The sequence below is a fragment of the Aedoeadaptatus coli genome (genome assembly GCF_900343085.1).
In the GTDB taxonomy this organism is placed as follows: Bacteria; Bacillota; Clostridia; order Tissierellales; family Peptoniphilaceae; genus Aedoeadaptatus; species Aedoeadaptatus coli.
The window spans coordinates 1-113,127 of sequence record NZ_OPYI01000002.1; the positions used below are offsets into that span (position 1 = coordinate 1).

Here is a 113,127-nt window from a genome sequence, read left to right on the forward strand (position 1 = left end):
CTTCAAAGCGCGTGCCGCAATCCTTGCAATCATAGCGTGTCTTTTTGACGCGAAGAAACACGTGCTTGCGCCGCATCGGTGCGTCCCGAAGGACTTGCTCCCGGTGATCGTGGACCCAGGCGTGGGACGAGCCACAGTGTGGACACACCCGATCGTGAACGGGCTTGCAATCAATGGTAATGAGGCGTCTTTCTTCTAAAACACCGGTGACCTCGACATCTTGGATTCCTAAAAGTAATGTGGTAATATTGTTTTGCACTTGTTTGCCCTCCTTTATTATTTTGTGGTGATTTAATTTTAGGTGATAGGGAAAACAAGTGCTATCTTTTTGCACAAAAATATCCATTGAGGAGGTTACTCCCCAACGGATATTATAGAGCCAAAAAAGAGGGGGAATCGGATGATTCTCCCTCCTTTGTCATCACTCTGAAACCGCCCGCAGGCGGTTCATTTTTTATTCAGCTTCGTCTTCGGATACTTCGATATCTTCGAACATTTCCTCGGCGGTTTCCGGGTAGGTTTCGAAGAAGTCGAAATCGTCCAGATCAAAGTCATCGTAGTCGTCAAAATCGTCGTCTTCGTAGACATAGTCTTCCAATTCGGCCAAGTCTTCTTCTACGACGTCGACATAACTTTCCATGTCTTCGAATTTTTCATCGACGACTTCTGCCAATTCCGCGACCACGTCGACGAGTTCCAATAGAATTTGGCCTTCTTTCGACGATTCTTCCAGTCCCAATCCATCTGCTAAACCTTGAACATAAGCGATGCGTTGCAAAATGTTTTTCATGGTTGCCTCCTTGGCTACACTCTGGACATATATTCGCCGGAACGTGTGTCTATGCGAATAATATCTCCCCGATCGACAAACAAGGGCACAAGTAGGGTGAAACCTGTCTCAACGGTAGCGGGTTTTGTCGCGCCGGAAGTGGTGTCGCCCTTTACGCCGGGCTCGGTTTCCGTAACTTCTAATTCGACAAAGTTTTCCGGGGTGACGTTAAAAGGCTTGCCTTGATAGATTTGGATTGTCGCCATGTCGTTTTCGCGCATAAAGTTTAATGCGTTTTCCACGAATTCCTTTTCGATGGGCATTTGTTCGTAAGTTTCGGTGTCCATAAAGTAGTAAAGCGCGCCATCGGAATACAAGTATTGCATTTGCTTGGTTTCGATTACGGCACTTTCAAACTTTTCCGAGGGGTTGAAGGTGGTTTCCTTCGCGCCGCCGTTTAAAACCGAACGAATTTTAGCACGAACGAAGGCCGCACCTTTTCCCGGTTTAACGTGTTGAAAATCCACGACTTGGTAGACGTCTCCGTCCATTACAAAAGTTACACCTTTTCTAAAATCACCAGCTGAGATCATAATTTCCTCCTTAATTGTACTGCCTATTTATTATATCAAATTGAAAAATAACCCACAAGATGTGAGGCACCGCCTTAGTAAAGCTTTTTTAGGCGGTAGCCACTCGGCTTTATGAAGTCGTCGAAAAAATAAAAGGATTGTTCCACGGGGCGCGGTTGAAAATTGACGCGGATCGGCCCGGTATTTTCGCCGATGAGAAGCCCGTCCACGACCATTTGCCCTTTCACGGCCGACCCGGGCTCGCGAATCAACACGCCTTTGACGTGGACGTCCCCCTTCAGGAAGGATCCTTTTTTCAGCCAAAGAACGCCGCTCACATCCAGGGGGTTTTCCGTTTCCACGGCGCTTTCTATTTCCCAACGAAGCTTTTCCGTGTTCTCGAGAAAGGGAATTTCCTGATTTTCTTCCGTAACCTGCACAAGTTTTCCGTCTTTTTGCCTCAAATGAAGCGTCTCCTGTGTGATGACGGAACGAATGCCCGCTTCAGGCGGCTTTGCAAAGCTCTCGGCAAGCATAGACTGCCAAGCCCCGTAAACGCCGGCATTTTTCATTTCTTCCACGCTGAGCACGCCGTCTTCTTGGATAAAAAGGGGATTCACGCCGTCGAAACGCAGGCACGCCTTGGCGCCGATGCCCTTATATTTGCAGGAAGTCTCCAGTTTAACGGCGGTATAGCTTCCCTTTTCTGCTACGTAGGACAGGCGGGGATGTTCATCTGACACATCGTCCATGGAAACGGCCGCAAGACGGTAACTTCCGCCTAATTGAATGACGTCGGTGATCATTTTTTTACTGACGCCTTCGTTGGCCAGATACGCTAGGGACTCGGCGTAATAGGAGGCCTGCTTTTCGTCTTTTTCCGCGCCGAGCAAAAGCAGATTGTCTTCGATGCGGGAAAAAATCACCAATGACAGGAGGCTGATCACAGCAAAGATAAAGACGGCCATGAGGGCGATGGCGCCGCGCCGCCTACTCATAAGACCCCCTCAAGGCGACGACGCGCTTCGATTCACCACCGCATTTAAGGCGGATCACGAGGTAAGCGTCTTTTTTCTCAAAGCTGAGCCCGTCCACATGCCTCAGTATGACGGTTTGTGTGCCTTGTTTTACGTTCAAACGGTTGATGGGATACTTGATGTGGCTGTGATCGGCGAAGCGAGACAATTTGTCGCCTTCAAAGATATAGCTCACCACTTTGTGCCCCTCTTCTCCCGGCTCGCGAACGTAAAATTGAACGTAATTCTCTCCGATTCGATAGATGCTGTCGGCCCCAAGAAGCTCATCCACCATGCTGTTTAAAGCGAAGCTTACGTCGTTTTCGCGATTGATGCGGCCGGCGAAGGCGGCGGCGCCGTTCAGTCCGCTGAATAAAATTTGGCTAAGTAAAGCGATGAGTACGGCGCCGATGGCCATGGCCAACAGAAGTTCAAGGAGTGTAAAGGCTTTTTTTCGGTCGGAGGGACACCAAGAGGCTTTTCCCCGTCTTTTCATCAAACACCTCCACTTTCTCCAATTGATCGTCGTAGCTCGTGACGACGACGTGTATTCCCGGCTCCGCCTTGTCTTCGTAGGCCATGTAAGATTCCATGGTATTGACGCTTCGATTGAGCCTGTCCCGCTTCGTATTTTGTTCGTTTAATTGCTTGAAGCTGCCTCCCAAAAAGGCGCTGAGCATGACGGTAACCAGGGCGATAATGGCAGCGGCCACCATGACTTCAAGCAAAGTGAAGCTAGCTTTCTTCATCGGCTCTCTCCATTCGAATGCGTCCATTCACCGGCGCCACGATGACGTTAAAGGCCGTTTTCCCGACGCGAAAGGTGATCGTGCCGCTGTTGGACGGCCTGCCCGACGGACTGAATGAAATACTATTCCCGCCTTGCGCCGTATTGGATTCGACGAAGATCAGCTCGTCTTCGTAGGGCACGGTCTTTTCAATTTCATCATATTGAATCATGTATCGGTCGTTTTCAAAAATCATATTCGTATGAGCCCGCGTAATCATGGCGCGCTTTCTCAAGTCGCTGAGCTCCCCTGTGATGGTATGAATTTGGCGTTCAGCTTTAAATCGCCGAACGCCTTTCATTCCCATGACGCCGATGGTGATGAGGACCGCCACAATGGCGATGACACAAATCAGTTCCACAAGGGTCATGGCTTTTAATTTAGTTTTCATTCGATAGGATTTGAATGTTTCGAATGGCCATCACTTCGCTTACAGCGCCTTGATCCGTAAAGGTGTAGCGAAGTTGATTAACGCGAATCGAGCCGTCCATGCCGTTTAAGGGGAAGAAAATGCGATAGAATCCGTCGCCTAAATCCTCTTTGCGCAGGGGAAGAACTTCCTTGCTGTTTCCTTCCTCGTCGGCCAAGATCAGACTGTAAATGCCTTCGGTCTTCGCACCGTCGGATACGTCGATGCTGAATTCATGGCCGTTTTTCGGCAGATAGAATCCGCCGGTGTCCATGATGACGACGCGCTTCGGCGCTACTTGGCCCTCTGCCCTTATAGGCGTATCGAATTTCACGTCGAGAATTTGATAGGCCTTGTCCACGTTGCGGTCCGTCTGCGGCTCCAGTACCACGGGCATGCCCTCATCCATGGAAGCCGACAAGAAGCAATCGAAGGCCGAGTACGTCGTCAAGGCCGGCGCCAAGTTGACGGTATCTTTCGTCTTCGGCGGCGTTTCCGATTGAGGTTTCACTTGAGGCTTCGGCTGTTCTGCCGGTTTTGTGCTCGGTGTTGTCGTATGGGATGTAGACGGTGCCGTCCTGGGCGGCGCGACGGGCGTCGTCGTGTGGGATGTGGACGGCGCGACAGGCGTGGTCGTGCGGGACGTAGACGGGTAGACCGGGCGCCACGTGGATGTGCTCGAAGATGAGCTCGAAGGCGCCGTGGCCGTGCCGGTGCCCGTTGCAGGGGTCGCCGTCGTGTCCGGTGCGGCAGGCGCTGTGGCCTCAGGCGCCGGCGTGTCGAAGGTTTTCGACGATAGGCTGTTGTCCACGATGTCGTAGGGAATGGACAGGCGAATGGACGTGGCCTCCACATCCGACGGATCTTTGTTGTAGCTGATGGAATCGATGTTCAGCTTATAGGATACGCCCTGCAGGGTTTCCAAATACTGACTCAACACGTCGGTGGAGCCGCTGTGCTCCACGACCAAGTTCATGAGCCCGGAATTTTCACCGTCGGGCACCACTTCTTCGCTGGTAATTTCCACATTGGGATCCGACGCGATGTCGTTGGCTACGGCCTGTTCCACTTCCGTTTCTTTTAAGGTGGGCTTTTCGTCGGCAAAGGCCGCTCCGTCCCCTTCTTGGGCGTGGGCCACGGCCGGCGTGGCGTTTAACGCCGCCCGAAGGGCGTCCTGCTGCGTCTTGGGCGCGTGAATAAAGGCGCCGTAGCCCGTACCCGATGCCGCAAAAATAAGCACCGCCGCTAAAGCTGCCTGTTCTTTTTTAGAAAAGTTTCCTTCTTTTATTCGATTAATTGTGTTTTTAATATAAGGCTTCATCTCGCTGTTTCGTTCGGGAATATCCCCTTTGCGCGAAGATAAAAAATCAAGTTTCACACCATCACCTCTTCAAATATTCTATCAAAGGCCTGGAGCTCTGTCGATGGAATTTCAGTGAAATCAACGCAAAAAAAGAGCCTGCAACGGGTGCAAGCTCTTCTTTTAAAAAATAGCATTGGCTTTTCCATAATCGTGAACGGCGCGGGCGATCATTTCGTGGCCTTCGGGCATTAAATGGATGCCGTCGATGTAAAGGGCCGGATCGTTCGGAATCACCGAATCCAAATGAAGGCCGGAGGCTCTCTCGTTCAGCTCCTTCATCTTCTCTTGGAGCGACACGATCATGCTCATGCCGACAAAGAGCTCGTCATCGACGATTTCAGGCGTCGGCGGCACGATAATCACGGCTCGGGCGCCTCGTTTTCGGGCGTAGGCTTCGAGGCTTTCGTAGGCCTTTATGACCTGATCCACGGTGCCTTCGCCCAACAAATCGTTGGCGCCGCCTAAAACCAAGAGCACGTCTCCTTCATTTAGCACAGGAGGCATGTCACAAAGCTCCGTGATCCAAGCGCCGTTCATGCCCAAATTGGCGACGGGCCGGTTCAAAAGCTTTTCCAATCGACTGACCCAGCACTCATCGAAATCCACGCCGTAGCCCGCCACATAAGAGTCGCCAAAAGCGAAGATCTTAGTCAATTTTCTTGCTTTCGATTTCTTCTTTTAATTCGCCTAAGAAATCGGCAAGTTCAACATCGCTGCGTTCATTGCCGTCGCGGTCGCGAACGGAGATCTTGCCGCTGTCCGCTTCTTTTTCGCCGACGATGACCATGTAGTTGACCCGTTCCATTTGTGCGTCGCGGATCTTCTTGCCGATCTTTTCGTTGCGTTCGTCGTATTCGGCACGGATGCCGGCATCGGAAAGTTCTTTGGTGACTTTCAGGGCGTAATCTTCGAATTTTTCACTGATGGGAAGCACTTTTACTTGGACCGGTGCGAGCCACAAGGGGAATTTACCGGCAAAGTGTTCGACTAAAATGCCGAAGAAGCGTTCCATGGAGCCCATGAGGGCGCGGTGACTCATAACGGGTTGTTGTTTTTCGCCCTTTTCGTCCACATAGGTCAATTCAAAGCTTTGGGGCATTTGGAAATCCAATTGAATGGTTCCGCATTGCCAGGTACGACCGATGGCATCGCGCAGGTGGAAGTCGATCTTCGGACCGTAGAATGCGCCGTCGCCTTCGTTGATTTCGTATTCCATTTCCTTGCTGTCCAAGGCTTTTTTCAGCGCTTCAATGGCCATATCCCATTGTTCGTCGGTACCCATGCTGTCTTCGGGACGCGTGGAAAGTTCCACCGTGTAGTCGAAGCCGAAGGTATTGTAAAGTTCATCGGCCAAGTCGATGAGCTTAATGACTTCTTCTTGGATTTGCGAGGGAAGCATGAACACGTGGGCATCGTCTTGGGTAAAGGTACGAACTCTGAACAGGCCGTGGAGGGCGCCGGAAAGTTCGTGGCGGTGCACTTGACCGAATTCCATGAGCTTAATGGGGAAGTCTCTGTAAGAGTGCATGGATTGTTCATAAACCAAAATGGATCCCGGGCAGTTCATGGGTTTGATGGCGTAGTCTTCGCCGTCGATTTTGGTGAAGTACATATTATCGCGGTAGTGATCCCAGTGACCGGAGCGGTGCCACAAGTCTTCGTTTAAGATCATGGGCGTCTTGATTTCGCCGTAGCCCCGTTCAATTTGCAGGTCGCGCCAGAAGCGTTCCAATTCGTTTCTTACGAGCATTCCCTTGGGATGGAAGAAGGGGAAGCCGGGGCCTTCGTCGCGGAAGCTGAACAGATCCAATTCGCGGCCGATCTTTCTGTGGTCGCGACGCTTGGCTTCTTCCAGGCGTTCCATGTATTCGTCGAGATCTTTCTTCTTCGGGAAGGAGATGCCGTAGATCCGTTGAAGCATCTTGTTCTTTTCGTCGCCGCGCCAGTAAGCGCCGGCGATGGAGGTCAGCTTCACGGCCTTAATGTCTTTTACATTTTCCAAATGGGGTCCGCGGCACAAATCCACGTAGTCGCCCAGGGTGTAGATGGAAATTTCTTCGTCGGCGGGGAGATCTTCGATAAGTTCGATCTTGTAGGGTTCGTCCTTGAAGAGTTCTTCCGCTTCGGCTTTGGAAAGAACTTTTCTTTCAAAGACCGGGCCTTCTTTGACGATGGCCTTCATTTCCTTTTCGATCTTTTCCAAATCGTCGGTGCTTAATTGTTCGTCCAAGTCGATATCGTAGTAGAAGCCGTTTTCAATGGAAGGACCGATGGCAAATTTCGTGTTGGGCCACAGGCGTTTGATGGCATAGGCCATTAAGTGGGCCGTGGAGTGCCAGAAGATTTGTTTGCCTTCTTCGTCTTCGAATTTAACGACTTTGATGGTGCCGTCTTCGTCGATAAAATCGTGTTTGCCTAAAATCACGCCGTTGTAAACACAGCCGACGCTGGCTCGTTCCAAGCCTTCGGAAATGTCGGCGATTAATTCTTTCACCGATTTTTTCGATTCATATTCTTTTGAACTTCCGTCGGGATAACTTACTTTAAACATCATTCACCTCAATTAAAAAAACCGACCGTCCCCAAAAGGACGATCGGTACCGTGGTTCCACCTTCATTACTTCTCAAAACATGTAACGCCTGTTAAGCGCTGCCGATTAAGGCAGACGTCGGGGTTGGTTTTCCACAAAATTAAGAGCTTTCACCGTCCTCTTTCGCTAAGGCTTTGTGTACTCGTCCCTTCATTCATGGTAAGAAGTATAGCAGATCCCTGTTGCTTTTGCAACTGTGTTTCTTCTTTATGCCTCATTCTTTAAAAAATTTACAATTTCTTCCGGGGCCATGGCTTTCTCTTCCCCGGTTTTCATGTTGCGAAGCTTGGGCATATTGTTTTCCACTTCCTCACGGCCGAGGACGATGGCATAGGCCACGTTCAGGTGATCGGCGTATTTAAATTTCTTGCCGATTTTTCCCGATTCGCCGTAGAAGATGCAGCGAATTCCTTCGTCTCTCAAAGTCTTTAACAGGCGCAGGCCTTCTTCCTTCGTCTCGTCGAAGGGAATGATCAGGCACTCCGACGCCGCGTCGTCGTAGCTTTTTAAGAGGCCCGCTTCGTTTAATTGGTAATAGAGGCGGGAGAGGCCGATGGAAATGCCCACGCCGGGGAGCTTTTGCTTCGTGTAGTGGCCGGCCAGATTGTCGTAGCGACCTCCGCTACACACGGAGCCGATGGCCGGGTAATCGTCTAAAATGGTTTCGTAGACGGTGCCGGTGTAGTAGTCCAGGCCGCGGGCGATTTTCATGTCGGGAATCATGTGTTTGTCCGACACGCCTAATGTGCGGGCGATGGAGAAGACTCCCTTCAGCTCGCTGACGCCGGTTTTAAATTCCTCGTCCTCGATGGCCATGGCGTCGAGGGCGGCGAATACTTCGTCGGTGGTGCCGGAGATAGCAATAAACTCGGCGATTTTTTCCACGGCGTCATCTGCAAGGCCGATTTTTGAAAGCTCTTCCTTCACCGAATCCACGCCGATCTTATCGACCTTATCTACGATGCGAAGCACTTCTTGGGAATCGTTGATGCCCAGGGCCCGATAAAAGCCGTTTAAAATGCGGCGATTGTTCATGTGAATGGTAAAGGCTTCGAAGCCCAGGTCTTGGAAAGTTTTGGCGATAATCGAAGGGATCTCGCCGTCGTTATATAGAGACAACGATCCGTTTCCGATAATGTCGATATCACATTGGTAGAATTCACGGAAGCGGCCCTTTTGCGCCCGCTCGCCCCGATAGACTTTGCCGATGTGGTAGCGGCGGAAGGGGAAGCTTAAATCGCTGTAATGTTGGGCCACGTAGCGCGCCAAGGGCACGGTGAGGTCGAAGCGCATGGCGATGTCCGTAGAGCCTTTTTTAAAGGCATAGACTTGCTTTTCCGTTTCGCCGCCGCCTTTGGCCAAGAGGACCTCCTCTTTTTCCAAAACCGGCGTGTCGATGGGCAAAAATCCCTTCTCTTCGTAATTTTTCCGAATAATGTCCTTCATCCGATTAAAGACCAATTGATCTTTCGGCAGAAGTTCCATAAAGCCCGGCAATGTGGACGGTTGTACAATCTGACTCATTTTCCTCCTCCTTCTATGACAAACATGGCGATGGATGCGGCCACGTTGGCGTTTAGTGAATCGATGGTTTCTTTCATGGGGATTCGAAGGCGCAGATCCACTTTCTCAAGCAGATCTTCCCGAATGCCTCGGGCCTCGTTTCCCACGATCAATACGATGTTTTCGTTCTCCCCTTCCACGGCCATGCCCTCGCCGCGAATGTCCAGGGCCGCAAAGAGGGCCCGCTCTTTATAGGCGAGGAGTTCTTGGTCTGTGACATAGGCCACGGGCAGGCGAAAGGCCGAGGCCATGGAGGCGCGGATGCACTTGTCGTTGGTGGGATCCACCGTGCCCGGCCCGATGAGCACCCCGTCGAAGTGAAAGGCTTCGGCGGAGCGGATCATGCCTCCTAAATTCCCCGGATCCTGCACGCCGTCGGCGTAGAGAAAGCGGCCGCATTCGGGAAGGCTTTCGGCATCCACGAGAAAACTGCGGCACAGGGCGATGATGCCCTGGTCCGTTTCCGTGGACACCAATTCGTTAAAGAGGCGGTGGTCCAAAAGGGTCACTTCTACCTCTGCCTTTTCAATCAAAGATCGGTGCTGCTCGACTTTTTCTTTATCGACGATCAGCTCCATCACATAGCCTTCGGCCATGACCTCCTCGATGACCACGGCGCCTTCCACCAATAGGGTGCCCGATGCTTTTCGGTATTTTTTGTCCTTCAGCTTTTTCCACGACTTAAAGCGGCTGTTGTCTTTCGAATTAATGGTTTTCATCGACTCACGCATTTTTCATTTGTTTCAAATCGTCGTCGCTGCCGAAGAAAATAATAATGTCGTTTCGATTCAGCACTTCTTCGGCGACGTGGCGCACGATCAGGTCCTTGCCCCGGCGAATGGCAATGACATTGACATTAAATTCGCTGCGCAGCTGGAGTTCGCGAATGCTCTTTCCGATCCAATCTTCCGCCACTTCGTATTCCACGATGCCGTAGTCGTCGGACAATTCAAAGTAATCGGTAATCCCGTTGTCCGTCAATTGTTTCGCCAGGCGCATGCCCATGTCGATTTCCGGATAAATAATCGTGTGGGCGCCGAGGCGCTTTAAGATATGGCCGTAGCGCTTCGTCGGCGCCTTGGCGACGATCAAAGGAACCCCCGCTTCCACGCAGGCGATGGTGGCCATAATGGCGGAATCCAAACTGCTTCCGATGGCGATGACGGCGCAATCGAAATTGCTCAGGCCCAGATCGTCGAAGACATCTTCGTCCATGAGATCGGCCTCAATGGCCGTGGTGACATTTTCCGACACGTACTTCACCCGCTCGGGATTCATGTCCACCGCCAAGACGTCGTTGTGCATATTATATAAGGTCTTTGCCACCGTCGATCCGAGGCGACCGAGGCCGAAGACGATAAAACTTTTAACCATGGTTCTCTCCTATCCCACGATAAATTTTCCTTCCGCATAGCGGAATTTGCGCTTGTGTTCTCTGTGAAACAGCCCCATGGCGAAAGTCGTCGGGCCGATTCGTCCCAAATACATGGTAAATGCCAAAATTAATTTTGATGAATTTCTAAGCATCTGTGTAATGCCCCGCGTGACACCGACGGTGCCGAAGGCGGAAAAAGTTTCGAATAAGGCGTCCAAAAACTTTATATTTCCCCCTTCAAACATGACCACGGCGGCGGACACGGCAAAGACCAAGGCCACCCCGATGACAAAGAGGGAGTAGGCCTTTCGCACGATGTCTTTTCCCACGCGGCGATGAAACATTTCCGTGTCGTCGCTGCCGCGGAGGCTGGCCCAGGTGGCCGCCAAGACGATGGCGAAGGTGGTGGTCTTTAAACCGCCGGCCGTGGAGCCCGGGGAGCCGCCGATAAACATTAAGAGGCAGCTGCCGAAGGCCGTAGGATCGGTAATGCTTCCCATGTCCAGGGAATTAAATCCCGCCGTCCGAAAGGTGGTGGACTGAAAGAAAGATGCCAAAAGCTTTTCAGACAGAGGCATGGGCGCCAAGGTGAGGGGATTGTTCCACTCGAAGACGGAGACCATGACGGTGCCTGCGATCAACAGGGCGGCGGTGGTGACGAAGACCAACTTCGTATGGGGACTCAGGCGGCGGCGCGTTCTGTACCGCCACAGATCCGAGTAGACAACGAAGCCCAATCCCCCTAAAATGATCAAGGCGGCGATGGTTAATGTGATCAAAAAGTCGCCCTGAAAAGGCACGAGGGAGTCGCCGAACAGGTCGAAGCCGGCGTTACAAAAGGCGCTCACGGAGTGAAACAGAGAAAATGCGATGCCTTTTTTCACGCCGTAAAGAGGCACGAGATGAAACGACATCACGAGCGCTCCCACCCCTTCGATGGCCAAAGTCAGGAGGGTGGCGAATTTCAACAGGCGCACCAGGCCCGTTAAGCTGTCGGCATTGAGCTGCTCTCTGATATACAATCGCCCCGTTAAGGAAATACGCTGACCGGTAAAAATCGAAATCCACATGAGCATGGTCATGGTGCCCAGGCCGCCGATTTGAATTAAGCCGATAATAATGCATTTCCCGAAGACGGTCCAGCCGGCTGCCGTGTTGCGCACGATGAGTCCGGTGACGCAAGAGGCCGAGGTGGCGGTGAACAGTGCATCGACAAAGCCTGCCGATGTGTGATCGGCCGAGGCTTGAGGAAGCATCAAAAGCAATGTTCCGATTGAAATTAAAACCAAAAAGGAAATTGCCAGGACAAAGGGCGGGTTATGAGAAATTTTTTTCTGAAGACGATTCGGTAATTTCACGCTCTGCTCCTAAAATAAAATACACCCCACAGGGAGTGTCCCCATGGGGTGTAGCGCTTATTCTCCCTTAGCTACTTGAACGAGTTGTGCAAATGCATCCGGGTCGTGAATTGCCAATTCGGAAAGAACCTTGCGGTTAATGTCTACATTGGCCTTTTTTAATCCACTGATAAAGCGGCTGTAGCTCATGCCGTTCAAACGTGCGGCGGCATTGATTCTCGTAATCCAAAGTTTACGGAAATCTCTCTTTCTTTGCTTTCTGCCTGCAAAGGAGTAGCTCATGGAGCGCATAACCGCTTGGTTTGCTACGCGGTATAATTTCGATTTTGCTCCGAAGTAGCCCTTTGCTTGTTTTAATACTTTTTTATGACGACGCTTTGCGTTGACGCCTCTTTTTACTCTAGCCATGTCTTACCTCCCCGATTACGGAATCATGTTGTCGATGCGGCGAGCATCGGACTTGGAAACCAACGATCCTTTACGCAGATTCCGCGTTCTCTTTGCTGTCTTTTTGCCCGTTAAGTGGCCTTTGTAAGCTTTGAATCTTCTCAATTTGCCGGTTCCCGTTCTGGTGAAACGCTTGGCGGAACCTCTATGCGTTTTCATTTTACCCATTGTATTCCTCCTACTTATTCTCCGATTTCGAGCGGAAAAACATAACCATATTTCTGCCTTCCATCTTCGGTTTTTTGTCTACTTCCCCGTATTCCGAGACAAGTTCCGTAAATTCATCCAAGACTTCGCGGCCGATTTCGGTGTGACCCATTTCTCTTCCGCGGAAGCGGACGGCGACCTTTAAGCGGTTTCCGTCTTTCAAGAAATCCTTGGCTTTATTGGCCTTCGTGTTTAAATCATGGGTCTCGATTTTCGGCGTCAAGCGGAGTTCTTTTACCGTAATCGTCTTTTGTTTCTTCTTCGCTTCCTTTTCCTTCTTCATCATATCGTAGCGATATTTTCCGTAGTCAAGAACGCGGCAGACCGGCGGCTTCGCCTTCGGCGCAATATTGACGAGATCCAATTTAAATTCGTCAGCAATAGCTCTTGCTTTTTCAATGGATACAATACCTAACTGTTCACCTTCGGGATCAATTAAGCGCACTTCTTTCGCGCGAATTTCTCCATTGATTTGAATTTCTTTAATGACTAAACACCTCCATAGGCAACAAAAAAAGCGGGCACACAAAGACCCGCCATAAAACTGGAACATAACCTTAAAACGTAGTCGTAAGGTGAGAAGCGGACTTCTTCTTCATGCCCGAATAGTGTATCAAATTCCCGGGCGCATGTCAAGCTTTTTCTATTTCGGCCAGGATATGATTCAGTTTCGTTTGGATTAAATCCACCGCCACTTTGTTGTGGCCCCCTTCCGGGACGATGATGTCGGCGTAGCGCTTCGACGGCTCCACAAATTGCAAATGGGCCGGCCGCACCGTGGCCATGTACTGATCGATGACCGAATCCAAGCTGCGCGCCCGTTCCTTCATGTCCCGCTTGATTCGACGAAGGATGCGCACGTCGCTGTCCGTGTCCACGAAAATCTTCATGTCCAAGAGATCCAGAACCCGAGGCTCGGAGAAAAGCAAGATCCCTTCGATTAAGATAATGTCCTTGGGCTCCAGGCGGATCGTCTCTATTTTGCGATTGTGCACGGAGAAATCGTACTCCGGCATATCCACGCTTTTCCCCGCCTTTAAGGCGATCAAATGCTCGATGAACAGATCGTTGTCAAAGGCAAAGGGATGGTCGTAATTGGTTTTCACACGCTCTTCGAGAGACAAATGGCTTTGATCCTTGTAGTAATTGTCCTGACGGATCACCGTGCAGCGGGCGTCGCCGGTGTTTTTCAAGAGCTGCTCGGTGACGGTGCTCTTGCCGCTTCCCGATCCGCCGCAAATGCCGATTAAGATTGGTTTCAATCCTGCACCTTCTTTCGAATCATATCCTTCGCTTCCACCGCTTGAGGTACGATGGCGGTAAATACCTGCCGCGCCTTATTGGCCACCTCCATGGGCGCGCCTTCCTCGTCGACCATGTCGTCGATGGTCCACGTGAAGAAATCTTTTCCCGGGCCGAAGACTTCCACTTCGTCGCCGCAGAAAATTCGGTTCCGCTGCTCGATGGTGGCCCGCTTCGTCTCGGGATCGTAGTCCAAGACGACGCCGACGAAGTCGTAATCTTTGATATAAGTCACGGAATCGCTGATGCCCTCGGGGCCTTTGGCTTCGGAATAGTAAAAGCCCGTGGTGAAGTCCCGGTGGGATACTTTTTTTATCTCTTCGAGCCAACGGGGATCGTAGCGATAGTTTTTCGGATCGGCGTAGTAGGCGTCAATGGCCATGCGATAGGCCCGAATCACCGTGGCCAGGTAATAGGCGCTCTTCACCCGCCCTTCGATCTTGAGGGACCGAATCCCCGCCTCAATCAATTCGTCGATGTGCTCGATCATGCAGAGGTCCTTGGAGTTTAAAATAAAGCTCCCCTCTTCCGTGGATTCGACGGGGAAGTACTCGCCCGGACGGTTCTCTTCCACGAGATGGTATTTATAGCGACAGGGCTGAGCGCAGTCTCCCTGATTGGCGTCGCGCCCCGTCATGTAATTGCTCATGAGGCAGCGGCCGCTGTAACTCATGCACATGGCGCCGTGGACGAAAGTTTCGATTTCCACGCCTTCCACGTCTTTTTCAATGGCGCGGATCTCCTCCAAGGTAAGTTCCCTGGCGAGCACCACCCGCTCGGCGCCCAAGTCTCGCCAAAAGCGCACGGTTTCGCTATTGGTCAAGCTCCCCTGGGTGCTCATGTGAATGGGAAGTTTCGACGCCTTTTTCGCTCGCATAAAGATGCCGGGATCGGCGACGATTACCGCGTCCACTCCCGCTTCTTCCAATTCGGCGAGGTAGTCGTCCAGCCCGTCGAAATCCTTGTCGTGGGGAATAATATTTAAGGTCACGTGGACTTTTTTTCCTCGGGCGTGGGCATATTCGACGCCTTCTTTAATTTTTTCAACGGAAAAGTTCTTCGACGCCTTTCTCAGGCCGAAGGCTTCTCCCCCTAAGTAGACCGCATCGGCTCCGTAGTCGATGGCGGTTTTTAATTTCTCCAAATCCCCTGCCGGTGCCAAAAGTTCTATCTTATCCATCCAATCTCCTTATTAACAACAATCCGTCGCCGACGGGCAACACCGTGGCCGATAAGTTATCCGCACGGAGCACCCGGTACAAGAGGCGTTTCAGCCTTTTCACGATGGTGATTTTTCGGCGCTTAAATAATTTCTTTGACGCGAGCATGCCGTGAAAAAGCACATTGTCCATGAGGATGACGCCCCCGGGGGCCAGTCTGCGCAAACTTTCTCTCAGGTAGATTTCGTATTGCCCCTTGGCCGCGTCGATAAATATAAAATCGTAGCTGCCCTCGTCCTTTTGAATAAATTCTGCGGCGTCTGCGACGATGAGGTGAATCCTGTCTTCCAAATTTTGATTTTGAAAATGGGTGCGGGCATTCACGGCCCGGTCGGGATCCAGCTCCACCGTGGTAATTTCCGCATCGGGCAGTGCCCGAGCCATCATGGAGGCGGAATAGCCCACCGCCGTCCCCAGTTCCAAAATGCTTTTCGCTCCCAGAAGCGGCAGAAAGAAATTCAAAAAGTTTTCCACCTGCGCGTCGATAATGGGCACGCCCTCGGCTTCGGCGAAGGCGCGCAAATCCTTCAAATAACCGGCGGGCTCGGGAAAGAGCTGCGCCAAATAGTCTTCGATAAACGGTTCTGTTACATGCATGAGAAAAAAGCCGGTTAAACCGGCTATTATACATCCATAATGATGGGCAGGATCATGGGATTTCTTCGCGTCTTCTTGAAGATGAAGTTTCTTAAATCGTCGCGAATTTGCGATTTAATCGAAGACCAATCCTTGATGTTTTGACGCTTGCAATTCTCCACAGATTTCGTCACCATGTCACGCACTTCGTTCATCAAATCCGTGGATTCGCGAACGTAGACGAAGCCTCTGGAAATAATGTCCGGACCGGAAACCATTTGGCCGGTTTTTTTGTTCATGGCGATAATGGCAATGATCAAGCCGTCTTCGGCCAGGTGTTTTCTGTCCCGAAGCACGATGTTTCCCACATCGCCGATGCCCAAGCCGTCGATCAACACTTGTCCCGCTTCCACATCTTTCACGCGACGAGCCTCGGTCTTGGTCATTTCCAGGCAGTTGCCGTTGTCCATCATGAAAATATTGTTCTTTGGAACGCCCATCTTTTGCGCCACTTCCGCGTGCTTCAATAAGTGCTTGACTTCCCCGTGAATCGGGATAAAGAATTTGGGCTTCAAGAGATTCAAAAGGAGCTTGTGCTCTTCCTGATAGGCGTGGCCGGAGACGTGGATTTCCGACAAGGATTCGTAGATGACGCGCACGCCCTTGTCCAGCAGGCGATTGATGACCGTGTTCACCGCGCTTTCGTTTCCGGGAATCGGATGGGCGGAGAGAATAATCACGTCATCTTTGGTGAGCTGAATGCGCTTGTGCTCGCCGGTGGAAATCCGGGTCATGGCGCTCATGGGCTCGCCTTGGCTCCCCGTGGTAATTAAAACCAATTGGCGGGGATTGTATTTGTTCATGTCCTTAATGTCTACGATGGTGTTGGGCTTCACTTTTAAATAGCCTAAATTTTCCGCAATGCCCATGACATTCAACATGCTTCGGCCGCTTAAGACCACTTTCCGATTGTAGCGTTCCGCCGCCGTAATGATCTGTTGGATCCGATACACATTGGAAGCGAAGGTGGCGATAATAATTCGGTTGTTGCGCATAAGGGCGAAGAGGCGGTCAAAGGTGGCGCCGACCTTGCGCTCGCTCATGGAAAATCCTTCCCGAAGCACATTGGTGGATTCGCTGAACAGGGCCAGGACGCCGCGGTTGCCGATTTCGGCCAGGCGATTTAAGTCGATGGGATCGCCGGATATCGGCGTAAAGTCCACTTTAAAGTCTCCGGAGTGAACCAACACACCCAGAGGCGTGGTAATGGCAAGAGCCGCCGCATCGGGAATGGAGTGGTTCACTTGCACCCATTCCACTTCAAAGAACTTGCCGATTTTTACCGGCTGCTTGTAGCTCACGTTCACCATTTTCGTGGAGCGCAGGAGGCGGTGTTCCTTTAATTTGTTTTCCAACAGGGCCAAAGTCAATTTGGTTCCGTACACGGGCACATTGATCTGTTTCAACACATAGGGCACGGCGCCAATATGGTCTTCGTGGCCGTGGGTGATGACGATGCCCTTGATTTTTTGCTTGTTCTTAATTAAATACTGAATATCCGGGATGACGATGTCGATGCCCGGCATATCTTCTTCGGGAAAGGTCATGCCGCAATCGACGACGATAATCTCGTCCTTGTATTCGATGACGGTCATGTTCTTTCCCACTTCGCGCATCCCGCCTAAGGGAATGATGCGAAGCTTCTCTTTATACTTCATTGGCTTCTCCTTCTTTTTTGCGACTGCACTTGTCACAAATGCCGTAGAATTTTAAATTATGATCGGTAATGTGAAAGTGCACGGTTTTTTCTATTTCTTCTTCTAAATCGTCCAGTAAATCCACATTGACTTCCGTAATTTCGTGGCAGACATTACAGACCAAGTGGTGGTGCTTATGCTTTTCGTCTTCGAGGCGACGTTCGTAGCGCGTCGTGCCGTCTTCGAAGGTAAGTGCCGTTAAAAAGCCGATGGATTCCAAGAGGCTCACGGCGCGATAAACGGTGGCGATACCGATTTCGGGCATTTTCTTGCCGGCGTAATGAAACACCTCTTCTGTCGTCATGTGTTCGCCTTCTCTTTCGGCAAAAACTTCCATAACTACCTGACGCTGTTTGGTAAACTTATAGCCTTTTTCTTGCAAAAACTCTTTAAATGTATTGTCCATGGGATACCACCTATATTCGTTCCTGTCGCTGATCGCCGAAAACACGACAAATAAAGGCCCTTCGCCTAAAGAGGCAATTGATCCAAGTAGGTTTGAAGGATCAACACGGCCGCCAATTTGTCCACGTGTTTCTTTCTGTTTTCTCTTCGAACGCCGCCTTGCATAAGTACCGCTTCGGCGCTTGATGTGGTCAGTCGTTCGTCCACATAAATAATTTCCATGCCCAACGCTTCCTTCAAGTAGTCGGCGTAATTCATGGTTCTTTTCGCCTGAAAGCCCAAAGTATTGTTCATGTTTTTCGGCAACCCGACGATCAGCTTTTCAACGTCGTACTTGTCGATCAGCGCCTTGAGCGCCGCTGCATCTTCCGCCTTCGATGCCCGAATAATCGTCGTCACCCCTTGGGCGGTGATGCCCAAAGGATCGGAGACGCTGACACCGATGGTCTTGTTTCCAATATCCAGTCCTAACAATCGTTTCATTTTAAATCACTTTAATGCAAAATTCAGGGCAGACTGTGGCGCAGTAGCCGCACAAAATGCACTTGTCGTTCACCACGGCACGGCCGTCTTCTACGTGAATGGCATCTTGTTTGCAGCGCCTTTCGCAACTGCCGCAGCCGATACAGTAATCGCCGATAATCAGCTTCCGCTTCTTTTTCGATACATCCTCCAGGGCACGCTCGTTTTCTTCGCCACGCAAAAAAAGATCCGCGTTGTAGTCGATTTCTTCCTTGGACTGCATGCCGATTGCGGTCGAGTCGATGCAGTCGATGGATGAAATCCACTTTAAAGACGCTCTGTTTTCGGCGATTAAATGGCCGCCGCCCAGGGCTTTCATGGAATAGATACCGATGCCCTTTTTGTGTCTCTGTTCAATGGCATGGAGCATCTCTTCCGGCGTGCCGTCTTGAATCCCCACGCCCCGTCGATTGATGATGGGATGGATCACCTCGATCTCGGGGAAAAGGGCCGTGGCATTGACGCAACCGATAAAATGGGTGGAAATTCCGATGGCGCGAATGTATCCCGCCTGTTTTAATTCCACCAGGCGGTTTAATGCGCCCTTGTGCCCCTTTAGAGTCAGGAGGGATTCCTGTTCGTGCAACATGAAAATGTCGATGTAGTCCGTGTCCAATTCCTTCAGCGCTTTATTTACGCTTGCATCGGCCGTCTTTTCGTCGTAGCAGTAGGCCTTGGATGTAATCACCCATGCCTCACGCCCGAGTTCTTTAATCGCCCCGCGAATGTAGGCGTAATTATCGTAGATTTCCGCCGTATCTATAAAGTTGATACCCTTTTCGTGGGCATAAACCAATAGTTCCGTGCCTTTTTTTAAGGGCAAATTCGCCTGAAATCTCGAAAATGTCAACGAGCCGTAGCACAGTGGCGACACTTCGATCCCTGTTTTTCCTAAAACTGCCATAAATCGCTCCTAAAAACAGAATAGAGATGAGCCCAAGCCCATCTCTATTCTTCCTTTAAATAGAATGTCAGTAACTCTGACAGAAGTTCGTCACGTTCAATGGATTGAATGATGCTGCGCGCATCTAAGTGGCTGGTTATATAGGTGGGATCTCCGGATAATATATAGCCAATAATTTGATCGACCGGATCGTATCCCTTGTCTTCTAACGCATGAAAAACAGTGGTAATTCCCTTACGGATTTTTTCGCTGTCCCCATTGGTTTTTTCGAAGATATGCGTTTCAAACTGATTATTGTCCATATAATCTCCTCCATAGGAGCATTATACCACAAATTCCACCGGCCGACATTAGTTTCCTATGGCATTTACAATATCTTTTACCCGGGCCATGGCCTCTTCCACTTTGCCCGCATCCTTTGCACCGGCCGTGGCCATGTCCGGACGACCGCCACCGCCGCCGCCGGCAATTTTCGCCACTTCGCGCACGATGTCGCCGGCTTTAAAGCCTTTTTCGATAAGGCTCTTCGGCGAGGCGCAGACGAAGTTGACTTTGCCGTCTGAGACGGTGGATAAGACGATCAGGGCATTTTCTTTGTCGCGAAGTTTTTCCGCCATGTTTCTGAGATCTTCCACGGCGACGTCGGTGAAGTGGCCGCGAATGACATGGATGCCCGCGATGGATTCCACATCGCCCACTTCTTCGGCCATTTTGCTCTTGGCCATGTCGGCGTGGAGTTTCGTCAGTTCTTTTTCCAGGCCCTTTTCCTTATCCAGGTGTTGAACCAATTTGTCGATGACCACGTCGTCGGTGGCCTTTAAGAGACCGGCGATTTTTTTGTTTACGCCTATGGAGCGGTTTAAAAGTTCATAGACCGCAGGGCCCGTCACAGTTTCCATGCGGCGCACGCCGGCGGAAATGCCGCTTTCCGACAGGATTTTAAACAGGCCGATTTGCGCCGTATTGTCCACATGGGTCCCGCCGCAAAGTTCCTTGGAGTAGTCTCCCATGGAGACGACGCGCACCTCGTCGCCGTATTTATCTTCAAATAAACCGACGGCGCCTGCATCTTTCGCTTCGTCGTAGGAAAGTATTTCCGTCTTCACGGGCAGGGATTTGAAAATCGACTCGTTTACCGCTTCTTCGACGGCGCGAAGATCTTCGTCCGATACGCCTTCGTAGTGGGTGAAGTCGAAGCGCATAAAGTCGGGACCCACATAGGAACCCGCTTGATTGACGTGATCGCCTAATTGATCTTTCAGGGCCTTGTGGAGCAAGTGGGTGACAGAGTGGTTGCGGCGAATCTTTTCTCTTCGCTTTTTATCCACGACGGCGTCGACTTTTCCCGGCGCGGCGATGCCTTCTTCCACCGTGCCCACGGCATAGATGTGGCCGGTCTTGGTCTTTTGCGTATCTTCCACGCGGATTTTAAATCCGTCTGCGGTAATATATCCCGTGTCGCCGATTTGGCCGCCGCTTTCGCCGTAGAAAGGCGTCGGCGTCAAATAGAACAGGCCCTTTTCTCCGGCGCCTAATTGTTCTACTTCTTCGCCCTTGGCGAGAATGTGCAGGAGCGTCGCTCCGGTGACTTCCGTGGTTTCGTAGCCCACGAATTCGATGGCTTCATCCACGTCGTTCAGCTCGAAGGAGGAGGCGCTTGACCAACCGATTTCGTCGGAATCGTCCCGGGCTTCTCTGGCCCGTACTTTTTGGGCTTCCATTTCTTTTTCAAAGCCCGCTTCATCTAATGTGAAGCCGGATTCGGCGAGAATTTCTTGGGTGAGATCCACCGGGAAGCCGTAAGTGTCGTAAAGCTTAAAGGCTTCGGCGCCGGAAAGTTCCTTCTTGCCTTCTTTGTTTAATTTTTCGATTTCTTCATCTAAGAGGCTCATGCCCGTTTCCAGAGTCTTTAGGAAGCGCTCTTCTTCGCGTTTAATGACGCGGGCGATGACCTCGCGATTGTCGTCCAATTCCTTGTACTGCACTTTCCATGAGTCGATGACGCTTTCGGAAAGTTTGTATAAAAACGCCCCATCGATGCCAAGATTGCGCCCGTGTTTTGCGGCGCGACGGGTGAGGCGCCGTTCCACGTAGCCTCGGCCTTCGTTGGAGGGCACGATGGAATCGGAAATCATAAAGGTAATGGCGCGAATGTGGTCGGTAATGACGCGGACGGACTCGTCTTTTTTCTTGTCCGTGCCGTATTCGTAATGGGCCATGGCGCAGATGTCTTCCAAAATCGCGTGAATGGCGTCGATTTCGAAGATATTATTGGCCTCTTGAAGCACCGATGCGATCCGCTCAAGACCCATGCCCGTGTCGATGTTGGGGTTGGCGAGGGGATGGTACTCCCCTTCTTCATCTTTGTCGAATTGGGTAAAGACCAAATTCCACACTTCGATGTAGCGGTCGCAATCGCAGCCGGGTTTGCAGTCCGGATCGCCGCAGCCGTGTTTTTCGCCGCGGTCGAAGTAGATTTCCGAGCAGGGGCCGGAGGGGCCCACGGCGAGTTCCCAGAAGTTGTCGTCTTTTCCCAAACGCACGATGCGCTCTTTCGGCAGGCCGATTTCTTCGTTCCAAATGGCGAAGGCTTCGTCGTCGTCTAAATAGACCGTGGCCCAAAGAAGGTCCGGATCGATTTCCAAGACGTCGGTTAAGAAGCCCCAAGCCCAATGAATGGCTTCGCGCTTAAAGTAGTCGCCGAAGGAAAAATTGCCGAGCATTTCAAAGAACGTGGCGTGCCGGTCGGTCTTACCCACGTTTTCGATGTCACCGGTGCGGATGCACTTTTGCGAGGTGCACACGCGGTGTGCGGGAGGTTCCGCTTCTCCTGTAAAGAATTTTTTCATCGGCGCCATGCCCGCACCGATAAGAAGCAGGGATTTGTCTCCCTGGGGTACTAAGGAAAAACTGGGCAGAGCCAAGTGTTCGTTTTGTTCAAAATAGTCCAAGAACGCCGAGCGTATCTCGTGTAATCCCAATGGTTTCATAATGCCTCCCGATATTTGTATAGTCTCTGTATAAAATTATAAAGTCGCATGGACCGAAAGTCAATTTTCTTGCACCGATTCGGCCCTTGAGAAAAAGAAATAAGCGGCAGTTAAACCGCCGCTCATTGCACTTTTCTTAATTCTTCTTTTCTTCGCTTTCCGTCTCTTAACTTCATGGCGATGAAGTTTTTTATAATCACTAAAATAGAGAAGATGGGCACGGAAAGGATCATGCCGATGACGCCGAAGGTGCCGCCGCCGATAAAGATACACAGGAGCACAATGGCCGGGTGAAGGCCCGTGCGCTTGCCCAAAATTTTCGGGGCAAACAGATTGTTTTCCGCCCATTGTAAAAAGACGAAGAGCACGGCCACCCATAGGGCCTTTGTCCAGGAATCCATAAAGGAGAAGAAAAAGGCGGGGACAAAGGCCAGGAAGGGGCCGATGTATGGAATGATGTCGGCGATCATGGTAATGAGGCCGATGGCCACGGCGAAGTTCACGCCTAAAATAAAGAGCATTAACATGGTCATGAGACCGACGATGAAGGCGAGGAGCAATTTCCCTTTCACAAATTCCATCATGGCCGAATTGATTTCCCCGGCCAAATAGAGAATGTCCGAGCGATAACCGGAGGGAATGGCCTTGTACATTTTTACCTTTATGCGGTTTTTATCTACAGTAAAGTAGTAGGTTAGAATCAAAACCAGAACAAAAGTAACCATGCGACCCAAGGCGGCGTACATGCCGCTGGCCATGGAGCGCACCTGATCCAGCAGGTTGTTTTCCAAGGCATTTAAATAGGCTTCCACCTGTTTCTGTCCGCTGGACATGATCCGCTTCATATCCAGGTTCGTCATCTTTTCGATCTGATCGGAAGCATCCAGTATGCGGGCGTTCAACTCGTTTAGCCACTGTGGCAGAGCCACAAAGAGGTTTCTCAGCTCTTCGATTGTCTTCGGCAGAACCACGACAAAGAGGAGCACCAAGACGAGAATAAAGCCCACGTAGACGATCAAGACGCCGAAGCGCCTCGGAATTCGTTTCGTCTCCAAATAGTTCACCAAGGGATTAATGATGTAGGCGAGGATCATGGAGATCACGAGGGCCGCCAGGGCCGTTCGTATGACGGGAAATTTTGAAAACACGTAGCGCAGGGCGATCAGTGCCAAAATTCCCAAGAGGATAAAGCCGACGACTTTCAAGTCCACGTGAATGCGTCGGCTCTTGTCGATGTACTGGTTTCCGATGTTTATGAGATAGTAAACGCTTAATGCGATGAGCAAAATGAGCAAAATGCCCCGGATGACCACGAGGAAATTCGGCGTCACCACATTGAAGAAGGAATCGAATTGATTCAATTGATTCATAGGCTACCTCATATCCGCAAGGGACATGGAATTTAATACGCCGTCGACTTCGTCTTGAATGCGATCCAAAATGGACTTGGCCGAGCAGGCCACGCCCCGGTCGCAGTTGATTTCCTCATCGCCGGTGCAGCAGGAAAAAGCCATTTCTCCTTCGAGGGCCGCGATCACCTCGCCGATGGCGATGTCTTCCGGCGGCGAAGCCAATACATAGCCCCCTTGTGCGCCGCGAATGCTTTCAACTAAGTTCCGTTTTTTCAAGCGTGAAAACAATTGTTCCAAATAGGCCACGCTAAGGCCTTCCGCCTCGGCGATGTAATTAACCGAAAGAGGGCCTTTGCCGTAATTTTCGGCTAAATGGTACATGGCCATGAGGCCGTAACGACCTCTGGTCGATAACTTCATGTCTTCACCTCCTTAATTCCGAGTTGTTTTCTATGAATAAGATACCCTATTCATTTCGTCCTGTCAAACTACTTGACAACAACATTCAAAATTTTGCCCGGAACGTAAATTTCCTTTACGACGGTTTTGCCTTCCGTTTGTTTGGCGAAGTTTTCGTCATTGTGCATGGCTTCAAAGGCTTCTTCTTTCGTCGCCTCTCTCGGTAAGGTGATTTTATAGCGCACTTTGCCGTTGAATTGAACGGGCACTTCGATAACATCTTCGATGGTTTTTTCTTCGTCGAAGGTGGGCCAGCTTTGTTCGCACAGGTAGCCGCCCAGTTTGCACATATCCCAAAGCTCTTCCGTAATGTGGGGTGCCACGGGATTTAAGAGAATGAGGAAGGTCTTAAATTCAGCCGCGTTCAAGCCGACTTTTTGGAAGAGATTCACGGCGCTCATCAATTGGGCGATGGCCGTGTTGGCTTTTAAGTGTTCGTAGTCGTAGCTGACTTTTTTAATGGTTTGATGCATGAAGATTTCCGTCTCTTTTCTGTATGCATCCCCCGGTTGAACATTTTCCGCCAGATTCCATACTCTTTCCAGGAAGCGGCGGCAGCCTTTGACGCCGTTGTCGGACCAGGGCACGGATTTTTCAAAGTCGCCGATAAACATTTCGTAAGTTCTCAAGGTGTCGGCACCGTAGAGGTTGACGATGTCGTCGGGATTGATGACATTGCCGCGGCTCTTACTCATTTTGCCGCCGTCTTCGCCTAAGATCATGCCGTGACTCGTCCGCTTTTGATAGGGCTCTTCCGTATTGACGACGCCGATGTCGTAGAGGAACTTATGCCAGAAGCGGGAGTAAAGCAGGTGAAGGGTGGTGTGTTCCATGCCGCCGTTGTACCAATCCACGGGCATAAAGTATTCGAGAGCGTCTTTTCCGGCCAAAGCCTCGTCGTTGTTGGGATCGGTGTAGCGCAGGTAGTACCAGCTGCTGCCGGCCCAGTTGGGCATGGTATCCGTTTCGCGCATGGCGGGCTTGCCGCATTTCGGGCAAGTAGTGTGGACCCACTCTTCGACAGCCGCCAAGGGCGATTGGCCGTTATCCGTGGGCTCGTAATTTTCCACTTCGGGCAGTTCCAAAGGCAGCTCATCTTCGGGGATCGGTACCCATCCGCAGTCGTCGCAGTGAACGAGGGGGATCGGCTCGCCCCAGTAGCGTTGTCTCGAGAAGACCCAGTCACGCAATTTATAATTGGTTTGGCGATTGCCCAGGCCTTTTTCCGTAATCCATTCGATCATTTTGTGAATGGCATCTTCCACTTCCATGCCGTCCAGGAAGCCGGAATTGATCATGTGGCCCGCATGAATGTCCACATAGGCCGCTTCGTCCACATTTCCGCCGTCGATCACGGGAACGATGGGCAGATCGAATTTCTTTGCAAATTCCCAGTCGCGCTCGTCGTGGGCGGGCACGGACATAATGGCGCCGGTGCCGTAGGTCATTAAGACGTAGTCGGAAATCCAAATGGGAATCTCCTTGCCGTTGGCCGGGTTAATGCCCCAAAGACCTTCCAGCGGCACGCCGGTTTTTTCTTTGGAAAGCTCCGTCCGCTCGAAATCCGATTTCTTTTCCACTTCCGCAATGTAGGCGTCCACGTCGTCGATGTTTTTAATCATATCGCGGTGGTCTTTTACAATGGGGTGTTCCGGCGCAACGACCATGTAGGTGGCGCCGAACAAGGTATCGGGGCGGGTGGTAAATACGTTCAGTACCGTGTCCGTATCCTTCACTTCAAAATGAATTTCCGCGCCGACGCTCTTGCCGATCCAGTTCCGTTGTTGAATCTTTACGGGTTCGATAAAGTCGACGTGATTCAATCCTTCCAGAAGGCGATCGGCATAGGCGGTGATCTTCAACATCCATTGGCTGATGCGTCTGTGTTTTACTTCCGCGCCGCAGCGTTCGCATTTTCCGCCGATGACTTCTTCGTTGGCCAAGCCTATTTTACAGGAGGGGCACCAGTTGACGGGCATCTCTTCCTTGTAAGCCAAGCCTTGTTTAAACAGTTGCAGAAAGATCCATTGGGTCCAGCGGTAATATTTCGGATCGGTGGTGTTGATTTCTCGCGACCAGTCGAAGCTGAAGCCCAGGCTCTTTAATTGCTTTTTAAAATTGGCGATGTTTTTTTCCGTAATGATACGGGGATGAATTTTGTTTTTAATGGCGTAGTTTTCCGTAGGCAGGCCGAAGGCGTCCCAACCCATGGTGAAAATGACGTTTTCGCCTTCGTAGCGGCGCTTTCTGGCTACAATGTCCAGAGCCGTGTAGGGGCGCGGGTGGCCGACGTGAAGCCCTTGTCCCGAGGGATAGGGAAACTCGACTAAGGGATAAAACTTTTTCTTTCCGGGTTCGATGACGGCCTTATAGGTTTCGTGTTCGTCCCAAAAATCTTGCCATTTCTTCTCGATGACTTTCGGATCATAATTTTTCATCGTAAACGCCTTTCTAAAACTCTGCATTGCCGACGGTCCGCGGGAAGGGAATCACGTCGCGGATGTTTTTCATGCCGGTAATGTACATAACGGCTCGCTCAAATCCCAATCCGTAGCCGGAGTGAACCACACTGCCGTAGCGGCGAAGGTCCATGTACCAGCTGTAGCTTTCTTCGTCTAAACCGAAATCCTTTAATTTCTCGACGAGCACGTCCATCCTCTCTTCCCGTTGGCTTCCGCCGATAATTTCTCCGATGCCGGGCACCAGGAGATCCATGGCGGCGACGGTCTTCTTGTCTTCGTTTTCGCGCATGTAGAAGGCCTTGATTTCCTTGGGATAGTCCACAATAAAGACGGGCTTTTTGTAAACTTCTTCCGTAATGTAGCGTTCGTGTTCCGTTTGAAGGTCGATGCCCCAGCTCACCGGGTACTTAAATTCGTGGCCGCTCTTTTGTAAGATGTCGATGGCTTCCGTGTAGGTGATCCGCACGAATTCCGAGTTCACGACGTTTTGCAGGCGGTCGATGAGGCCCTTGTCGATAAAGGAATTGAAAAATTCCATTTCTTGGGGCGCGTGTTCGAAGACGTAGCGAATAATGTATTTGAGCATGTCTTCCGCCACATTCATATTGTCTTCCAAATCGGCGAAGGCCATTTCCGGCTCGATCATCCAAAATTCCGCCGCGTGACGTTGGGTGTTGGAGTTTTCGGCGCGGAAGGTGGGCCCGAAGGTATAGATGTTTCTGAAAGCCGTGGCGAAGGCTTCCCCCTGTAATTGGCCGCTCACGGTAAGGTTCGTATGCTTGCCGAAAAAGTCTTGGCTGAAGTCCACCTTGCCGTCGTCATCCTTCGGCGGATTGTTCAGGTCCAAGGTGGTAACTTGGAACATTTCCCCCGCCCCTTCGGCGTCGCTTGCCGTAATGATCGGTGTGTGGACGTAGACGAAGCGGCGTTTTTGGAAAAACTCGTGGACGGCAAAGGCGATTAAGCTCCGCACGCGGAACACGGCTTGGAAGGTGTTGGTGCGGGGGCGCAGGTGGGCCTTGGTCCTGAGGTATTCAAAGGTGTGGCGCTTCTTTTGCAGAGGATAGTCGCTTTCGGCCAAGTGCTCCGGCGTGATTTTTTTCGCGTGAATTTCGATGGGTTGTTTCGCCCCCGGGCTTTCCACCAATTCACCTTCCACGCGAATGGAGCTGTAAATGGGATATTTCGCGATTTCCTTAAAGTTTTCGATATCCGATTCGTAAACCACTTGAATGCCGTCGAAGCCGCTGCCGTCGGACAGTTGGATAAAGCCGAAATTCTTCGAATCCCTGGAGGTTTTTACCCAACCTTCCAACACCAAATCCCGGCCTAAGTAGTCTTTATAGTTCTCTAATACTTCACGAATTTCCACTGGTATCCTCCTGTTTGATCTCTCTTAAATACGCGGCGAGCTTCTTTTCGTAGCCCCTGTCCGTCGGTCGATAATAAGTTTTTTCGTTCATATCCAAGGGCAGGTACCGCTGGGGCACATAACCCGATGGGTAGTCGTGGGGGTAGCGATAGCCCTCGTGCCCGTCCATTGGCTGATGCTGATCCCGTAAATAGGGCGGGATCACGGAGCCCACGCCTTTTTTTACATCGCTCATGGCTTCCCCGATGGCGATGTAGCTCCGATTGCTCTTCGGCGCCGAGGCCAAATAGGCAGCCGTCTGGGCCAAGGGGATTCGCCCCTCGGGCATGCCGATGATTCGAAGGGCCTCGAAACAGGCCACAGCCAAGTTCAGTGCGTGGGGATCCGCGTTGGAAATGTCTTCCGATGCGGAAATAATCATGCGCCGGGCGATGTACTCCGGCTCTTCGCCTCGATCCAACATCTTCGCCATGTAGTAAATGGCCGCGTCGGGATCCGAGCCGCGAATGGATTTTATAAAGGCGGAAATCGTATCGTAGTGATTGTTTCCGTCCCGGTCGTAGGCCTGATTGCTCGTCATGGACGCATCGGCCAAATCCTGCGTCGTAATGGTGATGCGTCCGTCATCATCCTGAGGCGTGCTTAAAACCACGATCTCCAAAAGATTCAGGGCGTATCTTCCGTCGCCGTGGCTCAAGTCGATGAGCCGCTCCATGGCGCCGGCCTCAAAGATCACGTCGTCTTTGCCGTAGCCCTTCTCCTCGTCATTGAGGGCACGCATCAAAAGCGCCTTGATCGCATCGTCGTCCAAGGGATAAAGCTGCACTACCTGCAGTCTGGAAAGCAGGGCGCCGTTCACGTAAAAATAGGGATTTTCCGTGGTGGCCCCCATTAAAATGATCTTGCCCTTTTCCACATAGGGAAGCAATACGTCTTGTTGGGATTTATTAAAGCGGTGGATTTCATCTAAAAATAAAATCGTCTCGCGACCCTGTGCGCCCAGGCGATCTTCCGCCTCTTCCAGCACCTTCCTGAGCTCTTTCACATTGCTCGTGACGGCACTTAAGGGCACGAAGGCCCGATGGGAATCCTTCGCTATAATCTCTGCCAAGGTGGTCTTTCCGATGCCCGGCGGTCCGTAAAAGAGAAGGGAGGGCATAAAGCCCGATGCCATGAGCCGGTGAATGTATTTCCCCGGGCCGATGACGTGTTTTTGGCCCACGTAATCCTCAAGTGTTTCGGGGCGCATGCGCTGGGCGAGGGGCGCGCTTTTTTCCAAATGATTTTCCGCTTGAAATGAAAACAGATCCATAACAATCAATCCGTTTTCTTTTTGCGCAGCTCTTCCAGCTCCGCCATAAAGCTGTCGATGTCTTGGAAGCGGCGATACACGGAGGCGAAGCGGACGTAAGCCACCTCGTCGAGATCCTTCAGGCGATCCAAAATCATTTCGCCGATTTCCTCCGAAGAGATCTGCTTCACCATTTTCGCTTCCAGGGCCATTTCAATATCGTCCACGGCCTTTTCCATGGCCTCCAGGGACACGGGGCGCTTTTCGCAGGATTTAATCAATCCTTTTAGTATTTTATTTCGGTCGAAGACTTCGATGCCCCCGCTTTTTTTCTTCACGGTCATGGGCACCACTTCCACCTGTTCGTAGGTCGTGAATCGCCTGCCGCAGGCCATGCATTGGCGCCTGCGCCGAATGGATGCGCCTTCTTCCGTGGGGCGAGAGTCGACGACTTTCGATTCTTGATGTTGACAATAGGGACAGCGCATGATTCACCTCCTAAACGAGAAAAGACGTATCCTGAAGGATACGTCAAAAATCTCTTATCTCATTCTGCGAAGAAAATCCGGGATATTTAACTCATCATCCTTATTTTTCTTGGCGGATCCTGTTTTTTCTTCTTTTTTATCGTCGCCTGATCCGACAAAGCTCTTGCCTGTTTTTTTCGGTTGATCGTCTCGGTCGTCGCCGAATTCCGTGGCGATAACCGTAATCTTTACTTGGTCCTTTAAGGATTCATCGATGCCGGCGCCGAAGATAATGTTGGCTTCTTCGTCGACGGTGGAGCGAATCAAGTCGGCGGCTTCGTTCATTTCAAACATACCCAGGTCGTTGCCTGCCGTAATATTTAAGAGAACGGATTTTGCGCCTTCGATGGACGTTTCCAAGAGCGGGCTTTCCACAGCGTTTCTTGCCGCTTCCGTGGCGCGATCGTCGCCGGAGGCGTAGCCGATGCCCATGTGTGCGATGCCCTTGTCGTGCATAACGGTCTTCACGTCGGCGAAGTCTAAGTTAATGACATTGGGAACGCTGATTAATTCGGAAATCCCTTGGATCCCTTGTTTCAAAATTTCGTCCGCCATTTGGAAAGCTTGGGAGAAGGTGGTCTTCTTATCGGAAATGCTGAAGAGGCGGTCGTTGGGAATAATAACCAAAGTGTCGACCTTGTCTTTTAAGGCATCGATCCCTTTTTCCGCTTGTTTCATGCGGCGAGCGCCTTCAAAGGAGAAGGGACGGGTGACCACGCCGACGGTTAATGCGCCGAGGTCTCTGGCTACATCGGCGATAATCGGCGCTGCACCGGTACCGGTGCCGCCGCCCATGCCTGCCGTAATAAAGACCATGTCCGCGCCTTGCAGGGCTTCTCTGATTTCATCGAGGCTTTCTTCGGCGGATTGTTCGCCGATTTCGGGATTGGCTCCGGCGCCTAATCCCTTGGTTACCTTTTCGCCGATTTGAATTTTCGTTTCGGCCAGGGAATTTTTAAGGGCTTGGCGATCCGTGTTGACGGCAATAAATTCGACGCCCTTAACCCCTGCATTGATCATGCGGTTGACGGCATTGTTTCCGCCGCCGCCGATGCCGGCTACTTTTATTTTTGCAAATTCTTCGTGATCCATATCAAAATCCAACATATTACTCCTCCTAGTCGCGCACAATGGGCCTTTTAGATCATATCAATTGATTCTATTTTATAGACAAATAGCGAACAAGTCAAGATACCTTGACAGCTCCATCGACCTTAATCAGCGGTATTTGAGGCCTCTTGCGTCTCCGTCTTCTTCTCCTTCGTCTCGGAACTGTCCTCTGCGGTTTTTTTCATTTTTCCGGTCTCGTTTGTCTTCTCTTTCTTCTTTTCATTGTCCTTTGAAACTTCCACACCGTTTTCATTTTCATCGGGCGCTTCGTCGTCTAAAGACGAGGGCTTCACGGCCACCGGGTGATCCCCTTGATCCAAGTAGATCTCCCGATAGGCTTCGTTTTTCGCCTTCATTTCCTTGCGGATCTCTTCCAGTTGCTTCGTCTTGTACTCTCCATCGTCGAAACTGGAAATATGCACCAGTGTTCCGTCGGAAAAGGCCACGCGCATGCCCCGATCCAAGATGGACACGGTGTGGATGTCTTTTTTTATTTCCGAGGCGAACAAGGCCTTGATCATATGAATCTTTTTGCCGTTGCCCGTGCTCTTAAAGGCCACCTGACCCGGACGCACGCCGTCGGTCACCACGCCGGTGATCTTGGGCAGATTGGGATCGTAGGAGCGGGTGATCTCCAAAGCGCGAAAATCCTCGTTGACGAGGATGTAGCCCTCGCCGCTGTACAGTTGAGCGAAGGGAATTTCTTCGTCGATGGCGATGGAGAGGGTGTGGGGAAAACTGAGGCCGATTCGCGCTTCTTTTACATAGGGCATTTGCTCCAGGCGATTTTTCAGCTGCGATTTGTTCATGCGAAAATAGCTTTTTCCCATGGACTCCCGGGCGATTTTCACCACGGCATTTTTGCTCACGGCCTTGGTTCCCGAGACCTCCACATCCTTCATGGCCGTGAGATTGGAAAAGGCGAAGAGGCCGCCTCCCAAGACTATGGCCACAATCAAAAGGAATGCGATGCGCCGGTTTCGGTATTTTCTCTGAAGCTTCTTTTTGCGACGCGGCCGCTTTTTCGTATTTGCGGGCTTCATGGCGTCACGAGTCCTAAAATCGCCTCGGCAATGGTGTCGGTGCCCTTGGTGTTTACCATGTGATAGGCCTTTGCGCCCATTTCCCGCCGCTTATCTTCGTCGTCCAAAAGGGCTTCGATGGCCGAAAGAAGCACGTGGCCCGTCAACTCATCTTCCTCGATGACTTCGGCGGCGTCCTGTTCTTTGTAGCTCATGGCGTTATGGAACTGATGATTGCCCGCCGTGTAGGCTTTGGGAATTAAAATCGAGGGCAGATGCATGGCGCTGATCTCCGCCAAGGTCATGGCGGACGAGGACGCGACCACCAAATCGGCTACGGACAGATACTCGGGAATTTGGTGGGAATAATCCAAGATGGTATAGGAATCCGTATCCACCGCGGGCATGCGGCGGGTAAAGTCGTCGTAATGTTCTTTTCCCGTAATGTGCACCAGGTGGAAGTTCAGATGCTCGTGGTTTTTCATGATTTCGAGGACGGCTTCGTTGGTGGATTCCTGTCCTCCGCTGCCGCCGAAGGAGAGCACCAGGGGCTTATCTAAATTGTAGCCCACGGCTTCTCTTCCCGTCTCCTCGTCGATTTTTTCGAAGGAGGCGCGAATGGGATTGCCCGTAAAGATCTTTTTCGTATGTTCCGGAAAGTATTTTTCCGCTTCTTTAAAGCTGTATGCGATTAAATCCACGCGCTTGCCGAGAAGGCGATTGGTTTTTCCCGGGTAGGCGTTTTGTTCCTGAATCGCCGTCTTAATGCCCATGTTCTGCGCCTTCAACACAATGGGCGCGCAGACGTAGCCTCCCGTGCCCACCACCACGTCGGGGCGGAAGTCTCTTAAAATCTTTCCCGCATCCCGAAGGCCGTGGAGCAATTCCACCATGGTCAAAATGGATTCTTTGTTGATTTTCTTTCTGGGCAGGCCCTGAATGTGCACCGGCGCGAAGGGAATGTCGTATTTAGCCGCCAACTCTTCTTCCATGCTGTCTTTTTTCCCCACGTAGAGAAATTCGATGCTCTCGTCTTTCTTTTCCATGGCTTCTTTTATGGCGAGGGCCGGATAAATGTGACCGCCGGTTCCGCCGCCGGACAAGATAACTTTCACTTTGATTCTCCTTTTCTCGATAATCTAAGAAGGATGCCGCTCATGCCCATGACGAATATAAGGGCCGTGCCCCCGAATGAAACAAAGGGCAGGGTAATCCCCGTGACGGGCAAAATCCCCACGGCGACGCCCATGTTGAAAAAGGCCTGAAAGCCGATGGAGAGAAAAATCCCCGTGGCGATAAGTTTTTCGTAGAGGCTGTTTTGTTTTAAGGCCGTCAAAAATCCCCGCTGTATAAACAAGGCGAAGAGGGCGATGACTACCGTGGTGCCGATAAATCCGAATTCCTCGCCGATGACGGCGAAGATAAAGTCGTTATACGCTTCCGGCAGGCGATCGAAAACTTCGTGGGATCGAAAATACCCGATGCCCGTCACCGATCCCGTGCCGATGGCGTAAAGGGAATGGGCAAGCTGCCAATCCGTATTGCCGATGTCGTCGAATGGATTGATAAAGGATGTGAGCCGCTTCATGCGGTAGTCCACGCGAAAGACGAAGACGTACATAAAAGCGATGCCCATGGTCAGTATGCTTACAAACTCGGCGAAGTTCATTCCGGAGATGAAGAACATCCCCAAAAGGCTGATGGCAATGACCATGGCCGATGAAAAGTCTTCGTTCATGACGATGCCTACGGAAAGCCCGATGACGATCACGATGGGAAGAAAGCCGCCTTTCTTCTTTTTCCCCCGATGGATGACGCAAAGATTCGCCGTGTAAAAAATCGACGCGTATTTTAAAATGTCCGCCGGCATAAACTGAATCTTCGTCCCTGGGATAAGGAGCCAGCGGGTGGCGCCGTTGACATTCACGCCCAGGCGGGTGTAAAGGGCGGCACAAAGCACCATGCTGATGATCCACATGGGAAAGGCCAGGCGCTGAAATACCTTGAGAGGAAGCACATAGCCGACTCCCGCCGCTACCAGGCCGATGAGAAGAAAAATTATGTGGCGCTCCAAGAAATGGGTGCCCTTACCGTATTCGGCGAGGCCGCTGGTAAAGGAGCTGGACGCCACCATAAAAACGCCGATGATCAAAAGCAGGACAATGGCGATTAGTAGGGGCGGATCGGCGTATTTTCGGATTCGTTCCATCAATTAATCAGCTCCATCTCTCCCTTACAATCTGTTTGAATTCGTCCCCTCGCACTTCGTAGTTGGGGAATTGATCCCAGGAGGCGCAGGCCGGGGAAAGCAACACGGCTTCTCCCGCCACGGCGCGATCCATGGCCGCTTCCGTGGCCTCTTTCATGGTTTCGAATTCCTTCACTTCTTTTACGCCGACTTCCAGGGCTTCTTCTTTGATAATCGCCTTCGTCGCGCCGTAGACATAGAGGCAGGCGATGGCAGGCGCGTGTTTTTCAAAGAGGGATTTAAAATCGCTTCCCTTGTCGAAGCCGCCGGCCAGCAAATGAATGGGCTTTGATAAGCTCGCCAGGGCCACGTCCGTAGAATCGGGATTGGTTCCCTTGGAGTCGTTGTAGTAATCGACGCCGTTAAAGCTGTCCACGAATTCCATGCGGTGGCTGACGCCCCGGTAATTCATCAGGGTGTTTTTGATGGAAGCCACGTCCACACCGAGGACGTAGGCGCAAAGGGCCGCCTCCAGGGCGTTTCTGACATTGTGATCCCCCACGAGGAGCATGTCGCTGCGATTCATGAGAAAGGCTTTCTCCCCTTCGTAAGACAGGTACAGGGCGTCTTGATCCTTGTAAGCGCCGTCTTGTTGAACGGGGGTGGTGCTTACCACCAGGGCATGATCCGCTTCTTCGCCGATCATGGCCAAGTAGGGATCGTCGATGTTTAAGATAAGGACGTCCTCATCCCTTTGACTGGCAAAGACCTTTTCCTTGCTCTTTCTGTAAGCTTCCACGGATTTGTGATGATCCAAATGATCTTCCGTTACATTGGTTAAGATCGCCACTTTCGGCCGAAATTCCAAGGTGGTTTCCAGCTGAAAACTGGAACATTCGATGACTAAGTAATCGTCTTTTTTGGCCCGCTTCGCCAAAGGTAAGACGCCGACGCCGATGTTGCCGCCCACATAGGCCACTTTCCCGCCGTCGATTAAGAGGTGATATAAGAGATCCGTGGTAGTAGTTTTTCCGTTGGTGCCCGTAATGGCGATGAAGTTTTCGCATGCGCTCAGACGGTAGGCCACCTCGATATCGGAAATAATCGGCACGTCTTTTTCTGTCAGCTCCGGCAGAAGGCCGCTGTCCAGGGGAATGCCGGGACTTTTTACGACGAAATCCACGTCTTCGCCATTGTAAAAGGGAAATTCTTCTTCGATTAAATCCACGCGACTCTTGTCGTCGTCGTAGACGTAAAGAATATTATCGTCCTTTAAGGCGTCGATGGCGCTTAAACCCGTGGTGCCTAATCCGTAAATCAATATTTTCTTATTATTCATAACACGCTCCTAAAAAATCAAGAAGTAACTTATGATGCAAAGGATCAGTTCCGCCGCAGCAAACATGGCGACGATTTGAACTTCCCTCATCCCCTTCTGCTCAAAATGGTGATGAATGGGGCTCATAAGAAAAATTCGCTTTCCCCTCGTTTTAAAGGAGATGACCTGCAAAATAACAGACAGGGTTTCGATAAAGTAAATGCCGCCGCAAACAGGAAGGAGCAGGGGCAAATTCAGAAGAATAGCGATGGCCACCACGGCGCCGCCCAATGCCAAGGAGCCCGTGTCTCCCATAAAGACTTTCGCCGGGTATTTGTTGTAAAACAAAAATCCCAAGAGGCCGCCGGCCAGCGTTAGGCAAAACAGCGCAATGGAAGGGCGACCCATTTTTGCGCTTACCAGTGCGAAAAACAAAAGGAGAATCGTCGTCACCGTCGAGGACAGGCCGTCCAGGCCGTCGGTTAAGTTGACGGAGTTGACCGTACCCACGACGACGAAAATAATAAAGGGAATAAAGAACATGCCGAAATCTACCGGCCGCATGGTGCCCGGCAAGAGCACGGCGGTGGTGAGATTATCGGAACGCAAAATAAGAAAGTACAGGAGGACGGCGATGAAGATTTGAGCTAAAAGCTTTTGCAACGCCGTAAAGCCCAGGTTCCTTTTGTTCACCACTTTCAGGTAGTCGTCGACAAAGCCCACGAGGCCGAAGCCCAAGGTGGAAATGAAAAGGATGGCCACTTCGTAGGTCATGTTTTTCGTGAGAAGCGTCCCGAGTAGGGCCGCCGTGAGAAAAATCACGCCGCCGATGGTGGGCGTTCCCGCCTTGGACAGGTGGCTTTGGGGCCCGTCTTCGCGAATTTCTTGTCCTGCGTGCAATCTTTTTAACATGGGAATGAATATTTTCCCGCCGATCATGGCGAGGATCCATCCCACCGCCAGGCTGATCAGTCCTGTGCCTATACTCATGCTTGCCTACTCCTTTAATTACTACCGGCCTTGTTTCGGCCCTTGTTTGTCTTTTCTTTTGCCTCTGGTCTGTTATTTGCATCGGCATTTTTATCGGATGCTTTGTCCCTGACGTCGGCTTCAAATCGAATGTGGATCTTTGCGCCTTTCGGCAAGATGTCGCCGGCCAGAGGCTCTTGGCTCACCACCGTGCCTTCCCCTTCCAAGACGTAATCCAGCTTGGAGGATTCAAGGATCTTTTCCACTTCCTGCTTCGTCTTTCCCCTGAAATTGGGAACGGTGCGCTCTCTTCCGTCGTTGGGGTCGATCTTTAAGTCGACGATGGTGTTTTCATCCACTTCCGTCCCCGCTTCCGGGGCTTGTTGAATGACCATGCCGAAGTCTCCGACATTTTCAGAGGCCATGTTGAATTTAAGCCCCGCATCGGTCAGCACCTTCCCTGCATCTTCCAAGAGCAGGTTCTTCACATCGGGAACGATGACTTTCTTTACCTTTTTCGATTGGTCGCTTCCCGTCGGCGGAACGTCCCCTTCCTGAAGGGCCGCCGCCATAATTTCCGAAGCGATGGGCGCCGCCACGGTGCCGCCGAAGTAATCCCCTTCCGGTTCTTCGACGATGACGAGCACCGTGTACTTGGGATCTTCGATAGGGGCCACGGACACAAAGGAGCTGATGTATTTGTCCTTTTCGTAGCCGCCGGTGTCCGATACCTTCCCCGCGGTTCCCGTCTTTCCGCCGACGTGGTAGCGATTCACCGCGCCCATGGTGCCCGTGCCGTGATCCACCACGTGGGTCAGTAGGGTGCGCATGGTTTCGCTGGTGGATTCGCTGATGACCTGGCGACGGACGGTGCGTCCCTGTTTCACCAAGACATTGCCACTTACGTCTTGAATTTCATCGACCACATAGGGCTTTAAAAGGTAGCCGCCATTGGCCACAGCCGATATCGCCGTCACCATTTGAATGGGCGTCACGGCGATGCCGTGGCCGTAACTCATGGTGGCCAGGCGCGCTTCGTTGATTTCTTTTGTACTCGTCGGAACAATGCCTTTTTGTTCCGCAGGCAGGTCGATCCCCGTCTCTTCGCCGAAGCCGAAGGCTTGAATGTATTTTAGGAGGCCTTCTTTTTTTAACTCTCTTCCCATGTTGACGAAGGTCACATTGCAGGATTCGGAAAAAGCCTTGTCCATGGTAATGTCTCCGTGAGGATTGGGAAGGGATGTACAGGTAATGGTTACGCCGGGAATGTCGCGGACATAGCCGGTGCAGTAGTAGTGCTTTTTCGGATTGGTGGTGTCTTCTTCCAGCGCCGCCGCAGCCGTAATGGTTTTAAAGGTGGAACCGGGCTCGTAGGTGTCGCTTACGGAGAAATTCCGCCAATTGTCGAACAGAATCTTCGAGCGCTGCTCGTCTTTTAAATCCTTCCACACGGCCTTTTGCTCTTTCGTCGTCGGCCTGCTCGGATGGTTTAAATCGTAGTCGTCGGTGGAAGCCATGGCGCGAATGGCGCCGGTCTGCGTCTCCTGCACAATGGCCGTCATGCGGTGGGCGTGCTTTTTTTCCTGGTGGTTGTCCAGGACATCTTCCACTTTTCGCTGAAGAGATTCAGAAATCGTCAGCTTTAAATTGGCGCCGGCGTTAATGGGCACTTGGCTGTCCTTTTTCTTGCCGAAGGTCGGCGCGAGGCGCAGCTCGTCGTCGTAATACTTTTCGATGCCGTAGCGTCCGTCCCCTTCTTTTCCCGCAAAGCCGATGACCAAGGAAGCCAAATCGTTGTTGGGATAGGTGCGGGCCTCGAAATCTTCCACGGAAAGGCCGGGAATGTCCGAATCCTTCAGTTGCAGGGCCACGGAGCGTTCCACATCGCGTTTCAGCAAGACGTAGCCGCTTTTTCCCATGCGCTCGTCGAACTTCGCCTCGGTCATGCCCAGGGTCTTCAGGGCGAGGCGCCGAAGCTTCTCCCGCTCCTTCTGACTGTCCTTCGCGCCGGCCAGGATATTCGTGTCGATGTAGATGTCGGATTTGCTGATGTTTCCCACCAGTTTTTTTCCGTCGGCATCAAAAATTAAGCCCCGCTCGGGACGCTTGACGCTTTTCGTCGTCAGTGCCAGGGCCTCGCGGGTCAGATTGTCGGCGTCGACGATTTGTAAGTAGCCTACGCGCACCCACAAAATAAAAAAGAGCAAGCAGAGAAAAACATATAGAAACGCCACTTTTCTGTCCATCTTTCGGAGATGGTTTAAAAGAAATCGACGATCTCTTTTTCTCTTCCTCACTCTTTTCGTTTGTTTACTTTTCTGCTCCCCCACAAGAGCCTCCCACTGTTTATTTGAAAATATGCAAAACCGAGATCACCGGGTTCAGGTAGACGTTCTCGTTTACGTCGTTTTCCTCGTTGCGTACTTTCACGTCGATGTATTTTACCTGATCGTTGTCGGGATAGACCATCCCCAGCTGAAATTTCGCTTTTTTCATGATCTCGTCTGAATTTTTTATTTCATCTAAGTCGGCATTCATGTCCCTGTACGTTTTGTCCATATCGACTAACGCCTTGTTTTGTGCCTCGATAGCCGCATTTAACAGGGCGATCTGCGTATGAGCCCTGAGTTGCAGACAGGCGGTGATGCCCAGTATGCACAAAAGAATCCCGAAAAGGGCAGAACGGGACACCCACTTCCGCTTCGGGCCTTTCGCGGGCCTCATGCGGGGACGTTTGTTTTCGACTCGTTTCATTATAACACTCCCCCTAAATTTTTTCAGCTATACGCAGCTTCGCCGAATGGGCCCGATGATTTCGTTTGAGTTCTTCATCCGATGCCGTGACGGGCTTTCTCGTTACGATTTCGATCTCGCGCTTCTTTCCGCAGGTGCAAATGGGTTGCCTCGGCGGACAGATGCAATCTTTATATAGGTATTGAAAACTGTTTTTCACGATTCTGTCTTCCAGGGAATGGAAGGTGATGATTCCCAGCCGTCCGCCCGGTTTCAGGAGGCGGACCATCTCCGGAATCGACGATTCCAACACGTCCAGTTCCCGATTTACGGCGATGCGCAAGGCTTGAAACGTTTTCTTCGCCGGATGGCCGCCCTCTTGCCGCACTTTTTTCGGAATGGCTTTTTTTATGACCGTCACCAATTGGAAGGTGGTGGCGATGGGCGCTTCCTTGCGCTCTTTCACGATAAATTGCGCGATGCGATCGGCCCAGCGCTCTTCCCCGTAGCTCTTGATGATTTTCGCCAAATCCTTTTCGCTGTACGTATTCACGATGTCGTAGGCGCGCAAAGACATGGTCCTGTCCATGCGCATGTCCAGCGGGCCGTCGAAGCGATAGCTGAACCCTCGCTCCGCCGAGTCGAATTGATGGGAGCTGACGCCGATGTCCAGGAGAATCCCGTCCACTTCCTCGATATGTAGTGCTTTTAAAATCGCCGGCATGTCGACGAAATTGCCCTTCACCAATTGAAAGTTTTCGCCGATGCTTTCCAAATGCTTTCTCGCCGCAGCGAGGGCCGCATCGTCTTGATCGATGCCTACAAGCAGGCCGCTATCCAATCGCTTTAAAATTTCGCCGCTGTGCCCGGCGCCCCCTAAGGTGCCGTCCACGTAGATGCCGTCGGGTCGTATTTTTAATCCCTCGATGACCTCGTTCATTAGAACGGGCTCGTGTTTAAATTCCATGGTCCCTCCTAAATTCCGAGATCGGACAGTTGTTGGGCGATGTTGTCGTAGGACAGGGATTCGTCTTCCGTGTAGTCGTTCCACAAGCTGTCGGACCAAATTTCCATGCGGGTGCCTACGCCGATAATCACCGCGCTTCCGTCGAGCTTCGCGTAGTCCGTGAGATTTTGGGGAATGCGCACGCGGCCCTGTTTGTCCAACTCGCCGTCACATGCCCCGGAGAAAAAGTAGCGCACGAAGGCGCGGGCATCTTTATGGGTGAGGGGTAGGGTCTTCAACTTCTCTTCCATGCGGCGCCATTCGTCCATGGGGAATAAAAAGATGCACTGATCCAAGCCCTTGGTCATGACGTAGCCATCACGGATGCCGTCGCGAAATTTCGCCGGCAAGACCAAGCGCCCTTTTGTGTCGATGGTATGTTTTACTTCACCGAAGAACATAGCGCCCCCATTTAAACCCTTTTCCACCACTCTCTCCCACTTAATTATATTTTACACCATTTAATTGGGTATTCAAGCGCAAAATAAAAAAACCACCCAAAAAAAGGTGGTTTCTCCGATGAATTTATTTATTTGTCGCGGCCTTCTCTTCCTTCAAGGCATAATCGCCCGTTTTGATCCGCTTCGACTGCACAATTAACAAGAGGATGCCTAAGAAAATGCCGATGATGCTCACCACTTGCGCCGTACGGAGAGGGCCGATGTAGAGGCTGTCCGTGCGGAGGCCTTCGATAAAGAAGCGGCCGATGCCGTATAAAATCATATACGCGCCGGCCAGCTCGCCGGGGAAACGGCGTTTCTTCGAGAGAACGAAGTAGAGAAAGAGAAAAATCCCCACATCTAAAATAGATTCGTAAAGAAAGGTGGGATGGACCATTTGCCCGCCCACATTAATCGCCCAGGGAACGGTGGTGACGCCGCCGTGGGCTTCGCCGTTCATAAAGTTTCCCCAACGGCCGATGCCCTGGGCCAAGACGACGCCCGGGGCCATCATGTCCAACAGCTCGAAAAAGCTGATTCTTTTCGCGAGGCAGTAGATAAATATGGCCAGGGAGCCGCCGAGGAGGCCGCCGTGTATGGCCAAGCCGCCGTTTCGTATGGCGAGCACCTCGGACAGGTGGGCGCTGTAATACTCCCATTCGAAAAAGACGTAATAGGCCCGGGCACCGATAATGCCCAAGGGCAAGGCGAAAATGCTCACGTCCACCGCCGCCTCTTTGGGCACGCGGGGATTTCGCTCGATGAGCTTTTCCGCAAAAAAGATGGCGAGCAGAGCGCCACAGGCGATAAAGATGCCGTACCAGCGCACCTCTAAACCGAAGAGGGTAAATGCTACGGGATTCACTTTATTCTCCTACGATGGCGATGGACTTCGACGCGCCGATGCGGCTCGCGCCGGCGGCGATCATGGCTTCGGCGGTTTCTCTGTCCCGAATGCCGCCGCTGGCCTTGACGCCCATGGAGTCGCCCACGGCTTCGCGCATAAGCTTTACATCTTCTGTCGTGGCGCCGGCCGCGGAAAAGCCCGTGGAGGTCTTCACGAAATCCATGCCCGCCTCTTTGGCCAAGGCGCAGGCCTTCTTCTTTTCTTCATCGGTGAGAAGGCAGGTTTCCAAAATAACTTTGACCACGGCATCTTTCGCCGCTTCCCTTACGGCCTTCATGTCCTCGAGAACCAAATCGTATTCGCCGCTCTTTAATGCGCCGATATTCAGCACCATATCCACTTCGTCGGCGCCGTTTTCCACGGCTTCCTTGGCTTCGAATGCCTTTACGGTTTTCGTGTTGGCGCCCAAGGGAAAGCCGATGACCGTGCACACCTTCACATCGGAATCCGCCAAACGTTCAGCCGCGAGAGATACCCAGCAGGGTTCCAGGCAGACGGAGGCGAAGTCGTAGGCCTTGGCTTCGTCGATGACTTTAATGACTTCGTCTTTCGTCGCATCGGGATTTAAGATGGTGTGGTCGATGGTTTTATTTAATCTCATGTTTACTTCCTTTCAAAAAGGCAAAGGAGGCCACGATCAGAAGCCCCACTGCCATCACGAGGCCGATTTGTTTGACCATGCCGAAGAAAAAAGGCTCGGGGAGCATTTTGATCATCAGATCCGTGGCCGGATCCATTAGCCAGAGCTTGTTGGAGAAAAAGAGGGTGTGGAAGGTGTACCAGGCCTCGGTGAAGTTCATGGCGATGCCGCCACCTAAAATAAGAAATGTGGCGATCAACACGAGGGCGGCCCGCCCGATGCTTCTCAATCCTTCTTTCACGCCGAATTTTTTCGCCAAGGCAAAAAAGCCGGTGGTGGCGACAATTGCCGCTGCGACACAGAGTCTGCGCATGAGGTGAAACAGGGCGTAGACATCCGCCATGTGATCCACTTCATTCTCGTTGAAATGCGGGGTCAACACTCGGGGATCGCCCTGCTTTAAATAATCGCGCAGCGCCGCGGAGATTCTGTCCAATTCCTTCAAGGACTTTCCCGTCTCCGCCGGAATTTTATTTTCAATCATTTGGCGGTGGTAATAGGCCTTATTTCCACTGACCGAGTCCGTGGCCGTGCCGAACAACAGAAAAGTGAAGCTCACAGCCACGAGCGTAGCTAAAATCCACCTCATTCGTCGTCTTCGTCGTCGTTTTCCCAATTGTGAATGACTTCCTGTACATCGTCATTTTCTTCCAATTGGTCAATGAGTTTCGCCATTTTCTTGCGGTCTTCCGGATCCTCTAAAACCGTGGTGGTTTGAGGCAGGTAGGTGATTTCGGAGATGACGAATTCGTAGCCCGCCTCTTCCAAATTCTTCCGCACGGTTTGGTAATCTTCCGGCGAGGTAATAATTTCGATGCCCCCGTCTTCCGTGCGAATGTCTTCGGCGCCAGCTTCGATGGCATCCATTTCCACAACTTCCGGATCCATGCCGTCTTTAATTTCGATCCCCAATTGGCCCTTGCGGTCGAAGAGGAAGGAGACGGATCCGTCGGTTCCCAAATTGCCGCCGTGTTTATCGAAAGCGTGGCGCACATCCGGCGCCGTGCGGTTGCGATTGTCCGTCAAGCATTGCACCATGACGGCAATGCCCGAGGGACCGTAGCCTTCGTAGGTAATGGATTCGTAGTTGCCGTCGTCGCCTTCGCCGGCGGCTTTTTTAATGGCCCGTTCGATGTTGTCGTTGGGCATGTTTTCAGCCTTGGCGCTGTCGATGGCCGCCTTCAAGGCGGGATTGTAATCGGGATCGTCGCCCCCTTCTTTTACGGCCACGGCGATTTTTCTCGCCATTTTCGTAAAGATCTTGCCGCGCTTGGCGTCGGCCTTTCCTTTTTTATTTTTAATGTTGTGCCATTTCGAATGTCCTGACATAGTTACCTCCTTTGTTTATAACGGTTAATTATAACACGCGCGCCCCTTATCTTTCAAATTTCGGCGGCAATGCACGTTTGTGGGCACTGGTTTTATGGCGCCGGGCAATGGCCTGTTTGTGCTCGCCCTCGTTGTGTCCCCGCACGGCGGCGTCCAGCTCTCCATAGGTAAAGCCCATGTCGTCTTCGTCGGTTTGGCCGGCATAGAGGCCCGCCGTGGGTTTTTTCTCGATGACTTCCTTGGGTAGGCCCAATGCCTTGGCCAGTTCCACCACTTCCGATTTTACGAAATCCACAATGGGCATGAGGTCGCAAGCGGAGTCGCCGTATTTTGTAAAGTAGCCGATGTAGTATTCGCTGGCATTGGAGCAGCCGCAGACCAAATAGTTTCTGTCTTGGGCGTAATAATACAGGGTCGTCGTGCGCAGGCGCGGCTTCACATTGGCTCTCGCCATGGCCACATCGCTTTCAAAGGATGCGTCTACGAGGGCGTGAAAGGTCTTCGTCAGATCCACTTTTTCCACATTGAGATCCAGGCTTTCCGCCACGAGACGGGCGTCTTTTTCGTCTTGGGGATTGGAGTCGATGGGCATAATAATGCCCAAGGCATTGTCGCCGAAGGCGCGCTTGGCGATCCCGGCCACCACGGCGGAGTCGATGCCCCCGCTTAATCCGAAGACCACGCCGTCGGCATGGGCGGCCGCTACGGTTTCTCTCATCCATTGAACCACTGCATCAATCTCTTGCTTCATTCTTTCCTCCATAAAGTATTTGGTCGTAGGCCACATCGTCTACGAGCATCTTTTTTTCGTAGACCGGCCGCTCAGTTTCTTTTTCTTCTATTATAACAACTTCGCCTGAGGTGGCGTCTTGTAAATAAGCTTCAAAGGCTTCTTTTCCCGATTTATACACCGTCGTCGTCACTTGCACCTGATCGCTGAAGGCGCAATCCAAGACGGGATAGCCACGCTCCCGCATGTAATTTTCGATGGCGCCGTGGGCCGTGTAGGCGTAGGAGAAGGTAATGTCCACGGCTTCGTGCATTTCCACGATCTTCGCATCGACTAAAGCCTCCGATGCCGCCGAGGAATAGGCGCGGATCAGGCCGCCGGCTCCGAGCAGGGTCCCGCCGAAGTAGCGGGTCACGACGCAGACCACATTTCTCAGTTCGTTGCGCTTCAATACTTCCAGTATGGGTGGCCCTGCCGTCTTCTGGGGCTCGCCGTCGTCGTCGTATTTTTGAATCAGCCCCTCTTCGCCGATAATATAGGCGGTGCAATTGTGGGTGGCGTCTTTTTCCGCCTCGCGAATGGCACGGATAAATGCCTCCGCCGCCTCTTTCGTCGCGGCATAGGCCACGCGACCGATGAATTCGGATTTCTTTTCGATTAACCGGCTTTCGCCCTCTCGATAGACGGTTTTATACATAGCGCCTCCTTATATAGGGTTTCATTCGGTCATAGGCCCTCTTCGGCAAAGTGGCCGTCATGGTGACGCCGTCGGCGTCGTAGTCCAGGCGCTCCACCGGGTAATTGGCTTTTAAGGCCTCCACACGGTCCATTTCGTTAAAGGAAAACTTTAAGTCCACCTTTACGTAAAGGTCTTCCACTTTCTTTTGCACGGCGTCGTAAAAGTAATCGAAATCCCTGTCGTGCTTGCAGGATCCGTAGATCACCGTCTCTTCCGCCGGCATAAAGGGCAGTTTCTTGCCCTCCATCAAATCCCTTTTATTCACGAAGAGAAGGCTCGGCACGTCGGCGGCACCCAGGTCATTTAAGAGCTTCCTGGTCGTCTCGTAGCGAAGGGCCGCATCCTCCGCCGAACCGTCGATGACGTGGACGATGAGATCCGATTCTTTCAGCTCTTCCAAGGTGGTGTGAAAGGCCTCCACCAAGGTCGTGGGCAGGTTTGAAATAAAGCCGACGGTGTCCGTCACGTAGACCACCAAGCCGTCGGGAAGTCGAATGCGCCGGGTGTCGGGATCCAGGGAGGCAAAGGGCATGTCTTCCACATAAACTTCCCGTCCCTTGGCATTGGATTCCTTCAAGAGCCGGTTCATTACCGAAGACTTTCCCGCATTGGTGTAGCCCACCAGGGCAATGGCCGGCACTTGCGAACTTATGCGATTCTTTCTTCCCGTGTTGCGAATCTTTCGCGCCTGTTTCAATTTCTTCTTTACACGCTGAATGTCTCCTGCGATGCGCCGGCGGTCGATTTCCAGCTTCTGTTCCCCGGGGCCCCTGGTGCCGATGCCGCCGCCTAAGCGGGAATAGTTTTTCTTGCCGATTAAGTGGCTCTTGCCGTATTCCAGCTGGGCCAAATAGACCTGGAGCTTTCCCACATCGGTTTTCGCACGGGAAGCGAAGATGTCCAATATAAGGGCCGTGCGGTCGAGGACGTCCACTTCCAACACCTTTTCAATTTCACGCATTTGAATACCGGAGAGGGTTTGGTCGAATATGACCAAATCCACATCCTCCGCCCGGACGAAATCCTTCAGCTCCTCGAGCTTGCCCTTGCCCATTAAGGTCGCCGGATTGTAAGCGCGCACCTTCTGTTCGATGGATGCCACCACGCGGCCGCCGGCCACTTTCACCAGGGCGTTTAATTCTTTTAAACTTTCCTCGTGGTAAGTTTCGGACTCGTCGTAAACCGACGCCGTCACCACTTTTTCTCTTTCTTCCATGTTGCCTCCTGCCTAAGCTTCTTTTTAAATATACACAACCTTCTACTTCTACGCAACAATGGGCCATGATATAATGGCAAAAAAGGGGGTTTCCATGGGGATTAAACATACACTTCGCCGCAAAAAAACATGGCAAATGCTTCTCGCGGCCATCTTATTTCTTCTCGTTCTCTTGGCGGGCATCTTGGCCATATGGATCGTGTCCATAATGAAGGACTTGCCGTCGGTTGATTTCAACGACTTAACCACGTCCATTCCGCAAACATCGTACATACTCGATGCCGAGGGCAATCCCATCGACGAGGTGGATCCTTCCGTCTTCAGCGAAAACATTTCCGTCGATCAGGTGCCGGATCACGTGAAGGAGGCTTTTCTCGCCGTGGAAGATCGCAGCTTTTACAAGCACCACGGCTTGGATTTGCGCCAATTGGGCGCGAGTATCCTGACCAATGCAAAAAGCGGCGCCATCGAACGGGGCGGTTCCACCATCACCCAGCAATTGGTAAAAAACGTCTACTTAAGCAGCGAACAGTCCTTGGATCGAAAGATCAAGGAGGCCTACCTGACCTTGGGCATGGAGGAAAAATTGGGAAAAGATGCAATTTTAGAGGCCTATCTGAACCGAGTGGATTTGGGCTTGGGTAGCCAAGGCATCGAGGCGGCGAGCAATGCCTATTTTTCCAAACACGCCAAAGACCTGACCGTGGAAGAAGGGGCTCTTTTGGCGGGCATCGTAAAATCCCCCGCCTCCTACCAACCGATTAAGCGGATTCCCACGGAAGAAAACGACGGCGCCGACATCATCGCCACGCAAACCATCGGCGATCGCTCCTATGATTTAATTGAAAACCCCCGTGCCGAGGAACGAAAAAAAGTGGTGCTCCGCGCCATGGCCCAAGCCGGCTACATCACGGCGGAGGAGGCAAAGAGCTACGCGCAAATTCCCATTTCCTTTATGCCGAAAGAAAATCCCCCCTCCCCTTACTCTTCCTACGTGGCCGACGTAATTTCCGACGAAGCCGCCCATATTCTTGCGAAGATCAGCCACATGGACATACAGGCCGCGGAAAAACAGGTCCGCGAAGGAGGGCTCACCATCCACTCCACCATCGTGGGGGATTTCCAGAAAAAAATGGATGCCCTCTTCGACGCCTATCCCGACCTCATCGCCCGCGGAAAAAACAGGGGCGCGAACTTCGTGGACTTCACCACCGACGAAAATAACCGCATGATCGACGAGGAAGGCCACGTGCTCTACTACCCCTACGACGCCCTCTTCGACGAGAAGGGCAAGATGCATCTTCCCGCCGGCGCCTTCACGAAAACCGACGGCGGATTGGAAATCGACGGCGAATACTTTACTGAATCAAACGGCAATCTTCTTTTGAAAAATCTCTATTACTTAGACGAAAACGGCAATCTCCGCACCGTGGCCGGCGCCGGAACCCTGTTTCAGGCGGGCGATTTAAAAAATCCGGACACCCTGCTCCTTCAGGGCGAACTCTACGAGGCCTATAAAGACGCCATCGAAATCACGGAAGAAGAGCTCGTCCTTCCCGCGGATCTGTTCATTCTGCCTGAAAAAGGCAGCCTGCAGCCGCAATCGGCGGCGATCATCGCCGACAATACCACCGGCGCCGTCGTGGCCCTCGCCGGAGGCAACGACTTAAAAGATCCCGCCCGTCTCCGCTACAATCACCTGACGAGCAAGCGACAACCGGGCACCGCCATCGTGCCTTTAACCACCTACCTCGCCGCCTTAAGCGAAGGCGACACCCTGGCCACCTCCTACGACGACACGCCCATGCACGTCGACGGAATCCTGTGGCCCAATGCCGATTCCTTCTACGGCTACGACGTTCTGGCAGACGGCGCCGCCAACACCCGATTAGCCATCAGCGGAAAAATTCTGGAACGCTACGGCTTCGATCCCGTATTGAAAAATCTGAACCGCCTCGGCCTCTATAAGGGAGAGCGGCAAGACGACGCCGTAAAGACGCCCAAGGAAAATGCCAAGCGCCACGACATGACCTACGACGCCATGGCGGCGGGAAATTTCGTGGACGGCATGAATCTTATGGCTTTAACAAACAGCTACGCCCGCATCGCATCGCCGAGCGTATCCGACAATTACACCGTACAAAAGATTACCGACCGCAAGGGCCGCGTCCTTTACGAACACGGAAAGACCGCGGCAAAGGACATCCATCGAGAAGACGCCCTCCTTCGCTACGCCCTGGGCCGTTCACCCCTGGCCGAAAATCTTCGCGCATCGGGCTACGACGCCTTTGCCGTTTCCGGCACAAATAAGTATCGCGCCGATTACTTCGCCCTGGGCGCCACGCCTCGATACACCTACGGCCTGTGGATGGGCAACGACCTTCAAAAAATCGCCTTAGCCGGAGATCGCTCCCTTACAGAAAGCCTGTACGCTTCCCTCGTGGCCATCCCGGGGGACGGAACGCCTTGGGAGCTTCCGGCGGATTTCGAAATGCACGAAGTGAGCGACAAGACCGGCCTCTTGGCCACCACCTACGCTCGCAGAGCCCGCTCCACGGTGACCCTGCCCTTCTTGCCGAACACGGCGCCGACAAAGGAAACGCAAAACTACACGCGAAAACTCATCTGCTCCGTCTCCGGTCAATTGGCCTCCACCTACTGCCCCTATGAAACCATTACCTACGGCTACCACTTCGTGCGGCCCAAGGGCTACGATCCGAAAGCATTCAACGGCATTCTGCCCAAGGACTACTACACCCTGCCCTCGAACTATTGCCAAGTGCACACCAAGGAATGGTACGATCAGGAAACACAAAAGGCCAATGAAGACGAACAGGATCAGGACAACGATAACGACCAAAACAGGGATACCCATCGCCGATAAAGCTCCCTTGCGTAAACGCCCCACCCTTCGGGTATGTAGTCTTAAGAAGGAGGCGCTTATGAAACTATCGAAAATCGTGAAATTTGCAGCCATGTCCAAAGGTGCCAAGGTAGGCGCCAAGGCCATGCAGAAAAAGCCCGTGCGCAAAGCCACGGCAAGCTTTATAAAAAGCTACGCCCTGTGGAAGTTTATTCGCAGAAAATAAAATCAGCCCTCGCCGATGAAGCGAGGGCTTTTTCATGGAAAAAATCTAGTCGAGAAACATATTGTCCAGCAAAAGTAAATTGGTGAGGCTGCCAACGCCGCCGGGCACGGAAGTCACCAAATGCGCCTTGTCCACGACCGCGTCGAAGTCCACGTCGCCGGTTAATTTTCCGCTCTCGTCGAAGGCGATGCCGCAGTCGATAATGCACTGATCCTCGCCTACAAAATCCGCCGTCACCCAGCGGGACTGCCCCGTGCCGTAAACCACCACGTCGTATTCTCTCGCCAGGCAAGGAATGTCTTTCGTGCGGGAATGGCCAACAGTTACCGTGGCGTTTTTATCTAAAAGCATCATAGCCAGAGGCTTGCCGATGACCATGGAGCGGTTAATAATCAACACACGCTTCCCTTCCAATTCCCCCATGGCCTCTGCGATCATAAGGGCGCTTTTCGCCGTGGCGGGCATGATCTTTCCCTGCCCCGTAAAAATTTTCCATTGATTCAAGGGGCTCAGGCAGTCGATGTCTTTTTCCGGTTGAATGGCGCTGTCAATGGTTTCGGCATCTAAATGCTTGGGCAGGGGATGGAAAATCAAGATCCCGCCGATGCCCTCGTCCCGATTGCCGCGCTTCACTTCCGATAAAATCTCGCTCTCCCCGACCGTGTCGGCGAAGGCAGTGACCTCCACGTCGATGCCCACTTTTTCCGCCGATTTCTTAATGGAATTTTCGTAGCTGATATCCGCCTTTTTGTCGCCGACGCGAAGGATTAAGAGTTTGTATCCGATCCCTCTCTCCTTTGCGAGGGCGGCTTTTTTCGTCAAGTCACCTAGAAGCTGCTCCCGCAGCGGGCTTACGTCAAATTTCATTTTTCCCTCCTATTAAAAAAGAGCGGCGAACCGCTCTTCGTGTTTCTGCTTAATTATAACACGCGCGTTGCGTTCACAAAACGGGAGTTATAATACTTTTCAGATAATTTATTTTGTTTTACCCGTCCGCTGCCGCTGTTGGCGTGGATGAAGGTATCGTCGCCGATGTAGATGCCGACGTGGCTGACGCCCTTGCCCGTGGTGTTAAAGAAAATCAAATCGCCCGGTTGCAATTGGGAGCGATCCACTTGAGCGCCCACTTGGGATTGTGCGGAAGAGGTTCTGGGAAGGGAAATTCCCAATTCGTTGACGTAGATGGCATACACGAGGCCGGAGCAGTCGTAGCCGCCGTCGCCGGTGGCGCCCCATACGTAGGGAGAACCCATTTTGCTGAATGCCGAGTCGATGACTTGTTGTGCCTTCGCGCCGTCTACTTTCGGTGCAATGGCCACGGGTTCGGCGATCTTCTTGACCGGCGCTTGCTTTTGAATGACTTCACGTTGCACGGCCTTCACGCCGCCTTCGCCGAAGTCCAAGTAGTTGGGATCGATTTGGAAGTCCTTGCCTTCTTCGTCGAGAATAATGAAGAGGCCGTCTTTGTAGCTGACTACATTCACCGATTGGTTTTTAGCCAGTTGGTAAACGCCGTTGGCATTTTCAAGTTTTAAATTTTGTTTCACCTTGGCCGGGGTCATGTGAGACCCTTCGATGGGTTCGATGAATTTGTTTTCAACGGAACCGAAAAGGCCGTCTTCCGTATTTACCGCTACCGTGTTCGGGTAGTGCTTAACCGTTTGAAGGGTTTCGCCGATAAAGAGGTTGCGAACGACCTTGCCGTCTTTCTTCAAGATGGCATTTTTCTTTACCGTGTAATATTGAGGTTTGCTTTCGGTAACCAAGATCTTTTCCTTGGGAACGGTGACCTTGGCATTGCCCTTTTGGACTATGTAGCCGCGATCGTTGGAATCGACGATATTTGCTTGTTCTTCCACGGCAAATTTCAATTCGCTGCCGCTATACAATGTGGTGTTATGATCCTGCACGAAAACGCCGGTATCTCGAAGGCCTACGATCGAAATGATTGCCAATGCAGTCGTTCCGACGGCAAGCTTGAACTTGTGACTCATGTGGTAACAACACTCCTTATAAAATACTTCGCTTTGGATGGCCCGCGTGCGGGCGATTCCATTCGAAATTAGATTTTTCTTAATGATCTTTTGAAATTATAACACAGTTGGTTACAGAATGTAATAATTTGAGACGTCTTTTATGTTACTTCTCTGTTACAGTTCTATGACTTTTTATTTCTTTTTTAACAACCTTCTCTTTCACCAAATGTGACTTCAGAGCCTCTTCAATGGTATACTGTTTATGTACCATCCGGGAGGTGACAGACTATGGAATATGAGTCCGATTACAATTTATTAAAAGAAAAGATCGACGCCTGCATCACAGAGGGCAGCATACAAAACGCCAAGGAGATCTTCGATTCCTACCACTCCGTCGATATCGACGAGGTGTTGGAGGATTTGGATTCGGCGGATCTTCAGTACTTTCTCTTTATGTTGGATCCGGAAGAGATCGCCAATCTCATCGAAAATGCCGAAGAAGAGCTTCAGGTGAAGATGGCCGGTTTCTATTCGACGAAAGAGCTCATCGACATTTTCAGTTACATGACCAATGCGGATGTCGCCGATTTATTGGGGCTTTTGCCCACGATTAAACGCAAAGACATTCTAAACTATATGAAGAAAAGCGAATCGAATATTCTCAAGATGATCTTGTCCTATGACGACGACAGCGCCGCCGGGATTATGACCACGGAGTTTATTTCCCTGAAACAATCCCTTACCGTGCGGGAAGCCCTTTTAAAGATCAAGGAGATCGCCCCTACGACGGAAATTATCGAATCCATTTTTATTACGGATAATTTGCACCGCCTCCAGGGCATCGTCGATTTGCGGGAGATCCTCGTGGCGCCGGGCTTTAAGCCTTTGGCCGATCTCGTGGAGACCCACCCCTTTTTCGTCTATGCGGATCAGGATCAGGAAGAGGCGTCGAATTTAATTTACAAATACGACTTAAAGTATTTGCCCGTCGTCAATAAAAACGAGGCCATCCTCGGCGTCATTACCTCAGACGACATCATCGACGTTATGGAAGAAGAACATAACGAAGACATCTTGGCCATCGGTGGGGTTTCCAAAGACGAAGAATTCGACTCCAATTTCTTCCACTCCGTAAAAAGCCGCCTGCCCTGGCTCGTGATCAATCTCTTTACGGCCTTTATGGCATCGGCGGTGGTCAGCATGTTTGAAGACACCATCAGCCAAGTGGTGGCCCTTGCCGCCGCCATGCCCATCGTCACGGGAATGGGAGGAAACGCCGGCAATCAAGCCCTCTCCATCGTCTTGACCAGTTTGGCCCGCGACGAAATCAGTTTGGAAGAAGACCTTCCTCTGATTTTAAAGGAGATCGGCCTGGGAGTTTTCGACGGCGCCGTCATCGGCTTTTTCGCCGGAGTCGTCTTGTATTTGAAGTACCACAATGTGTATTTAGGCCTGATTATCTTCGCCGCCATGATTTTAAACATGGTCATCGCCGGCATCGTCGGCTTCCTTTTGCCCCTCTTGTTCGACAAGTTGAAAATCGATCCGGCCATTTCCTCGCCGATTTTTCTCACCACATTCACCGACGTATGCGGCTTTTTTATCTTCCTCGGCCTGGCTTCCACCCTACTGCACAAATTGGTTTAATTTCTTATTATTCAAAACACATGCAAAAACCGAAGGCGCTCGCTGCCTTCGGTTTTCTCATTCTATGAACTAGGATTACTTTTCGATAAAGGAATAGATCCGCTGCGCCAGGACCACCGCCTGTTCTCTCGAAGCGTGAGTCTTGGGCTTAAATTCGTTGTTCTTGTAGCCCTCCATCAGTCCCAAAGACTGAAGCTCGTAGACAGATTCTCGGGCGTAGGGGCTGATCTTTTCGTGATCGGCGAAAGGCGCGCCCGTCGTCTTGTCCCCTTCCACTTCGACACTGTTTAAAAAGCGGGTCAAGATGGTGGCCATTTGCTCCCGAGTGATTTTCGATTTGGGGGCGAATTTGTCTTTGCCCACGCCGTTGACCAATCCAAGGCGCGATGCGATGACCACGGATTCGTTTTTCGTGTCCTTGTAAGGGCTCTTACCCGCCACTAAATGGACGCGCTCCGTTTTTTCATAGAGGCGCACGATGACTTCCGTAAATTCTTCCCGTGTAATTTTCGTTTTCATATCGGCCTTGACGGAGGGCGGAATCAATCCGTTCTTTCCGGCATTGCTCAATTCCTCCACGGACCAGGCGCTGGAATTGTTAAAGACCGGGCGATAGCCCACGGAGACCACATTGGTATAGGCGCTCTCGCCCTCACCGATGTAGCGGACGCGGAAGCTGTAAAGCTTGCTTTCGATGGCGGGATTCGCCAAATTCGAAAACTTCGCGCCGTCGAGCTTCATTTCCACGCGGTCTTTCTCGTTTAAAGTGAGCTCGCCTTTAAAGCTTTGGCCGTTTTTCGAAGACCAGGGGCCCAAATTGACTTTGCTGTCGATTTCGTAGGCCACGGTTTTTCCCGATTCCAATTGTTTCTTTGCCCAATCGGGATTGCTCCAGGTGATGGTGAAGGCGTCGTAGGCGCCACTTTCTCCTTGAGCCAATGCCACCGCCAAGTTTCTCGGACTTTCGAAACTTTGGGCGAAGACCCCCGTTGCGGGAAGCAAAATTCCCAGACATAAAAAAAGTGCCAATAGGCGTTTCAATGTGTATTTCAATGGTAACATCCTTTCCTTGCTTTTAAGCTTCTAAAACTATAGCAAAAGGACGGGACCGATTGAAGCGTTCCACAGGTTTTGTAACGGAATTGTCACTTTTATTTGATTTCGATGATTTGAAAGTTGTTCAGCTTGTAATCGAAAAAGGAATGCACATCCCCTCTCAAGGCCGCAAGCACCAGGCGCATAAAGCCGTCGTGGCTGATGTAGAGGGTGTCGTCTTTTGCGATCCGCAAAAAAGCCTGTGCCCGTTTGTAGGCCTCGCGAAGGCTCTCCCCGCCCGGCGGACCGTTATTAAATGGATCGTCGATCCAGGGCTCGAGGGCCTCGCCATAAAGATCGTAGGCGTCGTAAAAGCTGCGGCCTTCCAAGGCGCCCAGGTTCACTTCACGAATCAGGGGCTCTTCCGCCACCGCTCCCCTCCCCCATACGATGGCCGCCGTCTCCTTTGCCCTGAGATATGGGCTCGTCACCACGGATGTTACACAAAGGGCGGCCACCTCATCTTTTAATTTTATCGCCGTAGCGGGATCCACGGGAAGCAAGGGCTCGGTCGGCGTGGCGTAGTATTTCTTTTCGTTGGCCGCGGTCTTTCCGTGGCGCATCATGTAAATACTCATGAGAAAAACACTCCGAATAAAATCAGCATAAAAAGTTCGCCCGTCTCCACGATGGCGCCGTAAACGTCGCCGGTGAGGCCGCCGATTTTTCTTACAGACAGGCGAGATAAGAGGGCGCCCCAAAGGCAGGCGGCCACGGGAAAGAAGAGAAAAGACTTGCCCCGCGTAAAGAGGATGATCGCGGCGAGTATTAACCACTGAAGATAATAGCTGTTTTTCGACGCGCCCCGTTTAAAGAAATTTCCCATGGACGAGGAGCTTGCCGAAGGGAAATAGTGGATCGCCGTCAATACGCCCATGCGCACCGAGGCGAAGAAGATTCCCATTTCCACGGGCTGAATGGCCACGGATGCAAGGACGGAAAATTTTCCCAACACGACCAAAACCAGGGCCAGAACGGCGAAGACGCCGATGGTGGAATCGTGCATAATTTCAACGACGCGATCCCTCTCCCGATTGGACAAAAAACCGTCGGCCGTGTCCATAAGCCCGTCCATGTGAAGGCCGCCGTTTAGCAGATACCAGGCCAGGATGCCCGAAAAGGCGCCGAAAAGGGGCCCGACATCGTAGAAGAAATTGTTTACGAAACCGACGACGGCGCCCATGACAAAGGCGATCCAGGGAAACCAAAAGAGGCTCTTTCCCGCTTCTTTTTCGTTAAATTCCGTATCTACCTGAATGGGCAGTCGCGTCAAAAATTGTATGGCTAAAAGTAAACTGTTCATTTGATTTTCACCGGAATTCCCGAAATACAGGCGTAGACTTCATCGGCCGCCTGTGCCAACCTTTGATTGATGCGCCCCTGCATGTCTCTGAATGCGCGGGAGACGGGATGCATGGGCACGATGCCGCTTCCCACTTCGTTGGTGACGATAAAGAGATCGCAATTCTTTCGTCTCGCCGCGGCGATTAAATCGCTGAGTTCCTCCATGCAGAGGCCTTCGATTTTCTCCTCGTCCACATCTTCCCCTCCCGCTGAATTTTTCCACAGGTAATTTGACAGCATGACCGTGACGCAGTCCAGGAGGGCGGCATCCTCCTCTTCTATGGCCGCCGCCAGGTCGTGATCCCGCTCCACGGTGCGCCAGGACGCGGGCCGCCGATTTTTGTGGGCTTCGATGCGGCGAATCATTTCCGCATCGCCCTCGGCCCGTGCCGTGGCGATGTAGACCACGCCTTCGTGCTGCCCCGCCCGGGATTCGGCGTAGGCGCTTTTTCCGCTTCTGGCGCCGCCGGTAATTAATGTAATCATAGGGACTCCTTTTCTATATTCACCAACAGGCCCGGATTTATGGCATTGTCTTCCATTGAGCCCATGTTTCCCATGGCGTAGATCGCACCGTCCATCAGTTGAAAGAAGAGGGGGCAGCCGCTTCCCTCGCCCAGCCGCATGGAAAGATCCAGTGGCGGTTCCATGCCCATGTGCCGGTTCACGAGGGCCGACGCTTTTTCCGCGCTCTTGTGGGAGAGAAAAATATAGTCTATCGCGTTCGGCGCCAATTGCATGGCCGCAAGGGCCGCCACGCCGGTGACGAAGCCGTCCACCACCGCCGCCGTCTTTTCTTCCGCGCAGGCCAAGAACGCGCCGACGAGGCCGGCCAGATCCAATCCGCCCACTTGGGCGATTTTGTGGATCACGTCCCCGTCACCTGCACGGGCCACGGCTTTTTTCACCACCGCCACTTTTTTCGTCAACTGCGCTTCCGTAATGCCGGCGCCGTAGCCCACGCAATCTTCGGCGGACTCGCCGGTTAAGGCGCAGAGAAGGGCCGCCGAGGTGGTGGTGTTTCCGATGCCCAGCTCCCCGGTACCGATGATGGAGGCGCCGTTATTTATTGCCGCCTTCGCCACATCCTTCCCCCGCCTGATGGCTTCGATGGCCTCATCCCGGCTCATGGCGGGCTCCACGGCGATGTTCCCCGTGCCGGGGCGAATAGACGCATCGATTATGTTTGACTCGCGATCCATCTCCTTATTCATGCCCATGTCCACGATGGAAAGCTCCGATTCCGCCCACTTGCTTAAGGCCGCGACGCCGGTTTCCCCACGGGCCATGGCATTGGCGAGCATTTGCGTAAAGACCGGCGGCGAGGAGCTTACATCTTCCGCCACCACGCCGTTATCGGCGCAAAAGACGACGATCGCCTTTTTCTCAAGGGAAGGAACGACCTTGCGCTGAATCCCCGCCAGGCGAATGGTCATGGCCTCCAAGGCGCCTAGGGAGCCCGTGGGATGGGTGCGATTGTCCCAGTGGGCCTTGGCCTTTTTCATGAACTCTCTATCCGCAGCCTCGACGGATCCCACAAGTTTATCCTTCATTGGCTTCTTTCCTTTTACTTATTTCCTCCCGCAGGCGATCGTTGATGTAGTCGTAGCCCTTGGGGCGATGGGGAATCGTGCAATTCGAACAGTCCTTTACGCCGCCGACATAGGAAAAATTCCCGCCGCATCCTTCGTCTAAAAGATAGAGGGGGCAATAGCAGAACATGCAGTTGAAATCCCCTTCCATGGCGTGGCAGGGGAAGTATTTACACGCCTTATTGGTGTAAAAGCGATACGAGAATTCCATTGGTTATCCTTTCTACGACGGCCTTGGTTTCGGAAAAATTCAGCCCCTCTTCTCCTTCCGTGCGAATCACCAGGCTCGTCATGCCCAAACGGCGAGCGGCTTCGATTTTTTCGTGAAAGCCGGAGCCGGCGCCGCTGTTTTTCGTCACCAGAAAGTCGGCTTTTGCATGTTTAAAAAGGGCTAGGTTCATGTCCAAATCGAAGGGCCCGAGCATGGCCACCATGTCTTCCATGGCCACGCCGGCCTCGTGCAAGATGTCGATGCTCTTCGACGAGGGAATGACCCGGTAGATGTGGCGGCTCTCTCCCTTCACCGACTCGAAGAGATCGCAGTGTTTCGATCCCGTGGTAAAGAAAAAGGTGCCCGTCTTTCCCTTCATGTACTCGCCGCAGGAGGAGTAATCATCGAAGATCACGTCCCCCGCCGCTTCCTCCATGGGCCGCTTAAAGCGGTAGTAGTCGATGCCCGCTTCCTCAGCCGCCGCCTTCGCCTCTTTCGAGACGATCTTCGCGAAGGGATGGCTCATGTCCACGACGGCGACGATGTTTTTCTCGCGAATAAAGTTTACCATGGCGTCTTTATCCATTGGCCCTACGCGGACGTCCACATCTGCGGGCAGGCGATCTTTCCCTTCTTCCCCGGCGACGCTGACGACAATGGCCCTCCGATCCACGCTTTTCATAAGGCGCACGGATTCCGAGGTGCCGCCGATGATCCAGAGCTTCATATTTCGTAGCCTCTGGGCGTGATCATGAGGCCGTTTTTCACATAGGTCTCTTTATTTCCCACGATGACCATGGTATTCATGTCGCAGAAGCTGTCGTCGATGTCCCCGATCGTAGTGAGAATTTTCTCCTCACCCTCTCGCCGGGCGTGTTTCACTATGGCAACGGGTCTGGAATCTTCGTAGCCTTCTTCTTTTAAAATTCCCATGGCCGCCTTCAAGTAATCGGGGCGCCCCTTGGAGCGGGGATTGTAAAAGCAGATGACGAAATCTCCCTGTGCGGCGAGGCGTATGCGCTTTTTAATCAGATCCAAGGGCGTCATTAAATCGGAGAGGCTGATGGTCACCATATCGTGCATAATCGGCGCCCCGACACAAGACGCGGCGGCAAAATTGGCGCTGATCCCGGGAATGATCTCGATGTCGATGTCTTTGTCAGCGGCAAGTTCCAGCAGGGGCCCGGCCATGCCGTAAAGTCCCGCGTCGCCGGTGGAGACCATGGCCGTGGTCTTTCCCGCTTCCGCCGAGTCCAGAGCCATTTTACAGCGCTCGATCTCGGACTTCATGCCCGTGGTGCAAAGCTCTTTTCCCTGTGTGTAATTTTTAATGTAGTTTAAGTAAGGCTTGTAGCCCACGATGACCTCGGAATCCTCCAGGGCACGAATCATGCCCAGGGTGAAATCCTCTTCGCCGCCGGGGCCGATGCCGATAATGTATAATTTCTTCATCTTTTTTCCTTTGTTATGCTCAAGGTAAATCCTTCTTCGCGAATTTTTTCCGCGATCATGATTTCGCCGCCCATATAGGCCGCCGTACAGGAGACGCTTGAGACGCCGACGGTGGCTCTCACGAAGTCGCTTCCCTCGCAGCGGTTTTCGTGTCTCGATAATTCCTCCGCGGTGTAAATCTTTAAGGGAACGCCAAATGCCTCCGCGGCGAAGACGATGGCCGGCTCCTCTTTTTTTATGTCGATGGTGTGAATGGCGGCAAGGGCCATGGGATGAATGGCGTAAGTTTTTAATGTCTTTTTTATTAAAGCCACTAATGCCTCCGGGTCCGTGCCCTTTTTCGAGCCGATGCCCAAGTGAATCCGCCGCGGCACCAGCTGAAGACCGCTTCTTATTTCGACGTCTTTTGTCGTAACCGCGACGCCGCCTTTCACATCCGCCGCCTCAATGGACGCTAGCCGCACGATGTGCGCATAGTCCGGTAATGCATCTTCTTCGGAATACCAGGGGATCTGCCGCCCCGCCACCATGGCGGCGGCCACCTCTTTCATTGCCGCCATATCGTCGAAGGCGTAATTTTCCCTCTGCGCAAAGATGTCGATGGCTTCGAAGCCCAAGCTGTCCGATGCCGTGGTGAGCACCGCTTCGGCGCCCATGGCCTTCGCCTGTTCCACGGCATAGGCATTGGCGCCTCCTAAGTGGCCGCTTAAGAGGGGAATTACGTAGCGACCCACGGGATCGATGACCACCACGGCGGGATCCCGCCTCTTGTCTTCAACGAAGGGCGCCATGTAGCGCACGGCGATTCCCGCGGCGCCGATAAAGACGATGCGATCGTACCCATTAAAAACGGTGCCGAAATCCTCTTTTTTTATGGACCGCTGAAAGTCCTTTCCGTAGAGATCCTCTTCGGAAAAATACTTCTTCGCCAGGGCCGCGCCCTGAGGTGAGAAACACAACACCGCCGTCTTCACTTCGTGCCCTTTCTGTACTCCGTGGAAAAGTGTTTGTCGTAGAGCTTGCTCTTTTCGTAATCCGTATCGAGAAAGTCCCCGACGAGGATTTGGGCGTGTTTGTAAATGTCCCGCCCTTCCATGTCTTTCACGATGTCTTTCAATGTGGAGCGCACGACGATTTCATCGGCCCAGGTAGCCTTGTAGACCACGGCCATGGGCGTGTCGTCGGAATAGCCCTTTTTCAAATCCTTCACCAGGGCCTCCAATTGGCCGGCGGATAAAAAGATGGCCATGGATGCGCCGTGGACCGCCAGTTTGTCTATGGACTCGCCCTCCGGCACCGGGGTACGCCCGGCTCGGCGGGTGAGGATCACCGTTTGGCTCACGCCGGGCAGGGTAAATTCCCGCCTTAAGCTTGCCGCCGCCGCGGAAAAGGAACTGACGCCGGGGATGACTTCGTAATCAATGCCCCACGCCGCCAGTGCGTCCATTTGCTCCTGAATGGCCCCGTAAAGGGAGGGATCGCCGGTGTGGAGGCGCACCAAATTTTTCCCCACCTCGTGGCTCTTTTTCATGACCTCCAGCACTTCGTTCAAATGCATGGTGGCACTGTTGTAGATCTCAGCGCCCTCTTTCGCGAAATCCATGTGGCGGGCGTCCACCAAGCTGCCGGCGTAAATGATGACGTCGGCTTCTTCCAAGAGCCGCCTGCCCTTTACCGTAATTAAATCCACGTCCCCGGGACCGGCGCCGACAAATGAAATCATCTTTTTCTCCCCTTTAAAATAAACACACCGTTTTCCGCGCGCAACAGGCCCAGTCGATCTTCCCGCGAAACGGCCACGTACTTCAGGCTAAAATCGTAGCCTTCTTTCTTCAAGAAGGCCTTCATGGTTTCGGCATTGCTCATGGTAATGAAATTGCCGACCATGATGCCGCCGGGCTTTAAGTGCTCGTGGGCGTAATACAAAATCGGGCCCAGCTCGCCTCTGCTGCCGCCGATAAAAATGCGGTCGTAGCTTTCATCTTTCAAGCAATCCGGGGCCTTTCCCCGGATCACGTCGATCTTTACACCGAAGGCTTTGGCATTTTTCTCGATTAAATCCAAGGCCGCATCCTTCACTTCCGCCGCGGTGACCGCACAGCCCAAGGCCGCCGCCGCTACGGATACGGAACCCGTGCCCGCGCCCACATCGAGAAAGGTAAGGCCGGGAACAATTTCCATGGCCGCCATGGTTAAAATCCGCACGTCTTCCTTGGTCATGGGCACGTCGCCGCGAATAAAATCGGAATCATTCATCCAGTTCAAGTTCAATCACCGCCAATGCTAAATCTTCGTCTATGGAAATGTCCTCGCCGATGGACGCAGAAACAATTTTCTCGTTCTCGTAGGAAAGGTAGCTCGCGCCGTGGATCGCGCCCTTCGCCCCCTTCGCCGCCAAGGCCTTCGACAGATCCCCGGCCGTGAAATGTTTATCCAATAGCACACAACTCAAGGGCTCATGTAAAAGCGTGTCCACTTCCGGTTCTCTGCCGTGAAAGGAGAAGGCCCGCATCTTCTGCCAAGGGAGTTTCAGTGCCGTCGCCGCGCATTGCATGCTGCTCAAGCCGGGAATTACCTTGTCCACATCAATGCCCTTTGCGCGAAAGGTGCCGGCCAGTCCGAAAAAGAGGGGATCGCCGCTCACGACGACGGCCACGTTTAAGGCGGGATCCATGTTCTCCTCCACCTCACTCAACCGCTTCACCGCCACGATGTCCCTCCGAATGGGCGTTAGCTTTTCCGCCAGGCGAGAGAAGGCCACGACGCGATCCGCCGCACGAATTGCCTCCACGGCTTCGTAGGTCATTTTCTTTAAAGCGCCGGGGCCGGCGCCGACTATGGTAATCATCGTTCCTCCTACATGGTGTAAATTATCGCGCGGATTTTTATGTCCTCGGTTTTTAAGTACAATGGCACACGCTTTTCGATGCCGCGCTCCATGACCTCCATAATGTTTTCGTAGCCCAGGGCGGCGGCTTTTTTTATGGCCTGATCGGCGGTCTTTTCCTCTTCCACCGCATCCATTTCCGCAACGCTCGCTCCCGCCTTGGCCATGTAATAGGCGATGGCTTCCATGCGCCCGTCTGCGGCGGCGGAGTGGGTTTGGTAGATGCCGATAGCCACCTTCGCCATTTTTCCCACATGGCCCATTAAGGTGATTTCGCGAAAACCGAGATCCCTCGCGAGGCAAAGGGCGTCGCCGAAGTAATTGGACACCTTTACTACGGGCACGTGCAGACCCAGGGCCGCGGCCCGCTCTTCGCCGTAATTGCCCGGCGTTAGAATCACAGAACCTGCGCCGGATCTCCTCAGCTTCTTCAATTCCAGGTCGATGGTGGCCACATAGGCGCTTTTGCTCATGGGTACGACGAGGCCGGAGGTCCCCAAAATGGACAGGCCGCCGACGATGCCCAAGCGTGGATTGAAAGTCTTCTTCGCCAATGCCTCCCCTTCGGGTATGTCGATTTTTATGGCGATGCCTTTATCCATATGGGCGCGAAGCAAATTTTCGATTTCCCGACGGGGCACGGGATTCACGGCCAGCTCGCCGGCCTTTCCCATAAGTCCGTCTTCGGTGAAGGTGCCGACGCCGACGCCTTTCTCCCAGCGCACATCGCCCGTGTCCGTCTTTTTAATGGTGACGAAGATTTCCATGCCATTAGTGATATCGGGATCGTCGCCGCTGTCTTTGATCACGCTGTAAGTGGCTGTGCTGTCGCTTCGCATCTGCTCGTAGACGTCGATGGCGAGCACGTCCCCCGCAGGCACCTTTACCTCGACAAGATGGATCGTCTCCCTATTCTCAAGAGCCTCGATGGCCGCCTTTGCCGCCGCCACCACGCAGGTCCCGGTGGTGAAGCCCAATCGCATGTGCTTCCCGTCCACGACGGTGGTCTTTTTCATCGCCTGAACTCCTCGTACAGAAGGGCGTTAAAAATCGACGCCGCCACATTGCTGCCGCCCTTGGTGCCCACGGTGCGAATGTAGGGCACGGGGTATTCCGCCACCTTTTCCTTGGACTCCGCTGCGCCGACAAAGCCCACGGGAACGGCGATAATAAACTTCGGATCCGCCTTCTTTTCGTCCACGAGTTCCAAAAGGCGGAACAGGGCCGTAGGGGCGTTGCCGATAATGTATCCCTCGCATCCCCGCTTTACGGCTTCTTCCATTGCCACGATGGAGCGGGTGGTCTTTCGCTCGGCGGCGATCTTCGCCACTTCTTCATCGGAGATCAGGGTGATGAGTTCCACCCCCGAAGCCGCCAGGGCCTTTTTGTTGATCCCCGCCCGCACCATGTTCGTGTCCGTGTACACCTTGCCGCCGCTTTTCACCACGGCCCGGGCCGCCGCCATAAAATCCTCGTGAATGTCGATAATGTGGCGGTACTCCACGTCGCCGGTGGTGTGGATCATGCGGCGCACCACGGGCAGCTCCTCTGCCTTAAAATCCACGTCGTGTAAATATTCGTCGATGATGTCCATGGAGGTGTTTTCAATGGCCATGGGCTTTTTTTCATACATTGGGCCGGCTCCTTTCAAATTGTGTCCACAGTTCTCGAAACCGCGCGTTTTCTTTTTCACCGCGAACGGCCATGCGGAAATAATGATCTTTTAAGGGCGCTTCCGAAAAAGTTCTGAGCAAAATGCCTTCTCTTAGAAAGAAATCGAAACAGGCCTCCACATCGCCACTTTTTAGGCGAATCAAAAGAAAATTCGCCTCCCCGAGCAGTGCCTCGGCGATTTCCGATTCTTTAAAGAGCGCCAGAAGCTTCTCACGCTCCGCCGCGATAAATTCACGGGACTTCGCCATGTACTCGTCGCAATCCTTTAAGCGCAGGCCGCAGGCTTCCGCCACGGCGTTCACTGACCAGGGCAATTGCCGCGCTAAAAAGCGGTCCCGAAGTCCGTCGTTCATCACCGCCCAGCCCAGGCGCAATCCGGGAAGGGCGTGGCTCTTTGTGGCGGCCCGCACGGTGATCTGTTTCGGGCGATATAGCCCCGCCTTCTGCCCTTCTTCCCCACCCTTTACAAAGGGCAGAAAGGTCTCATCGGCAAGCAAGTACCCGTCGTGGGCGACGACCGCTCCGTAAATTTCCGCCACTTCATCGCCGGAGAGGGTATAGCCCGTGGGATTGTGGGGATTGGTAATGATCGTGAGGGCCCCTTCAGGCATGTGGGCGATGAAATCATCGACATTCAGCCGAAAGGGCCGGCTCATGGGATAGGTGGTGATTTCTTTCTTCAGATCCTTTGCGATGCTTTCGTATTCGCCGAAGGCCGGCGTGGGCAAATAGATTTTGTCGAAGAGAGAAATGCAGATGGCGATGATTTCCATGGCGCCGTTTCCCACGACGAGGTGATCCGCCTCCACGCCCATCCAATCGCCTAATGCCCGGCGCAGATCCCGGTAGAAGCGATCCGGATAGCGATGAGCGCCTTCGAGCCCACGGGCCATGGCTTCCTTTAAAACTTCAGGCACGCCAAGGGGATTGATATTGGCGCTGAAATCCGCTAGAGGATGCGCACTCTTCCCTTGGTATGTTTTTGTATCGCCGCCATGTTCCAAGGCCGTCTCCTTCCGATCATCAAGCTCATGTACTGCTTCCGCCCGGCGAAGTTCGCGGGATCCGCCGAGGCTACCCAGCGCTCCGTCTCAATTTCCTCGAGGTAGAGCAGGTGATATCCCGCCGCCTGCAAACGTGCTGCGCTTTCCTCCGCCCGCGTGGTCTTTAAAAGGGCGATGGTGTCCATCGGAGGAATGGCCTTGTCTAAATGATCCGTTAATAGAAAGGATTCGCCCTTTTTCGTCAGGCTTTCCACCACGCCGTTGATCCCCGCGAGAAAGGCGGGGATGCCGGGCACCAGTTCCGTTTCGAAATCCGTCCCATCACCGGCCGCCAACACTTCGATCAAGGTCGCGTAAATGGTGCCGTCGCCCAGGGTCAGGAGGCAGGACAGTTCCCCTTCCTTCGTCGCATCGTCGATTTCGTCAAAGGCTTTTTTGTAGTGGGCGGCCGTGACTTCGGTCATGGGGAAATCGAGAAAGACCACCTTCTCGTCGTCCACAAACTCTTTCACTGTGTCGTAGGCCCGGGATTTGCCCCTGTTCAAGGGAATGAAAATGTGATCCGCCTGCTCTAAATAGCGCAGGGCGCGCAGTGTCAGAAGATCCGCCGCGCCGGGACCCACGCCGATGCCCACTAATTTCCGCATGGCTTTTTCTCCAGATAGGCGCGAAGTTTTTCTATATACACGGCCCGCACGAAATCCCAACTGCCCATGCCGCCGGCCACCTGCGTAACGTTAATTCCCGCGGCTTCGAAGCGCGTCTTTACGGAATCGTCGTCGCCGAAAATATCGTTTTTCGCATGATCCCCGGCGAGGAGCAAGAGGGGCGCCAGTTGCACCGAATTAAAGCCCTTCTCTTTCATGTAGGCCAGAGGCACCCGGTCGTCGACGGATCCTTCGATGGTGCAGACCCGGTGGGGAAGATTTTTTTCTTCAAACAGGTGGTTCAATTCGTCGTAGTATTTATCCGCCGAAGTGGGGCTGCCGTGGCCGACGAAAACCGTGGGCGCCTCGAACCTGTGGCCCACTTCGTCCACAAAGCGCAACAAATCTTTTTCGTCGTGAAAGAGGGCTTCTCCCACCTTCACGCCGCGGCTTTTTAATCGCGCAAGCTTTTCATATTCAACGCCTTCGACAATGTGGAGGGGCTGTATAAAAATCTCTTCCGCCTTAAATCCTTCTTTTAAAAAGCTTTCCACGGCTTCCACTTCGTTTTCGTAGCGAATGCCCGTCTTTTTTTCGTAGCGGTTTATGACCATGCGGGAAGTAAAGGCCACCCGCACGGGCACCTCGACCAACGCTTTTAAGTCTCGAACCACGGGATCTAAATCCCGGCGAAGGGCGTCTTCGTGGGTGGAGCCGAAGGTGGCGATAATCAATGCTTTCATATTCTCTCCTAAATCCAAAAATAAATCGCGGCGTAGATAAGCAGGTACAATAGCGTGCTGCGCCACATAAGATTCGTGGCACCGTCGATGGCGGAAGGGCCCACGGGATGAATGGCCCGCCCGATGGTGGGCTTATACACGTACTCGCCGAAGTAATCGTGGCCGCCGCCGAGCTCGATCCCCAAGACTCCGGCCGCCGCCGCTTCGCACCAGCCCGCGTTGGGGCTCAGGTGGGCGCCGTGAAATTCCTTTACCGTTAGAAAAGCCCGCTTCATAAGGGAGACGGAGCCTGCCGATAAACACATAAGAAGGGCCGTGAGTCGGGCGGGGATTAAATTGGCAAGATCGTCCAGCTTCGCCGCTCCGTAGCCCGCCAACAGATACATATCGTTGCGGTAGCCCACCATGGAATCCATGGTGTTCACCATTTTATAGGCCATGGCGCCGGCGGGACCGAAGAGGGCGGCGTAAAACAGGGGCGCGATAATGCCGTCGGATGTGTTTTCCGCCACGGTCTCCACCGTGGCCTTCACGATCGCCTCTTCATCCAAAGACGCCGTGTCCCTTCCCACGATTCGCGACAACTGCTTCCTCCCCTTTTCCACGGACAGGGCCAAGGCCTTTTTCACGCCGTGAGCTTCCTCGTGCAGAGTCTTTGCCGCCAAGGCCGTGTAGAGAAGGTAGACGGATAGAGCGGTTTTCGCGGGCCCGCTGAAAAGGGCCAAGAGCCCGCGAATCAAAAGATACATCGCCGCCGTATTCACGAGGGCGCAGGCGATGCCCAAGGGCTTTTTCCACGCTTCCCGCGCCCTTAAAATTAATTTATATTCTGCTGCGATAATCTTTCCCATGCCTACCACGGGATGGGGCAGCCAATCCGGATCCGCAAAGAGAAAATCCAAGACAAATGCGATCAATAATTCCATGGACCGTCCTTTCTGTTTTCAGTTTATCATGGCCGCCCATGCGAAACAATAGAGCGGAAAGAAGTCCCGTAAAATCCTGTTTCTTCATTGGATTTCCCCGGACTAAAGCGGTATAATAGACCCATTAGTTACCAAGGAGGTCATTATGGAGAAAAGAAAATTTAAGCGCATTCTCGTCGCCAACCGCGGCGAAATCGCCATCCGTATTTTCCGAGCTTGTCGTGAACTCGGCATACGGTCCGTTGCTATATATTCAAAAGAAGATAGTCTTTCCCTGTTCCGCACAAAAGCCGACGAGTCTTACGAAATCGGCAAGGGCAAAAATCCCGTGGATGCCTATTTGGATATCGACGAAATCATTCATCTCGCCAAAAACAAAGGCGTCGACGCCATTCACCCGGGCTACGGCTTTTTAGCTGAAAACCCCGACTTCGCTCAAAAGTGCGAAGAAGCGGGCATCGCCTTTATCGGCCCGAGAGCGGAAACCATGCGTCAATTAGGGGACAAGATTTCCTCGAAAATCATCGCCAGAGAAGCCGGCGTACAAACCATTCCCGGCGTGGACGATGCCATTCATTCCGACGAAGAGGCCCTGAAATTTGCTGAAGAAGCGGGCTATCCCGTCATGATTAAGGCGGCAGCCGGCGGCGGCGGTCGCGGCATGCGCGTGGTCAACAGCAAGGAAGAGCTTTTGGATCAATTCCACTCCGCAAAGAGCGAAGCGAAAAAAGCCTTCGGCAACGACTCCATGTTTATCGAAAAATACCTGGATCGCCCGAAACACATCGAAGTTCAGGTTTTAGGCGACGTCTACGGCAATGTGGTTCACCTCTTTGAACGGGACTGCTCCATTCAACGGCGCCACCAAAAGGTCATCGAATTTACGCCGGCCTTCTCTATTCCCGATCAACTGCGCCAAGACATTTGCAACGACGCATTGAAGATCACGAAAAATCTGGGCTACCGCTCCGCCGGTACCGTTGAATTTCTCGTGGATAGCGCCGGCAACCACTACTTCATCGAGGTCAATCCCCGTATTCAAGTAGAACACACGGTGACCGAAATGGTCACGGGCATCGACATTATTCAAGCCCAAATCCAAATCGCACAAGGCTACGCCCTTTCCGATGCGCCCATCGACATTCCGTCCCAAGAAAGCATCGAACGCCGCGGCTTCTCCATCCAATGCCGCGTCACCACCGAAGACCCGCTGAACAACTTTGCACCGGACACGGGACAAATCACTTTGTACCGCTCCTCCTCCGGCTTCGGCGTGCGCTTAGACGGCGGCAACGGCTTCCAAGGCGCCGTCATCAGCCCCTACTACGATTCCCTTTTGGTTAAGGTCATTACTCAAGGCCGCACCTGGGACGACACGGTCAATAAATCCATTCGTTCCCTTCGGGAATTAAAAGTCGGCGGCGTCAAAACCAATATCGGCTTCCTGCTCAATGTTTTGAACACGAAGGAATTCAGAGAAGGCACCTGCGACACGGGCTTTATCGCCGAACACCCGGAACTCTTCGACATCAACACGTCCACGGACAAAGAGCTCCGCGTCATGGAACACATCGGAAACATCGTGGTCAACGAAAATTCCGACGCGAAAAAAACCTTCGACGTGCCGGTGGTTCCCCCTTACAAAGAAGAAAGCTACAAAGGCTCCAAACAAATCTTCGACGAATTGGGCGCCAAGAAACTTTCCCAATGGATTTTGGATCAAGACCGCCTGCTCTTAACGGACACCACCATGCGAGACGCCCATCAATCCTTAATGGCGACCCGCATGCGTACCATCGACCTTCTGAAAGTCGCCAAGTCCATGAACTACAACATCAGAGAAATCTTCAGTATGGAAATGTGGGGCGGAGCCACCTTCGACGTCGCCTATCGTTTCCTTCACGAAGATCCCTGGGAACGGCTGGATCTCTTACGAAACGCCATGCCAAATCTCCTGATGCAAATGTTGGTCCGCGGCAACAACACCGTCGGCTACAAAAACTACCCGGACAATGTGGTCAAGAAATTCATTAAGGAATCGGCAGAAGGCGGCATCGACCTGTTCCGCATCTTCGACTCCCTGAACTGGATCGAAGGCATGCGCCTGGCCATTGAAGAAACCATCGCCAACGGCAAAATCGCCGAAGGGACCATGTGCTACACCGGCGATATCCTGGACGAGAGCCGCGACAAGTACACCTTGGAATACTACGTGAAGCTTGCAAAACAATTGGAAGATGTAGGCTGCCACATTATCGGCATTAAGGACATGAGCGGCCTCTTGAAGCCCTACGCCGCCGGCAAATTGGTCCGCGCGCTGAAAAACGAAGTCTCCATCCCCATCCATCTCCACACTCACGACACCACCGGAAACGGCGTGGCCACCGTCTTAATGGCAGCCGAAGCCGGCGTGGACATTGCCGATACGGCCATTAACTCCATGAGCGGGCTCACCTCGCAACCGGCATTAAACTCCGTCGTGGCAGCGCTGGAAAACACCTCCAGAAGCACGGGCATCGATCTGGATGCCATCGACCGCATTTCCGCCTACTGGGCTGCCGTTCGCCCCGTTTACGAACAATTCGAATCGGATCTCAAGAGCGGTACCACGGAAATTTACAAATACGAAATTCCCGGCGGCCAATACTCCAACTTGAAACCCCAAGTCGAAAGCTTCGGCCTGGGCCACAAGTTCAAGGAAGTAAAGGAAATGTACAAAGACGTCAACCAAATGGTCGGCGACATCATCAAGGTCACGCCATCCTCGAAAATGGTCGGCGATATGTCCATCTTCATGGTTCAAAACGATTTGACCCCTGAAAATATTTACGAAAAAGGCGCCAATCTGGACTACCCGGATTCCGTCGTCACCTACTTCAAGGGCATGATGGGCCAACCTTACGGCGGCTTCCCGGAAAAACTGCAAAAAATCGTCTTAAAAGACGAAAAGCCCATTACCGTTCGCCCGGGCAAACTTTTGGATCCCGAGGACTACGAAGCGGACAAGGCCCACTTAAAAGACATTATGGGCCGGGAACCCTCCGAGCGAGAAGTCACCAGCTACTCTCTCTACCCGAAGGTCTTTGACGAATACGCCAAAAACTTCAGCAAATACGATCAACTTTGGCGCATGGGCTCCGACATTTTCTTCCACGGCTTGCAAGAAGGCGAAACCGCCGAAGTGGCCGTCGGCGAAGGCAAGAAAATGATCGTCACCTTAGTCGAAGTGGGTCGCCTGAAAGAAGACGGTACCCGCACCGTCACCTTCGATATTAACGGCTCCAGACGCAGCATCGACATTACAGACAACACCCGCCCCATGCCCACCACCGGCGGCAGCGGCGTCTTAATGGCCGATGACAGCAATCCCCTGGAAGTCGGCGCCTCCATCCCCGGCACCGTTGCGAAAATCAACGTTGCCGTAGGCGATAAAGTGAAGGAATCACAACCTCTTATGGTACTCGAAGCCATGAAGATGGAAACCAATGTGATTTCGCCTCGCGACGGTGTCATCGCACACATTTTCGTTAAAGAAGGCGACGGCATCGAAAGCGGCCAACTTTTAATCGAACTCGAAGGCGAAGACTAAATCAATCCATTATAAAAGCGACTGAGTTAGACTCGGTCGCTTTTTGATTTACTTCATTTCTTTGTACTTTTTATAAGATCGATAGCTGCTCGATAAGCCGATAACCAGCGCCACGACGGCGAAGAAAATATTCATGTTAACGTCGCGATTGAAAAAGAATTGTTTTACGAGAATATCGCCGGCGAGAATAGCCACAAATAACTGGATCAGCGCCAGTATTCCGAATTGATTTCGTCTCATCTTACGGTTCCCCCTTTTTCATTTTCTCCCAGTGGGCCTTGGAAATAGAAGGTGCTTCCCACGCCCACAGCCGATTTTACGCCGTAGCGGAAGCCGTGTAGTTCCAATATATTTTTGCAGATAAACAGTCCCAAGCCCGTACCGACCATTTGACGCTCGTGGTGATCCCGTCCGCGGTAAAAGCGCTCCCAAATGGAATCCTGATCTTCTTTTGGAATGCCCTTGCCGTAATCTCTTACACAGTAACTGATCAAATTGCCTTCTGAAATAATATAAATATCGATCTCTTTCTTATTTTGGGAATAATTGATGCCGTTGCTGATGAAATTATAAATGACTTGGCGAATTTTATTGCTGTCACATACCATGAGCCCGCCGCCGTGAATTCGAAAGACGTAACCTTTCTCCTTCAAACTTTTAAAACGAGCCAATACTTCTTCCGTAAGCTCTCGTAAATTCACATCAGTAAGGCTTAAAGTGCCCAGACCGCTTTCTACTCGGGAAAGATCCAGAAGGTCGTTGACGAAATTCGTCAGATAATCCACTTCCTCCAAAATCGTTTGGGTGTGTTTTTCCCTAAGTTCTTTATTGTCGCCGGAAATGTCGCGAATCATTTCGCCGTAGGATTTAATAACCGTCAATGGCGTTTTAAAATCGTGACTGACATTGGCGATGAGATCCTTACGCATTTCCAGGGCGTCGGTTAATTCGCCGGTGGCGTAGTTCAAGGTGCGGGCCAAGTCGTTGATCTCCGTGTAGTCCTGTTCTTTAAACTGCACGTCGTAATTGCCCTGGCCCAGGGCTCTGGCGGTCTTCGCCATGTCCGACAAGGGGCGTGCCAGGCGGGAGCTCAGGTACAAGGACAGGATAAAGGCCACCATGAGGGAAATAATGCTTACGATCATGAGCTGATCCTTCAGTATTTCCACCGTGGAATCCACGGGATCCACATTGGCGGAGACGGCGAGGAAATACTTCTGCCCCGCCTCTTCCCCTAAATAAGATACGTACAAAATCGTGGAGGCATTTTCGTTTTTGTAATCCGCCACATAGGTTTCTTCCGTCTTGTCGTTCTTTAAAAGAGGCTGAAAGTAAGTAAAGAAATCATCGCCGCTAATGGTGGGCTGGTAGATGTAATCCAAAGGGTTTAGGGGAAAGACCAAACCGCCCCGATCGTTGTACACCTGGAGGCTCAGATTTTTTTCGAAGCTGTAACGCAGCAAGGTATCTTCGAAATCTTCCTTGCCGAAGAGGCGGGTCACGGTGCGGCCGACTTTTTCCGTGTCGCGGATTTTCATGGACTTGTAAAAGGAATTGATAAATACGATTTGCAAGAGCCACAAAAGAAGCAAGATAAATAAGGCCATACCGGAAAAGTACAGCCAAAATTTTACGCGGATGCTCTTTTGATCCACGATGGTATCCCGTGTCACGATTCGTCCTCGCCGACAAATTTATAGCCTACGCCCCGCACGGTGACGATGTAGCGGCGATAGGGCTCGATGCTGTTTCGAAGCATTTTAATGTGGGTGTCCACGGTGCGGTCGTCGCCGTAAAAATCGTAGCCCCACACTTTGTTTAAGAGCTTTTCCCGGCTCAGGGCGATGTTTTCGTTTTCGGCGATAAAGACCAAGAGGTCGAATTCCTTCGGCGTCATTTCCACGGGCTCGCCGTCCACGTAGACTTCCCTGCCGTCCAGGTCGATGGAAAGCCCTTTAAAGTCCAACACGTGATTTTCCTTGACGCTGCTGTTGCGCTTGGCGATGACCGAGAGACGGGCCATAAGCTCCTTCGGCGAAAAAGGCTTCACCACGTAATCGTCGATGCCGATTTCAAAGCCGTAGAGCTTGTCGTACTCTTCCCCTCGGGCGCTGAGCATTAATACGGGGATGTCTTTGTCTTTTTTTATTTCTTTATAGGCGCTGAAACCGTCCAGGCGAGGCATCATGACGTCCATGACGATGACGTCGAAATCCTCGCTCTTGCACATCTCCACGGCTTCCATGCCGTCGACGGCTTCCGCCACTTCGTAGCCTTCAAATTCCGCGTAGGTTCGGATCACTTCCCGAATCTTCGCTTCGTCGTCTACGACCAATAGTTTATACATAGGCACCTCTTTCCGATACCTATTATACTATAAATCCCGCCTTATAACTTTGAGGAGTAGATTCCCTTTTTCGGAAAGCGCAGGCGGAAGGTGCTGCCGTGGCGCAGTTGGGACTTCACGTCGATGGTGCCCTTCAGGCTGTCCACATTGTGCTTGACGATGGCGAGGCCAAGGCCCGTAGATTTTTCGTTGTAACTCCGGGATTTGTCCGCCATGTAAAAGCGCTCGAAGATGCGGCGCTGATCGTCGTAGGAAATGCCGATCCCCGTGTCCTGAATGGTGACGACAAAGGTGGATTCGTCCTTTCCGTCCAAAACGATGCGCACATTGCCGCCTTTCACATTGTAGGCGATGGCGTTGTCCACCAAATTGCCGATAAGTTCCCGCATAAGATCCGGGTGGGTGTAGAGGCGATTGTCCCGATCCGGTTGAAAGCCCAGGTGAATGTCCTTCACCGCGGCGTCGGGCTCGTAGGATTTCAACACGTCTTTTACCAACATTTCCATGTCCACGACGCGGTACTCTTCCGGGCGATTCTTTTCTTCCAGGCGGCTCATGCTGATAATGGCGTTGATCAGCTCAAAGAGCTTGTTGGACTCGTCGAGAATAATGTCTAAAAACTTGTTTCGATCTTCCTCCGCCACCATGCCCGATCGCAAGAGTTCTGCGTAACCGGAAATGGAGGTGAGGGGCGTCTTTAATTCGTGGGTCACATTGGATGTAAATTCCCGGCGACTGCGCTCGGCCAGGCTCTGTTGGGTCTCGTCGATCATTAAGATCAACATGCCGTAAAAGGCGCCGGCGTCGTTAAAGATGGGATCGAAGAAAAACTTGATCACCACGCCCTCCATGGCGATTTTTTGCACGTCGTCTTTTTGATTGTCGAAGGCACGGGAAAAGGCATCGTAAAAATTGCGCTCACGGCACAAATAGAGCAGATCCTTCCCCTGAAAATTAATGTAGAGGGAGGCATTTAAAAGCTTTACCGCCGCTTCGTTTATGGAGAGGATTTTTCTGTCCTCGCCCACGAGGATCACGCCCTCGGTCATGTTGTCCACCATGTCGTTTAGGCCCGTGAGCCTGGAAGTCAGACTTTCCAGCTGCCGGCGTTCCCGCATGGCTTCCTTTTTCAGGGCCTCTTCATAGGTTTCGTGAAGGGGGCTCAGTTCCAATTTGTATTCCGGATCCTGAACGTAGCGCCGGTAATTTTGAATGAGAAAAACCCCCTCTTCTTCCTCCCGCTCCATGCGGTAGAGAATGAGCAGGTAGAGGGCCATGCCGCCGGCCACGGTGGCGATGATGGTGTAGGACAGGTAGTGGAAGGTGGAGGCCATCATGCTGTCGTGGGTCATGAGATTGATGAGCATGCCGCCGTCTTCAAAGACCGTGGTCTGAACGTATTGGGTTTCGAGAAAACCTTTGTGGTACACTTCCCAACCGGCGCTCGCCCTCTCTTTAAGGGGACTTTTTTTCGCGTAATCAGCCAAGGCATCGGTGCGCTCGGAAAGACTGTTGGTATAAATCACCTTGCCCTCGCCATTTAAATAGACGACGGCGTCGTCCCTGTCCGTGGCGTGAAGGTTTAACTGATGGAGGCGGGCGGCTTCGCTTCCCGCTTTTTTTAAATTGTCCGTCAGAGCCTCGAGGCTCTTTTCGTTATAACGAATCCCTCGATTGTGGTAGTCGAGGGATGCGGAAATTTGAAATATAAAGGCGACCATAAACGCCATTAAAAAACTGAATCGTCGTATCTTTTTGTTCATTCCTTGTATCCTACTTTGTAGCCGATGTTTCGCACGGTTTCAATAAGGGAGGCCTTGTCTTTCAGTTTGTGCCGCAAAGAGGCGATGTGCACGTCCACGGTGCGGGACTCTCCTTCGAAATCGTAGCCCCAAACCTGGGCCATAATGGTCTCCCGATTCAGGACGATGTTTTTGTTTCGGAAAAGATAGTACAAAAGCTCGAATTCCTTGTAGGTTAAGGTAATGGGCTCGCCGTTTACAAGAACCGTGCGCTTTTTATTGTCGATGACGACGCCGTCAATGGCGATGGAGCGGTCGCCCTCTTCCTTCGGGCGGGCGCGGCGCAAAACGGCCTTCACCCGCGCCACCAACTCCAGCACGCTAAAGGGCTTGACGATGTAGTCGTCCGCCCCCTTGTCCAGACCCACGATTTTATCCAGTTCCGACGATTTCGCCGTGAGCATAATGACGGGAATATCTTCCGTCGTGGGATTTTCGCGGATCCGACTCAAGATCGAGAGCCCGTCTTCCCCGGGAAGCATAATGTCCAGAAGAACGAGGGACGGCACTTTTTCGCGCATGGCCTCAAAGAGTTCTTCGCCGGAAGCGAAGCCCTGCACGTCGAAATCGCTGTTCTTTAGGGCATAGACGATTAAATCCCGAATGTTGCCCTCGTCTTCTACACAATAAATCATATTACACCCCGAATGTTTCTACACCTAAGTAATCCTTGTGGTGACCGGTGAGGGAGAATACGACCCACTCGCCGATGTTTTGTGCGTGATCGCCTACCCGCTCCAGGTATTTGGCGATCTGCAAAAGATCCACCGACTCTTCCGGATCATCTTGTCCGTTTTGAAGCTTGTGGATGAGCTTTTCCCGCACTTGCACGAAGAGATCGTCCACCACGTCGTCGTGATTGATGCATTGGGTGGCCAAGTCTTCGTCTTTTGTAATGAAGGCGTCGACGGCCATTTTAATCATGGCCGTGGATTCTTCAAACATGCGGGTGATTAAATCCGTGGTTACGGACAGAGGCTTGTCGTCCATGGTGAGGGAAATTTCGCAAATGTCCTGTGCGTGATCGCCGATGCGCTCCAAGTCCGTAATGATCTTTAGGGCCGCGGAGATAAAGCGCAGGTCCCCGGCCACCGGTTGCTGCTTCAACAGGAGCATGAGGCACATATCCTCAATATGCCGCTCCATGCGGTCCACATCCCGGTCGTTTTTGGATACGGAAATCGCCAGATCCTTGTCCCGGTTCTTTAAGGCCATCATGGCGTCGGCGACAGCTTGTTCCACCGTGGCCGCCATTTTTATAAGCAGGGTATTTAATTCGTCCAGTTCTAAATCGTATTGTTTTCTCATGTCATCCCCCTATTAACCGAAACGACCGGTAATGTAATCTTCCGTCCGCTTATCCTGCGGATTGGAGAACATTCGCTCCGTCGAATCCATCTCAATGACTTCTCCCGTAAGGAAAAACGCCGTCTTGTCCGACACCCGCGCCGCCTGTTGCATATTGTGAGTGACCATGACAATAGTATAATCCTTTTTTAAATCTTGTACCAGTTCTTCGATCTTTAATGTAGAAATCGGGTCCAGGGCCGAGGTGGGCTCGTCCATTAAGAGCACTTCCGGCTCCACGGCCAAGGCTCTGGCGATGCAAATCCGCTGTTGTTGCCCGCCGGAGACTTCCGTGGCCCGTTGGTGAAGCTTGTCTTTAACTTCTTCCCAAATGGCGGCGCCCTTTAAGGAGCGCTCCACGATTTCGTTCAGATCGTTTTTGTTTTTAATGCCGTGGGTTCTGGGCCCGTAGGCGATGTTGTCATAAATGCTCATGGGAAAGGGATTGGGGTTTTGAAACACCATGCCGACCCGCTTTCTCAAAAGATTCACGTCGTAGCCGGGATCGTAAATATCCTTGCCGTCCAAGAGCATGTGGCCCTCGATGCGGCAATCTTCCACCAAATCGTTCATGCGGTTCAGGCATTTTAACATGGTGGATTTCCCGCAGCCCGAGGGGCCGATGAACGCCGTGATCTCATTGCTCTTTATATCCAAATTGATCTTCTTTAACGCTTGAAAATCGCCATACCATAAATCAACGTCGCTGACCAACAGTTTTGTCTCACTCATTTAATTGCCTCCTGCTAATTTTGATCCGATAAAGGAACTTAATGCGTTAATTAAAAGGGTTAATACGATCAGAACAAAGCCCGTAGCAAAGGCCTGGTCCACAAACAATCCTTCCGTAGAAAGGACGTACATGTGAAGGGACAAGGTGCGGCCCGAAGACAAAAGGCTTGTAGGCATATCTGTGGTCGTCCCTAAGGTAAACATTAATGCCGCCGTCTCGCCGACGCAGCGGCCGATGGCCAAGATGACGCCAGATAAAATCCCCGGCACGGCCACAGGGAGGACGACGCGAATAATGGTGCGAAGCTTCCCCGCGCCCAGGGCGAGGGAGCCGCTGCGCAAGCTGTCGTTCACTGCCATTAAGGCCTCTTCCGTGGAGCGGATGATTAAAGGCAGAATCATAATGGACAAGGTAAAGACGCCGGAAAGAATGGAATAGCCAAGGTTCAGGGCGATGGAGAAAAACAACATGCCGAAGAGGCCGTAGAGAATCGAGGGAATCCCGGAGAGGGTTTCCGTGGTGAGGCGAATCACTTCCACGATGCGGCTGCCTTTTTTCGCGTATTCCACCAAATAGAAACCGGTGAAGATGCCCAGAGGCGTGGCGATTAAAAGAGAGAGCACCACGACGATAAGGGTGGTGATAATGGCGGGGAACATGGACACGTTCTCGGTGGTGTAGGTTTTTTCAAACATGGCCGGATTTAAGTGGGGTACCCCTTTGAGTACGATGTAGCCGACGAGAACGATCAAGACGGCAAAGGTAATAAAGGCCGCCGCGAGGATGAGCCCGCGTACGATGGACGAGCGCGTTTTCATTAGTCCATCCTCCTTTTTACGACATTAAAGATAAGATTGATCAGCAAGATAAAGATGAAGAGAACCACGCCGGTGGCGATCAAGGCTTCCCGATGGGCGCCGGTGGCGTAGGCCATTTCCAAAACGATGTTGGCCGTCATGGTGCGGGTGCCCATTTTTATGCTCTCGGGTACGATGGGTTGGTTCCCGGCGATCATGATAACCGCCATGGTTTCGCCGATGGAACGGCCGATGCCTAAAATAATCGCCGCCAAAATCCCCGACTTCGCCGCCGGTACGACCACGCGCATTAAGCTGCGTTCGTGGGTGGCGCCCAGGGCGATGGAGCCTTGGTAGTAGGACGTGGGCACGGAGCGCAGCGACGATTCGGAGAGCCCGATAATCGTGGGAAGAATCATAATCCCCAAGAGCACCGACGCCGTAAAGACCGTCATCCCCGTGCCGCCCCACCAGCCCCGCACGATGGGTACGAAGACCATGAGGCCGAAGAAGCCGTAGATAATCGAAGGAATCCCGGCCATGAGGTTCACTGCGGGCTTTAAGATTTTGTAAAGCCTGCTCGGGCAGTAGAAAGCCATAAACACGGCGGTTAAGACCCCGATGGGCACGCCGACGATGATGGATCCGATGGTGACGTAGATGGAGCCGACGATCATGGGCAGAATCCCGAAGGATGGCGGTGAGGCCGTGGGTTTCCAGTCCGTTCCCATTAAGAATTTGGCGATCCCCGTCTCTAAAATAAAGGGTACGCCGTTTTTAAAAATAAAGTAGCAAATAACGATAATGGATAAAACCGAAATAAGGGAGCACAGTAAAAAGATAAACTCCCACGTTTTTTCAAAACCTTTTGAATGCATGGTTCTCCTCCTTTTCATGGATACTTTACCAAGCCATTCTTAGGAAAAGATATGGCTTATGTAAAGTCTATGTAAACAAAAAAACAGGTGCCCTTAGACACCTGCCGTGATTTGTTTATTTTGCGAGATCGCCCCATGCGGTCATGTCGCCTTTGAAGATGTTCTTGATTTGTTCCATGGTAATGTCTTTCGCCGGATTGTCTTTGTTGACGATAACGGCGATGCCGTCTTGTGCCAAGACCGTACCTTGTACTTTATCTTTTTCTTCATCTTTGAGTTCGCGGGAGCTCATGCCGATTTGTGCCGTACCTTCGGCTGCTGCGGTGATCCCTGCGGAAGAACCGTTGGATTGAATTTGAATGTTGGCGCCGCTGTTCACTTTCTTGTAGGCTTCAACTAATTTTTCCATTAAGGGGGTAACGGATGTGGAGCCTGCTACGGTGATTTCGCCGCTGACATTGCCGGGGGTGTAATCTTCCGCTTGTTCGTTCTTTACATAGCCTTCTTCTTCGGCGATGGCTTGGCCGTCTTTCGAGAGAGCGAATTTCATGAAGTCGGCTTCCAGGGAACCTTCCTTCAGTTCACCCTTGGTAACCAAGAGGAAAGGACGGGCCAATTTGTATTCGCCGCTTAAAATGTTGGCGGGGGTTGCTTCTACGCCTTCCAAGGTAAGGGCTTTTACCGTTTCATTTAAAGAACCAAGGGAAATGTAACCGATGGCAGCGGGGTTGCCTGCGACGGTGGTCATAACGCCGTTGGTGGAGTTTTGTACCGTGGCCGATGCCGTGGTGTTGTCGACTTCTTGATCGCCGTTCTTTTCTAAAAGACCGGTGATTTCAGTGAAGGCGCCGCGGGTACCGGAGCCGTCTTCACGGGTGATAACGGCGATTTGACCCAGCTTATCCAGGTCGCCTGCTTCAGCGCCCTTGGATGCGTTGGCAGTGTTTTGGGTGTTGTTTGCTGCTTGATCGTTGCCGCCCTTGGCATTGTTGCCGGAGCCACCGCAAGCCACAAGACTCAGTGCCAGAAGAGATGCTCCAATGGCTAATTTTACGTTTTTAAATTTCATCGTTTGATTCCTCCTATAAAAAATCTTCATCAACTAAATGCATTGTATCGGCTCCCTATTAAACAGATATGATTTCAATGTAAAGACGATGTAAATCTTTTCAGAGGCGAAATTTATAATAGTTCGTCGATGTCGTGAACGATCTCTCGCGGCTCCATGTCCGCGGGGAAACGGCCACGCAAATGGCCCTCGCGGTCGATGAGGAACTTTTCGAAATTCCAATGGACGGGATCTTCCCCATCCGTTAGAGCGGCAAAGAGCGGATGAGGATTGTCCCCCACCGCGTCGATTTTTGAAAACATGGGAAAGGTAATGCCGAAGCGGGATTTTACAAATTCCTCGATTGCCGGCTCATCTTCCGGCTCCTGGGCTCCGAACTGATTGCAGGGAAAACCGAAAACGACAAAGCCGTCGTCTTTGTAGCGCTCATAAATGCGCTGGAGCCCTTCGTACTGATGGGTGCATCCGCAGAGACTGGCCGTGTTCACTACCAAGACCACTTGCCCCTCGTATTCACTGAAATCGACAGTCTGTCCGTGAATGTCTTTTGCGGAAATCGAATACAAATTCATACAATCCCTCCTTCCCTTTAGTATACGCTAAAATTTTTCCTTTCTCAATTTAAAATGCAAGCATTTTCACGCGTTGATAACCATCTGCTTTCGATAGACATCTTTCAAAAGAAAATCAACTTAACATCCAACATTACTTGTATTTATAATAAATTCTTACGTTTGACGACGGTGCGCGTTTATCCATAAACTTTCGTACACGCCCAAGACAGCTTTCGCAAAATCATTGTCGTTATAGATCTCTAGCGCTCCTTTTGTAGATCGGGTGCGCATGAGTCTGAAGCCGTTTAAAAATTCCTTTTTGTTTGTAAAAGACGTTCCATTCACTCCTTCTTTAAGTACGCCATTTAAACAATCGTCTCGTTGTACCAAGAGAGGCAATCCCGCCGCTAAAGCTTCCATATAGGTTAGGCCCTGGGTTTCTGCCTTGGACGCGGACACAAAGAGGTCGCCCAGGGCGTAATAGTTTTGAATCTCATCCCAAGGGACGCCACCGATAAAACATAGGTTGCGAATAGCCATGTCTTTCGCTTGCATCTGTAGTCTCTCTTTTTCAGGACCATCCCCTACGATCAACAGCCCCACGTCTTCTTCTTCGATTTCCAACCGTTTATAGTATTCCAGCAATTTATCTGTCCTCTTCTCTTCTGCCAGCCTCCCAACGGATAACAGAGTGTAACCGGATGATAGGTTGAAGCGGTGCTTTAACCGTTGCACTTTCTTTGTGTCGTACGATCTGAATTTATCAAGATCCAGTCCCGTAGGCACCACGTGAACATCGCGTATTACCCGGTATCCAAACAGTTTTTTTCTTACCTTCTCCGTCGGAACGATCACGGCATCGGAATAGTTGCAAAACTTCGCACTTAAGGCGCATACCATTCGCTTCAGGCCTTCTGTTTTCGGCAAGGGCAGATAATGGATGCAATCTTCATACATCGTATGGTAGCTATGTATGTGAGGAATGCCAAATTTTTTCGCCACCTGCAAGCCCAATATGCCGACAGTAAATTCCGTTTGCGTGTGAATGACGTCCAGATGCATTTGCTTACACTTATGGATCCAATAGGGCGCGACGACCAAGGCCAATTGTCTGTCTTTAACGATCACCGGACTGACACTGGGCAGCCGATAGATGCGTTCTTTAGGCGCGCTTTGTGTGTTTTTTGTTCGAGACGTAATCACATAGACGGTGTGGCCCATCCTTTCCAAGGCGCGCTTCAGTAAATAGGTAGAATGAGCTACTCCATTGATTTCGGGATAGTAAGTGTCTGTAAAGAGTCCGATTCGCATAATGCCTCCTTTTACTTGAGTTTATCGAGGACTTATGGGATCGGTATGATTTTCTTGTAAAATGAAATTGTTTTTTCGCGCAAATATCTATTATCTTATGTCTTCTTTGATTTCTCCGTATGTAATAAACATCCCCCGGCGTAGCCGGGAGTTTTCCTTTTTCGGCCCAAATAACCTGTATTACTAGCAGCGCCTGAAGGGCGTCGGTGGTCTGCTCGCGCTGACGTTGCTCGGCTACCCCTTAAAGGGGTTCGTCGTGTCAAAGGTTAGTTGCTCACTTATTTGATCCTCTTTCAACTGGTTTTGTATATACTCTTGAATCTTTTTAGCGTTTTTTCCAGCTGTATCAACGTAATAGCCTCGGCACCAAAACTGCCTTCCCCTATATTTAAATTTCAGGTCTCCCCATCGTTCATAGATCAAGATGCTGCTCTTCCCTTTTAGAAATCCCATGTATGAAGATACGGATAGTTTCGGCGGGATCTCTAGTAGCATATGAACGTGATCCGGACATACTTCCGCTTCGATTATGTTTACGCCTTTCCAACTACATAACTCGCGTAGAATCGCGCCTATTTCTAAGCGTTTCGATCCATAAAATACTTTTCGCCTGTATTTCGGAGCAAACACTACGTGATACTTACAATTCCATTTTGTGTGTGATAGACTATGGGTGTGATTTAGTGATGTCATTATTCCCTCCTGATTGTGATTGGTTGGCAGACCTTTCTTATCATACCATTCTGGGAATAACGGGTGATTATCGCTAAAGCTAAACGGAACCCCCGGTCTAACCGGGGGTTTTCTGATGCAAAAAAAGGACCAAGTCAATGACCTGGTCCTTTGATGTTTAATCGAAAGAGATTAGCCGTTTAAACGTTCGTAGTTTTCGAAGCGTTCTTTGGCGTTTCTTTCAGCTGCTTCGTAGAGTGCTTCTGCACGTTCGGGGAACAGCTTCTTCAAGGACGTATAACGAACTTCGCCTTCGAGGAATTCTCTGTAAGGTTTCGTCGGTGCCTTGGAGTCTAAGCTGAAGGGGTTCTTGCCTTCATCTTTGAGAGTCGGGTTGTATCTGTACAGGTGCCAGTAACCGGTATCCACTGCTTTCTTTTCTTCAGCAATGGAAACGCCCATACCTTGGCGAATGCCGTGGTTGATACAGGGTGCGTAAGCGATTACTAAGGACGGTCCGTTGTAAGCTTCAGCTTCCTTGATGGCCTTGAGGGCTTGGTTCTTGTCGGCGCCGATGGCGATTTGTGCGACGTAAACGTAGCCGTAGCTGGTCATCATGAGGCCTAAGTCTTTCTTGCGAACTTCCTTACCGTTGGATGCGAATTTTGCAACCGCAGCCGTCGGGGTAGCCTTGGAGGATTGACCACCGGTGTTGGAGTAAACTTCGGTATCGACGACCATGACGTTGATGTTTTCGCCACTGGCCAATACGTGGTCTAATCCGCCGTAGCCGATGTCGTATGCCCAACCGTCACCGCCGAAGATCCATTGCGACGGTTTGATTAAGAGACGTTTCATGCTGCTGATGGAAGCCAAGAGGTTGTCCGCTTCAGCATTGCCGGTCTTCTTGTCGAGCAAGGGAAGAATCTTGGCAGCAGCTGCCTTGGTAACTTCGTAGCTGTCGGAGTCTTCTAACCAAGCGTCGAATGCTTTGGCGATTTCTTCGTCAGCGCCTAATTCCTTGAATTCTTCCATGTGTTTCTTAATGGTTGCTCTTTGTTGATCAACTGCAACCTTCATGCCGTAGCCGTATTCTGCGTTGTCTTCGAACAAGGAGTTCGCCCAAGAGGGACCTTGACCCTTGTCGTTGGTGCAGTAAGGCATACTCGGTGCGGAACCGCCCCAGATCGAGCTACAACCCGTTGCGTTTGCAATCATCATGTGATCGCCGAAGAGTTGAGTAACTAATTTGATATAGGGAGTTTCACCACAGCCTGCGCAAGCGCCGGAGAATTCCAGGTGAGGCATGTGGAATTGCGAGTTCTTAACATTGTCTGCAGGAATTTGATCTTGCTTGGAAGATACGGTTTCTGCAAATTTCCAGTTGGCTTCTTGTTTTTCGAATTCTTCTTCGAAGGGTACCATGACAAGTGCTTTTTCCTTAGCGGGGCAAACTTGTGCACAGTTACCGCAACCGGTACAGTCGAGAGGAGAAACTTGAATGCGATATTCGAAGCCTTCCAGACCCTTACCGTTGGGTTTCTTCGTTTCGAAAGCTGCCGGTTTCTTTGCTGCTTCTTCTTCGTCTAATAAGAAGGGACGAATGACAGCGTGGGGGCAGACGAAGGAACATTGGTTACATTGGATACAGTTGTCGATTTGCCATTGAGGCACGTTCACTGCGATGCCGCGTTTTTCGTATCTGGAAGTACCGGACATGAAGGTACCGTCTTCCATGCCTTTGAATGCGCTGACGGGAAGGTCGTTACCTTCTTGGCGAGTCATGGGAACGAGGATGTCGTTGATGAATGCCGGTGCGCCTTCGATTTCGTGGGATTCGGTTTCGCTTAAGTTTGCCCATTCCTTCGGATAGTCAACCTTGTGAGCAGCGTTCATACCTGCGTCAACTGCAGCGTAGTTCATGTTGACGATGTCTTCGCCCTTGTGACCGTAGTCTTTGACGATGGCTTCTTTTAATTTTTCAGCGGCAACATCTTCGGGAAGTACTTCGGAAAGTTTGAAGAAGGCTGCTTGCATTACCATGTTGGTACGGTTACCTAAGCCGACTTCGCCTGCGATCTTCGTTGCGTTGATGATGTAGAAGTCTACGTCATTTGCAGCGATGGAACGCTTCAGGCTTGCAGGAAGATTTTCTTCCAATTCAGCTTCATCCCAGGTGGTGTTCAATAAGAAGGTACCGCCTTTTTTGATGCCGCGAAGCAGGTCGTATTGGTGTACGTAGGATTGCTTGGAGCAGGAGATGAAGTTTGCGGAAGTCAACAGGTACGTAGAGGTAATCTTGTTGTTACCGAAACGTAAGTGAGACATGGTAACGCCGCCGGATTTCTTCGAGTCATAGTCGAAGTAACCTTGTGCGTACATATCGGTGCCGTCGCCGATGATCTTGATGGCGCTCTTGTTTGCACCGACGGTACCGTCGGAACCGAAGCCCCAGAATTTGCAACCGATGGTTCCTTCCGGTTCGGTTTCGATAAATTCGTCGACATCCAAGGATAAGTTGGTGACGTCGTCAACAATACCGATGGTGAAACCGTCTTTCGGTTCGCTTGCACGCAGGTTCTTGTAAACTGCGAGGATTTGAGACGGGGTGGTGTCTTTGCTGCCTAAGCCGTAGCGGCCGCCGATAATAACCGGGCGATCGTCGCGGTCGTAGTACATGTCTTTAATGTCGAGTCTTAAGGGTTCAGCCGTTGCGCCTTTTTCTTTGGTGCGGTCTAAAACAGCCACTCTCTTAACGCTCTTCGGCATAGTGTCGAAGAAGTGTTTCTTAGAGAAGGGACGATAGAGGTGAACTTTCAGTACACCGACTTTTTCGCCCTTTGCGTTTAAGTAGTCGACAACTTCTTCAATGGTTTCGGTTACGGAACCCATTGCTACGATGACATCTTCTGCGTTTTCGTCGCCGTAGTAGTTAAACAGGCCGTAGTTTCTGCCGGTTAATTCGGAGATTTGTTTCATGTAATCTTCCGTAATACCGATAATGTCCGTGTAGAAGTGGTTAGCAGCTTCTACTTCTTGGAAGTAAATGTCGGGGTTTTGTGCAGTACCGCGTACTTCGGGATCTTGGGGAGCCAAAGCACGTGCTCTGAATGCATTGACTGCGTCCATGTCGACGAGTTTTGCCAAGTCGTCGTATTCGAGCACTTCGATTTTTTGGATTTCGTGGGACGTACGGAAACCGTCGAAGAAGTGAACGAAGGGGACGCGGCCTTTGATTGCGGACAAGTGAGCAACACCGGCTAAGTCCATGGCTTCTTGTACGGAACCGGATGCGAGTAATGCGAAACCGGATGCGCGAGCAGCCATAACGTCTTGGTGATCACCGAAAATGCTCAGCGCGTGGCTGGCTAATGCACGAGCTGCAACGTGGAATACGCCAGGAAGCAATTCCCCTGCAATCTTGTACATGTTCGGGAGCATCAGGAGAAGACCTTGAGATGCGGTGTAGGTCGTGGTCAAGGCACCTGCTTGAAGTGCACCGTGTACAGCACCTGCAGCGCCGGCTTCGGATTGCATTTCCTTTACAGATACTTCGTTGCCGAAAATATTCTTTCTGTGATTGCTTGCCCAGGCATCAATATGTTCTGCCATCGGGGATGAGGGCGTGATCGGGTAGATGCACGCCAGGTCAGAGAACGCATAAGCCACGTGCGCGGCCGCTGTGTTCCCGTCCATTGTTTTCATCGTCTTTGCCATTTGAACCTCCTAATTTAACAACATTTTCCTATGACTCAATTATATCAGTCATAAATTGAAATTCAAGTCGTTGACCGAAGTATTCAATATTTCGATATGTGAAAAAACAAACAATTCGTTTTTCACTAAATGTTTTTGTTTACGCTACAACTTTTTAATGATTGAGTTTATTTTTTTCGATGGAATCCAACACCCTTTGATTCAGTGCTTCCGCCGCATTGTAGCCCATTTCTTTCTGTTTGAAGTTCCGCGTGGCGATCTCGATAATCATGGATGTGTTGCGGCCGGTACGCATGGGAATTTCGATCTTGGGCACGGATTTTCCCAAGATTTCAATTTTATCGTCTTCCATGCCCAATCGGTTATAATCGGCGAAATCATCCCATTGGGTCAGTTCGATCACCAGTTCCACTTCTTTTTCCTCCATGATGCAACCGATACCAAAGAGGCGTTCCACGTCGATGATGCCGATGCCCCGGATTTCCATAAAGTGGCGGGTGATTTTCGGCGAGGTGCCGATGAGGCGATTGTCCAACATGCGGATGAGGACGGAGTCGTCGGCGATGAGTTTGTGGCCGCTGACGATGAGATCCAGGGCGGTTTCCGACTTGCCGATGCCGCTTTCGCCGGTGATTAATACGCCCACGCCGTAGATGTCGAGGAGAATGCCGTGTTTTCTAATGGAGGGAGCCAGGGCCCGTTGCATATAGGTAATGATTTTGTAAAGGGCGATGCTCGTGGAATCGGCGGTACGCAAGATGGTGCAATTGTTTTCGCGGGCGTAAGTGGGCATTTCCGGGAAGACTTCTTGATTTTTGGTGATGATCAGCACGGTGATCTTGTGTTCGAAGAAGGTCTTCAGTCGCATTTCCCGCACTTTCGGATCCAAGCCTTTTAAATAGCACCACTCGGCGCCGCCGATGACCTGAATGCGGTCGGCGACAAATTTCGTGTAGAAGCCGCAGAGTTGCAGGCCCGGTCGATTGCATTCCGAGGAATACAGGCGAACGGTGCGGGTGTTGTCCGCCAGTTGAATGACTTCGTAGTCGTTGTCCGCGATCAGCTGTTGCACGCTGACGCTTTGTTTTTTATTGCTCATCTTTACCTCCGTGAAAGTGGTCATACAGGGATTGTGCCGCGGCTTTTGTCATGCCATCCACCGACGCGAGGCTTTCCACATCGGCGGCTTTTATTTTCGAAAGGGATTGAAAGGCCTGCATCAGGGCCTGTTTGCGCTTGGGCCCGATGCCGGGGATCACGTCCAGCTCCGACTGAAAGCTCGACTTCGCCCGCAGGCTCCTATGATAGGTAATGGCGAAGCGGTGGGCTTCTTCTTGAATTTGGTAGGTGAGGCGATAGATCGGGGAATTTTTTGCCACGCGAATCTCTTCTTTATTGAAGTAAATGCCCCGGGTCTTGTGAAAATCGTCTTTGACAAGGCCCGCCACGGGAATGTCTAGGTTCAATTCTTCCAAGACGCTTAGGGCCTGGGTCACCTGCCCCTTTCCCCCGTCCATAAAGATGAGATCGGGGAATTTCGCGAAGCCCTTGCTCTCTCCGAGACCGGCCTTTTCTCTCAGGCCCCGCTTAAAGCGGCGGGTGAGCACTTCACGTAAGGACGCGTAATCGTCGGGCCCCACCACGTCTTTTATGCGGAAGCGGCGGTAGTCCGTCTTTTTCGGCAGGCCGTCTTCAAAGACCACCATGGAGCCCACGGATTCCACGCCGGAAATATTGGAGATGTCGTAGGCTTCGATGCGCTGAAGGGCGCCTTCCATGGTCAGGGCCTCCTGCAATGCCTCCAATGTATTCTCCACGGTTTTTTGTTTCGTGCGCATTTGATCGGAGTGCTTGTCCAACATGTCGATGGCGTTTTTTCTCACCATGGTCATGATCTGCTTCTTCTCGCCGATTTTCGGCACGACGACGTGGACATTGGCGCCTTTTTTCTCCGTGAGCATGGCCTCGATTAATTCCCGCTCATCGAAGTATTCGTGAACGTAGAGCTTGCCGGGAATGTAGGCGGTGCCGTGGTAAAACTGGGTGATAAAGGCTTTTAAAAGTTGCCCCGGGCTGTCGCCGTAGGGATTTTCCATAAAGAAATGTTCCCGGCCCATGTTTTTTCCCCGGCGGAAGAAGAAAATCTGGATGCACACGTCCCGCCCTTGGGCCGCGAGGCCGATGACGTCGAATTCGTCGTCTTTTCCCGCCGCCGTGATCCGTTGCTTTTCCGTCAAGGTATAGAGGGCCTGAAGCTTGTCCCGAATGGCCGCCGCCTTTTCAAATTCCAGGGCCCTGCTGGCCGCTTTCATCTCCTCTTCCAGCTCGTCGATAAAAGGCACTTTCTTGCCATCGAGAAAATCCTCGATGCCTGAAATGTAGCCGGCGTAGTCGTCGGCGGAGACGGCACCGATGCATGGACCGGCGCAGCGATGGATGTGGTAGTTTAAACAGGGCCGCACCACGGGATTGGGCTTGGATAAATCCAGTTTGCAATTTCTTAAGGGAAAGCGCTCGTGGAGAATGTCGATGGCGGAATTTACCGCCAAGACGTCGGGAAAGGGACCGTAGTAGCGGGCGCCGTCTTTAAGGATGCGCCGCGTCTTCATGAGCCGCGGAAAGGGCTCGTTGGTTATTTTAATGTAGGGGTACTGCTTGTCGTCGCGAAGCAAAATATTGTACTTGGGCAAGTACTCTTTGATTAAATTGGATTCCAGAATCAAGGATTCCAATTCGCTCGAGACGATAATGTATTCGAAGTCTTCGATGTGGGCGACCATGCTCCGCACTTTCTTGTCTTTTTTTCCGTAGGACCCGAAGTACTGCCGCACCCGTTTTTTTAAATTTTTCGCCTTCCCCACGTAAATAATCTGATCCAGTTTGTTCTTCATTAAGTAGACGCCGGGATCGTCGGGCAAGGTCTTTAATTTTTCTCGTATGGCTACCTGACTCATGACACGCTCCTGGAAACTAGTAAAAAACTGACCCCGTCGGTCAGTTTTAGAGTTGAATATTATTTTTTAAGCTTTCAAAGGTCTTGTCGCCGATGCCCGGCACTTCCTTTAAATCCTCCACGGCGGTAAAGGGATGGGCCGTGCGGTATTCAATAATTTTATCGGCGGTTTTTTCGCCGACGCCGGGCAAGGTCATAAGGTCCTCTTTCGAACCGTTTTGTATGCTCACCGGCCCTTTCGCGGCAGGTGCCGCCTGGGCGGATTGGGCGGGGGCTTGTTCGCCGACTTTCGGAATGTAGAGTTTTTCCTCGTCACTTAATTTTTTCGCCAGATTAATTTGCGAGGTGTCGGCATTTCCCACGATGCCCCCAGCCGCCGTAATGCCGTCTTTTACCCGGGCGCCTTTTTCCAGTTCGTAAAGCCCCGGATTTTTTACGGCGCCGCCAATGTCCACGTAGATGGCGGAGCCGATGCCTTCTTCCTCAGCGGGCGCCGCCTCTTTCTTAAAGTCGTCCCGGGAAACCTCGCCGCTTTCGATGACGAAGGAGGGCTCCTCGGCCCCCTCCGCCTTCAGGCGAAAATGGTAATAGGACACGGTGAGGACCAGCAGGCAGAGGAAAACAAAGGCCAGCACCTTTTCCCGATCGGTGAGCTTCATAAGACCTCCGTGGGCGTTACTTTACGCGCGCAATGGCTTCGGCTTCGATGACCACGTTTTTCGGAAGGGCGGTGACGGCGACGCAACTGCGAGCCGGCTTGTGTTCCGTGAAAAATTCCCCGTACACTTCGTTGATGTCGGCGAATTGGTCCATGTCCAAAATAAAGAGATTCACCTTCATGACGTGGTTGAGGTCGGAACCGGAGGCTTCGAGAAGATTCTTAACATTCGTAAGGCATTGGCGGGTGGCTTCTTTAATCTCAGTCTTAACTTCCCCGGTTTTCGGATCCACGGGAATTTGGCCCGATAAGTACACGACGCCGCCGTCTTCTACGGATTGGGAATAGGGGCCGATGGCCGCCACAGTCTTGTCCGTTTGAATCATTTTCATTGCTCTTCCTCGCTTTCCCGATTGTCTTTGCCCCACAAACGTTCCAAATTGTAGAATTCACGCATATCCCGGTGGAAAATATGCACGATCACGTCGCCGTAATCCAAAATAATCCAGCGGGACTGGCCGTTGCCTTCGTGATGGTAGGTGTGGTAGCCCGCCTCGGCCATTTTGTCTTCCACTTCTTCGGCGATGGCATTTAATTGAGGTGTCGAGCCGCCACTAATAATGACAAAGTAATCGGCGATGGCCGTCATGTCCCGAATATCCAGGGTTTGAATATCCGCGCCGCCTCTGGCATCGGCGCTTTTTTCGATAATATCTAACATGGCTTGAATATTGTCTTTGCTCATAATTACCTCCTCGCTTTATTTGTACCCTATTACTTCTGCTTTACGTTCATCTTGTAGAATAATTGATCCGCGCCGTCGAAATCCACGATGTAGTAGCTCAAACCGCCGATCATGTCCGCCGTGCCGGGGATCGTCGCCGTTTGGAGATTTTCCTCGCCGATGGAGATCATGGTGAGCCCCATGCGGGACACTTTCGACAGAGGCATATTGCTCGTCGTGTTGTCCATGTAGCTCACCAATAGAGACGGCGCGTGGAGAACGCCTTTGGAGCTCTTCACCTTTTGTACGAAGGCGGACATAAAGGCCTGTTGCGCCTTCACACGATCCAGGTCGGCGTTTTTATAGCCCTTTCTGAAGCGCAGAAACTGCATGGCCTGATCGCCGTTTAAATGCTGATGACCTTCTTTCAGGTGAATGGAAAGGGGCGGATCCGCCGAGGGATCTTCGTAATCCATGTCCATGGGCACATAGACGTCGACGCCGTCCACGATGTCTACCACGTCTTTAACGAAGGCGTAGTCCACGACGATGTAATAGGGAATGTTCAAATCAAAGTTTTCATTGACGGTCTTAAGGGCCAAATCGGCCTTGCCGTAGGCGTAGGCGTGATTTAATTTCGTCTTGCCGTGATCCTCGATTTTCACCCGGGAGTCCCGAGGCAGAGAAATCAACGACGCCGACTTCTTCTCCCCGTCCACATCCAAGACCATCATGACGTCGCTTCGGGTATTTTCCGCCTTCTTCGAATTTAAACTGTCCACGCCGATTAAGAGGACCTGGAATTTTTCGTTGCTGTTTTTTAAATCGCTGATCCAGGTCTTCGCCTCGGAATCGTCGCCCATGTTGGTGTAAAAATTCAGGGCGAGGACGCCGACAAAGACGATCAGCAGCGTGAGGAAAAATCCTCGAAAGAAACTCTTCATTTTCTTTTCTCCATGTAATCATTGTAACAGCGGACGGTGTCTAAATGAACAGCGGTGCCTTGCTTGATGAGAAAAAGTAAATTGCCCTGCAAGGACGCGGCCATGGCTTCTTTAAGATCGGCCTCGGCTTTTTTTCGCAGATCCTCGACGCCGTCGAAGTTTCGCATGGGCTCCAGGTAATCGGCCAAAAACACCACCTCTTCCACCGGCGACATGTGGTCCGTGCCCGTGGTGTGGTAGCGAATGGCCCGAAGGATTTCCTCGTCTTCGATGCCGTAGTCGACTCGCGCCGCCTCCGCCGCCACATAGGCGTGGAGCACTTGAGGAAAGGCCTTGAAGCTGTCCAAGTCCTTTACTTTCAGGCGCTCGGCCTCTTTCCACAAACGCGCGTTGTCTTTGTATTTGCAAATGTCGTGAAACAAAGCCGCGGTGCGGGCCTTTTCCACATCCACACCGTGAATTTTCGCGAGCTTTTCCGCCGTTTCCGTGACGCGGAGAATATGCTTGTAGCGTTTTTCGCCGATGGCATCGACGATTTGATCAAATGCAGGCTCTTTCAATAGATGTAAAACCTCTTTTTCCTAATGTAGGCCATGACATTGTCGGGAATGAAATACTTTACCGACTTGCCTTGGCGTATGCGATTTCTCAACGTTGTGGAGGATATCTCCAAGAGGGGCGTGTCGATTAACACCACATCGGCATTATAGGTCGTCTTCAGGTAGCGAATCTCTTCGCGAATGGCCTCTTTTGTAATGGCCCCGTCCCCCGGGCGCACGGCCACGGCGAATTGCGTCAGCCCCGCCAGGTCGCCGAAGCGCTTCCAGGTCTTTAAATCCTGTAAAATATCGGATCCCAAAAAGAAGTAGAATTCCGCATCCGGATAAATTGCCTTCAGTGCCAAGAGGGTGTCCACGGAATAGGTGGTGGTTGTCTTTGTCACTTCCAGATCCGACGTTTCGAAATAGTAATTCCCCGCCACGGCCAGTTCCACCATTTTCATGCGCTCCTTGGCGGTAACGGAGTAATCCCGCTTGTGGGGGGCGTTGCCCGTAGGGATAAACAAGACCTTGTTTAAGCCCAAGTGGGCCCGCATGTACTCGCTCATCATCAAGTGGCCCATGTGGATGGGATTAAAGGAGCCGCCCATGATCCCGATTTTCATACTTACTCCAGAACGATCACGGGGTCTTCTTTGGCGGGGCGGTAAAGGGTGAGCTTGCTGCCGATGCCCTGAACGAATTCCGCATTTAAGGCCTCGGTGAGGGTTGCCGCCGCTTCATTTAAATCCACCGCCGTGTTTTGCAAGAGGGCGATTTTCACCAACTCGTGGTCTTCCAGCAATTGATCGATCTGCTCGATCACCCCCGGCGTAATGCCGTTTTTACCGATTTGCATCAGCGGCTTCATGCCGTGTGAAAGGCGCTTCAGCTGCGCCCGTTGTTTTCCTGTAATCATAAACTCCCTACTCGAAAAATTCAAATTCATAATCCGCAATAAAAACGGATTGGCCTTCTTCTATGCCCAGCTCACGAAGCTTGTCGATGACGCCGTTTTTCCTGAGGTTTTCTTGGAAATACCGCAGGGAATCCCGGTCGTCGAAGAAGGTGGAGCCCAAAAGACGCTCGATGTACGGCCCGTCCACGATGTAGCGTCCGTTTTCTTTTCTCACCGAAATGCCCGGTTCCCGCTCTTCTTCTTCCACATAGTATTCCTCGTCCAAACTGTCGTATTCGATATCCGTGTTTTGAAGCACCTCATAGACTTTAAAGAGCATGGGCTGAATGTCTTTGGTGGTGGCGGCGGATCCGGAAAATACGGTGTAGCCGCGCCCTTCCAATTCCTCCCTGAGCGCAGGTTCTCTCTCCTGTGCCTCGGGCAGGTCCATTTTATTGATAAAGACGATTTGCGCCTTGTCCTTTAAGGCGATGTTGTAGCCTTCAAGCTCCCGATTAATGGCCTCGAAATCCTCCAGAGGATCCCGGTAGTAGTCGCCGCTTCCGTCCAAGACGTGAATCAAAACGCCGCTGCGCTCCACGTGGCGCAAAAAGTCGTGGCCTAAGCCCACGCCTTCTGAGGCCCCTTCGATGAGTCCCGGAATGTCCGCACACACAAAGCTCTTCCCCGGGCCCAAATAGACCACGCCTAAATTCGGCGAAAGCGTCGTAAATTCGTAATTGGCGATTTTCGGCTTCGCGCTTGAAATCACGGAGAGCAAGGTGGATTTGCCCACATTGGGAAAGCCCACCAGGCCCACGTCGGCGAGGAGCTTCAGTTCCAAGACGATGGTTCGCTCCTGGCCTTTAAAGCCCATTTGCGCAAAGGTCGGGGCCTGACGGGTGCTGGTCGTGTAGCGGGCGTTGCCCTTGCCGCCGCCGCCCCCTTGGGCGATGACGAAGCGTTGGCCCGCTTCTTTCATGTCGACGATGATTTTATTCGTCTTCTCGTCCCGCACCAAGGTGCCCACGGGAACGTTTAAAATAATGTCTTCGGCATCGGCGCCGAATTGTTTTTTGCTGCGGCCGTTTTGTCCGTTTTCCGCCTTGTACACGCGCTTGTAGCGAAAATCCATGAGCGTCCGCATATTTTCGTCGGCAACGAGGACGACGCTTCCGCCGCGCCCGCCGTCGCCGCCGGCCGGTCCCCCGGCGGGAACGTATTTTTCTCTGCGCCAAGCCACGGCGCCGTCGCCGCCATTGCCGGCTTTTACCGTAATGGTACATAAATCGACAAACATCTCACACCCCCAGTATGATTGGTATTATATCACAGTCCGTTTTATGAAAAGATCTCCCATGTCTAAACTCTGTATAAGAAAAAATAAACCGCAGATTTCTCTGCGGTTTCTCTTATGCTAATTCTTCTACGGGAAGAACGTTAACTACTTTTTTCTTTTTTCCACGACTTTCAAAGGAAACGCGTCCGTCGGCGGTGGCAAACAATGTGTCGTCGCTGCCGATTCCTACGTTTAACCCGGGATGAATCTTCGTGCCTCTTTGGCGTACGAGAATGTTGCCGGCTAATACGTGTTGACCGTCGCCTCTCTTCACGCCGAGACGTTTCGATTCGGAGTCGCGACCGTTTTTAGAACTACCCATTCCCTTTTTCGAAGAGAAGAGTTCAAGTGTAAACAGAATCATCTAAACCTCCTGAGTCTCTATTTTAATGTAATTTTCGTATGCACTTTCGATGGCGTTTAAGCCTACGACCATGGAACGAAACAAGAGCTCCGTTTCACGGGACACGATGTCTTCCGGCAGGCGGATGCTGACATAAGCTTCCGACTGTTCGAAGGCCATGGTGTCTTCGTCGATAGAAAGCAAATCTTCCATGGATAAAACACAGGTCAAGGTGAGGGCACTGACGCCGTGACAGACGATTTCGCCTACCTCGTCTCCCTCTCCCGCGTGATTGTTCGCCGAAAATCCGAGGATTTTTCCGCGGCGGACAAATAGAGTGACCGTTGTCATTACGCCAAGGATCCGATTTCTACCAGTGTATACGGTTGACGATGGCCACGCTTAATGCGTTCGTTTTTCTTCGCTTTGAATTTATAAACAATAACCTTTTTATCTTTGGCTTGTTTTAAAACTTTCGCTTCGACTTTGGCATCGGCGACGTAGGGCTTGCCTACATTCACACTGCCGTCTTTGGCGACGAGAAGAACCTTGTCAAAAGTGACGGCATCTCCTTCGTTGGCATCGAGCTTTTCAACTTTCACCAAGTCGCCTTCGCGAACGGTGTATTGCTTTCCGCCGGTTTCAATGACTGCGTACATTGTAGCACCTCCTCTTTACAAGACTCGCCCCGATAGGTGCTATGCTTTTTACCTATAAGGTGCGGTTACATCAAAGTATATTACCACATATGGTAGTGAATTACAATTCTTTATTCCGTTTTAATTTATTTTTTACAGCTTCTCTGTGTCTTTCTTCCGCCGCCTGAAGCTGTTGCTCAAAGGGCAGTTCTTTTCGCTCCCGGGCGATTTCGAAAAGGCCCATGGCGCTGAAGCCGTAGACCGTGGTAATCATGGCATCTTCCGACAGAGCTTCTTTCATAAATGCCGTGAGATCCGCCATTTGCTCCTCGCTCATGCCGTGGACGAAATCCACCACGATCATGCCGCTCAGATTTCTGAGATGAATTTGCTTGGCGATCTCTTTTGCCGCTTCCCTGTTCACTTTCATGCGCATGGCGTCGAAGGAGCCCTTCTTTTTCACCGCCGCCATGTTCACGTCCGCCACATAGGCGCCTTCCGTGGCGTCCATGACCACATTGCCGCCGGAGGGAAGGGGCAGGGTCTTTTGAAAAATGGAATTCCACTGGCTGCGCCACTTGGCCGTGGAGCGAATGCTGAAGGAGGGATCCACGACGCAGTTTAAGTAATTCGGCAAGCGGTCAATGAGCTTTTTGTCGTTGACCACCATGGGCAGATCGCGGTGGCGATTGAGCACGTCCATGCCCCGGTCCTGCGTTAAAAGGAGTTGGCTCTTCGGAAGAAAGTTGACGGAGCCCTCGATTTTTTCCATCAATCGCCGCAAATGTTCGTATTCACTGGCCATGTGGGCCGACTGACAGGATGCGGCTTCCGTGCGAATGATCATGCCTGCCGAGGCATTCAGGCCATGGGCCCAATCCGTGAGGCGCTTTCTTATCTCCCCGTCGTCGATGCGCTTGGAGATGCGGATCCCCGAAGACTTCGGCAAGAGGACGATGTTTTCGCCGCGAAGGCTGTAGTCCATGGAAAGCACCGCCCGCTTTTGATCCAGTGGGGATTTTTTTACTTCCACGATAATGGAGTCGCCGCCTTTAATTTTATCGCGGTAAGCTTTGGGATAGACGTTTTTCATGGGCAGGTACCCGTTTTCATCTTCCCCGAAATCCACAAAGGCACAGTCCATGGCGGGCAGCACGTTTTTCACGTAGCCTCGATAGATATTTCCCACCTGAGAGGGATTGGACAGAAGATGAATCGCCCGAATTTCGCCTTCTGAAATAAGGCCCATGATCTTCGGTTCTTCCCCGTCGGCAAACAAGTAGCTGTTAGAGCCGTACTTCATGATCGTCACCGTCCCAACTTTTGATCCGACGAATTTGAATGTAGTCGATGTCCACGCCGCGCGGCTCGAAAAGACCCATTAAAAAGCGGTCGGGCCGCAAATTGCCGTTGGCCCCTGCACGCAAGACGGCGTAAAGGGAGGTGCCCCCCGCTTCTTCTTTCCAGTCCAGGGAAAAGATGCCGTCTTTTATATCTTCTTCCACGACGATGCGCTTCTTGCCTTTTTTCTTCCGCCGACGAACGAGAATTTCGTCTTGCTCCATGGCATCATTCGCCATTTTTTTCAGCTCATCCGCCCTTTCGTATTGGGCCGCGGGAAAGAAGAAGCGGTATTGGGTCTTGGCGATGCGCTCAAACACCGATTTCGGATCGAAATCCAACCTGGCTTCGATGATCTCCATGCCCTCGGGCAAGGCTTCATTGAGCATGGCTTTTATCTTTTCGGGATCGGCGCCGTCTTCCACTTCCATGTCCATGACCTCGAATTCGCTCTCCATGCCCACGCTCAAGGGCTGGGCGATGGAAAGCTTTTGATGGGGATTAAAGCCTTCGGACCAAAGAATGGGCACGCCCGCCCGTTGAATGGCCCGGTTAAAGAGGCGGATCGTATCCAAATGGGAAATGAATTTAATCATGCCCGTCTTTTTAAATGCCATGCGCAGCTGCATGAAATTCACCCCACATTTCGCAATTCTCGATGCCGCAACCGTTGCATTTTTTACGGCAATCCGGCGTGGTCAGCGCCGCCTTGGATTTTTCGTACTCTTTCCATAAATAGGCCTTCTTCACGCCGATGTCGATAAAGTCCCAGGGAAGGATTTCGTCCTTCTCCCGCAGGCGATTGGCGTAAAAGTCGCCGTCGATGCCCGCCTCCTCCATGGATTTGACCCACACGTCGTAGCGGAAAAATTCACTCCAGCCGTCGAAGATCTGGCCGTTTTCGTAGGCCCGCAAAATGAGTTTGCCGACGCGCCGGTCGCCCCGGGCCAGGATCCCTTCCATCCGGGAGAGATAGGGCTCGTGGTATTGAAATTTCACTTTCGGATCCCGCACCGCCCCTTTTACGGCGTGGATCTTTTCGAAAAATTCGTCGATGGTATCCTGTCTCTCCCACTGAAAGGGCGTAAAGCCCTTGGGTACGAAGCAGGAAGCGGAGGCGGTGACGCGGAAATTCCCCTGAATTTCTTCTTTCGGTCGATTAAAGAAAGCGTCCTTCACCTTGTAGGCCAAGTGGGCGATGCCCAAGACGTCTTCCATGGTCTCGCCGGGCAGGCCGATCATAAAGTAGAGCTTGATTCGGCTCCAGCCCTCTTTAAAGACGGCGTTCACCACCCGCATCAAGTCCTCTTCCGTGACGTTTTTGTTGATCACATCCCGCATGCGCTGGCTTCCCGCTTCCGGGGCGAAGGTAAGCCCGCTTTTGCGCACTTTTTCGATTTCTCTCAGCACGTCCACGATAAAGCTGTCCAGGCGCAGAGAGGGCAGGCTGATCCCCACGTTTTTTTCCTCATAGGTGCGACTCAGCTCCCGCACCAGGGGCATGAGGCGGGTGTAGTCGCAGGAGGAGAGGGACGTGAGGGAGATCTCGTCGTAGCCCGTGTTTTTCAAAATGGATTCTGCCATGTCCGTCAAGGTGTCCACGCTTCGCTCGCGAATGGGGCGATACATCATCCCCGCCTGGCAGAAGCGACAGCCCTGAGTGCAGCCGCGGAACAATTCGATGACCGCCCGGTCGTGAACCGTCTCCAAAAAGGGCACGATCTGCCGATCCAGTTGGAAGGTGGCGTTCATGTCGTGAAGGCGCACCCGCTTAATGACGGGCTTCGCTTCCGCCACTTTCGGCTCGTGGCTTTTGATCGTGCCGTCTTCGTTGTAGGTCACTTCGTAAAGGGAAGGGACGTAGACCCCTTCCATGGTGGCCAGGGAGCGAAGAATCTCCTTCCTGGAAAGGCCCGCGGCTCTTCCTTCTTTGACCTTGTCCATGACCTGAATGTTTAAATGCTCCCCTTCGCCGATTAAAAAGCAGTCCATAAAATCCGCCAAGGGCTCCGGCGTCGTGGCGCAGGGCCCGCCGGCCATGACGAAGGGCTCATCTTCCCCGCGCTCGGAGGCGAGGAGGGTAATCTGCCCGAGATCCAACATATAGAGAATATTGGTGTAGCTCATTTCGTACTGCAGGGTAAAGCCCACCACGTCGAATTCCGAAAGGGGCCTCTTCGTCTCCAGGCTGTAAAGAGGAATGGCTTCGTTTTTCATGGCCTCCGCCATGTCCGGCCAGGGAGCGAAGGCGCGCTCGCAGGCGTAGTCCGTCTCGTTCATGGCGAAATACAGAATCTGCATGCCCAAATGGCTCATGCCCACTTCGTACACGTCGGGAAAGCAGAAGCAAAAGCGAAGGGCCGCCTCTTCTTTCACCACACTATTTAATTCGCCGCCGATGTAGCGGGCGGGCTTCTCCACTTTTTTTAAACATTTTTCCAGTCGTTGCGCGTCTATCATGGAAACCTCTTTCTAAAAATCGTCTCTAGCAGCCTTTAAGGAAGGACCAGAAGGACTTCTTCTCCCCTTTCTCGTCGCTTTCGCCTTTCAGGGAAAAGGAAGGCTTTTGAACTTCGTTAAAATAAAGGGCGTCGTCGAGATGCAGGTTTTCGATATTTTCCAGTGCTTCTCTGTCTCCCGGTTTTAAGCGGTTTAATACCGGTACCACCTTGGCGGGGCATTTGTTCCTTCTCAAGATAAATTGAATGCGGTCCAGATTACGAACCGAGCCCGGCCGATTGACTGCGACACAGTAGATCACATCGGCGACCTTGGCCCAATTCAGAAGATCTTTCTCTCTGTAGCGGGACAGATCCACGAAGACATCGTCGTCGCCGAAATTTTGTACGGCCTTGAAAAAATCCTCGTCGTCGATTTCTTCCAGGTCGTGAAAAATATTCCCCTGAATTAAATCGTAGCCGTCCCCTTGAATCACCACGTCGCGAAGGGGCTTTCCCCGAAGAAAATCCATGTAGTCTTCGATGGCGTCGGTTGCCTCGTCTAAAAACAAATCCTGCACGCGGGTGCGGTTCGAGGCCTCGATCAAAAGGCCCTTCGCCTCTTTGGCGAAATCCCGAGCCATGGTGCTCGTGCCGCAACCGCCTACCGTTGAAATTATCACAGCGATCATACTTACTCCGTTTCCAATCCCGTTTCCGTCGGGAGGGTTTCATCTTTGATTTCTTTGTAGAAGCCGAAATACTGGGCCAATACTTGTTGCATAATGGGTCCGCAGTTGGCGCCGTTGCCCCCTTGGAACAAGACGACGGTGACGGCGATCTCGGGATCCTCCGCCGGGGCGTAGCCCACTTGCCATGCGAAGGCGTCGTAGCTTTCCTTGGTGTAGGGATTCACCCCGGCCCGCTCGGCGCTCCCCGTCTTCATGGCCACTTCCACGGGAAACTTTTCAAACAAATTGGCGTTGAGACCCGACAGAGCCACGAGCTTCATGCCCTCGCGCAAATCCTTGTAATACTTCGGCTTTAAGCCCACAGATTTCACCGCGTCCTTTTTGTGGTTTTTCCCCGTGAGCAAGGTGAGAGGGTAAAGGTCGCCGCCGTTGGCCAGAGCCATGGCGTAGCGCGCCATTTCGACCGGCGTGTAGGCGTTGGATCCCTGGCCGATGACCACATTCATGGTGTCCGCCATGGTCCATTTGGATTGGTCGATGTAGGTGTATTTTAAGAGATCGGCCAAGGACACCCGCTGGCCCTTGCCCTTCTTCTCGCCGTCCACATGCAAATCCTTTAAGAAGGTGTAGACCTCGTCGCGGGTCATGGGCGTTTCGTCGTCCAGGGAATTGACGATGGCATCCACCGCTTTGTCCCGTTCCTTGTCGGAATGAATCTCCGCCATGTAGACGGAGCGATTTTCGTTTAAGTGGCGACGCAAAAGGGCCTTCAATGTTTTTTTCTTCGATTCGGGATCGGGTATGGTGCCTTTGCTTTCTCGCGGTATGGCGATTTCCAGGCCCGTACGATCCCCTAAGCCGTAGCGCTTGGCCATGGCGGCGATTTCCTCGGGCTTCACCTGAATGCCCAGATCCACATTTCGTCGCTGATCTTTTCCCAGGCCCAAGGAGTAGAAGTAATAGTTACAGGAATCCCTTAAGGCGTAGGCCAGGGTCTCGTTGCCGTGCACTTGCCGGCTTTGATTCCAGAGCCAACAGCCAAAGGTCCTGCCGCCGATTTCCACGTAGCCGCCGTCGGGAATTTCCATGGCGGGATCCAAGCCCTTTTCCAGAGCCACGGAGCCCGTTACCATTTTAAAAATACTCCCCGGCTGAATCGCCGATTGCATGGCGATATTATACAAAGGCCGCGGGGCCAGTTGATTGTCCTCTTCCTTGGGCTTTAGGCTTTCCCAGGCCGAGGGATTGATCCCCTTGGCGAAGAGATTCGGGTCGTAGGATGGGTAATTGGCCAGGGCCAATACTTCCCCGGTGTGCACGTCGGTGACCACCACGGCGCCGGATTGGGCGTTTTTAAAGGCTGTGCCCTTTTCCCGACTGGTGAGGTATTGGAAAGTGCCCCAGGGGGACACATAGGGCGTGGCGGTGCGAATTTGTTGGAGCGTCGAGGCCAAGCTTTCCTCCGCCTTTTTTTGCAGCTCGATGTCGATGCTCAGGCGCACGTCGCCACCCGGTTCGGGCTTCACTTCGCGGATCACGCCGGTGGTGTTACCCGAAGAATCCACGGAGACGGTCTTTCTGCCGTCGGTGCCCTTGAGTCTGTCTTCGAAGACCTGCTCCATGCCGGTCTTTCCGATGAGGTCGTTGCGATTGTAGCCGCTCTTTTTAATGTACTTCTCGATTTCCTTGTCTTGGGCGATGTTTCCGATGTAGCCCAACACGTGAGCGCCTAAATTCCCCTCGGGATAATAGCGAATGGGCTCCACGGAAATGTGGATTCCCGAGCGATTGGATAATTTCTCTTCGATTTTCGCCACGGTCTCGTCTTGAATTTCATAGGCGTAATTAATGGGCATGTAGGCGTAGCTGCCCTGGCTGCCGATGGCGTCGTAGACATTTAAAATGCCGAAAACTTCGTAGGGGCTCAAGCTTTTGTCGATGTCGAAGCGGTCGCGCCGCGCCTCGAAGATTTCTTTCGACGAGGCGGCGCCCTTAAGCCCCGCCCCCTTCGCCAAGTCGATGGCGTTGTTTAACTGGGTGTAGGCGGGCTCCTCCCCGCTGACGGAAATGCCCGTGGCCATGCTCTCGTCGATTAAGTAGCCTTGCACGGCCTCCGCCATGCCGTCGAGGGCGGCGAAGTCTTTCCTGTACTTCTTGGCGGTAATGAGCTTCACCAATTGTTCGTTGGCTAAATTGCCCTTTTTATCCACCACCACGGTCTTGTCGTTTTGTTTCGTTACCTCCAGATCCGCGCCTTTCCGGACAGCGAAATCCACACAGTCCTTTAAGACCTTCTCGTCGGAGAGGATGAATTTTTCCGGATCCCGCTCCTTTAACACGGCGATTAAATCCTCCGCCGCGGTCGACGACCAGGTGACGTCTTTGGACACATCCATGAGGCGCACTTTCGCCTGAATGTAGCCGTCGTAGTATTCGTTGCCGTAGCTTCTTAATCCCACCGTGGGCACGTCGGCTTTCACGATGTCATAGGCCAGCTGTCGCCCGATGGGATGGGCCAGAATCTCTTCCACATACATGGGGTGATCCAGCAAAAATGCGATTAAATCTTCCTCGGCGCCCGTGGCCTGAGGCAGGCCGTAGCGTTCCTTAAAGCGGGCGGCCTTTTGCGGATCGGTGTAATCCACTCGACCGCCGACGCGGGCCATGCCCCCTTCTTGAAACACCCGTTGACGAAGGAGCTGATTCATCACGGAATAGCCGTAGTGGCCCCGATAGGGCTTTTTCAGGCGGCCGCCGAGAAAAGCCGCGAGCTTATCCTTGTCCATAAGGGCGTCTAAAACCGCGGAGGCGGGCTTTTCGCCGCTTTTATAATCGTTTAAATCCCTGTATACGAAGCTGTTTAAAAGGATGGGATTGGCCTTCATGTAGCCGGCGCCGTCTTCTTCCAAATAGCGGCTCAGGAGCAAATAGGCGTCGTTTTTCTCCTCCCGAGAAAAGCGGTCCAGCTCATCTTTTCGAATTTGCACGGCGAAAACAGGCCGGTTTCCCGCCAAAACCACGCCGTTTCGGTCGCGGATCTTGCCCCGCTGCGCCGTAATGGCGATGTCTTTTACCCGCCGCTCGTCGGCGAGCTTGCGGTACTTGTGGCCCTGAATCAAGGTAATATGAAAGAGTTGCAGCAAAAGGAAGATAAAGAGAACGGCCATGATCGATGTGAAGATCTTGAAGCGATCCCATTTCTTCGCTTTTTCCCAAAAATTATGCATCGCTATCCCTTTCGAGGACTCTGTAATCCGTAATATCTTTTAAGAAGTAATGGCTCATGACGGCGGCGTAAATGCCCGTGGACAGGGGGACGGCGAAAAATTCGGAGGAACCCGCCATGCTCACGTCCCAACCGAAGATCACGAGGAGAATAAAAAAGACCAATTCCGCCACGGCCGCCGTGATGCCTACGGCCACCCCCGTCGCCACAGACGAGGGATGGGGAATGAGGCGCATCCACAAAAATGCCGCGGCAAAAAACAGGCCGTGCAAGAGCACATAGGGCCCGATGGCCGCCGCAATGGCCGCATCCATGACGAGGGCCGACAAAAGAGCAAAGGCCAGCGCCTGATTTTTACCGAGGCGGAAGAAAATAAAAATCGCCGCCGCCGGCAAGTAGCCGCGAAGAATCGGCGGCAAACTTTGGAACAAAGGCGACATGTAAATAAAGGGCGTGAGAAATAAAAGCGCGTAGCTTACTCGTTTCATTTCCCACCTGCCAGTACGAACACCCGGTAGATGTTGTGGAAATTGATTCCGCTGTCCACCTTAATGTTTTTCACCATTTTGTCTTCGTCGGTGCTCACTTCGCTCACGGTGCCGATGTACATATCCGGCGCGTAGCCGTCGCCGATCCCCGTGGTAAAGAGGGTGTCCCCCACCACGATGTCCGCGTAAAGATCGAAGGCATAGCCTTCCAACCGTCGGTTCACCCCGCGGAGCACTCCGCCGTCGGAGGTTCGGATGCTTCTAAAGCTAATGGCATTTTCCTCGTCGATAATGCTACGCACCTGGGCGGAATAGGGCGTCACCTTTGTGACGTAGCCGATGACCCCTTCCGCCGAGGCGTCGTCGCCCTTGGTCATGGCGGCGATGACCGTGTCGCCGGCGGAAATCCCCGCCTTGGATCCCTTGTTAATGGTAAAGCGGTGGAAATACATGCCCGAGGACTTAGCCGTCACCCGCGCGTCCACGGCGCCCAGCTTTCTGTTATTTCGAATGGCATAGGCGTTGGACAAAAAAGTGGAGCGATTGACGATGTCTTCCAGATTCTTGTTTTCTCTTTTCAGCTCCGTCAGCTCTTTTTTCATGCGCTTGTTCTCGGCGCTTAGGGAAGTGACGTGAATAAGGCTGTTCGCCCCTTCTCCCACGTAATTCAGGCCCGTGCCCAAAGTGTCCGTGACGGGGCTTACGGCGGTGGCCACGGTAAATTCCACGGCCCGCAGAGCATCGGCGCCGAAGGAGGTGAAGCCGAAAAACAAAAACAAAAGGACGAGTGCCCCGCGCTTTATCCAATTTTTCTTTAATTCTTTTAAAGGCTTCATGGCCTACAACACTCCATCTTCTAAAAAACTGTAAAAACTGTGATCGCCGACGATAATGTGGTCCACCACGGGAATGCCTAAAAGCTCTCCCGCCCGCTTTAATCGCTCGGTGAGGCTCCTGTCTTCCGAAGAGGGCCGTGGATTTCCCGCCGGATGATTATGTACCAAGGCGATGGAATGGCATTTCTTGCCGATGGCCCCTTGAAAGACGTCTCGCGGGTGCACAACGGTGCAGTCCAAGGTGCCTCTGGAAATGCACTCCACAAATTGCAGCTCCTTCTTCACATTGAGGCCAATGACGCGAAATTCTTCGTGCTGAAGGCCCATTAAATCCGGCATGACGAAATCCGCGATGGCTTTCGGCGTGTTTAAGGGCACGGAACGGCCCATGGGCCGACGCATCCTGCGCGCCATTTCCACCATGCCCACGAGGCGGGCGGCCTTGCTCTTGCCTACGCCTTTTATGGAGAGAAAATCGTCGTAAGTGCCGGTGAAGAGAGAGCTCAGGCCCTCACGCGACGGGGATTTTCGCTCCAAACTGTCGATAATATCCTGCGCCACGTCGATGGCGGTTCTGCCCGTGGTGCCGGTGCGCAGAAAAAGCGCCAACAATTCGCTGTCGGAGAGGGCCTCGGCGCCGTAGGTCATGAGCTTTTCTTCCGGCAAAGTGGCGTGGTCGTAATCCAAAAGCTTTTTCTTTTCCCCGTTATCGCTCACGGTCCGCTCCTTTCATTCCCTTCAATTGCGCTTCGATGGACGCCACGTGCATGCCGATCACCGTATCCATGGCCCCTTCCACCGTAATTTCAAATTCGTCGATTTCCTGCACGCCATAGGCCCCGGCCTTGTCCATGTAGGTGTTTTTATCCAAATAGGCTTTTATTTGCGCCTCGGTGAAATCTTCAAAGTGCACGAAAGACTGATCGTAGTCCACGTACTTCTCTTCGCCTAAAACGGCATAGGCGCTGATCACCCGGTGTGTTCGCCCCTTCATGGATAGGAGCATTTCCTCGGCCTCGGCGCGATCCTTCGGCTTTCCCAAGATCTTATCATCTAATACCACCACCGTATCCACGGCGACGATCACATCCTCCGGCCGCTTTTCTTTCACGCTCATAGCCTTTTGCAGGGCCAGCTGCATGGTGTAGATTTCCGCAGGCGACAGGCGCAAATGCCTTTCGTCGTAGCTCGGTTTTTCAATTTCAAAAGTAAATCCCCCATCTTCCAGCAACTTTTTTCTGCGGGGAGACGAGGACGCCAAGACAAGACTCATAAACGCACTCCGATCTTTTCTAAGTGGCGGCTCGCATAGCTTGCCGCGAGGCCGACGAAATAGCCCGTAAACAGTCCTAATAAAAGCAACAAGGGCAAGTAGGCCAACAGGCCCATGTTGTGGACCATGACGATGGCCGTGGAAATCTGGCCGATGTTGTGAAAGAAGGATCCGATAAAACTGATGCCGATTAAGGACGCGCTCTTAATGGTTTTTAAAGAAACGATCATGGCCAAGGAAGAGAGAAGGGCGCCGGTGCCGCTGTAAAAAAAGCTTGTCACATTGCCGGTGACGAGCATCAATAGCACGCTCTTTAAGATGGCCACGACGAAGCCCTCTTTCGGCCCGAAAACCACGATGGTGGTTAAGATCACCACATTGGAAAGGCCCAGTCGCGCGCCGGGAAGGGGTACGGGCAGGGGAACCATGGTTTCGATAAAACCGATGGCCACGGCCATGGCGACCATTAATCCTAAAAATACTTGTTTGCGAATATCCATGCTTACCTCAACAATAGATCCATGGTGGGCGTCTCGTCGCTTTTTATTTCCGCGATGATCCGGTGGGGAAGGCATACGATCATTTCTCCCTGCCGCTTAATGGGCGCCATATTCAGGCAAATGCCGTCGGGACAATCGGATTCCGTCATCCTTGCCCCTTTTTCGTCAATGATCAATTTATTCGTGCCGCCGTGGGCGTGGAAGGTGTAGGTCTTTCCCCTGTGGGCGTCGTCCATGGGAATCTTTTTCACTTCTTTGCCGTCGATTTGCACGCTCACATAGGCGTGGGCCGGTTCTTTTTTCGGAATCAGTTGCGTCGCCCCGAGGCCCAAGGCGACGACGAGGATGACGAAGGCTATGATCACATCGGTTTTATTCATGGCTCCCCCTTTTTCAACAGTTAATTATATCATAGAAAGGCGGCCGAAAAAGAAGCGCGGTGGGGAAAAAGCAAAAGCCTCGGATTCCTGTTCCCGAGGCTTTCATATTAACATTTCTCTATGGAAAATAATTTGCGATTAAATCGATTCTTACGTCGGGTGAACTCACCTCTCGCCCGATGCCTTGATCGTATTCTGTTTGCCCTATGCTTCTCTAATCAATATTGCGCGGCCAATTCCTTCAATCCGATTTCGTCTAATGTTTACGACGAATGCTTTCGATCCCATAAAAATAGTGCCGACGAAATTCGCCGACACTATTGTCTTAAGAGCTTATTGCACTTTGCTGTTGTCGTCTGCGGCGACGACTTTTTCTTTTTCAGCAGGCTTTGCTGCGGCTTTCTTTTCTTCCGCTGCTTGAAGCTTCTTTTGTTTTTCTTTTTCTTTCATCTTTTCGACGCGTTCGGGATATTCTACGAAGATCGCGCCGGTGGGGCACTTGGATGCGCAGATACCGCAGTTGATGCACTTCGAGTAGTCGATGCTTGCCAAATTGTCTTCGACGTGGATGGCGTCTTTCGGACAATTCTTTTCGCAGAGACCACAGGCGATACATCCGATGGAGCAGTTGGTGCGTACAACCTTGCCCGGATCGTGGGTCGAGCATTTAACTTCGGTTTGTTGTTTGTAGGGCATGAGACCGATGATGTTTTTCGGGCAAATGTCGATACATTTCTTACAAGCAACACATTTTTCCTTGTCGACGGAAGCGATGCCGTTGTTGACGTGGATGGCGTCGAATTCACAGACGCTCACGCAGGTGCCGCCGCCTAAGCAGCCGGAAGCACAGCCCTTGGATCCGCGCGCATAGTCGCCGATCAAGCGGCAGTCAACCAAGCCGTTGTATTCGTATTTGTTTTTGGACTTGTCGCAGTCCCCTTGGCAGCGAACGACGGCAACTTGTTTTTCAACATCGCCGGCCGCTTGACCCATAATTTCAGCGACTTTTTCAGCAACTTCTTGTCCGCCGATGGCGCATCCGTTGACCGGCGCGTCGCCGGCTACGATGGCATTGGCCATCCCGGCACAGCCGGGGAAACCACAGGCCCCGCAGTTTGCGCCGGGCAGTGCGTCTAATACATTAACTACGCGGGGATCCATGTCCACGGCAAAGACCTTGTCGGCAAATGCCAACAGGACGCCGAGGAAAAGTCCCAGCAGACCTAAAATAATGATCGCATAAATTACGTTTTGTGCATTCACGTAAATCGCCCCCTATACTAATCCTTGGAATCCCATAAAGGCGATGGCCATTAAGCCGGCACTGATCAGCGCAATCGGGACACCTTGTAACGGTTTCGGAATCGGCATGATTTCCATGCGTTCACGAAGGGCACTTAATAAGAGCAGTGCAAGGGTGAAACCGATGGATGCACCTAAACCGTTAATGATGGTTTCAAAGAGATTGAATTCACTTTGAATGTTCAATACGGTAACACCCAGTACCATACAGTTGGTGGTAATCAAGGGTAAGAACACGCCCATGGCCGAGTACAAAGCGGGAGATGATTTTTTAATAAACATTTCGACAAATTGTACTAAGGACGCGATAACGAGAATAAACACGATGGTTTGTAAGTATTCCAAGCCGAAGACGTCTAAGACGAAGCGTTGGAGTAACCAGGTGACGGCCGATGCGATGACGACGACGAAGGTAACGGCGACGCCCATGCCCGTAGCCGTTTCCGTTTTGGAGGAAACGCCCAAGAAGGGGCAGGTACCGAGGAACTTCGCGAAAATATAGTTGTTAACTAAAATGGTCGATATAAGAATCGTAATAATCGTTGACATAGTCTACCTCCCTACGCTCTTTTAGCCATGATGCCGCGATAGAGGGCAATCCACAGACCTAAGAGAATAAATGCACCGGCGGGGGAAGTGAAGATTCCGATCCCGGGATAGGATTCAGGGAAGATTTGCATATCCAACAGCGTGCCGTGGCCGAAGAGTTCTCTTACGACGGCCATGGCCAACATTGCCATAGTGTAGCCGATACCTGTCCCTAATCCGTCGACGATGGACGGAATTACTTTGTTTTGATAAGCAAAACCTTCCGCTTCACCTAAGATACAGCAGTTAACGACGATCAAGGGCAAGAAGATACCCAATGCATTGTAGATCGCAGGGCTGTATGCGTGCAGAACCATTTCAACTAAGGTTACGAAGGCTGCAATGACGACGATAAACGCGGGAATCCGAACGTTGTTCGGGATGACGTTTCTTAAGATACTGACGACGGCGTTGGAACAGATCAGTACGAAGGTAACTGCAATCCCCATGGCGATGGCCGAGGAGACGGCTGTACTGATGGCCAATACCGAACACAGACCGATCATTTGCATAAAGATCGGATTGTTTTTGAAAATACTGTTCGAAAAAACTTTTCCTAAACTCATGACTACCCCCTACTTTGCGCTGATTTCTTCGTAAGCGGGAAGAATGGAATTAATTCCCTTGAGTACGGCGGTAGATGAAATAGTGGCTCCGCTGATCATCGGAATTTCATCTTCGGCTTGCGGATCCTTGTTCCCTTTTACTTCGCCGTTTTTAAAGGACTTGCCTGTAAATTTTTCGAAGTAGGGGGATTCGGTAATTTGCGTACCGATACCGGGCGTTTCGGCATTTTGAATGTTTCTGAAACCGGCGATGGTTCCGTCGTTCAAAAGACCGATGGCGTTGGTCATGGCACCGCCATAACCGTTGGCCGTATGGTTAATGCCGTAGCCGACGATTTCGTCGCCTTTTTTCGCTACGAATACGTCTTGAATGTCTTTGTATTTTTCAACGAGGGCTGTTTTCTTCGCTTCGTCCAAGGGTTCGAATTTATCGGCCTTGTCGCCGTAAATTTCTTGGTACGCTTGTACGGATTTTTCGAATTCAGCTTTTGCGATAACTTCAGAGGTAAAGCTGTTTACTACAGCCAAAAGTCCTGCCGCAACTGCGGAAATAACCAAGAGGACAAGACCCGTCTTTAAATAATTCTTCATTTACTTCGCCTCCCCATAAGCTTCCGTTTTTGTCAAACGTTCGATCAAGGGGCTTGCTACGTTCATAAGAAGGATGGAGTAGGATACACCTTCGGCCATGTTGCCCTTCATACGAATGACGGCCGTTAAGATACCACAGCCGATGGCGAAAATGATTTTGCCCTTATCCCCTTGGGGTGTGGAACTGTAGTCCGTCGCCATAAAGAATGCACCGAGGAACAAGCCGCCGCCGAGAAGTTCGTAGGGAAGTAATTCCGTGCCGACGCCGAAGATCAAGAGGAACACGGCCGTCGTTGCGATGTAGATCACGGGGATCTTCCAGTCGATGACTTTGCGGACCAATAAGTAGCAGGCACCGATTAACAAGAGAAGGGCGGATGTTTCACCGATTACCCCGCCGATGTTACCGAGGAACATATCCTTTAACGGAGGGAGGGCATCCAGTTGTTGACCGGCCTTGATGATGGTAAGGGGCGTTGCTGCCGATGCTGCATCGGCGGTTTCGGCCACTTTGGCCATGGCAGGTGCCGTGTAGGTTGCCATTAATGCGGGCCAGGACAACATTGCCATGGCACGACCGGCCAATGCCGGGTTGACGAAGTTGCCGCCGATGCCGCCAAAGGCTTCTTTGACGATGACGATGGCAAAGATCGAAGAAATTGCGGGAACGTACCAAGGTACGCCTGCAGGCATGTTCATGGCGAGCAGAACGCCGGTAACGATGGCGGACAAGTCGCCGATTTGAGATTCTTTCTTTGTGATCTTTTGGAACAGGAATTCACTGCCCACACAGAAGATCACGCTGATCAGATAAATTATAAGTGCTTGCATTCCGAAGAAGTACACACTGCCCACGACGGCCGGTGCCAAGGCGATGAGCACGTCGCGCATGATCTTGGTGACCGTGTCGTTGGAACGAATATGGGGCGCTAATTGTACGAAGCGTCCGTCTCCTTGTAAACTAGGAGATTTGGTTTTTACATTGTTTTCCATGACTACCTCCTATTATTTACGAGCATTGGCGCGCACTTCGCGTTTGGCGAGTTTTGTCGATTCGCTTAAATAGCGCTTTGCGGGACATACAAACGAGCAAATGCCGCATTCCATGCATTGATCCGCATGGTATTCCTGACATTTGTCAATTCGATTTCTCAAAATTGATGCGTTAATACGCGTCGGGTTAATATTGGCCGGGCAGTGATCCACGCAGCGTCCGCATTGAATGCAGGGACCTTGTTCCATATCATCGATTTCAACATCGGTGAAGGCCAAAATACCGGAGGACGTCTTGGTGATGGGCGAATTAAAGTCGAAGATGGACTTCCCTGTCATGGGGCCGCCGCAGATAAATTCGACGACATTATCTTTCACGCCGCAGTAATCCAGAATATCTTGTACCGGCGTACCGACGCGAACCAGGAGGTTCTTCGGATGTTCGATGCCGGAACCGGATACGGTAAGAATCCGTTCGATGGAGGGCATGCCCTTGGCGATTAAGTCGTAATAGGCTTTCGACGTTTGAACATTGGTCAGGAAAACGCCGACGTCGTTGGTTACGCCATTTTGCGGAACGATACGGCCGCAGATGGCTTCCGATTGACGCTTGGAGTCCCCTTGCGGGTACTTGGTCTGCATCGTGGCAACCTTTAAGGTCGGGTATTCGGTTTTAACCATTTCGTTGGCCTTTTCAATGGCGTCCGGTTTGTTTTGTTCGATTGCTAAGTACGCTTCATCGGTTTGATAAAGGTCTTGGAACAGTTTTAACGATGCGAATAATTCATCGGCTTGTTCCAACATGAGACGGTGGTCACAAGTCAAAAACGGTTCACATTCAGCGCCGTTCAAAATAACGATGTCCAGTACCGGATCATCACTCTTCAGTTTTGCGTGAAGCGGGAAGCCGGCGCCACCCATACCGACGATCCCTGCGTTTTTAACCAAGGATACAATTTCGTCGATACTCATGTCTTTGTAATTTTCTACCGGTTTGACGGAAGGATCCAAATCGTCCTTGCCGTCGTTTTCGATGACGACCATATCTGTGTACATACCGTTAGCGGCATAGCCTTTTTCAATGGCTATAACTTCGCCCGATACACTGCTATGTACGGCCGCGGAAATAAACGCGTCGGAATTACCGACAATTTGCCCTCTCAGCACGTGATCGCCTACGGCAACCGTAGGTTTACACGGAGCACCGATGTGTTGGCTCATAGGAATTCGAACCAACTTCGGTGAAGGCAGAACTTCAATAGCGACTCCTTCTGTCAGCTCTTTGTGTTCATCAAAGTGAACGCCGCCCACAGAAAAAGTGAGATTCGTCTTTGCCATTCTTTCACCCCTTGCATTCTAAGAAATGAATCGCCGGGCAAGCGTTTTGCCTGCAACTACAACGAGTGACCGTTTTGGTTTCCCGTCGTTCGGCTCTTCAGCTTTCATCTTTCCCTATCTTATCAAAATCGTTATAAAAAATCTAGTATTTGTCTAAAACGAACGTATAAAATACGGCTCGCAATCCCTGTAACGGGGCAATACCGAGGATCGCCGAATTTTTCATACAAAATAAATTTTTTTAGAAGGGAAATTTTATCGCGGATTCACGGCGGTAATGATTTCCCCTCTCATCACGACCGCCCCTTCGTCGACTTTCCACTGAAGCACGCCGCCGATGGGTGCGGAAATGGAAATTTCCATTTTCATGCTCTCGAGAATGCAAAGCACGTCGCCTTTTTTCACTTCTTCCCCGGACTTAAAGCAGAGCCTGAGAATTTTTCCCGGCAGCGGAGCCCTTAAAATCATCTCAGCACCTCCGATAATTTCCGTCTCAACGACTCGACGGACAGGATTTCGTCGACCAGGCCGCTCTTTTTCGCCGCCTCGGCGGAAAGATGCATGGCCCTGTAGCTCGCCAAATTTTCTTTTTCAAGATGCAAAATATCCGCCGCAAGTTCCGCGCCCATGACACCGATTTTTGCCCACTCCAAGGCGAAGTAGGCGTCGGCGCCCATTTCCCGACAGCCCATGGCCATGTACGCGCCGCCGAGGACATTTCCCACGGCCACGGTGATTTTTTTTGCGTCGTGATCCAAATAGGCTTCCATCATGGCGGCGCCCGCTCTCATGACGCCCTCCCCTTCCGATGCACTTCCGGGCAAAAAGCCCGGCGTGTCCGCCAAGCTGATCACCGGCAATTGCAGGCGCCGGCACAGTTTGTAGAAGGCCGCGGCTTTCAGCGCCGCCTCTTTGTCCAGCACCCCCGCCGCCACATCGGGATTGTTGGCGAATATCCCGACCCGCATGCCGTCGATGCGCGCCAAGATAGCCGTGGCGTTTTGCGCCCACCGGGGCCACAAATAAATGGCGCTTTCTTCGTCGACGACGGCGCGGATCACATCCTCCGTTTGCCCCTCAGCCCGCGTCTTACGCGGAGGAATGGCTACCACCTGCTTCTGCCTTAAGAAGGCCATAAGGGCGCGGCAATGGGCGATCATGGCTTCTTCCGTTTCGGACAGGAGATGAACGCCGCCCCGCTCGGCCACGACTTTCGCGCCGCCCATGGCCGAAAGGCTCGTCTCTTCGTAAATGGCTCGCGCCACGATTTTCGGCCCCGTGAGGCAGAAGGCCGATGCATCCTCAAGGGCGAGCACCACATCGCAAAGGCCGGCCATGTAGGCCGCCGCACCGATGCAGGGACCGTAGGACAGATACACCCGCGGCGTATCCAATGCTTTCAGCGCGCGAAAAACCGATCCGGCGCCGGAAAGAGACAGCTGACCGCTCACCATGTCGGCCCCGGCCGATTGGCACAACAACACGAGGGGCGCCCGCCCTTCTCCGGCCAGCTTGATGGCCCGAACAATGGATGCGCCTTCGAAATAGCCCAGAGCGCCGCCTTTTTTCGTGGGATCGAAGGCCGCCAGGACCACAGGCTTTTGGGCGATCTTCGCCGCGGCCACGGCCACCGCCGATTGATTCTTTTCTATGTAGTGAATGCTTCCTTCGTCGGCGAGGGCTTCCATGCGCCGAAAAACTTCTTTCATGACACCACCTCTTTCATTCATTTATTATACGCAAAAAGCCGCACGATAAACGTGCGGCTTTAAAATGGTGCGGGAAAAGGGACTTGAACCCCCACGTGCATACACACACATGATCCTGAATCATGCCTGTCTGCCAATTCCAGCATTCCCGCTCACGATAAGATATTATAACACGGCTTTTTCGAAATGTAAACGGGCAGTTAAGAATTTCATAAAATAAAAAAACCGACGATGGCGAACCACCGACGGTCTTTCATTGCATGGTGCGGAGAACCCCTACAATATGGAAGACACACAATTTACGTTAGTTCTATTGGTGGCCTAAGTGATTCAGTTCCCTGCGTTCTCATTCTCTTCATCGAAAATAGTAAGAAGTTCTTCCACTTCTTCCCTGCTCTTCGCGTAACGGCGAGCGAAGGTTCGAGCATTACTCCTTACTCGCTGATACCTTTTCTTCTCCGGATTGTTTTCTTCCCACTTCCGGGTAGCCTTGATTTGGGCATCACTTGTTTTGTTTTCGGCGTTCATCTTTCAACTCCTCTTCGAGTCTTTTCTTTTCTTCAACGAGCTTGCTATTTTTAACAAATAAAACGATACAGGCAACAACAAATAAAACGATACAGGCAACAACAGATAAGACGAGCAAGACATTCAATAATTGATTTAACATAATGCGCGTGATAGAATTTACTTAAAGGAAGGGGATTAACCCCCACCTTTAAGTTTTTCTAATTCTAGCTTTAGCTTTTTGATTTCTAGCATCTTAACTTGTATTTGTTGGTA

General features: G+C 52.0%; 121 protein-coding genes and 1 tRNA gene (1 of these 122 only partly in view). 4 read left to right on the forward strand and 118 right to left on the reverse strand.

The genetic code is table 11. From position 1 onward, the window contains the following. The 49 genes from DG046_RS01130 to hflX form a co-directional block, all read right to left on the reverse strand. Positions 1-346: transposase family protein (locus tag DG046_RS01130; protein ID WP_199909558.1), on the reverse strand; the 346-nt coding region annotated here is incomplete at its 3' end. Positions 347-454: 108 nt separating this feature from the next. Beyond that, a complete protein-coding gene (locus DG046_RS01135; protein ID WP_108830764.1) occupies positions 455-790 on the reverse strand; it encodes a CD1247 N-terminal domain-containing protein in 336 nt (111 codons plus the stop codon). Positions 791-804: 14 nt separating this feature from the next. Further along, on the reverse strand, positions 805-1,362 hold the full coding sequence (gene efp, locus DG046_RS01140) for an elongation factor P (protein ID WP_108830765.1): 558 nt from the start codon (positions 1,360-1,362) through the stop codon (positions 805-807). A gap of 74 nt (positions 1,363-1,436) precedes the next feature. After that, complete coding sequence (locus tag DG046_RS01145; protein ID WP_108830766.1) at positions 1,437-2,339, reverse strand: hypothetical protein; 903 nt, start codon at positions 2,337-2,339, stop codon at positions 1,437-1,439. Further along, on the reverse strand, positions 2,332-2,853 hold the full coding sequence (locus DG046_RS01150; RefSeq protein WP_108830767.1) for a prepilin-type N-terminal cleavage/methylation domain-containing protein: 522 nt from the start codon (positions 2,851-2,853) through the stop codon (positions 2,332-2,334). Before DG046_RS01150 ends, DG046_RS01145 begins: the two co-directional genes overlap by 8 nt. Next, a complete protein-coding gene (locus DG046_RS01155; protein WP_159082012.1) occupies positions 2,789-3,106 on the reverse strand; it encodes a PulJ/GspJ family protein in 318 nt (105 codons plus the stop codon). The genes DG046_RS01150 and DG046_RS01155 overlap by 65 nt, the downstream gene beginning before the upstream one ends. Continuing rightward, positions 3,093-3,536 (reverse strand): prepilin-type N-terminal cleavage/methylation domain-containing protein, encoded by a 444-nt coding sequence (locus tag DG046_RS01160; protein WP_108830769.1) that lies wholly within the window; start codon positions 3,534-3,536, stop codon positions 3,093-3,095. Before DG046_RS01160 ends, DG046_RS01155 begins: the two co-directional genes overlap by 14 nt. Beyond that, the gene (locus tag DG046_RS09590; protein ID WP_159082013.1) at positions 3,526-4,932 is read right to left on the reverse strand and encodes a hypothetical protein; all 1,407 of its coding nucleotides are present in this window, start codon (positions 4,930-4,932) and stop codon (positions 3,526-3,528) included. Before DG046_RS09590 ends, DG046_RS01160 begins: the two co-directional genes overlap by 11 nt. Positions 4,933-5,037: 105 nt before the next feature. Beyond that, a complete protein-coding gene (locus tag DG046_RS01170; RefSeq protein ID WP_108830770.1) occupies positions 5,038-5,571 on the reverse strand; it encodes an SGNH/GDSL hydrolase family protein in 534 nt (177 codons plus the stop codon). Further along, entirely contained in the window at positions 5,564-7,468 is a 1,905-nt protein-coding gene (gene thrS, locus DG046_RS01175; protein ID WP_108830771.1) for a threonine--tRNA ligase, read from the reverse strand. Before thrS ends, DG046_RS01170 begins: the two co-directional genes overlap by 8 nt. Positions 7,469-7,715: 247 nt before the next feature. Next, on the reverse strand, positions 7,716-9,032 hold the full coding sequence (gene hisS, locus DG046_RS01180; RefSeq protein ID WP_108830772.1) for a histidine--tRNA ligase: 1,317 nt from the start codon (positions 9,030-9,032) through the stop codon (positions 7,716-7,718). Then, entirely contained in the window at positions 9,029-9,790 is a 762-nt protein-coding gene (locus DG046_RS01185) for a TrmH family RNA methyltransferase (RefSeq protein ID WP_159082014.1), read from the reverse strand. The genes hisS and DG046_RS01185 overlap by 4 nt, the downstream gene beginning before the upstream one ends. 4 nt (positions 9,791-9,794) lie before the next feature. After that, the gene (locus DG046_RS01190) at positions 9,795-10,445 is read right to left on the reverse strand and encodes a potassium channel family protein (protein ID WP_108830774.1); all 651 of its coding nucleotides are present in this window, start codon (positions 10,443-10,445) and stop codon (positions 9,795-9,797) included. A 9-nt stretch (positions 10,446-10,454) separates the two neighbouring features. After that, entirely contained in the window at positions 10,455-11,804 is a 1,350-nt protein-coding gene (locus DG046_RS01195) for a TrkH family potassium uptake protein (RefSeq protein WP_234411436.1), read from the reverse strand. Positions 11,805-11,861: 57 nt separating this feature from the next. Then, entirely contained in the window at positions 11,862-12,212 is a 351-nt protein-coding gene (gene rplT, locus DG046_RS01200) for a 50S ribosomal protein L20 (protein WP_108830775.1), read from the reverse strand. Positions 12,213-12,227: 15 nt separating this feature from the next. Further along, positions 12,228-12,419 (reverse strand): 50S ribosomal protein L35, encoded by a 192-nt coding sequence (rpmI, locus tag DG046_RS01205; RefSeq protein WP_108830776.1) that lies wholly within the window; start codon positions 12,417-12,419, stop codon positions 12,228-12,230. 10 nt (positions 12,420-12,429) lie between these two features. Beyond that, positions 12,430-12,987, reverse strand: a complete 558-nt coding sequence (gene infC, locus DG046_RS01210; protein ID WP_234411437.1) for a translation initiation factor IF-3 — start codon at positions 12,985-12,987, stop codon at positions 12,430-12,432. A 103-nt stretch (positions 12,988-13,090) separates the two neighbouring features. Continuing rightward, positions 13,091-13,720 carry a uridine kinase gene (gene udk, locus DG046_RS01215; RefSeq protein WP_108830778.1) on the reverse strand — a complete coding sequence of 210 codons (630 nt, stop codon included), beginning with the start codon at positions 13,718-13,720 and terminating at the stop codon, positions 13,091-13,093. Then, the gene (locus DG046_RS01220; RefSeq protein ID WP_108830779.1) at positions 13,717-14,940 is read right to left on the reverse strand and encodes a peptidase U32 family protein; all 1,224 of its coding nucleotides are present in this window, start codon (positions 14,938-14,940) and stop codon (positions 13,717-13,719) included. Before DG046_RS01220 ends, udk begins: the two co-directional genes overlap by 4 nt. Then, positions 14,933-15,577: an O-methyltransferase gene (locus DG046_RS01225; RefSeq protein WP_108830780.1), complete on the reverse strand. Its 645-nt coding sequence runs from the start codon at positions 15,575-15,577 to the stop codon at positions 14,933-14,935. Before DG046_RS01225 ends, DG046_RS01220 begins: the two co-directional genes overlap by 8 nt. A gap of 26 nt (positions 15,578-15,603) precedes the next feature. Next, positions 15,604-17,274, reverse strand: coding sequence for a ribonuclease J (locus DG046_RS01230; protein ID WP_108830781.1), 1,671 nt, complete (start codon positions 17,272-17,274; stop codon positions 15,604-15,606). Then, on the reverse strand, positions 17,264-17,719 hold the full coding sequence (locus tag DG046_RS01235) for a Fur family transcriptional regulator (RefSeq protein WP_108830782.1): 456 nt from the start codon (positions 17,717-17,719) through the stop codon (positions 17,264-17,266). Before DG046_RS01235 ends, DG046_RS01230 begins: the two co-directional genes overlap by 11 nt. A gap of 65 nt (positions 17,720-17,784) precedes the next feature. Beyond that, a complete protein-coding gene (gene ruvX / locus DG046_RS01240; protein WP_108830783.1) occupies positions 17,785-18,201 on the reverse strand; it encodes a Holliday junction resolvase RuvX in 417 nt (138 codons plus the stop codon). Between the two features lies 1 nt (position 18,202). Next, the gene (locus tag DG046_RS01245; protein ID WP_108830784.1) at positions 18,203-19,144 is read right to left on the reverse strand and encodes an aldo/keto reductase; all 942 of its coding nucleotides are present in this window, start codon (positions 19,142-19,144) and stop codon (positions 18,203-18,205) included. Between the two features lie 44 nt (positions 19,145-19,188). Further along, on the reverse strand, positions 19,189-19,446 hold the full coding sequence (locus tag DG046_RS01250) for an IreB family regulatory phosphoprotein (protein ID WP_108830785.1): 258 nt from the start codon (positions 19,444-19,446) through the stop codon (positions 19,189-19,191). Positions 19,447-19,494: 48 nt separating this feature from the next. After that, positions 19,495-22,134 carry an alanine--tRNA ligase gene (gene alaS / locus DG046_RS01255; protein WP_199909559.1) on the reverse strand — a complete coding sequence of 880 codons (2,640 nt, stop codon included), beginning with the start codon at positions 22,132-22,134 and terminating at the stop codon, positions 19,495-19,497. A gap of 122 nt (positions 22,135-22,256) precedes the next feature. Next, positions 22,257-23,504: an AI-2E family transporter gene (locus DG046_RS01260; RefSeq protein WP_108830787.1), complete on the reverse strand. Its 1,248-nt coding sequence runs from the start codon at positions 23,502-23,504 to the stop codon at positions 22,257-22,259. Between the two features lie 3 nt (positions 23,505-23,507). After that, entirely contained in the window at positions 23,508-23,906 is a 399-nt protein-coding gene (locus DG046_RS01265) for an RrF2 family transcriptional regulator (protein ID WP_108830788.1), read from the reverse strand. 68 nt (positions 23,907-23,974) lie between these two features. After that, positions 23,975-26,383: a leucine--tRNA ligase gene (gene leuS / locus DG046_RS01270; protein ID WP_108830789.1), complete on the reverse strand. Its 2,409-nt coding sequence runs from the start codon at positions 26,381-26,383 to the stop codon at positions 23,975-23,977. 13 nt (positions 26,384-26,396) lie between these two features. Continuing rightward, positions 26,397-27,785 carry an asparagine--tRNA ligase gene (gene asnS / locus DG046_RS01275; protein WP_108830790.1) on the reverse strand — a complete coding sequence of 463 codons (1,389 nt, stop codon included), beginning with the start codon at positions 27,783-27,785 and terminating at the stop codon, positions 26,397-26,399. Beyond that, positions 27,766-29,091 carry a replication-associated recombination protein A gene (locus tag DG046_RS01280; protein ID WP_108830934.1) on the reverse strand — a complete coding sequence of 442 codons (1,326 nt, stop codon included), beginning with the start codon at positions 29,089-29,091 and terminating at the stop codon, positions 27,766-27,768. The genes asnS and DG046_RS01280 overlap by 20 nt, the downstream gene beginning before the upstream one ends. A gap of 5 nt (positions 29,092-29,096) precedes the next feature. Next, a complete protein-coding gene (gene nrdR, locus DG046_RS01285) occupies positions 29,097-29,558 on the reverse strand; it encodes a transcriptional regulator NrdR (protein ID WP_108830791.1) in 462 nt (153 codons plus the stop codon). A gap of 54 nt (positions 29,559-29,612) precedes the next feature. Beyond that, positions 29,613-30,704 (reverse strand): cell division protein FtsZ, encoded by a 1,092-nt coding sequence (ftsZ, locus tag DG046_RS01290; RefSeq protein ID WP_108830792.1) that lies wholly within the window; start codon positions 30,702-30,704, stop codon positions 29,613-29,615. Positions 30,705-30,811: 107 nt separating this feature from the next. Continuing rightward, positions 30,812-31,750, reverse strand: a complete 939-nt coding sequence (locus DG046_RS01295) for a cell division protein FtsQ/DivIB (RefSeq protein ID WP_108830793.1) — start codon at positions 31,748-31,750, stop codon at positions 30,812-30,814. Next, positions 31,747-32,844, reverse strand: a complete 1,098-nt coding sequence (murG, locus tag DG046_RS01300) for an undecaprenyldiphospho-muramoylpentapeptide beta-N-acetylglucosaminyltransferase (RefSeq protein ID WP_159082015.1) — start codon at positions 32,842-32,844, stop codon at positions 31,747-31,749. Before murG ends, DG046_RS01295 begins: the two co-directional genes overlap by 4 nt. After that, positions 32,841-33,938: an FtsW/RodA/SpoVE family cell cycle protein gene (locus tag DG046_RS01305; RefSeq protein ID WP_108830795.1), complete on the reverse strand. Its 1,098-nt coding sequence runs from the start codon at positions 33,936-33,938 to the stop codon at positions 32,841-32,843. Before DG046_RS01305 ends, murG begins: the two co-directional genes overlap by 4 nt. A gap of 7 nt (positions 33,939-33,945) precedes the next feature. Further along, entirely contained in the window at positions 33,946-35,256 is a 1,311-nt protein-coding gene (gene murD, locus DG046_RS01310; RefSeq protein WP_108830796.1) for a UDP-N-acetylmuramoyl-L-alanine--D-glutamate ligase, read from the reverse strand. 9 nt (positions 35,257-35,265) lie between these two features. Continuing rightward, positions 35,266-36,225 (reverse strand): phospho-N-acetylmuramoyl-pentapeptide-transferase, encoded by a 960-nt coding sequence (gene mraY, locus DG046_RS01315; protein WP_108830797.1) that lies wholly within the window; start codon positions 36,223-36,225, stop codon positions 35,266-35,268. Positions 36,226-36,239: 14 nt separating this feature from the next. Then, entirely contained in the window at positions 36,240-38,438 is a 2,199-nt protein-coding gene (locus DG046_RS01320; RefSeq protein ID WP_159082017.1) for a PASTA domain-containing penicillin-binding protein, read from the reverse strand. Between the two features lie 112 nt (positions 38,439-38,550). Next, entirely contained in the window at positions 38,551-38,958 is a 408-nt protein-coding gene (locus DG046_RS01325) for a hypothetical protein (RefSeq protein ID WP_108830799.1), read from the reverse strand. A 13-nt stretch (positions 38,959-38,971) separates the two neighbouring features. After that, a complete protein-coding gene (rsmH, locus tag DG046_RS01330; protein ID WP_108830800.1) occupies positions 38,972-39,904 on the reverse strand; it encodes a 16S rRNA (cytosine(1402)-N(4))-methyltransferase RsmH in 933 nt (310 codons plus the stop codon). A gap of 8 nt (positions 39,905-39,912) precedes the next feature. Beyond that, the gene (gene mraZ, locus DG046_RS01335) at positions 39,913-40,371 is read right to left on the reverse strand and encodes a division/cell wall cluster transcriptional repressor MraZ (RefSeq protein ID WP_306419032.1); all 459 of its coding nucleotides are present in this window, start codon (positions 40,369-40,371) and stop codon (positions 39,913-39,915) included. A gap of 97 nt (positions 40,372-40,468) precedes the next feature. After that, a complete protein-coding gene (gene lgt / locus DG046_RS01340; RefSeq protein ID WP_108830801.1) occupies positions 40,469-41,248 on the reverse strand; it encodes a prolipoprotein diacylglyceryl transferase in 780 nt (259 codons plus the stop codon). A 1-nt stretch (position 41,249) separates the two neighbouring features. Then, the gene (deoC, locus tag DG046_RS01345) at positions 41,250-41,891 is read right to left on the reverse strand and encodes a deoxyribose-phosphate aldolase (RefSeq protein ID WP_108830802.1); all 642 of its coding nucleotides are present in this window, start codon (positions 41,889-41,891) and stop codon (positions 41,250-41,252) included. After that, on the reverse strand, positions 41,878-42,519 hold the full coding sequence (locus DG046_RS01350) for a TIGR01906 family membrane protein (RefSeq protein ID WP_108830803.1): 642 nt from the start codon (positions 42,517-42,519) through the stop codon (positions 41,878-41,880). The genes deoC and DG046_RS01350 overlap by 14 nt, the downstream gene beginning before the upstream one ends. Next, positions 42,516-43,259 carry a YebC/PmpR family DNA-binding transcriptional regulator gene (locus DG046_RS01355; protein ID WP_108830804.1) on the reverse strand — a complete coding sequence of 248 codons (744 nt, stop codon included), beginning with the start codon at positions 43,257-43,259 and terminating at the stop codon, positions 42,516-42,518. The genes DG046_RS01350 and DG046_RS01355 overlap by 4 nt, the downstream gene beginning before the upstream one ends. A gap of 46 nt (positions 43,260-43,305) precedes the next feature. Then, on the reverse strand, positions 43,306-44,010 hold the full coding sequence (gene nadE / locus DG046_RS01360) for an NAD(+) synthase (RefSeq protein ID WP_108830805.1): 705 nt from the start codon (positions 44,008-44,010) through the stop codon (positions 43,306-43,308). Further along, the gene (locus DG046_RS01365) at positions 43,994-44,686 is read right to left on the reverse strand and encodes a YigZ family protein (RefSeq protein WP_108830806.1); all 693 of its coding nucleotides are present in this window, start codon (positions 44,684-44,686) and stop codon (positions 43,994-43,996) included. Before DG046_RS01365 ends, nadE begins: the two co-directional genes overlap by 17 nt. Further along, complete coding sequence (gene hflX / locus DG046_RS01370) at positions 44,679-45,944, reverse strand: GTPase HflX (protein ID WP_108830807.1); 1,266 nt, start codon at positions 45,942-45,944, stop codon at positions 44,679-44,681. The genes DG046_RS01365 and hflX overlap by 8 nt, the downstream gene beginning before the upstream one ends. 94 nt (positions 45,945-46,038) lie before the next feature. Here hflX and DG046_RS01375 point away from each other — a divergent pair, with 94 nt between their 5' ends. Beyond that, positions 46,039-48,828: a transglycosylase domain-containing protein gene (locus DG046_RS01375; RefSeq protein ID WP_159082018.1), complete on the forward strand. Its 2,790-nt coding sequence runs from the start codon at positions 46,039-46,041 to the stop codon at positions 48,826-48,828. A gap of 58 nt (positions 48,829-48,886) precedes the next feature. Continuing rightward, positions 48,887-49,033 (forward strand): hypothetical protein, encoded by a 147-nt coding sequence (locus DG046_RS09595; RefSeq protein WP_159082019.1) that lies wholly within the window; start codon positions 48,887-48,889, stop codon positions 49,031-49,033. A 45-nt stretch (positions 49,034-49,078) separates the two neighbouring features. Here the strand turns inward: DG046_RS09595 and DG046_RS01380 are convergent, their stop codons facing one another. Next, positions 49,079-49,900 (reverse strand): bifunctional 5,10-methylenetetrahydrofolate dehydrogenase/5,10-methenyltetrahydrofolate cyclohydrolase, encoded by an 822-nt coding sequence (locus DG046_RS01380; protein ID WP_108830809.1) that lies wholly within the window; start codon positions 49,898-49,900, stop codon positions 49,079-49,081. A gap of 53 nt (positions 49,901-49,953) precedes the next feature. Further along, a complete protein-coding gene (locus DG046_RS01385) occupies positions 49,954-51,027 on the reverse strand; it encodes a C40 family peptidase (protein WP_108830810.1) in 1,074 nt (357 codons plus the stop codon). 270 nt (positions 51,028-51,297) lie between these two features. On the opposite strand from DG046_RS01385, the gene mgtE reads away from it, so the two are divergent. After that, positions 51,298-52,656 (forward strand): magnesium transporter, encoded by a 1,359-nt coding sequence (gene mgtE, locus DG046_RS01390; RefSeq protein WP_108830811.1) that lies wholly within the window; start codon positions 51,298-51,300, stop codon positions 52,654-52,656. A 75-nt stretch (positions 52,657-52,731) separates the two neighbouring features. Here the strand turns inward: mgtE and DG046_RS01395 are convergent, their stop codons facing one another. The 18 genes from DG046_RS01395 to cbiB form a co-directional block, all read right to left on the reverse strand. Further along, positions 52,732-53,709 carry an S-layer homology domain-containing protein gene (locus DG046_RS01395; RefSeq protein WP_159082020.1) on the reverse strand — a complete coding sequence of 326 codons (978 nt, stop codon included), beginning with the start codon at positions 53,707-53,709 and terminating at the stop codon, positions 52,732-52,734. Between the two features lie 98 nt (positions 53,710-53,807). Continuing rightward, a complete protein-coding gene (locus DG046_RS01400) occupies positions 53,808-54,329 on the reverse strand; it encodes a histidine phosphatase family protein (protein WP_108830813.1) in 522 nt (173 codons plus the stop codon). Further along, complete coding sequence (gene cobS / locus DG046_RS01405; protein ID WP_108830814.1) at positions 54,326-55,054, reverse strand: adenosylcobinamide-GDP ribazoletransferase; 729 nt, start codon at positions 55,052-55,054, stop codon at positions 54,326-54,328. The genes DG046_RS01400 and cobS overlap by 4 nt, the downstream gene beginning before the upstream one ends. Continuing rightward, positions 55,051-55,581 (reverse strand): bifunctional adenosylcobinamide kinase/adenosylcobinamide-phosphate guanylyltransferase, encoded by a 531-nt coding sequence (gene cobU, locus DG046_RS01410; protein WP_108830815.1) that lies wholly within the window; start codon positions 55,579-55,581, stop codon positions 55,051-55,053. The genes cobS and cobU overlap by 4 nt, the downstream gene beginning before the upstream one ends. Then, entirely contained in the window at positions 55,578-56,648 is a 1,071-nt protein-coding gene (gene cobT / locus DG046_RS01415) for a nicotinate-nucleotide--dimethylbenzimidazole phosphoribosyltransferase (RefSeq protein ID WP_108830816.1), read from the reverse strand. The genes cobU and cobT overlap by 4 nt, the downstream gene beginning before the upstream one ends. Continuing rightward, positions 56,638-56,898 (reverse strand): cysteine-rich small domain-containing protein, encoded by a 261-nt coding sequence (locus DG046_RS01420; protein WP_108830817.1) that lies wholly within the window; start codon positions 56,896-56,898, stop codon positions 56,638-56,640. Before DG046_RS01420 ends, cobT begins: the two co-directional genes overlap by 11 nt. Then, a complete protein-coding gene (gene cobK / locus DG046_RS01425) occupies positions 56,867-57,625 on the reverse strand; it encodes a precorrin-6A reductase (protein ID WP_108830818.1) in 759 nt (252 codons plus the stop codon). Before cobK ends, DG046_RS01420 begins: the two co-directional genes overlap by 32 nt. Further along, positions 57,622-58,350 (reverse strand): precorrin-3B C(17)-methyltransferase, encoded by a 729-nt coding sequence (gene cobJ, locus DG046_RS01430; RefSeq protein WP_108830819.1) that lies wholly within the window; start codon positions 58,348-58,350, stop codon positions 57,622-57,624. The genes cobK and cobJ overlap by 4 nt, the downstream gene beginning before the upstream one ends. Continuing rightward, positions 58,347-59,324, reverse strand: a complete 978-nt coding sequence (locus DG046_RS01435) for a cobalt-precorrin 5A hydrolase (RefSeq protein ID WP_108830820.1) — start codon at positions 59,322-59,324, stop codon at positions 58,347-58,349. Before DG046_RS01435 ends, cobJ begins: the two co-directional genes overlap by 4 nt. Beyond that, a complete protein-coding gene (gene cobM / locus DG046_RS01440; protein WP_108830821.1) occupies positions 59,321-60,073 on the reverse strand; it encodes a precorrin-4 C(11)-methyltransferase in 753 nt (250 codons plus the stop codon). Before cobM ends, DG046_RS01435 begins: the two co-directional genes overlap by 4 nt. After that, positions 60,070-60,606: a precorrin-6Y C5,15-methyltransferase (decarboxylating) subunit CbiT gene (gene cbiT / locus DG046_RS01445; RefSeq protein WP_108830822.1), complete on the reverse strand. Its 537-nt coding sequence runs from the start codon at positions 60,604-60,606 to the stop codon at positions 60,070-60,072. Before cbiT ends, cobM begins: the two co-directional genes overlap by 4 nt. Beyond that, positions 60,599-61,198 carry a precorrin-6y C5,15-methyltransferase (decarboxylating) subunit CbiE gene (gene cbiE / locus DG046_RS01450; RefSeq protein WP_108830823.1) on the reverse strand — a complete coding sequence of 200 codons (600 nt, stop codon included), beginning with the start codon at positions 61,196-61,198 and terminating at the stop codon, positions 60,599-60,601. Before cbiE ends, cbiT begins: the two co-directional genes overlap by 8 nt. An 8-nt stretch (positions 61,199-61,206) precedes the next feature. After that, positions 61,207-62,253, reverse strand: coding sequence for a cobalt-precorrin-5B (C(1))-methyltransferase CbiD (gene cbiD, locus DG046_RS01455; RefSeq protein WP_108830824.1), 1,047 nt, complete (start codon positions 62,251-62,253; stop codon positions 61,207-61,209). After that, positions 62,250-62,870, reverse strand: a complete 621-nt coding sequence (locus DG046_RS01460) for a precorrin-8X methylmutase (RefSeq protein WP_108830825.1) — start codon at positions 62,868-62,870, stop codon at positions 62,250-62,252. Before DG046_RS01460 ends, cbiD begins: the two co-directional genes overlap by 4 nt. Continuing rightward, positions 62,863-63,915, reverse strand: coding sequence for a pyridoxal phosphate-dependent aminotransferase (locus DG046_RS01465; protein WP_159082022.1), 1,053 nt, complete (start codon positions 63,913-63,915; stop codon positions 62,863-62,865). The genes DG046_RS01460 and DG046_RS01465 overlap by 8 nt, the downstream gene beginning before the upstream one ends. After that, positions 63,861-64,562: a precorrin-2 C(20)-methyltransferase gene (locus DG046_RS01470; protein WP_108830827.1), complete on the reverse strand. Its 702-nt coding sequence runs from the start codon at positions 64,560-64,562 to the stop codon at positions 63,861-63,863. The genes DG046_RS01465 and DG046_RS01470 overlap by 55 nt, the downstream gene beginning before the upstream one ends. Then, positions 64,550-65,305, reverse strand: a complete 756-nt coding sequence (locus tag DG046_RS01475) for a sirohydrochlorin cobaltochelatase (protein WP_108830828.1) — start codon at positions 65,303-65,305, stop codon at positions 64,550-64,552. Before DG046_RS01475 ends, DG046_RS01470 begins: the two co-directional genes overlap by 13 nt. An 8-nt stretch (positions 65,306-65,313) precedes the next feature. Then, positions 65,314-66,231, reverse strand: a complete 918-nt coding sequence (gene cbiB / locus DG046_RS01480; protein ID WP_108830829.1) for an adenosylcobinamide-phosphate synthase CbiB — start codon at positions 66,229-66,231, stop codon at positions 65,314-65,316. A gap of 145 nt (positions 66,232-66,376) precedes the next feature. On the opposite strand from cbiB, the gene DG046_RS01485 reads away from it, so the two are divergent. Continuing rightward, positions 66,377-69,820, forward strand: coding sequence for a pyruvate carboxylase (locus DG046_RS01485; RefSeq protein WP_108830830.1), 3,444 nt, complete (start codon positions 66,377-66,379; stop codon positions 69,818-69,820). 48 nt (positions 69,821-69,868) lie between these two features. Here DG046_RS01485 and DG046_RS01490 read toward each other — a convergent pair whose 3' ends face one another. From DG046_RS01490 to DG046_RS09895, 49 genes are all read right to left on the reverse strand, one after another. Then, the gene (locus DG046_RS01490; protein WP_108830831.1) at positions 69,869-70,060 is read right to left on the reverse strand and encodes a hypothetical protein; all 192 of its coding nucleotides are present in this window, start codon (positions 70,058-70,060) and stop codon (positions 69,869-69,871) included. After that, a complete protein-coding gene (locus DG046_RS01495; protein ID WP_234411438.1) occupies positions 70,057-71,493 on the reverse strand; it encodes a sensor histidine kinase in 1,437 nt (478 codons plus the stop codon). The genes DG046_RS01490 and DG046_RS01495 overlap by 4 nt, the downstream gene beginning before the upstream one ends. Then, positions 71,490-72,167, reverse strand: a complete 678-nt coding sequence (locus tag DG046_RS01500) for a response regulator transcription factor (RefSeq protein ID WP_108830832.1) — start codon at positions 72,165-72,167, stop codon at positions 71,490-71,492. Before DG046_RS01500 ends, DG046_RS01495 begins: the two co-directional genes overlap by 4 nt. A 41-nt stretch (positions 72,168-72,208) precedes the next feature. Further along, a complete protein-coding gene (locus DG046_RS01505; RefSeq protein WP_108830833.1) occupies positions 72,209-73,930 on the reverse strand; it encodes a sensor histidine kinase in 1,722 nt (573 codons plus the stop codon). Further along, complete coding sequence (locus DG046_RS01510) at positions 73,927-74,604, reverse strand: response regulator transcription factor (protein WP_108830834.1); 678 nt, start codon at positions 74,602-74,604, stop codon at positions 73,927-73,929. Before DG046_RS01510 ends, DG046_RS01505 begins: the two co-directional genes overlap by 4 nt. 1 nt (position 74,605) lies before the next feature. Next, positions 74,606-75,277, reverse strand: a complete 672-nt coding sequence (gene phoU / locus DG046_RS01515) for a phosphate signaling complex protein PhoU (protein WP_108830835.1) — start codon at positions 75,275-75,277, stop codon at positions 74,606-74,608. A gap of 12 nt (positions 75,278-75,289) precedes the next feature. Next, a complete protein-coding gene (pstB, locus tag DG046_RS01520; RefSeq protein ID WP_108830836.1) occupies positions 75,290-76,048 on the reverse strand; it encodes a phosphate ABC transporter ATP-binding protein PstB in 759 nt (252 codons plus the stop codon). After that, entirely contained in the window at positions 76,049-76,867 is an 819-nt protein-coding gene (gene pstA / locus DG046_RS01525; protein WP_108830837.1) for a phosphate ABC transporter permease PstA, read from the reverse strand. Further along, positions 76,867-77,724, reverse strand: coding sequence for a phosphate ABC transporter permease subunit PstC (pstC, locus tag DG046_RS01530; protein WP_108830838.1), 858 nt, complete (start codon positions 77,722-77,724; stop codon positions 76,867-76,869). The genes pstA and pstC overlap by 1 nt, the downstream gene beginning before the upstream one ends. 115 nt (positions 77,725-77,839) lie before the next feature. Next, on the reverse strand, positions 77,840-78,793 hold the full coding sequence (locus tag DG046_RS01535; protein ID WP_108830839.1) for a substrate-binding domain-containing protein: 954 nt from the start codon (positions 78,791-78,793) through the stop codon (positions 77,840-77,842). A 113-nt stretch (positions 78,794-78,906) separates the two neighbouring features. Beyond that, positions 78,907-79,365 carry a glutathione peroxidase gene (locus DG046_RS01540; protein WP_108830840.1) on the reverse strand — a complete coding sequence of 153 codons (459 nt, stop codon included), beginning with the start codon at positions 79,363-79,365 and terminating at the stop codon, positions 78,907-78,909. 156 nt (positions 79,366-79,521) lie between these two features. After that, positions 79,522-80,658, reverse strand: a complete 1,137-nt coding sequence (locus tag DG046_RS01545) for a glycosyltransferase (RefSeq protein ID WP_108830841.1) — start codon at positions 80,656-80,658, stop codon at positions 79,522-79,524. 234 nt (positions 80,659-80,892) lie between these two features. After that, complete coding sequence (gene tnpA / locus DG046_RS01550; RefSeq protein WP_108830842.1) at positions 80,893-81,351, reverse strand: IS200/IS605 family transposase; 459 nt, start codon at positions 81,349-81,351, stop codon at positions 80,893-80,895. A gap of 171 nt (positions 81,352-81,522) precedes the next feature. Beyond that, a complete protein-coding gene (nifJ, locus tag DG046_RS01555; protein ID WP_108830843.1) occupies positions 81,523-85,047 on the reverse strand; it encodes a pyruvate:ferredoxin (flavodoxin) oxidoreductase in 3,525 nt (1,174 codons plus the stop codon). Between the two features lie 154 nt (positions 85,048-85,201). Continuing rightward, positions 85,202-86,146, reverse strand: coding sequence for an HPr(Ser) kinase/phosphatase (gene hprK / locus DG046_RS01560; RefSeq protein ID WP_108830844.1), 945 nt, complete (start codon positions 86,144-86,146; stop codon positions 85,202-85,204). Continuing rightward, on the reverse strand, positions 86,136-88,001 hold the full coding sequence (gene uvrC, locus DG046_RS01565) for an excinuclease ABC subunit UvrC (protein WP_108830845.1): 1,866 nt from the start codon (positions 87,999-88,001) through the stop codon (positions 86,136-86,138). Before uvrC ends, hprK begins: the two co-directional genes overlap by 11 nt. Positions 88,002-88,047: 46 nt before the next feature. Continuing rightward, positions 88,048-88,659, reverse strand: a complete 612-nt coding sequence (locus DG046_RS01570; RefSeq protein ID WP_108830846.1) for a ComEA family DNA-binding protein — start codon at positions 88,657-88,659, stop codon at positions 88,048-88,050. A gap of 16 nt (positions 88,660-88,675) precedes the next feature. Beyond that, positions 88,676-89,050: a RidA family protein gene (locus tag DG046_RS01575; RefSeq protein WP_108830847.1), complete on the reverse strand. Its 375-nt coding sequence runs from the start codon at positions 89,048-89,050 to the stop codon at positions 88,676-88,678. Continuing rightward, positions 89,047-89,403, reverse strand: a complete 357-nt coding sequence (gene rsfS / locus DG046_RS01580; RefSeq protein WP_108830848.1) for a ribosome silencing factor — start codon at positions 89,401-89,403, stop codon at positions 89,047-89,049. The genes DG046_RS01575 and rsfS overlap by 4 nt, the downstream gene beginning before the upstream one ends. A gap of 29 nt (positions 89,404-89,432) precedes the next feature. Further along, positions 89,433-90,326, reverse strand: coding sequence for an LCP family protein (locus tag DG046_RS01585; protein WP_108830849.1), 894 nt, complete (start codon positions 90,324-90,326; stop codon positions 89,433-89,435). After that, positions 90,323-90,886 (reverse strand): bis(5'-nucleosyl)-tetraphosphatase (symmetrical) YqeK, encoded by a 564-nt coding sequence (gene yqeK, locus DG046_RS01590; protein ID WP_108830850.1) that lies wholly within the window; start codon positions 90,884-90,886, stop codon positions 90,323-90,325. The genes DG046_RS01585 and yqeK overlap by 4 nt, the downstream gene beginning before the upstream one ends. After that, on the reverse strand, positions 90,883-91,491 hold the full coding sequence (gene nadD, locus DG046_RS01595; RefSeq protein WP_108830851.1) for a nicotinate-nucleotide adenylyltransferase: 609 nt from the start codon (positions 91,489-91,491) through the stop codon (positions 90,883-90,885). The genes yqeK and nadD overlap by 4 nt, the downstream gene beginning before the upstream one ends. Positions 91,492-91,493: 2 nt before the next feature. Beyond that, complete coding sequence (gene yhbY / locus DG046_RS01600) at positions 91,494-91,784, reverse strand: ribosome assembly RNA-binding protein YhbY (RefSeq protein WP_108830852.1); 291 nt, start codon at positions 91,782-91,784, stop codon at positions 91,494-91,496. 7 nt (positions 91,785-91,791) lie between these two features. Then, positions 91,792-93,063 carry a GTPase ObgE gene (gene obgE / locus DG046_RS01605; protein WP_108830853.1) on the reverse strand — a complete coding sequence of 424 codons (1,272 nt, stop codon included), beginning with the start codon at positions 93,061-93,063 and terminating at the stop codon, positions 91,792-91,794. A gap of 112 nt (positions 93,064-93,175) precedes the next feature. Continuing rightward, complete coding sequence (gene rpmA, locus DG046_RS01610; RefSeq protein ID WP_108830854.1) at positions 93,176-93,466, reverse strand: 50S ribosomal protein L27; 291 nt, start codon at positions 93,464-93,466, stop codon at positions 93,176-93,178. Next, on the reverse strand, positions 93,467-93,796 hold the full coding sequence (locus DG046_RS01615) for a ribosomal-processing cysteine protease Prp (protein WP_108830855.1): 330 nt from the start codon (positions 93,794-93,796) through the stop codon (positions 93,467-93,469). Further along, entirely contained in the window at positions 93,796-94,104 is a 309-nt protein-coding gene (gene rplU / locus DG046_RS01620) for a 50S ribosomal protein L21 (RefSeq protein ID WP_108830856.1), read from the reverse strand. The genes DG046_RS01615 and rplU overlap by 1 nt, the downstream gene beginning before the upstream one ends. Before the next feature lie 100 nt (positions 94,105-94,204). Next, positions 94,205-95,386 carry a ribonuclease E/G gene (locus DG046_RS01625; RefSeq protein WP_108830857.1) on the reverse strand — a complete coding sequence of 394 codons (1,182 nt, stop codon included), beginning with the start codon at positions 95,384-95,386 and terminating at the stop codon, positions 94,205-94,207. Further along, positions 95,370-96,053, reverse strand: coding sequence for a TIGR03936 family radical SAM-associated protein (locus DG046_RS01630; protein WP_108830858.1), 684 nt, complete (start codon positions 96,051-96,053; stop codon positions 95,370-95,372). Before DG046_RS01630 ends, DG046_RS01625 begins: the two co-directional genes overlap by 17 nt. Then, on the reverse strand, positions 96,031-97,884 hold the full coding sequence (locus tag DG046_RS01635) for a TIGR03960 family B12-binding radical SAM protein (protein WP_108830859.1): 1,854 nt from the start codon (positions 97,882-97,884) through the stop codon (positions 96,031-96,033). Before DG046_RS01635 ends, DG046_RS01630 begins: the two co-directional genes overlap by 23 nt. A gap of 25 nt (positions 97,885-97,909) precedes the next feature. Then, the gene (locus DG046_RS01640) at positions 97,910-98,554 is read right to left on the reverse strand and encodes a CpaE/TadZ family protein (RefSeq protein WP_108830860.1); all 645 of its coding nucleotides are present in this window, start codon (positions 98,552-98,554) and stop codon (positions 97,910-97,912) included. Positions 98,555-98,556: 2 nt separating this feature from the next. Further along, positions 98,557-101,781 carry a penicillin-binding transpeptidase domain-containing protein gene (locus DG046_RS01645; protein WP_108830861.1) on the reverse strand — a complete coding sequence of 1,075 codons (3,225 nt, stop codon included), beginning with the start codon at positions 101,779-101,781 and terminating at the stop codon, positions 98,557-98,559. Continuing rightward, positions 101,774-102,268 carry a hypothetical protein gene (locus DG046_RS01650; RefSeq protein ID WP_108830862.1) on the reverse strand — a complete coding sequence of 165 codons (495 nt, stop codon included), beginning with the start codon at positions 102,266-102,268 and terminating at the stop codon, positions 101,774-101,776. The genes DG046_RS01645 and DG046_RS01650 overlap by 8 nt, the downstream gene beginning before the upstream one ends. Next, on the reverse strand, positions 102,265-103,104 hold the full coding sequence (gene mreC / locus DG046_RS01655) for a rod shape-determining protein MreC (RefSeq protein WP_108830863.1): 840 nt from the start codon (positions 103,102-103,104) through the stop codon (positions 102,265-102,267). Before mreC ends, DG046_RS01650 begins: the two co-directional genes overlap by 4 nt. 3 nt (positions 103,105-103,107) lie before the next feature. After that, complete coding sequence (gene radC / locus DG046_RS01660; protein WP_108830864.1) at positions 103,108-103,821, reverse strand: RadC family protein; 714 nt, start codon at positions 103,819-103,821, stop codon at positions 103,108-103,110. After that, positions 103,811-104,377 carry a Maf family protein gene (locus DG046_RS01665; RefSeq protein WP_108830865.1) on the reverse strand — a complete coding sequence of 189 codons (567 nt, stop codon included), beginning with the start codon at positions 104,375-104,377 and terminating at the stop codon, positions 103,811-103,813. The genes radC and DG046_RS01665 overlap by 11 nt, the downstream gene beginning before the upstream one ends. Beyond that, positions 104,374-104,877 carry a Gx transporter family protein gene (locus tag DG046_RS01670; RefSeq protein ID WP_108830866.1) on the reverse strand — a complete coding sequence of 168 codons (504 nt, stop codon included), beginning with the start codon at positions 104,875-104,877 and terminating at the stop codon, positions 104,374-104,376. The genes DG046_RS01665 and DG046_RS01670 overlap by 4 nt, the downstream gene beginning before the upstream one ends. 2 nt (positions 104,878-104,879) lie before the next feature. Next, the gene (locus DG046_RS01675; protein WP_108830867.1) at positions 104,880-105,257 is read right to left on the reverse strand and encodes a NusG domain II-containing protein; all 378 of its coding nucleotides are present in this window, start codon (positions 105,255-105,257) and stop codon (positions 104,880-104,882) included. Positions 105,258-105,590: 333 nt separating this feature from the next. Further along, the gene (rnfB, locus tag DG046_RS01680) at positions 105,591-106,520 is read right to left on the reverse strand and encodes an RnfABCDGE type electron transport complex subunit B (protein ID WP_108830868.1); all 930 of its coding nucleotides are present in this window, start codon (positions 106,518-106,520) and stop codon (positions 105,591-105,593) included. A 12-nt stretch (positions 106,521-106,532) separates the two neighbouring features. Next, positions 106,533-107,108 (reverse strand): electron transport complex subunit RsxA, encoded by a 576-nt coding sequence (gene rsxA, locus DG046_RS01685; protein ID WP_108830869.1) that lies wholly within the window; start codon positions 107,106-107,108, stop codon positions 106,533-106,535. 11 nt (positions 107,109-107,119) lie between these two features. Next, entirely contained in the window at positions 107,120-107,713 is a 594-nt protein-coding gene (gene rsxE / locus DG046_RS01690) for an electron transport complex subunit RsxE (protein WP_108830870.1), read from the reverse strand. 9 nt (positions 107,714-107,722) lie between these two features. Then, complete coding sequence (locus DG046_RS01695; RefSeq protein ID WP_108830871.1) at positions 107,723-108,304, reverse strand: RnfABCDGE type electron transport complex subunit G; 582 nt, start codon at positions 108,302-108,304, stop codon at positions 107,723-107,725. Continuing rightward, positions 108,305-109,297 (reverse strand): RnfABCDGE type electron transport complex subunit D, encoded by a 993-nt coding sequence (locus DG046_RS01700; protein ID WP_108830872.1) that lies wholly within the window; start codon positions 109,295-109,297, stop codon positions 108,305-108,307. Between the two features lie 12 nt (positions 109,298-109,309). Next, positions 109,310-110,635 carry an electron transport complex subunit RsxC gene (gene rsxC, locus DG046_RS01705; protein WP_108830873.1) on the reverse strand — a complete coding sequence of 442 codons (1,326 nt, stop codon included), beginning with the start codon at positions 110,633-110,635 and terminating at the stop codon, positions 109,310-109,312. A 255-nt stretch (positions 110,636-110,890) separates the two neighbouring features. Continuing rightward, positions 110,891-111,103, reverse strand: a complete 213-nt coding sequence (locus tag DG046_RS01710; protein ID WP_108830874.1) for an acyl-CoA carboxylase biotin carboxyl carrier protein subunit — start codon at positions 111,101-111,103, stop codon at positions 110,891-110,893. Next, the gene (locus DG046_RS01715; protein ID WP_159082023.1) at positions 111,100-112,344 is read right to left on the reverse strand and encodes a carboxyl transferase domain-containing protein; all 1,245 of its coding nucleotides are present in this window, start codon (positions 112,342-112,344) and stop codon (positions 111,100-111,102) included. Before DG046_RS01715 ends, DG046_RS01710 begins: the two co-directional genes overlap by 4 nt. A 65-nt stretch (positions 112,345-112,409) precedes the next feature. After that, positions 112,410-112,496: transfer RNA gene (locus tag DG046_RS01720), tRNA-Leu, on the reverse strand. 178 nt (positions 112,497-112,674) lie between these two features. Then, complete coding sequence (locus tag DG046_RS01725; protein ID WP_108830876.1) at positions 112,675-112,872, reverse strand: hypothetical protein; 198 nt, start codon at positions 112,870-112,872, stop codon at positions 112,675-112,677. Between the two features lie 177 nt (positions 112,873-113,049). Next, positions 113,050-113,127, reverse strand: partial view of a hypothetical protein gene (locus DG046_RS09895; RefSeq protein ID WP_255419568.1) — the 3' portion only. The gene runs 54 nt beyond the window's last position; the window shows 78 of its 132 coding nt (coding positions 55-132); its start codon lies beyond the right edge, outside the window; the stop codon is at positions 113,050-113,052.

What these genes read in the sequence shown, in the direction of transcription:
- DG046_RS01135 (WP_108830764.1), bottom strand. Translation starts at nt 790, where the DNA reads ATGAAAAACATTTTGCAACGCATCGCTTATGTTCAAGGTTTAGCAGAT.
- efp (WP_108830765.1), bottom strand. Translation starts at nt 1,362, where the DNA reads ATGATCTCAGCTGGTGATTTTAGAAAAGGTGTAACTTTTGTAATGGAC.
- DG046_RS01145 (WP_108830766.1), bottom strand. Translation starts at nt 2,339, where the DNA reads ATGAGTAGGCGGCGCGGCGCCATCGCCCTCATGGCCGTCTTTATCTTT.
- DG046_RS01150 (WP_108830767.1), bottom strand. Translation starts at nt 2,853, where the DNA reads ATGAAAAGACGGGGAAAAGCCTCTTGGTGTCCCTCCGACCGAAAAAAA.
- DG046_RS01155 (WP_159082012.1), bottom strand. Translation starts at nt 3,106, where the DNA reads ATGAAGAAAGCTAGCTTCACTTTGCTTGAAGTCATGGTGGCCGCTGCC.
- DG046_RS01160 (WP_108830769.1), bottom strand. Translation starts at nt 3,536, where the DNA reads ATGAAAACTAAATTAAAAGCCATGACCCTTGTGGAACTGATTTGTGTC.
- thrS (WP_108830771.1), bottom strand. Translation starts at nt 7,468, where the DNA reads ATGTTTAAAGTAAGTTATCCCGACGGAAGTTCAAAAGAATATGAATCG.
- hisS (WP_108830772.1), bottom strand. Translation starts at nt 9,032, where the DNA reads ATGAGTCAGATTGTACAACCGTCCACATTGCCGGGCTTTATGGAACTT.
- DG046_RS01185 (WP_159082014.1), bottom strand. Translation starts at nt 9,790, where the DNA reads ATGAAAACCATTAATTCGAAAGACAACAGCCGCTTTAAGTCGTGGAAA.
- DG046_RS01190 (WP_108830774.1), bottom strand. Translation starts at nt 10,445, where the DNA reads ATGGTTAAAAGTTTTATCGTCTTCGGCCTCGGTCGCCTCGGATCGACG.
- rplT (WP_108830775.1), bottom strand. Translation starts at nt 12,212, where the DNA reads ATGGCTAGAGTAAAAAGAGGCGTCAACGCAAAGCGTCGTCATAAAAAA.
- rpmI (WP_108830776.1), bottom strand. Translation starts at nt 12,419, where the DNA reads ATGGGTAAAATGAAAACGCATAGAGGTTCCGCCAAGCGTTTCACCAGA.
- DG046_RS01220 (WP_108830779.1), bottom strand. Translation starts at nt 14,940, where the DNA reads ATGGATAAGATAGAACTTTTGGCACCGGCAGGGGATTTGGAGAAATTA.
- DG046_RS01225 (WP_108830780.1), bottom strand. Translation starts at nt 15,577, where the DNA reads ATGCATGTAACAGAACCGTTTATCGAAGACTATTTGGCGCAGCTCTTT.
- DG046_RS01230 (WP_108830781.1), bottom strand. Translation starts at nt 17,274, where the DNA reads ATGAAGTATAAAGAGAAGCTTCGCATCATTCCCTTAGGCGGGATGCGC.
- DG046_RS01235 (WP_108830782.1), bottom strand. Translation starts at nt 17,719, where the DNA reads ATGGACAATACATTTAAAGAGTTTTTGCAAGAAAAAGGCTATAAGTTT.
- ruvX (WP_108830783.1), bottom strand. Translation starts at nt 18,201, where the DNA reads ATGAAACGATTGTTAGGACTGGATATTGGAAACAAGACCATCGGTGTC.
- DG046_RS01245 (WP_108830784.1), bottom strand. Translation starts at nt 19,144, where the DNA reads ATGGCAGTTTTAGGAAAAACAGGGATCGAAGTGTCGCCACTGTGCTAC.
- DG046_RS01250 (WP_108830785.1), bottom strand. Translation starts at nt 19,446, where the DNA reads ATGGACAATAATCAGTTTGAAACGCATATCTTCGAAAAAACCAATGGG.
- alaS (WP_199909559.1), bottom strand. Translation starts at nt 22,134, where the DNA reads ATGAAACCATTGGGATTACACGAGATACGCTCGGCGTTCTTGGACTAT.
- DG046_RS01260 (WP_108830787.1), bottom strand. Translation starts at nt 23,504, where the DNA reads ATGAATCAATTGAATCAATTCGATTCCTTCTTCAATGTGGTGACGCCG.
- DG046_RS01265 (WP_108830788.1), bottom strand. Translation starts at nt 23,906, where the DNA reads ATGAAGTTATCGACCAGAGGTCGTTACGGCCTCATGGCCATGTACCAT.
- leuS (WP_108830789.1), bottom strand. Translation starts at nt 26,383, where the DNA reads ATGAAAAATTATGATCCGAAAGTCATCGAGAAGAAATGGCAAGATTTT.
- DG046_RS01280 (WP_108830934.1), bottom strand. Translation starts at nt 29,091, where the DNA reads ATGGATCTGTTTTCATTTCAAGCGGAAAATCATTTGGAAAAAAGCGCG.
- nrdR (WP_108830791.1), bottom strand. Translation starts at nt 29,558, where the DNA reads ATGCGCTGTCCCTATTGTCAACATCAAGAATCGAAAGTCGTCGACTCT.
- ftsZ (WP_108830792.1), bottom strand. Translation starts at nt 30,704, where the DNA reads ATGTTGGATTTTGATATGGATCACGAAGAATTTGCAAAAATAAAAGTA.
- DG046_RS01295 (WP_108830793.1), bottom strand. Translation starts at nt 31,750, where the DNA reads ATGAAGCCCGCAAATACGAAAAAGCGGCCGCGTCGCAAAAAGAAGCTT.
- DG046_RS01305 (WP_108830795.1), bottom strand. Translation starts at nt 33,938, where the DNA reads ATGGAACGAATCCGAAAATACGCCGATCCGCCCCTACTAATCGCCATT.
- murD (WP_108830796.1), bottom strand. Translation starts at nt 35,256, where the DNA reads ATGAATAATAAGAAAATATTGATTTACGGATTAGGCACCACGGGTTTA.
- mraY (WP_108830797.1), bottom strand. Translation starts at nt 36,225, where the DNA reads ATGAGTATAGGCACAGGACTGATCAGCCTGGCGGTGGGATGGATCCTC.
- DG046_RS01325 (WP_108830799.1), bottom strand. Translation starts at nt 38,958, where the DNA reads ATGAAACGAGTCGAAAACAAACGTCCCCGCATGAGGCCCGCGAAAGGC.
- rsmH (WP_108830800.1), bottom strand. Translation starts at nt 39,904, where the DNA reads ATGGAATTTAAACACGAGCCCGTTCTAATGAACGAGGTCATCGAGGGA.
- deoC (WP_108830802.1), bottom strand. Translation starts at nt 41,891, where the DNA reads ATGAGATTAAATAAAACCATCGACCACACCATCTTAAATCCCGATGCG.
- DG046_RS01350 (WP_108830803.1), bottom strand. Translation starts at nt 42,519, where the DNA reads ATGAGGTGGATTTTAGCTACGCTCGTGGCTGTGAGCTTCACTTTTCTG.
- DG046_RS01355 (WP_108830804.1), bottom strand. Translation starts at nt 43,259, where the DNA reads ATGTCAGGACATTCGAAATGGCACAACATTAAAAATAAAAAAGGAAAG.
- nadE (WP_108830805.1), bottom strand. Translation starts at nt 44,010, where the DNA reads ATGAAGCAAGAGATTGATGCAGTGGTTCAATGGATGAGAGAAACCGTA.
- DG046_RS01365 (WP_108830806.1), bottom strand. Translation starts at nt 44,686, where the DNA reads ATGTATAAAACCGTCTATCGAGAGGGCGAAAGCCGGTTAATCGAAAAG.
- hflX (WP_108830807.1), bottom strand. Translation starts at nt 45,944, where the DNA reads ATGGAAGAAAGAGAAAAAGTGGTGACGGCGTCGGTTTACGACGAGTCC.
- DG046_RS01375 (WP_159082018.1), top strand. Translation starts at nt 46,039, where the DNA reads ATGGGGATTAAACATACACTTCGCCGCAAAAAAACATGGCAAATGCTT.
- DG046_RS09595 (WP_159082019.1), top strand. Translation starts at nt 48,887, where the DNA reads ATGAAACTATCGAAAATCGTGAAATTTGCAGCCATGTCCAAAGGTGCC.
- DG046_RS01380 (WP_108830809.1), bottom strand. Translation starts at nt 49,900, where the DNA reads ATGAAATTTGACGTAAGCCCGCTGCGGGAGCAGCTTCTAGGTGACTTG.
- DG046_RS01385 (WP_108830810.1), bottom strand. Translation starts at nt 51,027, where the DNA reads ATGAGTCACAAGTTCAAGCTTGCCGTCGGAACGACTGCATTGGCAATC.
- mgtE (WP_108830811.1), top strand. Translation starts at nt 51,298, where the DNA reads ATGGAATATGAGTCCGATTACAATTTATTAAAAGAAAAGATCGACGCC.
- DG046_RS01400 (WP_108830813.1), bottom strand. Translation starts at nt 54,329, where the DNA reads ATGAGTATTTACATGATGCGCCACGGAAAGACCGCGGCCAACGAAAAG.
- cobS (WP_108830814.1), bottom strand. Translation starts at nt 55,054, where the DNA reads ATGAACAGTTTACTTTTAGCCATACAATTTTTGACGCGACTGCCCATT.
- cobU (WP_108830815.1), bottom strand. Translation starts at nt 55,581, where the DNA reads ATGATTACATTAATTACCGGCGGCGCCAGAAGCGGAAAAAGCGCCTAC.
- cobT (WP_108830816.1), bottom strand. Translation starts at nt 56,648, where the DNA reads ATGAAGGATAAACTTGTGGGATCCGTCGAGGCTGCGGATAGAGAGTTC.
- DG046_RS01420 (WP_108830817.1), bottom strand. Translation starts at nt 56,898, where the DNA reads ATGGAATTCTCGTATCGCTTTTACACCAATAAGGCGTGTAAATACTTC.
- cobK (WP_108830818.1), bottom strand. Translation starts at nt 57,625, where the DNA reads ATGAAGCTCTGGATCATCGGCGGCACCTCGGAATCCGTGCGCCTTATG.
- cobJ (WP_108830819.1), bottom strand. Translation starts at nt 58,350, where the DNA reads ATGAAGAAATTATACATTATCGGCATCGGCCCCGGCGGCGAAGAGGAT.
- cobM (WP_108830821.1), bottom strand. Translation starts at nt 60,073, where the DNA reads ATGATTTCATTTGTCGGCGCCGGTCCCGGGGACGTGGATTTAATTACG.
- cbiT (WP_108830822.1), bottom strand. Translation starts at nt 60,606, where the DNA reads ATGAATGATTCCGATTTTATTCGCGGCGACGTGCCCATGACCAAGGAA.
- cbiE (WP_108830823.1), bottom strand. Translation starts at nt 61,198, where the DNA reads ATGATTACCATAGTCGGCGCCGGCCCCGGCGCTTTAAAGAAAATGACC.
- cbiD (WP_108830824.1), bottom strand. Translation starts at nt 62,253, where the DNA reads ATGAAAAAGACCACCGTCGTGGACGGGAAGCACATGCGATTGGGCTTC.
- DG046_RS01460 (WP_108830825.1), bottom strand. Translation starts at nt 62,870, where the DNA reads ATGTATGAAAAAAAGCCCATGGCCATTGAAAACACCTCCATGGACATC.
- DG046_RS01470 (WP_108830827.1), bottom strand. Translation starts at nt 64,562, where the DNA reads ATGCGGAAATTAGTGGGCATCGGCGTGGGTCCCGGCGCGGCGGATCTT.
- DG046_RS01475 (WP_108830828.1), bottom strand. Translation starts at nt 65,305, where the DNA reads ATGAAAGCATTGATTATCGCCACCTTCGGCTCCACCCACGAAGACGCC.
- cbiB (WP_108830829.1), bottom strand. Translation starts at nt 66,231, where the DNA reads ATGGAATTATTGATCGCATTTGTCTTGGATTTTCTCTTTGCGGATCCG.
- DG046_RS01485 (WP_108830830.1), top strand. Translation starts at nt 66,377, where the DNA reads ATGGAGAAAAGAAAATTTAAGCGCATTCTCGTCGCCAACCGCGGCGAA.
- DG046_RS01490 (WP_108830831.1), bottom strand. Translation starts at nt 70,060, where the DNA reads ATGAGACGAAATCAATTCGGAATACTGGCGCTGATCCAGTTATTTGTG.
- DG046_RS01500 (WP_108830832.1), bottom strand. Translation starts at nt 72,167, where the DNA reads ATGTATAAACTATTGGTCGTAGACGACGAAGCGAAGATTCGGGAAGTG.
- DG046_RS01505 (WP_108830833.1), bottom strand. Translation starts at nt 73,930, where the DNA reads ATGAACAAAAAGATACGACGATTCAGTTTTTTAATGGCGTTTATGGTC.
- DG046_RS01510 (WP_108830834.1), bottom strand. Translation starts at nt 74,604, where the DNA reads ATGATTTATTGTGTAGAAGACGAGGGCAACATTCGGGATTTAATCGTC.
- phoU (WP_108830835.1), bottom strand. Translation starts at nt 75,277, where the DNA reads ATGAGAAAACAATACGATTTAGAACTGGACGAATTAAATACCCTGCTT.
- pstB (WP_108830836.1), bottom strand. Translation starts at nt 76,048, where the DNA reads ATGAGTGAGACAAAACTGTTGGTCAGCGACGTTGATTTATGGTATGGC.
- pstA (WP_108830837.1), bottom strand. Translation starts at nt 76,867, where the DNA reads ATGAAAACGCGCTCGTCCATCGTACGCGGGCTCATCCTCGCGGCGGCC.
- pstC (WP_108830838.1), bottom strand. Translation starts at nt 77,724, where the DNA reads ATGCATTCAAAAGGTTTTGAAAAAACGTGGGAGTTTATCTTTTTACTG.
- DG046_RS01535 (WP_108830839.1), bottom strand. Translation starts at nt 78,793, where the DNA reads ATGAAATTTAAAAACGTAAAATTAGCCATTGGAGCATCTCTTCTGGCA.
- DG046_RS01540 (WP_108830840.1), bottom strand. Translation starts at nt 79,365, where the DNA reads ATGAATTTGTATTCGATTTCCGCAAAAGACATTCACGGACAGACTGTC.
- DG046_RS01545 (WP_108830841.1), bottom strand. Translation starts at nt 80,658, where the DNA reads ATGCGAATCGGACTCTTTACAGACACTTACTATCCCGAAATCAATGGA.
- tnpA (WP_108830842.1), bottom strand. Translation starts at nt 81,351, where the DNA reads ATGACATCACTAAATCACACCCATAGTCTATCACACACAAAATGGAAT.
- nifJ (WP_108830843.1), bottom strand. Translation starts at nt 85,047, where the DNA reads ATGGCAAAGACGATGAAAACAATGGACGGGAACACAGCGGCCGCGCAC.
- hprK (WP_108830844.1), bottom strand. Translation starts at nt 86,146, where the DNA reads ATGAGCAATAAAAAACAAAGCGTCAGCGTGCAACAGCTGATCGCGGAC.
- uvrC (WP_108830845.1), bottom strand. Translation starts at nt 88,001, where the DNA reads ATGAGTCAGGTAGCCATACGAGAAAAATTAAAGACCTTGCCCGACGAT.
- DG046_RS01570 (WP_108830846.1), bottom strand. Translation starts at nt 88,659, where the DNA reads ATGAAGCTCACCGATCGGGAAAAGGTGCTGGCCTTTGTTTTCCTCTGC.
- DG046_RS01575 (WP_108830847.1), bottom strand. Translation starts at nt 89,050, where the DNA reads ATGAAAATGATTCAAACGGACAAGACTGTGGCGGCCATCGGCCCCTAT.
- rsfS (WP_108830848.1), bottom strand. Translation starts at nt 89,403, where the DNA reads ATGAGCAAAGACAATATTCAAGCCATGTTAGATATTATCGAAAAAAGC.
- DG046_RS01585 (WP_108830849.1), bottom strand. Translation starts at nt 90,326, where the DNA reads ATGAAGAGTTTCTTTCGAGGATTTTTCCTCACGCTGCTGATCGTCTTT.
- nadD (WP_108830851.1), bottom strand. Translation starts at nt 91,491, where the DNA reads ATGAAAATCGGGATCATGGGCGGCTCCTTTAATCCCATCCACATGGGC.
- yhbY (WP_108830852.1), bottom strand. Translation starts at nt 91,784, where the DNA reads ATGATTACAGGAAAACAACGGGCGCAGCTGAAGCGCCTTTCACACGGC.
- obgE (WP_108830853.1), bottom strand. Translation starts at nt 93,063, where the DNA reads ATGTTTGTCGATTTATGTACCATTACGGTAAAAGCCGGCAATGGCGGC.
- rpmA (WP_108830854.1), bottom strand. Translation starts at nt 93,466, where the DNA reads ATGATTCTGTTTACACTTGAACTCTTCTCTTCGAAAAAGGGAATGGGT.
- DG046_RS01615 (WP_108830855.1), bottom strand. Translation starts at nt 93,796, where the DNA reads ATGACAACGGTCACTCTATTTGTCCGCCGCGGAAAAATCCTCGGATTT.
- rplU (WP_108830856.1), bottom strand. Translation starts at nt 94,104, where the DNA reads ATGTACGCAGTCATTGAAACCGGCGGAAAGCAATACACCGTTCGCGAA.
- DG046_RS01625 (WP_108830857.1), bottom strand. Translation starts at nt 95,386, where the DNA reads ATGAAGTACGGCTCTAACAGCTACTTGTTTGCCGACGGGGAAGAACCG.
- DG046_RS01630 (WP_108830858.1), bottom strand. Translation starts at nt 96,053, where the DNA reads ATGCAGCTGCGCATGGCATTTAAAAAGACGGGCATGATTAAATTCATT.
- DG046_RS01635 (WP_108830859.1), bottom strand. Translation starts at nt 97,884, where the DNA reads ATGATAGACGCGCAACGACTGGAAAAATGTTTAAAAAAAGTGGAGAAG.
- DG046_RS01640 (WP_108830860.1), bottom strand. Translation starts at nt 98,554, where the DNA reads ATGATCGCTGTGATAATTTCAACGGTAGGCGGTTGCGGCACGAGCACC.
- DG046_RS01645 (WP_108830861.1), bottom strand. Translation starts at nt 101,781, where the DNA reads ATGCATAATTTTTGGGAAAAAGCGAAGAAATGGGATCGCTTCAAGATC.
- DG046_RS01650 (WP_108830862.1), bottom strand. Translation starts at nt 102,268, where the DNA reads ATGAAACGAGTAAGCTACGCGCTTTTATTTCTCACGCCCTTTATTTAC.
- mreC (WP_108830863.1), bottom strand. Translation starts at nt 103,104, where the DNA reads ATGAAGCCTTTAAAAGAATTAAAGAAAAATTGGATAAAGCGCGGGGCA.
- DG046_RS01665 (WP_108830865.1), bottom strand. Translation starts at nt 104,377, where the DNA reads ATGAGTCTTGTCTTGGCGTCCTCGTCTCCCCGCAGAAAAAAGTTGCTG.
- DG046_RS01670 (WP_108830866.1), bottom strand. Translation starts at nt 104,877, where the DNA reads ATGGATATTCGCAAACAAGTATTTTTAGGATTAATGGTCGCCATGGCC.
- DG046_RS01675 (WP_108830867.1), bottom strand. Translation starts at nt 105,257, where the DNA reads ATGAATAAAACCGATGTGATCATAGCCTTCGTCATCCTCGTCGTCGCC.
- rsxA (WP_108830869.1), bottom strand. Translation starts at nt 107,108, where the DNA reads ATGTCAACGATTATTACGATTCTTATATCGACCATTTTAGTTAACAAC.
- rsxE (WP_108830870.1), bottom strand. Translation starts at nt 107,713, where the DNA reads ATGAGTTTAGGAAAAGTTTTTTCGAACAGTATTTTCAAAAACAATCCG.
- DG046_RS01695 (WP_108830871.1), bottom strand. Translation starts at nt 108,304, where the DNA reads ATGAAGAATTATTTAAAGACGGGTCTTGTCCTCTTGGTTATTTCCGCA.
- DG046_RS01700 (WP_108830872.1), bottom strand. Translation starts at nt 109,297, where the DNA reads ATGGAAAACAATGTAAAAACCAAATCTCCTAGTTTACAAGGAGACGGA.
- rsxC (WP_108830873.1), bottom strand. Translation starts at nt 110,635, where the DNA reads ATGGCAAAGACGAATCTCACTTTTTCTGTGGGCGGCGTTCACTTTGAT.
- DG046_RS01710 (WP_108830874.1), bottom strand. Translation starts at nt 111,103, where the DNA reads ATGATTTTAAGGGCTCCGCTGCCGGGAAAAATTCTCAGGCTCTGCTTT.
- DG046_RS01715 (WP_159082023.1), bottom strand. Translation starts at nt 112,344, where the DNA reads ATGAAAGAAGTTTTTCGGCGCATGGAAGCCCTCGCCGACGAAGGAAGC.
- DG046_RS01725 (WP_108830876.1), bottom strand. Translation starts at nt 112,872, where the DNA reads ATGAACGCCGAAAACAAAACAAGTGATGCCCAAATCAAGGCTACCCGG.